Annotated in this window: 104 protein-coding genes, 4 tRNA genes, 2 pseudogenes and 1 riboswitch (2 of these 111 cut by a window edge); of the genes and pseudogenes, 55 read left to right on the top strand and 55 right to left on the bottom strand. The window is 69.5% G+C overall.

The window, feature by feature from the left end:
* The 3 genes from G3I60_RS20240 to bcp form a co-directional block, all read right to left on the bottom strand.
* On the bottom strand, positions 1-316 hold the beginning of the coding sequence (locus G3I60_RS20240; protein ID WP_164295461.1) for an HNH endonuclease signature motif containing protein. It extends 539 nt beyond the left edge of the window; the window shows 316 of its 855 coding nt (coding positions 1-316); it begins with the start codon at positions 314-316; its stop codon lies off the left edge, out of view.
* The gene (locus tag G3I60_RS20235) at positions 313-939 is read right to left on the bottom strand and encodes an HNH endonuclease (protein WP_164295460.1); all 627 of its coding nucleotides are present in this window, start codon (positions 937-939) and stop codon (positions 313-315) included. Before G3I60_RS20235 ends, G3I60_RS20240 begins: the two co-directional genes overlap by 4 nt.
* A 347-nt stretch (positions 940-1,286) precedes the next feature.
* Positions 1,287-1,754, bottom strand: coding sequence for a thioredoxin-dependent thiol peroxidase (bcp, locus tag G3I60_RS20230; RefSeq protein WP_138356613.1), 468 nt, complete (start codon positions 1,752-1,754; stop codon positions 1,287-1,289).
* 131 nt (positions 1,755-1,885) lie between these two features.
* Here bcp and G3I60_RS20225 point away from each other — a divergent pair, with 131 nt between their 5' ends.
* From G3I60_RS20225 to G3I60_RS20215, 3 genes are all read left to right on the top strand, one after another.
* Positions 1,886-2,209: a DUF3618 domain-containing protein gene (locus G3I60_RS20225; protein WP_164607596.1), complete on the top strand. Its 324-nt coding sequence runs from the start codon at positions 1,886-1,888 to the stop codon at positions 2,207-2,209.
* A 49-nt stretch (positions 2,210-2,258) separates the two neighbouring features.
* Entirely contained in the window at positions 2,259-2,561 is a 303-nt protein-coding gene (locus G3I60_RS20220; RefSeq protein WP_138356628.1) for a co-chaperone GroES, read from the top strand.
* Positions 2,558-2,627: riboswitch (guanidine-III (ykkC-III) riboswitch) on the top strand. (Overlaps the previous gene by 4 nt.)
* Before the next feature lie 32 nt (positions 2,628-2,659).
* Positions 2,660-2,980, top strand: a complete 321-nt coding sequence (locus G3I60_RS20215) for a multidrug efflux SMR transporter (RefSeq protein WP_138356615.1) — start codon at positions 2,660-2,662, stop codon at positions 2,978-2,980.
* Positions 2,981-2,993: 13 nt separating this feature from the next.
* On the opposite strand, the gene G3I60_RS20210 is transcribed toward G3I60_RS20215, so the two are convergent.
* Positions 2,994-5,261: a transglycosylase domain-containing protein gene (locus G3I60_RS20210; protein ID WP_164295458.1), complete on the bottom strand. Its 2,268-nt coding sequence runs from the start codon at positions 5,259-5,261 to the stop codon at positions 2,994-2,996.
* Between the two features lie 287 nt (positions 5,262-5,548).
* On the opposite strand from G3I60_RS20210, the gene G3I60_RS20205 reads away from it, so the two are divergent.
* The 3 genes and pseudogenes from G3I60_RS20205 to G3I60_RS20195 all read left to right on the top strand — a co-directional run.
* Positions 5,549-6,349 carry an ABC-2 family transporter protein gene (locus G3I60_RS20205; RefSeq protein ID WP_138356629.1) on the top strand — a complete coding sequence of 267 codons (801 nt, stop codon included), beginning with the start codon at positions 5,549-5,551 and terminating at the stop codon, positions 6,347-6,349.
* A gap of 160 nt (positions 6,350-6,509) precedes the next feature.
* A complete protein-coding gene (locus tag G3I60_RS20200; RefSeq protein ID WP_164295480.1) occupies positions 6,510-7,274 on the top strand; it encodes an ABC transporter permease in 765 nt (254 codons plus the stop codon).
* A 7-nt stretch (positions 7,275-7,281) separates the two neighbouring features.
* Positions 7,282-7,596, top strand: a pseudogene (locus G3I60_RS20195) (ATP-binding cassette domain-containing protein); the annotation flags it as partial.
* 212 nt (positions 7,597-7,808) lie between these two features.
* Here the strand turns inward: G3I60_RS20195 and G3I60_RS20190 are convergent.
* Positions 7,809-8,018 carry a DUF397 domain-containing protein gene (locus tag G3I60_RS20190; protein WP_164607594.1) on the bottom strand — a complete coding sequence of 70 codons (210 nt, stop codon included), beginning with the start codon at positions 8,016-8,018 and terminating at the stop codon, positions 7,809-7,811.
* Positions 8,018-8,902 carry a helix-turn-helix transcriptional regulator gene (locus G3I60_RS20185; protein ID WP_164607593.1) on the bottom strand — a complete coding sequence of 295 codons (885 nt, stop codon included), beginning with the start codon at positions 8,900-8,902 and terminating at the stop codon, positions 8,018-8,020. The genes G3I60_RS20190 and G3I60_RS20185 overlap by 1 nt, the downstream gene beginning before the upstream one ends.
* A gap of 254 nt (positions 8,903-9,156) precedes the next feature.
* Here G3I60_RS20185 and G3I60_RS20180 point away from each other — a divergent pair, with 254 nt between their 5' ends.
* Genes G3I60_RS20180 through G3I60_RS20170 form a run of 3 tightly spaced genes read left to right on the top strand, consistent with a single transcriptional unit; the run spans position 9,157 to position 10,275 of the window.
* Positions 9,157-9,474, top strand: a complete 318-nt coding sequence (locus G3I60_RS20180) for a recombinase family protein (protein ID WP_164607592.1) — start codon at positions 9,157-9,159, stop codon at positions 9,472-9,474.
* Positions 9,468-9,719: a hypothetical protein gene (locus G3I60_RS20175; RefSeq protein ID WP_164607591.1), complete on the top strand. Its 252-nt coding sequence runs from the start codon at positions 9,468-9,470 to the stop codon at positions 9,717-9,719. The genes G3I60_RS20180 and G3I60_RS20175 overlap by 7 nt, the downstream gene beginning before the upstream one ends.
* Before the next feature lie 10 nt (positions 9,720-9,729).
* Positions 9,730-10,275, top strand: a complete 546-nt coding sequence (locus G3I60_RS20170) for an ATP-binding protein (protein ID WP_164607590.1) — start codon at positions 9,730-9,732, stop codon at positions 10,273-10,275.
* A 252-nt stretch (positions 10,276-10,527) separates the two neighbouring features.
* On the opposite strand, the gene G3I60_RS20165 is transcribed toward G3I60_RS20170, so the two are convergent.
* Positions 10,528-11,340 (bottom strand): hypothetical protein, encoded by an 813-nt coding sequence (locus tag G3I60_RS20165; protein ID WP_164607589.1) that lies wholly within the window; start codon positions 11,338-11,340, stop codon positions 10,528-10,530.
* Positions 11,341-11,548: 208 nt separating this feature from the next.
* Between G3I60_RS20165 and G3I60_RS20160 the strand changes: the two genes are divergently transcribed.
* The 4 genes from G3I60_RS20160 to G3I60_RS20145 all read left to right on the top strand — a co-directional run bounded on the left by G3I60_RS20160 (position 11,549) and on the right by G3I60_RS20145 (position 15,877).
* Entirely contained in the window at positions 11,549-11,890 is a 342-nt protein-coding gene (locus tag G3I60_RS20160; RefSeq protein ID WP_164607586.1) for a hypothetical protein, read from the top strand.
* A gap of 238 nt (positions 11,891-12,128) precedes the next feature.
* Positions 12,129-12,335: a hypothetical protein gene (locus G3I60_RS20155; protein ID WP_164607584.1), complete on the top strand. Its 207-nt coding sequence runs from the start codon at positions 12,129-12,131 to the stop codon at positions 12,333-12,335.
* Between the two features lie 401 nt (positions 12,336-12,736).
* A complete protein-coding gene (locus G3I60_RS20150; protein ID WP_164607582.1) occupies positions 12,737-15,028 on the top strand; it encodes a type IV secretory system conjugative DNA transfer family protein in 2,292 nt (763 codons plus the stop codon).
* Positions 15,029-15,199: 171 nt separating this feature from the next.
* Positions 15,200-15,877, top strand: a complete 678-nt coding sequence (locus G3I60_RS20145; RefSeq protein ID WP_164607580.1) for a replication-relaxation family protein — start codon at positions 15,200-15,202, stop codon at positions 15,875-15,877.
* Positions 15,878-15,925: 48 nt separating this feature from the next.
* On the opposite strand, the gene G3I60_RS20140 is transcribed toward G3I60_RS20145, so the two are convergent.
* Positions 15,926-16,186: a hypothetical protein gene (locus G3I60_RS20140; protein WP_164607578.1), complete on the bottom strand. Its 261-nt coding sequence runs from the start codon at positions 16,184-16,186 to the stop codon at positions 15,926-15,928.
* Positions 16,187-16,974: 788 nt separating this feature from the next.
* Between G3I60_RS20140 and G3I60_RS20135 the strand changes: the two genes are divergently transcribed.
* Both G3I60_RS20135 and G3I60_RS20130 read left to right on the top strand, forming a co-directional pair.
* A complete protein-coding gene (locus tag G3I60_RS20135; protein WP_164607576.1) occupies positions 16,975-17,493 on the top strand; it encodes a hypothetical protein in 519 nt (172 codons plus the stop codon).
* Between the two features lie 389 nt (positions 17,494-17,882).
* Positions 17,883-18,836 (top strand): hypothetical protein, encoded by a 954-nt coding sequence (locus G3I60_RS20130; RefSeq protein WP_164607574.1) that lies wholly within the window; start codon positions 17,883-17,885, stop codon positions 18,834-18,836.
* Positions 18,837-19,145: 309 nt separating this feature from the next.
* Here G3I60_RS20130 and G3I60_RS20125 read toward each other — a convergent pair whose 3' ends face one another.
* The 4 genes from G3I60_RS20125 to G3I60_RS20110 form a co-directional block, all read right to left on the bottom strand.
* A complete protein-coding gene (locus G3I60_RS20125; RefSeq protein ID WP_164607573.1) occupies positions 19,146-19,679 on the bottom strand; it encodes a hypothetical protein in 534 nt (177 codons plus the stop codon).
* A 376-nt stretch (positions 19,680-20,055) separates the two neighbouring features.
* Positions 20,056-20,331 carry a hypothetical protein gene (locus G3I60_RS20120; protein WP_164607571.1) on the bottom strand — a complete coding sequence of 92 codons (276 nt, stop codon included), beginning with the start codon at positions 20,329-20,331 and terminating at the stop codon, positions 20,056-20,058.
* Positions 20,328-20,579 carry a hypothetical protein gene (locus G3I60_RS20115; protein WP_164607569.1) on the bottom strand — a complete coding sequence of 84 codons (252 nt, stop codon included), beginning with the start codon at positions 20,577-20,579 and terminating at the stop codon, positions 20,328-20,330. Before G3I60_RS20115 ends, G3I60_RS20120 begins: the two co-directional genes overlap by 4 nt.
* 30 nt (positions 20,580-20,609) lie before the next feature.
* Positions 20,610-20,822, bottom strand: coding sequence for a hypothetical protein (locus G3I60_RS20110; protein ID WP_164607567.1), 213 nt, complete (start codon positions 20,820-20,822; stop codon positions 20,610-20,612).
* A gap of 410 nt (positions 20,823-21,232) precedes the next feature.
* Between G3I60_RS20110 and G3I60_RS20105 the strand changes: the two genes are divergently transcribed.
* From G3I60_RS20105 to G3I60_RS20095, 3 genes are all read left to right on the top strand, one after another.
* Positions 21,233-22,009, top strand: a complete 777-nt coding sequence (locus tag G3I60_RS20105) for a ParA family protein (RefSeq protein WP_164607565.1) — start codon at positions 21,233-21,235, stop codon at positions 22,007-22,009.
* Positions 22,002-22,358, top strand: a complete 357-nt coding sequence (locus G3I60_RS20100; RefSeq protein WP_164607563.1) for a hypothetical protein — start codon at positions 22,002-22,004, stop codon at positions 22,356-22,358. Before G3I60_RS20105 ends, G3I60_RS20100 begins: the two co-directional genes overlap by 8 nt.
* A gap of 329 nt (positions 22,359-22,687) precedes the next feature.
* Positions 22,688-22,990 (top strand): hypothetical protein, encoded by a 303-nt coding sequence (locus tag G3I60_RS20095; protein WP_164607561.1) that lies wholly within the window; start codon positions 22,688-22,690, stop codon positions 22,988-22,990.
* A 908-nt stretch (positions 22,991-23,898) separates the two neighbouring features.
* On the opposite strand, the gene G3I60_RS20090 is transcribed toward G3I60_RS20095, so the two are convergent.
* From G3I60_RS20090 to G3I60_RS20080, 3 genes are all read right to left on the bottom strand, one after another.
* Positions 23,899-24,234 (bottom strand): hypothetical protein, encoded by a 336-nt coding sequence (locus G3I60_RS20090; RefSeq protein ID WP_164607559.1) that lies wholly within the window; start codon positions 24,232-24,234, stop codon positions 23,899-23,901.
* 254 nt (positions 24,235-24,488) lie between these two features.
* Positions 24,489-24,806: a hypothetical protein gene (locus tag G3I60_RS20085; RefSeq protein WP_164607558.1), complete on the bottom strand. Its 318-nt coding sequence runs from the start codon at positions 24,804-24,806 to the stop codon at positions 24,489-24,491.
* A 312-nt stretch (positions 24,807-25,118) separates the two neighbouring features.
* Positions 25,119-26,660, bottom strand: a complete 1,542-nt coding sequence (locus G3I60_RS20080; RefSeq protein ID WP_164607556.1) for a recombinase family protein — start codon at positions 26,658-26,660, stop codon at positions 25,119-25,121.
* Between the two features lie 57 nt (positions 26,661-26,717).
* On the opposite strand from G3I60_RS20080, the pseudogene G3I60_RS20075 reads away from it, so the two are divergent.
* Positions 26,718-27,431: pseudogene (locus G3I60_RS20075) on the top strand (ATP-binding cassette domain-containing protein); the annotation flags it as partial.
* A gap of 6 nt (positions 27,432-27,437) precedes the next feature.
* On the opposite strand, the gene G3I60_RS20070 reads toward G3I60_RS20075, so the two are convergent.
* Positions 27,438-28,580 (bottom strand): aminotransferase class V-fold PLP-dependent enzyme, encoded by a 1,143-nt coding sequence (locus tag G3I60_RS20070; RefSeq protein ID WP_164295456.1) that lies wholly within the window; start codon positions 28,578-28,580, stop codon positions 27,438-27,440.
* Between the two features lie 155 nt (positions 28,581-28,735).
* Here G3I60_RS20070 and G3I60_RS20065 point away from each other — a divergent pair, with 155 nt between their 5' ends.
* The 7 genes from G3I60_RS20065 (at position 28,736) to G3I60_RS20035 (ending at position 34,783) form a co-directional block, all read left to right on the top strand.
* Positions 28,736-30,067, top strand: a complete 1,332-nt coding sequence (locus tag G3I60_RS20065; RefSeq protein WP_343241372.1) for a DUF445 domain-containing protein — start codon at positions 28,736-28,738, stop codon at positions 30,065-30,067.
* A gap of 60 nt (positions 30,068-30,127) precedes the next feature.
* Positions 30,128-30,946, top strand: a complete 819-nt coding sequence (locus G3I60_RS20060; protein ID WP_164295454.1) for a class E sortase — start codon at positions 30,128-30,130, stop codon at positions 30,944-30,946.
* A 20-nt stretch (positions 30,947-30,966) separates the two neighbouring features.
* Positions 30,967-31,173 carry a DUF3311 domain-containing protein gene (locus G3I60_RS20055; protein WP_269287760.1) on the top strand — a complete coding sequence of 69 codons (207 nt, stop codon included), beginning with the start codon at positions 30,967-30,969 and terminating at the stop codon, positions 31,171-31,173.
* Positions 31,170-32,648 carry a sodium:solute symporter family protein gene (locus G3I60_RS20050; RefSeq protein WP_164295453.1) on the top strand — a complete coding sequence of 493 codons (1,479 nt, stop codon included), beginning with the start codon at positions 31,170-31,172 and terminating at the stop codon, positions 32,646-32,648. The genes G3I60_RS20055 and G3I60_RS20050 overlap by 4 nt, the downstream gene beginning before the upstream one ends.
* 48 nt (positions 32,649-32,696) lie before the next feature.
* Positions 32,697-33,005: a DUF6412 domain-containing protein gene (locus tag G3I60_RS20045; protein ID WP_138356622.1), complete on the top strand. Its 309-nt coding sequence runs from the start codon at positions 32,697-32,699 to the stop codon at positions 33,003-33,005.
* A 99-nt stretch (positions 33,006-33,104) separates the two neighbouring features.
* Positions 33,105-33,845: a membrane protein insertase YidC gene (locus G3I60_RS20040; protein ID WP_164295452.1), complete on the top strand. Its 741-nt coding sequence runs from the start codon at positions 33,105-33,107 to the stop codon at positions 33,843-33,845.
* Positions 33,846-33,928: 83 nt separating this feature from the next.
* Entirely contained in the window at positions 33,929-34,783 is an 855-nt protein-coding gene (locus tag G3I60_RS20035) for a fumarylacetoacetate hydrolase family protein (protein ID WP_164295451.1), read from the top strand.
* A gap of 608 nt (positions 34,784-35,391) precedes the next feature.
* Here G3I60_RS20035 and G3I60_RS20030 read toward each other — a convergent pair.
* Positions 35,392-35,862, bottom strand: coding sequence for a heme-degrading domain-containing protein (locus G3I60_RS20030; RefSeq protein ID WP_164295450.1), 471 nt, complete (start codon positions 35,860-35,862; stop codon positions 35,392-35,394).
* Positions 35,859-36,935 (bottom strand): Gfo/Idh/MocA family oxidoreductase, encoded by a 1,077-nt coding sequence (locus tag G3I60_RS20025; protein ID WP_164295449.1) that lies wholly within the window; start codon positions 36,933-36,935, stop codon positions 35,859-35,861. Before G3I60_RS20025 ends, G3I60_RS20030 begins: the two co-directional genes overlap by 4 nt.
* Before the next feature lie 56 nt (positions 36,936-36,991).
* On the opposite strand from G3I60_RS20025, the gene G3I60_RS20020 reads away from it, so the two are divergent.
* The 11 genes from G3I60_RS20020 to G3I60_RS19970 all read left to right on the top strand — a co-directional run bounded on the left by G3I60_RS20020 (position 36,992) and on the right by G3I60_RS19970 (position 47,087).
* The gene (locus tag G3I60_RS20020; RefSeq protein WP_138358347.1) at positions 36,992-38,086 is read left to right on the top strand and encodes an ROK family transcriptional regulator; all 1,095 of its coding nucleotides are present in this window, start codon (positions 36,992-36,994) and stop codon (positions 38,084-38,086) included.
* 40 nt (positions 38,087-38,126) lie between these two features.
* Positions 38,127-38,873 carry a GntR family transcriptional regulator gene (locus tag G3I60_RS20015; RefSeq protein WP_343241370.1) on the top strand — a complete coding sequence of 249 codons (747 nt, stop codon included), beginning with the start codon at positions 38,127-38,129 and terminating at the stop codon, positions 38,871-38,873.
* 138 nt (positions 38,874-39,011) lie between these two features.
* On the top strand, positions 39,012-40,130 hold the full coding sequence (locus G3I60_RS20010; protein ID WP_164295448.1) for a TIGR03364 family FAD-dependent oxidoreductase: 1,119 nt from the start codon (positions 39,012-39,014) through the stop codon (positions 40,128-40,130).
* Between the two features lie 8 nt (positions 40,131-40,138).
* Positions 40,139-40,903, top strand: coding sequence for a phosphonatase-like hydrolase (locus tag G3I60_RS20005; RefSeq protein ID WP_239070015.1), 765 nt, complete (start codon positions 40,139-40,141; stop codon positions 40,901-40,903).
* Complete coding sequence (locus tag G3I60_RS20000; protein ID WP_138358353.1) at positions 40,900-42,048, top strand: ABC transporter ATP-binding protein; 1,149 nt, start codon at positions 40,900-40,902, stop codon at positions 42,046-42,048. Before G3I60_RS20005 ends, G3I60_RS20000 begins: the two co-directional genes overlap by 4 nt.
* Positions 42,045-42,953 carry a 2-aminoethylphosphonate ABC transporter permease subunit gene (locus G3I60_RS19995; RefSeq protein WP_164295447.1) on the top strand — a complete coding sequence of 303 codons (909 nt, stop codon included), beginning with the start codon at positions 42,045-42,047 and terminating at the stop codon, positions 42,951-42,953. Before G3I60_RS20000 ends, G3I60_RS19995 begins: the two co-directional genes overlap by 4 nt.
* Positions 42,940-43,737, top strand: a complete 798-nt coding sequence (locus G3I60_RS19990; protein ID WP_164295446.1) for an ABC transporter permease — start codon at positions 42,940-42,942, stop codon at positions 43,735-43,737. Before G3I60_RS19995 ends, G3I60_RS19990 begins: the two co-directional genes overlap by 14 nt.
* Before the next feature lie 53 nt (positions 43,738-43,790).
* The gene (locus G3I60_RS19985; RefSeq protein WP_138358359.1) at positions 43,791-44,855 is read left to right on the top strand and encodes a 2-aminoethylphosphonate ABC transporter substrate-binding protein; all 1,065 of its coding nucleotides are present in this window, start codon (positions 43,791-43,793) and stop codon (positions 44,853-44,855) included.
* Between the two features lie 89 nt (positions 44,856-44,944).
* A complete protein-coding gene (locus tag G3I60_RS19980; protein ID WP_164295445.1) occupies positions 44,945-45,724 on the top strand; it encodes an HAD-IIA family hydrolase in 780 nt (259 codons plus the stop codon).
* Positions 45,725-45,860: 136 nt separating this feature from the next.
* Positions 45,861-46,430 carry a hypothetical protein gene (locus tag G3I60_RS19975; protein WP_138358363.1) on the top strand — a complete coding sequence of 190 codons (570 nt, stop codon included), beginning with the start codon at positions 45,861-45,863 and terminating at the stop codon, positions 46,428-46,430.
* Positions 46,431-46,436: 6 nt separating this feature from the next.
* Positions 46,437-47,087 carry a class F sortase gene (locus tag G3I60_RS19970; RefSeq protein WP_343241368.1) on the top strand — a complete coding sequence of 217 codons (651 nt, stop codon included), beginning with the start codon at positions 46,437-46,439 and terminating at the stop codon, positions 47,085-47,087.
* A 69-nt stretch (positions 47,088-47,156) separates the two neighbouring features.
* Here the strand turns inward: G3I60_RS19970 and G3I60_RS19965 are convergent, their stop codons facing one another.
* The 5 genes from G3I60_RS19965 to G3I60_RS19945 all read right to left on the bottom strand — a co-directional run bounded on the left by G3I60_RS19965 (position 47,157) and on the right by G3I60_RS19945 (position 50,225).
* Entirely contained in the window at positions 47,157-47,717 is a 561-nt protein-coding gene (locus G3I60_RS19965; RefSeq protein WP_164295444.1) for a hypothetical protein, read from the bottom strand.
* A 211-nt stretch (positions 47,718-47,928) separates the two neighbouring features.
* Complete coding sequence (locus tag G3I60_RS19960) at positions 47,929-49,053, bottom strand: PP2C family protein-serine/threonine phosphatase (RefSeq protein WP_164295443.1); 1,125 nt, start codon at positions 49,051-49,053, stop codon at positions 47,929-47,931.
* A 22-nt stretch (positions 49,054-49,075) separates the two neighbouring features.
* Complete coding sequence (gene mnhG, locus G3I60_RS19955; RefSeq protein ID WP_138358369.1) at positions 49,076-49,441, bottom strand: monovalent cation/H(+) antiporter subunit G; 366 nt, start codon at positions 49,439-49,441, stop codon at positions 49,076-49,078.
* Positions 49,438-49,656: a monovalent cation/H+ antiporter complex subunit F gene (locus G3I60_RS19950; protein WP_138358393.1), complete on the bottom strand. Its 219-nt coding sequence runs from the start codon at positions 49,654-49,656 to the stop codon at positions 49,438-49,440. The genes mnhG and G3I60_RS19950 overlap by 4 nt, the downstream gene beginning before the upstream one ends.
* A 47-nt stretch (positions 49,657-49,703) precedes the next feature.
* Positions 49,704-50,225 (bottom strand): Na+/H+ antiporter subunit E, encoded by a 522-nt coding sequence (locus G3I60_RS19945; RefSeq protein WP_244809190.1) that lies wholly within the window; start codon positions 50,223-50,225, stop codon positions 49,704-49,706.
* Between the two features lie 110 nt (positions 50,226-50,335).
* Between G3I60_RS19945 and G3I60_RS19940 the strand changes: the two genes are divergently transcribed.
* A complete protein-coding gene (locus G3I60_RS19940; protein WP_138358373.1) occupies positions 50,336-51,793 on the top strand; it encodes a penicillin-binding protein 2 in 1,458 nt (485 codons plus the stop codon).
* Between the two features lie 157 nt (positions 51,794-51,950).
* Positions 51,951-53,450, top strand: coding sequence for a M1 family metallopeptidase (locus G3I60_RS19935; RefSeq protein WP_164295442.1), 1,500 nt, complete (start codon positions 51,951-51,953; stop codon positions 53,448-53,450).
* A 20-nt stretch (positions 53,451-53,470) separates the two neighbouring features.
* On the opposite strand, the gene G3I60_RS19930 is transcribed toward G3I60_RS19935, so the two are convergent.
* Genes G3I60_RS19930 through G3I60_RS19920 form a run of 3 tightly spaced genes read right to left on the bottom strand, consistent with a single transcriptional unit; the run spans position 53,471 to position 58,442 of the window.
* A complete protein-coding gene (locus G3I60_RS19930; protein WP_164295441.1) occupies positions 53,471-55,090 on the bottom strand; it encodes a Na+/H+ antiporter subunit D in 1,620 nt (539 codons plus the stop codon).
* A complete protein-coding gene (locus G3I60_RS19925) occupies positions 55,087-55,572 on the bottom strand; it encodes a Na(+)/H(+) antiporter subunit C (RefSeq protein ID WP_138358379.1) in 486 nt (161 codons plus the stop codon). Before G3I60_RS19925 ends, G3I60_RS19930 begins: the two co-directional genes overlap by 4 nt.
* Entirely contained in the window at positions 55,569-58,442 is a 2,874-nt protein-coding gene (locus G3I60_RS19920) for a Na+/H+ antiporter subunit A (protein WP_164295440.1), read from the bottom strand. The genes G3I60_RS19925 and G3I60_RS19920 overlap by 4 nt, the downstream gene beginning before the upstream one ends.
* 114 nt (positions 58,443-58,556) lie before the next feature.
* On the opposite strand from G3I60_RS19920, the gene G3I60_RS19915 reads away from it, so the two are divergent.
* Positions 58,557-59,396, top strand: a complete 840-nt coding sequence (locus tag G3I60_RS19915; RefSeq protein WP_164295439.1) for a metallophosphoesterase — start codon at positions 58,557-58,559, stop codon at positions 59,394-59,396.
* 75 nt (positions 59,397-59,471) lie between these two features.
* Here the strand turns inward: G3I60_RS19915 and G3I60_RS19910 are convergent, their stop codons facing one another.
* Positions 59,472-59,768, bottom strand: a complete 297-nt coding sequence (locus G3I60_RS19910; RefSeq protein WP_164295438.1) for a hypothetical protein — start codon at positions 59,766-59,768, stop codon at positions 59,472-59,474.
* 198 nt (positions 59,769-59,966) lie between these two features.
* Here G3I60_RS19910 and G3I60_RS19905 point away from each other — a divergent pair, with 198 nt between their 5' ends.
* Positions 59,967-60,362, top strand: a complete 396-nt coding sequence (locus G3I60_RS19905) for a nuclear transport factor 2 family protein (protein ID WP_164295437.1) — start codon at positions 59,967-59,969, stop codon at positions 60,360-60,362.
* 97 nt (positions 60,363-60,459) lie between these two features.
* Here G3I60_RS19905 and G3I60_RS19900 read toward each other — a convergent pair.
* Positions 60,460-60,533 (bottom strand) — tRNA-Lys (locus G3I60_RS19900).
* Positions 60,534-60,637: 104 nt separating this feature from the next.
* Positions 60,638-64,387, bottom strand: coding sequence for a S8 family serine peptidase (locus G3I60_RS19895; protein ID WP_203673345.1), 3,750 nt, complete (start codon positions 64,385-64,387; stop codon positions 60,638-60,640).
* A 127-nt stretch (positions 64,388-64,514) separates the two neighbouring features.
* On the opposite strand from G3I60_RS19895, the gene G3I60_RS19890 reads away from it, so the two are divergent.
* Positions 64,515-64,588: transfer RNA gene (locus G3I60_RS19890), tRNA-Lys, on the top strand.
* Between the two features lie 112 nt (positions 64,589-64,700).
* Here G3I60_RS19890 and G3I60_RS19885 read toward each other — a convergent pair.
* Complete coding sequence (locus G3I60_RS19885; RefSeq protein WP_164295435.1) at positions 64,701-65,456, bottom strand: IclR family transcriptional regulator C-terminal domain-containing protein; 756 nt, start codon at positions 65,454-65,456, stop codon at positions 64,701-64,703.
* Positions 65,457-65,790: 334 nt separating this feature from the next.
* On the opposite strand from G3I60_RS19885, the gene G3I60_RS19880 reads away from it, so the two are divergent.
* Positions 65,791-66,897, top strand: coding sequence for an LLM class flavin-dependent oxidoreductase (locus G3I60_RS19880; protein WP_244809189.1), 1,107 nt, complete (start codon positions 65,791-65,793; stop codon positions 66,895-66,897).
* Positions 66,898-67,234: 337 nt separating this feature from the next.
* Positions 67,235-68,965 carry a glycosyl hydrolase family 18 protein gene (locus tag G3I60_RS19875; RefSeq protein WP_343241362.1) on the top strand — a complete coding sequence of 577 codons (1,731 nt, stop codon included), beginning with the start codon at positions 67,235-67,237 and terminating at the stop codon, positions 68,963-68,965.
* A 134-nt stretch (positions 68,966-69,099) separates the two neighbouring features.
* On the opposite strand, the gene G3I60_RS19870 is transcribed toward G3I60_RS19875, so the two are convergent.
* Positions 69,100-70,875 (bottom strand): bifunctional diguanylate cyclase/phosphodiesterase, encoded by a 1,776-nt coding sequence (locus G3I60_RS19870; RefSeq protein ID WP_164295433.1) that lies wholly within the window; start codon positions 70,873-70,875, stop codon positions 69,100-69,102.
* A 331-nt stretch (positions 70,876-71,206) separates the two neighbouring features.
* Between G3I60_RS19870 and G3I60_RS19865 the strand changes: the two genes are divergently transcribed.
* Positions 71,207-72,382 carry a M6 family metalloprotease domain-containing protein gene (locus G3I60_RS19865; protein ID WP_164295477.1) on the top strand — a complete coding sequence of 392 codons (1,176 nt, stop codon included), beginning with the start codon at positions 71,207-71,209 and terminating at the stop codon, positions 72,380-72,382.
* A 4-nt stretch (positions 72,383-72,386) separates the two neighbouring features.
* Entirely contained in the window at positions 72,387-73,640 is a 1,254-nt protein-coding gene (locus G3I60_RS19860; RefSeq protein ID WP_343241361.1) for a M6 family metalloprotease domain-containing protein, read from the top strand.
* 88 nt (positions 73,641-73,728) lie between these two features.
* On the opposite strand, the gene G3I60_RS19855 is transcribed toward G3I60_RS19860, so the two are convergent.
* From G3I60_RS19855 to lysX, 3 genes are all read right to left on the bottom strand, one after another.
* Positions 73,729-74,160, bottom strand: a complete 432-nt coding sequence (locus tag G3I60_RS19855; RefSeq protein ID WP_164295432.1) for an OsmC family peroxiredoxin — start codon at positions 74,158-74,160, stop codon at positions 73,729-73,731.
* 121 nt (positions 74,161-74,281) lie between these two features.
* Positions 74,282-75,157, bottom strand: coding sequence for a polysaccharide deacetylase family protein (locus G3I60_RS19850; RefSeq protein WP_343241959.1), 876 nt, complete (start codon positions 75,155-75,157; stop codon positions 74,282-74,284).
* A gap of 305 nt (positions 75,158-75,462) precedes the next feature.
* On the bottom strand, positions 75,463-78,702 hold the full coding sequence (lysX, locus tag G3I60_RS19845; protein ID WP_164295430.1) for a bifunctional lysylphosphatidylglycerol synthetase/lysine--tRNA ligase LysX: 3,240 nt from the start codon (positions 78,700-78,702) through the stop codon (positions 75,463-75,465).
* Between the two features lie 545 nt (positions 78,703-79,247).
* On the opposite strand from lysX, the gene G3I60_RS19840 reads away from it, so the two are divergent.
* Entirely contained in the window at positions 79,248-80,699 is a 1,452-nt protein-coding gene (locus tag G3I60_RS19840; RefSeq protein ID WP_164295429.1) for an alpha/beta hydrolase, read from the top strand.
* A gap of 45 nt (positions 80,700-80,744) precedes the next feature.
* Here G3I60_RS19840 and G3I60_RS19835 read toward each other — a convergent pair whose 3' ends face one another.
* The 12 genes from G3I60_RS19835 to G3I60_RS19780 form a co-directional block, all read right to left on the bottom strand.
* Entirely contained in the window at positions 80,745-81,407 is a 663-nt protein-coding gene (locus tag G3I60_RS19835) for a hypothetical protein (RefSeq protein ID WP_164295428.1), read from the bottom strand.
* Between the two features lie 259 nt (positions 81,408-81,666).
* Positions 81,667-84,348, bottom strand: coding sequence for a phosphatidylglycerol lysyltransferase domain-containing protein (locus G3I60_RS19830; RefSeq protein WP_164295427.1), 2,682 nt, complete (start codon positions 84,346-84,348; stop codon positions 81,667-81,669).
* A gap of 32 nt (positions 84,349-84,380) precedes the next feature.
* Positions 84,381-86,948 (bottom strand): bifunctional lysylphosphatidylglycerol flippase/synthetase MprF, encoded by a 2,568-nt coding sequence (locus G3I60_RS19825; protein WP_164295426.1) that lies wholly within the window; start codon positions 86,946-86,948, stop codon positions 84,381-84,383.
* A gap of 13 nt (positions 86,949-86,961) precedes the next feature.
* Positions 86,962-88,347, bottom strand: coding sequence for an esterase family protein (locus G3I60_RS19820; protein WP_164295425.1), 1,386 nt, complete (start codon positions 88,345-88,347; stop codon positions 86,962-86,964).
* Between the two features lie 199 nt (positions 88,348-88,546).
* Positions 88,547-89,275: a class F sortase gene (locus G3I60_RS19815; RefSeq protein ID WP_164295424.1), complete on the bottom strand. Its 729-nt coding sequence runs from the start codon at positions 89,273-89,275 to the stop codon at positions 88,547-88,549.
* Between the two features lie 162 nt (positions 89,276-89,437).
* A tRNA-Lys gene (locus tag G3I60_RS19810) sits at positions 89,438-89,511 on the bottom strand.
* Positions 89,512-89,568: 57 nt separating this feature from the next.
* A complete protein-coding gene (locus tag G3I60_RS19805; protein ID WP_138358012.1) occupies positions 89,569-90,186 on the bottom strand; it encodes a bifunctional DNA primase/polymerase in 618 nt (205 codons plus the stop codon).
* A gap of 152 nt (positions 90,187-90,338) precedes the next feature.
* The gene (locus G3I60_RS19800) at positions 90,339-90,701 is read right to left on the bottom strand and encodes a hypothetical protein (RefSeq protein ID WP_138358010.1); all 363 of its coding nucleotides are present in this window, start codon (positions 90,699-90,701) and stop codon (positions 90,339-90,341) included.
* A 133-nt stretch (positions 90,702-90,834) separates the two neighbouring features.
* Positions 90,835-92,217, bottom strand: a complete 1,383-nt coding sequence (locus tag G3I60_RS19795) for an AAA family ATPase (RefSeq protein WP_164295423.1) — start codon at positions 92,215-92,217, stop codon at positions 90,835-90,837.
* Entirely contained in the window at positions 92,214-93,776 is a 1,563-nt protein-coding gene (locus G3I60_RS19790) for a hypothetical protein (protein ID WP_164295422.1), read from the bottom strand. The genes G3I60_RS19795 and G3I60_RS19790 overlap by 4 nt, the downstream gene beginning before the upstream one ends.
* A complete protein-coding gene (locus tag G3I60_RS19785; RefSeq protein ID WP_343241355.1) occupies positions 93,767-94,909 on the bottom strand; it encodes a hypothetical protein in 1,143 nt (380 codons plus the stop codon). Before G3I60_RS19785 ends, G3I60_RS19790 begins: the two co-directional genes overlap by 10 nt.
* A gap of 21 nt (positions 94,910-94,930) precedes the next feature.
* A complete protein-coding gene (locus G3I60_RS19780) occupies positions 94,931-95,938 on the bottom strand; it encodes a phosphatase PAP2 family protein (RefSeq protein WP_164295421.1) in 1,008 nt (335 codons plus the stop codon).
* A gap of 214 nt (positions 95,939-96,152) precedes the next feature.
* Here G3I60_RS19780 and G3I60_RS19775 point away from each other — a divergent pair, with 214 nt between their 5' ends.
* Both G3I60_RS19775 and G3I60_RS19770 read left to right on the top strand, forming a co-directional pair.
* Positions 96,153-96,860 carry a TetR/AcrR family transcriptional regulator gene (locus G3I60_RS19775; protein ID WP_164295420.1) on the top strand — a complete coding sequence of 236 codons (708 nt, stop codon included), beginning with the start codon at positions 96,153-96,155 and terminating at the stop codon, positions 96,858-96,860.
* 38 nt (positions 96,861-96,898) lie between these two features.
* Positions 96,899-97,507 carry a histidine phosphatase family protein gene (locus G3I60_RS19770; RefSeq protein ID WP_164295419.1) on the top strand — a complete coding sequence of 203 codons (609 nt, stop codon included), beginning with the start codon at positions 96,899-96,901 and terminating at the stop codon, positions 97,505-97,507.
* An 80-nt stretch (positions 97,508-97,587) separates the two neighbouring features.
* Here G3I60_RS19770 and G3I60_RS19765 read toward each other — a convergent pair whose 3' ends face one another.
* A complete protein-coding gene (locus G3I60_RS19765; protein ID WP_138357998.1) occupies positions 97,588-98,907 on the bottom strand; it encodes a tetratricopeptide repeat protein in 1,320 nt (439 codons plus the stop codon).
* Positions 98,908-99,159: 252 nt separating this feature from the next.
* On the opposite strand from G3I60_RS19765, the gene G3I60_RS19760 reads away from it, so the two are divergent.
* The gene (locus G3I60_RS19760) at positions 99,160-99,519 is read left to right on the top strand and encodes a hypothetical protein (protein WP_138358028.1); all 360 of its coding nucleotides are present in this window, start codon (positions 99,160-99,162) and stop codon (positions 99,517-99,519) included.
* Between the two features lie 31 nt (positions 99,520-99,550).
* Complete coding sequence (locus G3I60_RS19755; RefSeq protein ID WP_198357335.1) at positions 99,551-100,417, top strand: spermidine synthase; 867 nt, start codon at positions 99,551-99,553, stop codon at positions 100,415-100,417.
* Between the two features lie 23 nt (positions 100,418-100,440).
* Here G3I60_RS19755 and G3I60_RS19750 read toward each other — a convergent pair whose 3' ends face one another.
* Positions 100,441-100,980 carry a hypothetical protein gene (locus G3I60_RS19750; protein ID WP_138357994.1) on the bottom strand — a complete coding sequence of 180 codons (540 nt, stop codon included), beginning with the start codon at positions 100,978-100,980 and terminating at the stop codon, positions 100,441-100,443.
* A 96-nt stretch (positions 100,981-101,076) separates the two neighbouring features.
* On the opposite strand from G3I60_RS19750, the gene G3I60_RS19745 reads away from it, so the two are divergent.
* The 3 genes from G3I60_RS19745 to G3I60_RS19735 all read left to right on the top strand — a co-directional run bounded on the left by G3I60_RS19745 (position 101,077) and on the right by G3I60_RS19735 (position 104,758).
* The gene (locus G3I60_RS19745) at positions 101,077-101,766 is read left to right on the top strand and encodes a response regulator transcription factor (RefSeq protein ID WP_164295417.1); all 690 of its coding nucleotides are present in this window, start codon (positions 101,077-101,079) and stop codon (positions 101,764-101,766) included.
* Positions 101,763-103,157 carry a HAMP domain-containing sensor histidine kinase gene (locus G3I60_RS19740; RefSeq protein ID WP_164295416.1) on the top strand — a complete coding sequence of 465 codons (1,395 nt, stop codon included), beginning with the start codon at positions 101,763-101,765 and terminating at the stop codon, positions 103,155-103,157. The genes G3I60_RS19745 and G3I60_RS19740 overlap by 4 nt, the downstream gene beginning before the upstream one ends.
* A 125-nt stretch (positions 103,158-103,282) precedes the next feature.
* Positions 103,283-104,758 carry a cellulose binding domain-containing protein gene (locus tag G3I60_RS19735; protein ID WP_138357988.1) on the top strand — a complete coding sequence of 492 codons (1,476 nt, stop codon included), beginning with the start codon at positions 103,283-103,285 and terminating at the stop codon, positions 104,756-104,758.
* A 116-nt stretch (positions 104,759-104,874) separates the two neighbouring features.
* Here the strand turns inward: G3I60_RS19735 and G3I60_RS19730 are convergent, their stop codons facing one another.
* The 4 genes from G3I60_RS19730 to G3I60_RS19715 form a co-directional block, all read right to left on the bottom strand.
* A complete protein-coding gene (locus G3I60_RS19730; protein ID WP_164295415.1) occupies positions 104,875-106,344 on the bottom strand; it encodes a GH1 family beta-glucosidase in 1,470 nt (489 codons plus the stop codon).
* A 56-nt stretch (positions 106,345-106,400) separates the two neighbouring features.
* The gene (locus tag G3I60_RS19725) at positions 106,401-107,312 is read right to left on the bottom strand and encodes a carbohydrate ABC transporter permease (RefSeq protein WP_138357984.1); all 912 of its coding nucleotides are present in this window, start codon (positions 107,310-107,312) and stop codon (positions 106,401-106,403) included.
* A gap of 4 nt (positions 107,313-107,316) precedes the next feature.
* Entirely contained in the window at positions 107,317-108,327 is a 1,011-nt protein-coding gene (locus G3I60_RS19720; RefSeq protein ID WP_164607552.1) for a carbohydrate ABC transporter permease, read from the bottom strand.
* Positions 108,328-108,450: 123 nt separating this feature from the next.
* The gene (locus G3I60_RS19715; protein WP_164295413.1) at positions 108,451-109,797 is read right to left on the bottom strand and encodes an ABC transporter substrate-binding protein; all 1,347 of its coding nucleotides are present in this window, start codon (positions 109,795-109,797) and stop codon (positions 108,451-108,453) included.
* Between the two features lie 260 nt (positions 109,798-110,057).
* On the opposite strand from G3I60_RS19715, the gene G3I60_RS19710 reads away from it, so the two are divergent.
* Positions 110,058-111,116: a LacI family DNA-binding transcriptional regulator gene (locus G3I60_RS19710; protein WP_164295412.1), complete on the top strand. Its 1,059-nt coding sequence runs from the start codon at positions 110,058-110,060 to the stop codon at positions 111,114-111,116.
* Between the two features lie 136 nt (positions 111,117-111,252).
* Here the strand turns inward: G3I60_RS19710 and G3I60_RS19705 are convergent.
* The 3 genes from G3I60_RS19705 to G3I60_RS19695 all read right to left on the bottom strand — a co-directional run.
* A tRNA-His gene (locus G3I60_RS19705) sits at positions 111,253-111,325 on the bottom strand.
* Positions 111,326-111,392: 67 nt separating this feature from the next.
* Entirely contained in the window at positions 111,393-111,995 is a 603-nt protein-coding gene (gene orn, locus G3I60_RS19700; RefSeq protein ID WP_138355047.1) for an oligoribonuclease, read from the bottom strand.
* 5 nt (positions 111,996-112,000) lie between these two features.
* Positions 112,001-112,700 carry the 3' portion of a helix-turn-helix domain-containing protein gene (locus G3I60_RS19695; protein ID WP_164295473.1) on the bottom strand. Its footprint extends 581 nt past the window's final position, so only the last 700 of its 1,281 coding nucleotides appear in the window; the start codon falls outside the window, past its right edge; it ends in the stop codon at positions 112,001-112,003.

The raw sequence follows: 112,700 nt of genomic DNA, 5'->3' as shown, positions 1-112,700 counted from the left end.
GCTTCTTTCTGATGTGGCCGTACGGGCTGTCGTCCGGCGGGTAGCCCATGAACTCGAGCATTTCGCGGATGCTGTGGGAGCAGGCAGCTGCCTCCTCGAGCAGAGCCCTCGGGTACGCCCGGCGCTCCCGCTCGGGAAGCGGCTCGTCGACGAAGTGCGACGTGTCGATGCCGTAGTGCCGCAGACGGTCACGCAGGTACCTGTACGGACCGCTTCCCAGCGGCGCGCCCAGCCTGCGCAGAAGGTCCACGAGGCTGGTGGAGATGGTTGCCGTTCGGGCCAGGAGATCGCGGGGGTAGGAGACGGATCCGCTCATGCCGTGGCCCTCCGCTTGCGGCCGCGATAAGTGTCTGTCACGGCATGGCAGTTGGGGCAGAGCAGGCGCAGGTTCTCCCGGCGGTTGTCCCACCAGTTGCCGTTGATGTGGTCGACCTCGAGGCGGAGGGGTCTGGCATTCCATTCCGTGCCGGTGCCGCACATCGCGCATGTCTCCTGCACCCCGCTGCGCAGCAGCTCGCGGCGTAAGCGCTCGCCCGGAATCCTGCCGTCCGCCGGTGTTCCCAGGACGAGACGGTCGCCGGTCGGCCGTTTCGGACGGCTCCTGCCGAGCGCCGAGAAGTGCGACGTGTCGAGGCCCAACGCGGTGATGCGGCGGCCGATGTGGGCCTGGTTGCCGCCGACCGGGTTGATCCCGAGGCGGCGGACGACCTCGGCGACGCTGCGCGAGCAGGCGACGAGTTCGCGCAGGATCGGTTCGGTGTGCCGCACCCGCCCGGTGGCGAAGTGCGAGATGTCGATGCCCGCTTCCGCCATCTTGGCGCGGAGATAGCTTCGGCTACCCGGGGTCGGATCACCTCCGCACCACCGGACGGCCTCGTCGAGGTTCGTCGTTTCGCGGGCGGCTTCGGTGAGGAGTTCGCGGGTGTATCTGATGGACATGGGGATCCCCCTCCGGATCGGGTCGGTGGGAGGGGGATTCCGTGCAGCCGCGACCGGGGAATCCCTCGCTCACCGGTGGTGGCTGCAGAGCCCTGGGTGCGGCCGCGTGTCGCAGCCTCGTACGTATTAACGAGGCATTCGGGTGACGGTCACGCCGGGCGGGTCAGAAGCGGGGGGACGGGGACCGGGCGGCGCAGAGTTCTGCGGCTTCGGCGTCGGTGGGCGGGTCCGCACAGGGGGTCCTCTCGTTCGATGGTTCTCGTCCGAGGGGGTCTTCTGCGCGATGGGTGCGGCAGTAGACCAAAGCCCCGTTCTCCGGGACTTTGGTCACTCCGCCGCTGGTCTGCTCAGACCTTGAGGTCCTTGATGAGCTTGGCGACGTGGCCGGTGGCCTTGACGTTGTAGAAGGCGTGTTCGACCTTGCCGTCGGCGCCGACGATGACGGTGGAGCGGATGACGCCGGTGACGGTCTTGCCGTAGAGCTTCTTCTCGCCGAAGGCGGCGTAGGCCTCGAGGACCTTCTTGTCGGGATCGCCCACCAGGGTGACCTTGAGGTTTTCCTTTTCGCGGAACTTGGCGAGCTTCTCGGGCTTGTCGGGGGAGACGCCGATCACGTCGTAGCCGGCGGCGGCGAGCAGGTCGAGGTTGTCGGTGAAGTCGCAGGCCTGCTTGGTGCAGCCGGGGGTGAGGGCGGCCGGGTAGAAGTACACGATGACTTTGCGGCCCGCGTGGTCGGCGAGGGAGACGGGCTTTCCGTCGGCGTCCGGGAGGGTGAAGGCGGGGGCGGTGTCGCCGGGCTGGAGGCGTTCGGTCATGGGTGGTGGCTCCTTACGCGGTACACGCGGGGTACTCCCGGGTACGCAAACGGGGTGCCGACGGGGCGCGGTCCGCGTCGGGCTGACAGACTGTCCGTCACGGTACCGGTCTAGGCGTTGGAGGCAGTGCGGTGTCGGAAGGCAGGACTCCCGCTCAGATTGAGGCGGAGATCTCCCGTAGGCGGCAGGATCTGGCCGCGACGCTGGACGAGATCGCGGTAAGGGTGCATCCGAGTACGGTCGCGCGGGACATGAAGGCGAAGGCCTTCTCCGCGGTGGACCGCACGGCGGGCCGGGCCTTCGTGGGGGTGAATCGCGTGGTGAGTGACGCGCGCGGGCACTTCGTGTCCGAGGACGGTGTGCTGCGGGTGGACCGGGTGGTGCCGGTGGCGGTGCCGGTGGTGGCGCTGGTCGCCGTGGTGGCCGGGCTCTCGGTCCGCCGGCGTCGCCGGTAACGTCGTCGCCGTGAGTTCCAAGAATGAGCACGACAAGCTGCCCATCCGGATGCTGCATGACCGGGTGCTGGTCAGGGCCGAAGGTTCCGAGGGGGAGCGCCGCTCGGGTGGCGGCATCCTCATCCCCGCCACGGCCGCGGTGGGCCGGCGGCTGGCGTGGGCCGCGGTGGTCGCGGTGGGCCAGAACGTGCGGACCGTGGAGGTCGGGGACCGGGTGCTGTACGACCCGGAGGACCGGGCCGAGGTCGAGGTGCGGGGTGTCGCGTACGTGCTGATGCGCGAGCGGGATCTGCACGCGGTCGCGGCGGAGCGGCTGCAGGGGTCGGAGGACTCCACGGGCCTTTATCTGTAGTTTGCTATGGTCGGAGAGAGCCCGACGAGACGCGCCGTACCGGGACCCATGCAAAGACGACGCACCCCCTGGAAGCAAGTAACCATGGAGGTGCCGTCATGGCATGGGTCCTTTTGTGCGTCGCGGGTCTGGTCGAGGTCGCCTGGTCGATCGGTATGAAGTACACCGAGGGGTTCACCCGGCTGTGGCCGAGTGTGTTCACGGGCGCGGGCATCGTGGTGAGCATGGTGCTGCTGGCGCAGGCGGCGAAGACGCTGCCGATCGGTACGGCGTACGGCGTGTGGGTGGGCATCGGTGCTGCCGGGGCGGCGGTCCTGGGCATGGTGGTGCTGGGTGAGCCGGCGACCGCCGCCCGGATCTTCTTCATCTGTCTGCTGCTGGTGGCTGTCGTGGGCCTGAAGGCCACTTCGGGCCACTGACCCCGGCCTGGGCCTAGCCCCCGTCCGGGCCGCCGCCCCCGCCGTTCCCGCCGCCTCCGCCGACCGCTCCGCCGCTGGGCAGCAGGGTCGGGGGTCCGCTGGTCTCGGGCGGGGTCTCGGTGGGGGTTTCCGTCGGGGTTTCCGACGGCGTCTCGGACGGGGTCTGGGACGGTGTCTGCGACGGGGTCCGGGAGGGCGTCTGCGACGGGGTCTCCGACGGTGTCGCTGACGTGGGCGGTGTGCTGGGGGCCTCGGTCGGGGCGGTGGCGCCGTCCTGCAGTTCGAGGTCGAAGTCGATGTCCTCGGTGCCGCTGAGGGCGGCCTCGGTGTAGGCGGCCCAGACCTCGCCGGGCGCGCCGCCGCCGTTGACGCGGGGTACTCCGAGTGCGCCGTTGAGCGATTCGAGTTTGCCGGTGTCGGAGTTCTGGCCCATCACGGCGACGACGGTGACGAGGTTCGGGGTGTAGCCGGCGAACCAGGCGGCTTTGTCGTCGTCGATGGTGCCGGTCTTGGCGGCGGAGGTCCGGCCGGACTCCTGGGCGACGGAGGCGGTGCCGCCGTCGACGACGCTCTGCAGGATGGAGGTGGTGGTGTCGGCGGCCTCGCGGGAGACGGCCTGCTTGGCGTCGCGCTTGGGGAGACTGAGGTCGCCGCCGTCCTTGGTGATCTTCTCGACGAGGGTGTACGGGATGTACTTGCCGTGGTTGGCGAGGGTCGCGTAGCCCTGGGCCATGGCGAGGGGGCTGGCCTCCATGGTGCCGAGCGCCATCGAGGGAAAGGCGTTGAGCGTTTTGGTGGCCGGCAGGCCCAGCGCGTGCACGGTGTTGACGACGTTGTCGGGACCGACGTCCTGGGCCATCTGCGCGTAGACAGCGTTGACCGAGTTGTCCATGGCCTTGGTGACGGTGATGTCGCCGTAGTCCCGCTGGTCCTCGTTGGGCGGCGCGTAGCCGACGGGGCCGTTGGGGCCGATCACCGGGCGGCGGTTGTCGCCGTCGTAGATGGTGCGCGGGGTGATCGTGCGGCCGTCCTGCGTCTGGGAGTTGTTCTGGACGGCGGAGGCGAAGATGTAGGGCTTGAACGTCGAGCCGACCTGGTAGTCGCTCCGGGTGGCGTTGTTGACGTACTGCTTGGTGTAGTCGATGCCGCCGTACATGGCGACGACCTTGCCGGTGGCGGGGTCGATGGAGGCGCCGCCGGCGCGGACGTAGCTGTCGGCCTTGGTGGTGCCGAGCTTGTCGTAGACCTTCTTCTTGGTGGCGGCGACGAAGGCGTCCTCCTTGTCCTTCTGGATCGTGGTGACGATCCGGTAGCCGCCGGCGCGCAGGGTTTCCGCGTCGATGATGTTGTTGTCGTCGAGGTAGTCGTTGACGGCCTCGATGAGGTAGCCGCGCTGGCCGGTCTTGCTGGCGGCGGGCTTGGGCTTGCCGGGGGTGGGGAACTTGATGACGGCGCGTTCGGCGGCGTTGAGCCAGCCTTCCTTCACCATGCCGTCGAGGACGTAGTTCCACCGGGCCTGGGCCTTGGGGAGGTTCTGCGGGTGGGCGACGACGTCGTACTCGCTGGGCGCGTTGAGGAGGGTGGCGAGGTAGGCGCCTTCGGCGGTGGTGAGTTTGTCGGCGTCCTTGCTGAAGTAGGCCTGGGAGGCGGCCTGGATGCCGTAGGAGTTGCGGCCGAAGTAGCTGGTGTTCAGATACCCCTCAAGGATTTCGTCCTTGGTCTCATTGCGGTCGAGTTTGATCGCGATGAAGAATTCCTTGACCTTGCGAAGTGCGGTCTGCTCCTGGTTGAGGTAATAGTTCTTCACGTACTGCTGGGTGATCGTGGAGCCGGACTGTTTGCCCTTGCCGGTGACGGTGTTCCAGGCGGCGCGGATCATCGCTTTCGGGCTGACGGCGGACTCGTGGTAGAAGCCGCGGTCCTCGGCGGAGAGCGCCGCGTACTGGGCGGTCCTGGCGATCTGGGCGAGGCTGACGCTCTCGCGGTTGATCTCGCCGTCGCGGGCCAGTTCGGTCTTGCCGTCGGCGTAGAAATAGACGTTGCTCTGCGCGGTGGCGGCGGCGTTGGGGTTCGGGATCGGCACCAGGGCGTAGCCGATGAAGAACCCGCCGACGAGGATGAGCAGGACGATGATGACCGTGCTGGTCACCATCCGCCAGGTCGGGATGAGCCGGCCGAGGCCGGTCCGCTTGGGCCGTCCCCTCCGGTTGAGGACCGGCGGTCGGGGCTCCCAGCCTGGCGAAGCGTTACTGCTTTTCTGCTGCTCCGGCTCGTCGCTCATGTCTGTTAGGACTCCTCCGCCGCCGCCGGGGTTGGTCCGCGACGGAACATCTTGGGTCAATCGTTACGTACGCCCCGTTGAACACTGTCGCATCATCCGTGCTTGTGCGATCAACGGCGCGCACCCGTGACAGGGCTGTGACAGGCCGAATGGCTGATCCGGTGCACTCGAAAGGGTGGAAAACCATTGGCAGGTCCTCCCGATGGGCGATTAAGCTCGGCAGCTTTGGCGCGAACGGCGGGTGCGGGACCAGGCCCTGACGGAGGGGACGTGGGGGAGTGGGGGGCATCCGGCTGTACGCGGCGGTCGCGCTGAGCGGATTCCGGCGGTTCGCGACGTACCGGGTGGCGACGGCCGCCGGTGTCTTCACCAACACGGTCTTCGGTTTCATCCTCGCCTACACCTATATCGCGCTGTGGGACGCGCGTCCGGGGCTGGGCGGCTACGACCGGTCGCAGGCGCTGACGTATGTGTGGGTGGGCCAGGCGCTGCTGATGACCACGGCGATGATGGGCGGCGGTTTCCAGGACGAGTTGATCGAGCGGATCCGTACCGGGGACGTGGCGATCGATCTGTACCGGCCCGCCGACCTGCAGGTGTGGTGGCTCGCGACCGACCTGGGCCGGGCGGCCTTCCATCTGCTGGGGCGGGGCGTCGTCCCGATGCTGATCGGCGCGCTCGCCTTCGAGCTGACGCTGCCCGCGAGCGCGCTGACCTGGCTGTTGTTCCTGGTGTCGGTGACGCTGGGGGTCGTCGTCAGTTTCGCGCTGCGCTATCTCGTCGTGCTGAGCGCGTTCTGGCTGCTCGACGGTGCCGGGGTGAGCCAGATCGCCGGGCTGGCCAGCATGTTCTTCTCCGGCGCGCTGCTGCCGCTGACGCTGTTCCCCGGCTGGCTGGGGGAGCTGGCGCGGGCCCTGCCGTGGGCGGCGCTGCAGCAGATCCCCGCCGATGTCTTCCTCGGCCGGCACACCGGCACCGGTCTGCTGCGGGTGTTCGCCTTCCAGGCCGGCTGGGCGCTGGCGCTGCTCGCGGCCGGGCGGGCGCTGCAGTCCGTGGCGACCAGGAAGGTGGTGGTGCAGGGTGGCTGAGGGCGGAGCGGCCGAGCGGGTGGTGGCCGGCGGCGGTGCGGCCGGGCTCGGTGCGGTCGAGGACAGTGGGTTCGGAGCGGCCGGGTTCGAAGCGGTCGACTACAGCGCGCCCGAGCGCCGGGTGGTCGACGGGCTGCGGGCGTACGGGCTGATCGTCGCGATGTGGGTGCGGTCGACGATGGCGTACCGGGCGTCGTTCCTGATGACCGCGTTCGGGAACTTCGCGACCACCGGACTGGACTTCGCCACGATCCTGCTGATGTTCTCGCACGTCACGACGCTGGGCGGGTTCACGCTTCCCGAGGTGGCGTTCCTGTACGGGACGACCAGCACCGCGTTCGGGCTGGCCGATCTGACGATGGGCAGCATGGACCGGCTCGGGCGCCGGGTACGGGACGGCACGCTGGACACACTGCTGCTGCGCCCGGTGCCGGTGCTCGCGCAGGTGGCCGCCGACCGGTTCGCGCTGCGGCGGCTGGGGCGGATCACCCAGGGCTCGCTGGTGCTGGGCTGGTCGCTGAGCCGCCTCGACATCGACTGGACGGTGCTGAAGGTGCTGATGATGCCGATGATGCTGCTCAGCGGAGGCGCGATCTTCGGGGCGGTGTTCGTGGCCGGGGCGGCCTTCCAGTTCTGGGCGGGTGATGCCTCGGAGGTGCAGAACTCCTTCACGTACGGCGGGAACACGCTGCTGCAGTACCCGCCGTCGATCTTCGCCAAGGACCTGGTGCGCGGCGTCACCTTCATCGTGCCGCTGGCCTTCGTCAACTGGCTGCCCGCGCTGCGGATCCTGGGCCGCGACGATCCGCTGGCGCTGCCGGGGTGGCTGGACTTCGCGTCACCGCTGGTGGCGGTGGCGTGCTGCGCGGTGGCGGGGCTGGCGTGGCGGACGGGTCTGCGGTCGTACCGGAGCACGGGAAGCTGAGGGGCGGATGGTGGGGACAGTGGACGGCAACGGCGCGCACATCGAACTCGACGCGGTGGAGAAGGTCTTCGACGTCCGCCGCAAGGCCGGGCGGTGGCGGCGGGAGCGGCATCAAGTGCGGGCGGTCGACGGGATCTCGTTCTCGGTGCCGCGCGGCGAGATGGTCGGGTACATCGGGCCGAACGGGGCCGGGAAGTCCACCACCATCAAGATGCTGACGGGCATCCTGATGCCCAGCGGCGGGCGGGTGCGGGTCGCGGGGATCGACCCGTCGCGGGACCGGACGAGGCTGGCGCGGCGGATCGGTGTGGTCTTCGGGCAGCACTACCACAAACGATGTGCCGGACAAGTCCAGTGTACCGCCCTGCCCGACCCCTGGTCAGTCCCGGTGCGGTGACGAAATCAGCAGGTCAAACGCCCTGTACGGCCCCAGCGAGGGGGCGCGAACAGGGCGTCATCCGTCCCGACATGCCAACTGCCCCCGACCTGTCGCAACGGCCGGAGGTACCTGGTTCGTTGAGGATCTTGCGCAGCCTACGGCCGTTTGAACTCGCCGTCTTCCATGCCACCCTCGAACGCTGCCCACTCGCCAGGAGTGAAGACAAGTGCGGGTCCGTTACCCGCGTCCTTACTGTCGCGCATGGCAACGCGTCCGTCGTCCAAGAACGCCAATTCAACGCACTGCCCATTGTTCGCGGATCGGCTGGACTTGCGCCACACAGCGCCCGTCAGCTCTGAACTCATCACTGCCGTAGCTCCTTTACTGCTTTGTAGATCAGGGTCTGTGTGTCCTTGTCATCCAAGGCAGATGCCCAGATCGCTTGAAACGCCGTGTCATAGCGTTCGATCTCGTTGGGCTTGTCGAGGTAGAGATCTCCGGTGAAGCCGTCTACGTAGACCGTGCGCGGCTCGGTCGGCTGCCCGTTCCCGTTGGTCGGAAAGTCCAGCGTTGTGAACGGCCCAGACATGAGCCCATGGTGCAGACCCGCTCCGTAGTGCACAACGCGAATATTCACGTTCGGCAGCTCGACCAGTTGGAGCAGGCGTTCCAGTTGAGCGGCCATGACTTCACGGCCACCGACAGGCCGACGGAGTACGGCCTCGTTGAGCGCTACCTTCAAGGTAATCGGACTCGTCACCCTGGTCAGTAGCGCTTGACGAGCAATCCGTACGTGAACGCGCCGTTCGATCTCCTCGCTGTCAACGCCGGGGTTGTCCTCCCGGATCAACGTGCGGGCGTAGTCCTCCGTCTGGAAGAGGCCAGGAACCAGCTCGGAGCTGTACTGGCTCAGGTGGGCGGCTGCTTCCTCCAAGCCGATGTACAGGTCGAAGCTCTCCGGGATCACGTCGCCGTAGGCGTGCCACCAACCGCGACCCTTGGTCTCTTTGGCCAAGCCCATCAGTGCTTCGGCCAGGTCAGCGGGTGCGCCGTACACCTTGCACATAGCTTCAACGTCGAGGCTGCGCAGCGAGGTTTGCCCCGTTTCGATGCGCCAGATCTTCGGCTCCGACCACTCCAGCTTGGCAGCGGCGGCCTTGACCGTCAGCCGACATTGGTTGCGCAGCTCACGTAGGTGCCGACCGAGCTGCCTACGCGGCACCGTCGAGCCTGTGATCTCTCCAGTCACGCACGCCCCACCTTCCTTCAGATCGGATGCGCTTCACACCCGATATGTAAGCACCAGACCCCCCGAACCGCAATGTCATATAAACGTTCGAGGATGATGCTTCGTTTCATTCGATATGTAGTCTTGCACAGCGGGTATCACAGTGCTCTACTCGGTAATGTCACGCCGTTTCGTCACCGGGGCGTGGCCCAGCACGTACCGGGGGTGCCGCCATGGGGCCGCCCCCGGTACGGGAAGCGAGGGAGGGAGCGCAGATGAAGCCGCTGATCTATGGCTATATGCGCGTCACCGATGAGATGGACGACTTAGAAGTCCGGTTGCTGGAAACGCAGATGTCCGCCTTCGCCGAACGCGAGGGCTTCTGCTTAACGACGGTCTTCTACGAGTACGACGAGGGTTCGCAAGCTGCCTTCACCGAACTCGTGCACGAGGTACGGCGGGCAGAGGCGCGACACATCGTTGTCCCCTCCTATGAGCAGATGGCCGAGTCTCAGATAGTCCAGGCCCTCATGGTTGAAACCGTTGCACTCCAAGTCGGTGCGGCCGTGCATGAAACGACGGATTCATGCTGAACGACCTCGATCAAGCGATCCTCTTCACCTTCGCCACGCTGGTTCATGAGTCGGAAACCTTCACTACGGCTCTTGTCACCGATGAACTGACGGACAGAGAACAAGAACACCTCGCAAAGCGCCTCGTCGTCTTGGCGGACGCACTTCAAGAGCGCGCCGAGCTGACAAGAAAGCGCCGCAGTGAGGGGAACATCAGTGACATCAACAGTGCTCGCGGCGAATCCGGCAACACCAAAGCAGGGTGAACGGCAGCCGATGAACCAGCGCGCCATACAGCCTTCATCGCTCCAGCTCGCTGCCCTGCCGACTGCGGTGGTCTGCTCGCGTATGTTCATCCGGCACGTCTTGCGGTGCTGGGAGCTGCCCGACCTAGTCGACGCGGCGGAGCTGGTCACCTCGGAGCTGGTGACCAACGCAGTCAAGGCAACCGGTGTCATCAAGCCGAACCCGAGTTGGACTGACTTGGAGAAGGTCCCGCTCATCAACGTTCGGATCACGGCGCACGGTGACGGCGTCTCTATCCAGATCTGGGACGTGTCACTTGAACGGCCGCTTCAACCGGAAGCCGGCACCGATGGCGAGACTGAGGGCGGGCGAGGCTTGTTCATCGTGCGCTGCATCGCCAGGAAGATCGGCCACTTCTACCCGCGCAGCGGCGGCAAGGTGGTGTGGGCCGAGCTGGCCCTTGAAGCACGGGTTCCACCGCTCCCGCGGCGTGCATCGAAGCCGTCGACCATCCAACTGCCGTTGCCCGACCCGGATCTACTCCGCAAGCTGCTGGCTGGGCTGCAAGCGTTGTGAGAGCCCACACAACCTCCAAGCTGCCGCCCGTAGAACACAGGCTCCCCTCCTGTGGGCGGTAAGACACCCCTGACGTGTAGCTGCGTCAGGGGTGTCTTGGGTCAAAAACGAAGAACACCCCGCGACCGTCGCGGGGTGTTCTCTTCCTCCTGGGTGCCGGGTGCTCTTTGAGCGTCCAACGTACTCCTATAGGTCGTTAGTTATCGTTACCGTGCATAACATCTCTCCGTTTATATTTACCTACTTATTTTCTCACGCCTCCCATATCCAGGCAATGCCCGAAATCTCGTCGCGTAGATCGTGGAAATCAAGGAAGTAAAACCCGGCTGCATTAAGCGGGAGTATCTGATTGGCGTCTGGATCGAAATTCATGGCGTTCATGCCAACATCTCTAAACCACCAGATCTTGCGAGGTAGTTTTGAGGGTGTGAACTGGACGCGGAGGCCATGCCAACTCAGCTCTCGCAGGTCGTGATACCAGAGGGTTGGCTCCATTGATTGAGTGCTATTGACTTGCACCTTATAGGAAAAGGCGCGGGAGAAATCTGCGGCGACAACGGACTCGTCGAGGTTGAGAACGAAGGTCAAGACCCCGCGATCTGACTCGTTCTGCCTGATCAGGCTGCACCCCATTCCGGCAGTAGCGGACATGACGCCGTGCCTTCTATCAGTGGGGTAGACATATTCTGCCAGATAGAGAGGCTCGGTGGCCTGTGTTGGGACGACCGTGATAATTGCGGTGAGCTCTTCAATGACACCTCGGCCATCGATCCTGAAGGACTCTTCACGTTTCGTTAGTCGATAGGTTGCACGGATATCTGCCTTCGGGGAGTCGGCGGTGACCACCGGAGGTTGTTCAATAACTTCTCTGCTTCTATTGCGGTGCTGACGACGCCGCAGCTCGCTTTCCGCCTTTATGGACGAATATGCTGCGCGTAGGCGCTGTGAATCAGCGGCGAAGGTCGTTATGTAGTAGTCGACCAGCTCAGATGACGGTGCCGTGTAACCATTCTCGATGTTGGAGATGTGGCCAGGGCTGTAACTGCCGACACTGCGGGTTGTCACTCCGGAACTTTGTCGAGCTGCACGTAGCAGTTTTCCGAGTCGAACGTGAGCCTCACTGAGGGGCTCTCTGCTTTCGCGACTCATAAGGAATCCAGTTCATGTTTGCTTGCCGTTGTTTAGCTTGCTTGCACAAATCTTTGGTCTAGGCAAGCGTACGGCAACCCACAGAAGCTTGTTGTCAGCTCAGAAAAGAGAGGACGAGATATTTATGGCAAGCGACATCGTGCGTCGAGACGGGGACGGTCTGCCGGAGCGGCGGCCGAGGCGTGAAGCGGCGCGGCACAGCCGCCAGGAGCGGGAGCTGGTGCACCGCCACAACCTGGACATCGGTCAGCTCATGGCAACCGGCAAGCACGAAGAGGTCAAGGCGATCCTGCGCAAGCAGTTCACCGAAGACGGCATGCAAGACGTGGTGGACATCGCCAACCTGGCGCGGGACTTGGTAGGTGAAGACCCGTTTCTCGCGGCCCTCATCGTGCCCATTGCTCAGGAGTATGCCCGAACGACGAGCAGGGACATCCGCGACTACGGACGCCGCCGGGGGCTGTAATGCTGCCCGATTGGCTGGCATCCATCGTCGGGACGCTTCTTCTCCCGGCCGTCCTTATCGGCATCGCTGCATTGGTGTGTTGGAGCGACGGGCGGAAACGGTCGAGAGCTGAGGCGGAGGCACGTCGGCCACCGTCACCGGAAGAACAGCGACTCCAAGCACGAGAGCGCAAGCGTGAAGCCGCTCGCCATATGCGGGCGGTCGTCAGATCCGTGAAAGAGAACCGAGGAGACAGAAGATGACCGGCTTCATTGTCTTGGCGGTAGTGACCTTCGGGCTCTACTGCTTCGTCAAGTGGTACAGGAGGTACGTCGTCCCGTACCTGATCCGCACGGCGCGAAAGAAGCGCGACCGTCAGATCGAGACGGCGCTTCGGTACCGGATGTACGACATGCAAGCGGCCCGTCGTATTGGTCGACGCATGTTGGACGACGACGAGTTCTAACCCGCTAATCCTCGCTCCGACCTCCGTCCAGTTGTCCTGATCGACCAGTCGGGGAAGACCGCCACTTCTCTCGTGGCCATCGTCACCCCTTGGTAGATGCGATGACGAGGCGGGGGCCGGAGCGCTTGATCCCTCGGTTCCAACTCCCCGCCGGCCACGAGAGGTGGTCGGCGGGTTCTACCTGGGAGGTTCTGCTGTGGAGAAGGCTCGGAGCTGGCTCGTCACGCTGCTGCTTGGAGCACTGGCCGTCAAGGCGGTGTGGTGGGTGGTTGAACCTTTGATTCCATACCTCATTGGCGGCCTGGCAGTGGTCGTTGCCATGGGATTCATTTATCACCGCATGACGCGGTGGTAAAAACTACACACCTCATGTGCATGTCTATGTGAGAAAATAGATAGGCATGAGTTATTCAGCCTTCGTCACCATCTCTGCTGCCATTGCGCTGCTGTCCAGCGCTATTTTTTTGGGACGGAATACCATGCGAAGCTCCGACGACAGTCGAGTGTCGTACCGACTGACCTTCCCCGCTGAACTGGCTGCCGCTGAGGTAGCCAAGTGGCTGAACGCCGTATCGGGAACGCTTCGGTCGGGGACAGGGCACCTCTTGAACGTCCCGACCATGGTGTTCGAGTCCTGGGCGACAGACCTCGGCATCACGCACCGAATCCGGGTGCCGAAGGCGAGCGCCGCCTACATCGTCCCCCAGCTCCGTTCGCTCGTGCCCGGTATGACGGTGACGCCGGAGGACGATGAACCCGAGCACCAGTGGACGACCGCGGTGGAGCTGGGTCAGACGAACCCAAGCCGAACCCTCAACATCCCTGATGCAGAGGCACTATCGACCAGCGTCCTCGCCAACATGCAGAGCCTCGGGAGAGGCGAAGCGTTGCTCGTTCAGTGGGTAGTGCGACCAGCGGCCAAGGAAGCACTTCCGAAGCAAGGGCACGAGGTCAGCACGAGTCGGTACAGCGTGGTTGGTCAGCTTCTCTCAGGGGGGCGCGGTGCCGACAAGGACGAGATCGCCGACCGTCGTGCCAAGCTGAGTGAACCGAACTTCATTGCCGTACTACGGGTGGCAGCAAAAGCCGCCGATCCTCGCCGCGCGGCCGGCCTGCTAATGAACGTCCGGGACAGCCTCACCAGTGTGCATAGCGTGGACAACCGGTTCAAGAAGCGCCTGGTGACCTCAGCCCGGTTGATGGAGCGCATCAAGCGAGCAAGCGGTTCAGTTCTGTACCCGGCGAAGCTCTCGACCACAGAGCTCGTCTCGCTCATCTCGTGGCCAATTGGGCGTCCTCACATCGCGGGCCTGCCACGAAGTCGGACGCGTCATCTTCCCGCCACAGGAGCGGTTCTGAGCACTGGTCGCGTGATGGCCCGTTCCAACTTCCCTGGTGCCTCTCGGCTGCTGGCGCTTGACGCGATCGAATCAGCGCAACATCTCCAGGTGGTTGGACCGACTGGTTCAGGCAAGACGGCGCTATTGAGCAATTTGATTGTTCAGGACATGGAAGCTGGGCGCGGGGTCATCCTGATCGAGAGCAAAGGCGACCTCTTTCAAGCGGCGCTCGAACGGGTGCCAAAGAAGCGCCTTCACGACGTCGTGCTTTTGGACGTGACTGACACGGATCATCCGGTGGGTTTCAACATCTTGCAGGGCTCGCCTTACGTGGTGGCCGCCGACATCCAACGCCTCTTCGACCACCTGTATCCGCAAGATGCCCGAGGGGTGCGCGTTCGTCAGGGGTTCTACCACCTGATCCTGACGCTTCTTATGAGCGAAGGCGCACGCGGACAGATGACCTTCGCGGACATGGGAGCGCTGAGCGTACCGAGGGCCAATCAACAGCAGTTCTCGGATGACTTGATCCAAGGCGTATCACACATCGAGGAGTTGGCTCACTGGTGGCAGGAAATCACCGCCCTACCCCGTCCGCAGAGAGAGTTGTACTTCAAGCCCCTCTCGGATCGCACCTGGCAGCTCAACAACCGTCGCTCGATCCGAAACATCATTGGGCAAAGTTCCAGCACTATCGACCTGCGGGAGGTGATCCGAGGGAACAAGATCTTGCTCGTCAATCTCGGCCGTGCCACCGAGGGGAAGGAGACGGCGGGGCTGCTGGGCAGTCTGCTGCTTAACTCCATCTGGAGTGCGGTACAGAGCGGCGTGGCGAATCCTGCCCGGCCCACGATGCTCTACCTCGACGAGTTCCAGGACTTCCTGAACCTCCCGATCTCGCCCGCCGACATGTTCGCCCAAGCGCGTTCTCTCGGCCTCGCAATGACGGTGGCGCATCAGTTCCTCGGGCAGCTCACCAAAGAATTGCAGGATGCCACCCAGAACAACGCGCGCTCAACGGTGGTGTTCCAAACCTCGGCCGACGAGGCCAGATCGTTTGCGCGTCAGTTTGGCCGGAGCGTCGCCGAAGACGACTTCACCAACCAAGCGCGCTTCGAGGTGATTATGCGGCTCGCCACGGCAACCGGCGTCAGTGCCCCGATGACAGCCGTCACCTTGCCGCCGCGTGATCCGTCTGGACTAGCAGATCAGGTGCGGGAGCTTTCGCGTAAAGCGTATGGAAGACCCGTTGTCGAGGTGGAAGAAGAAATAACACGGCGGCGCGGGACGCCGCCGCTGGCCCGAGCAGCGGCCAAGAAACGAAAGTTCGGCGGAAAGGCATGGAACGAGTAATGCGAGGCGTTCAAGGCCACACGTCGAAAGCGTGGGCTCGTAGCACAGCCCCAGCGCAACCACCTAGTACAGGGGTAGATCAGCCTCAGTTGTTGCCCTACCCCTGTACTCCCTCCCACCAGGGGAAACGTCCCCCTCTATCACTGCGTGACTGTATAGGAACCTGACCACATGGAACTAACACCCCGAGACATCCAAATCCTGAAACTAGTTGGCACCTTTACCCAGCTCTCTTCATTGCACCTAAGTGAACTCCTCTTTTCCGACCGATCCCATTCCGTCCCGAACACGGTAATGCGCCGCTTGGTGCGACTGGGCTACCTTGCAAGGGTGGGACGTCGAGCTCACGGGGATAAAGGGGGAACGAGTGCCTACGTGTATCAGCTCGGGAGGTATGGACGGGCGTTGCTCGAAGTGGAGAGCCGTCCCTCGGTGGTGGTGAGTGACCACGCCCTCATGATTGCCGACACCTATCTCGAACTACGGCGGGCGGAGAAAGCGGGCGTGCTCGTGGTGAAGCGGTGGGAGGTAGAACTCCCGGTTCCACCGGTGCGGGCGGACTTGTTTACTGTGCTGGACTTCCCCGCGCAGCAACGGACGGCAAGCTACTTCTTAGAGATCGACCTCGGTACTGAACGGCCGGTGCGGATTGTCGAAAAAATTGCCGGATACTGGCGGGCTGCCGAGAGCAGCCAAGAAGAGTATTTCCCGTACGTGGTGTTTGTGGTCAAGCAGGAAGGACGTAAGGCGGAGATGGGGCGCATCATTCGGAAGCTACCAGCGCCACAACAAGAGATGGTGAAGGTGGTTCACATTAGGGAGTTGATTCCGCAGCTACTACAGATTTAATGCAACTCTCAAAGAGGTGGGGTTATTGACAGAATGATCAAGAGATGTTTAATTTAGGATGGCGAATATATACTTCGCCGTCACACCGTTCGCCTGCAACAGGTAGAACCCGCCGCCTACGGCATAAGGCTCCTTGTTGAAGGAGAACGTTGTGAATATTCGCTTTTGGCTGCACATCATGATCGCAATTCTTTGTGTAGTCGCTGCCTGGTTTGGCGGCCGGGCCTTGGCCCACAACTCCACGAACGACGCGGCGATCGCGGGATTGGCGGGCCTAGCGGCCGTGATCACTCTGAACGCCTTGGTCATGACGAAGAAGTAGCAATCGGCCCCCGGACCTCCGGGGGCCTGGTACTATCCCGCCAGTCGAGTTCATGAAGACGTAACTCAGGGAGCGTGCGTGGCCAACGAAAAAATACATATGTGGATCGGGACAGTCGTCGGTATCGCTGGCCTTCTTCTCACCTATTTGGGATTCGCATTTTCCGTATCCTGGTGGCCATTCAATGACGACTCTGATTCCGTGCCGACGTGTAGCCTATCGCCCATAACATCCGCCGAGGATGATTCGAGCCGACTGCGCCCACCAAAGGACCTGACGGTTACCTGGGAACAGTCATCGACGGTTGCTGGTCACGTATCAGCTACTATTCACTGGAAGAACGTAGACCCTCGGACAACCGAGGGTCTTTTGGATATCACCGGTCGCTACGGCACGCGGAGCGCCGAAGACTCTCCGTACTTCCTTGACGGCCGTAAAGTCCCTACTACGGGATTGTGCGGCCACTGGAATCGGAACTACAGCAGCTCCATAGATGGCTCGCGTGGCGTCTTCTTTGATGGACTTTGGGCGGACGAGCCTTACTGCTTCGCCGTGAATTCCTCTGATAGAGATGGGGGCAACGGACTACCCAATCCGTCAGTAAATGCGGGGCCAGTCTGTGAGAAGGCGCCTTGGAATGATGACTGGGGACAGGCCGCTACACCTCAACCAACGTCTTCGTAATGGGGCTCGGGGTAGACCGGGGCAATAACATCTGGGGCCGTCCCTGATAAAATCAGCCCTCGACGCTCACTCACCAACGACAGGTGATCTCATGGGCCAGAAACTCATCCGCTTCTCCGACCTCAGCGGCAAGACCGTGGACGACGACAGCCAGCTCGTCCGCATCGTCGTGCGTGAGCACCCCGACCTCGATGGCGGCCCCGTCGAGCTGGAAGCCCTGGCCGAGGAGTTGACGGGTGTCGAGGAAGTCGCCCTCGACTTGGTGTCGTTCGAGCTGCATCACCCAGGCGAAGATGAGCCCGAGACGTTCGTCATGGAGGTCGCAGCGTTCAACAAGCTGGCCGCGGACACCCCCATGGCGGAGGTTCTGCAGAGTGCCAAGCGCGTTGTAGCTGCCGTCCCCTCACAAGCTCGGCCGGCAGGGAGCGAGAAGGCGCGGATCAACTACGCCAGCCTGGAACATGCGGGCAAGCCCCACAAGGGGCGGACGACGGACGCCGAGAACGGTCGTCCAGGAGCACTTGGACGAGGTGAACCAGCGCCTGGCGGCCGAAGGTCTGCGCACGATCGATCTTGGCAACCCGGATCACGTCACACGGTATGGCCTTGAAGGGCTTGTTCTTGAGGGTGGAGCCGGCGTCGAGTAGGTCGGTCGGATCATTCGCGCGAGGACTCCTCGGTGAGTCGGAGGAGTCCTATTCGCGTTGTCGGAGACCCTCCGAGGAGTCACCATCTACGGCCCTCGTCCGGTTCGTTGGATAGGCATTGAGCAGGAGCGCCCGCAGGCACGCTGAACAGACCCAATCTATGGGTCGTGGCCGGCATGGCCTTGATGGAGACGACCTACGCGACAAGGCGCACGTTCTTCCTGCCGCCTTTAGCCCTGCGTCAGGGGTTAGCCATTGACAAGTTTTATGTTTAATGCATAAATATAATAAGGAATGCATGCCGTTCTCCTGCATTGGGCAGAACCCGCGACCTACGGTTTAGGTGTTTCCAATGAAGGAGACGCGTTATGCGTTCACGTTCCACGGGTTGGTCTCCCTTCGGGATGCTGATAGTCGCGATGATCTTCCTCGTTCTGTGGGCAGCATTGGCGAAGCCGTCGATCGACCCAAGCGTTGTTTTCTTGGTCTTGGCTTTCTGGATACCCCTCGCCGCCTGCGCTATGGCGCTCATGGGGCTTGTGTCAAACAGAGACGAAGACAAGAAGAAGCGGTAGCGCATACCGGGCACCTTTGGTGCCCGGTTCTGCTTTCCCCCTTTTTTGGTCAACGAGTGTGGGATGCTGTTTCGGTGACGTCTACTGCATGGCTCGACATCGGCATAGTGATCTTTGGTCTCGCCGCAGGTGCTTTGATCAACTGGCTCGTGCAACCTGCAAAACTAGGCCAAAAGGCGATCGTCATCTGTATATGCCTGACGGTATCCATTGTTTTGCTCTTTACCGTGATTAAGGACCTTCCTAGCGATGAGCCGCAGATCGACGCTATTAAGTGCGCACGCCTCTTCGACCAAGCACACGATCGGCTAGACAAGCAATCGGAGCTGGCTGCACCGCCCCTTGCGGGGTTTGTCTTCACTCCCAGCCAGGAAGTGCCGGGTCGGATCGACCTGACATTAACCTGGATTAATCCGATTCCCATCCATCAGAGCGCCGTCGCGCTACAAGGAGTGTACGGTCAAGCCGTTCCGAATGACGATTTCATAGACCACAAACAGCCTGCAGCTGCCACAGGTGAGTGCTGGAATTGGTATCACTTCGGGCCACGCGATGATGCACAGCCCAAAACCGTACGGCTTCGAGTTAGTGGACTGTGGCCGGAGCAGCAGTACTGCTTCTACACTGAGTTTCGCACCGACAAGGGATACTCCAAGCCGACTACGATTCGCTGTGTGAGGACAACGTGGAAATCCGAGTGGGGTACACCGGCGCAGGCGCCCACGAAATAGACAACTCGATGCCTCTCCAGGATCTTGCGTTTGAGTACGGCACCACCTACGACGTTAAGGCTGTCGTTTGGGTGGGCGTGTACCAGGGGTGACCGCGGGACGCACTGAACAGATCCGACCTAGAGGCTGCCGCCGGCATCGGCTTGGTGGGGACATTCTAACGACAAGATCCACTCCCTTGGAGTGACAGTCTTCCGTCGAGCGGTCGCCTCACAGGCCCTACAGGTCAAAAATCGGAGTCAGAGACACAAGTGTGTGTCTTTACCGTTTGAGGCCCGCACAGGTGCTCTCGGCGCGTCCTATGGGGTGTCAGATAGCTTGGGTGTCTGGCTTCTTCAACGCGAGGGTGCAGAACAGTCCAAACGGATGCTTCTTGCCTGTCTCGGCAGCGGTGACCGCCATCCGAATAGCTCCCTCATTGTGCCGCCATACAGCCTTGTAAACGGCGTTCACGCTGCTTGCTGGCACTTTGAGGCGCTGACCGATCTCCTTGGCGATACGACGCACCTTGCGGAGCTTGGCGAGGAATTTCAACGAGCGATCCCAGAACGTTGGCTTGCTCTCGTTCCCCGGTACTGGGGTCGTTCTGGTAGCACGTGCGAACCAGTGGCTCGGCTTGTCCTTCCCCTGGGCTACCTCTGCGAGGTCGAGCAAGTCTTGTAGGTGCCCCTTACGGATGAGTGCGTTGAACTTACGACGGTACATCTTGTTGTCAATGAGGTCATCGATTACCTTCGGTGGAACCTGCCCTCCTTCTATAGAAGTAACGGAGGAGCTTTCGCTTGCCTTATTTCTATAGAACTCTCGCCGTGCGGTTAATGTTGATCCGATGCTTTCAGCCATGCTGGTCTCCTGCCCTGATTTTGGACAACACGAAGTTGCCCCATATCTAGGGTTGTTGTGATGTTGATTATGCGGCTCGGCCGAACCATGCAGCGACGTGTCACGTGCGATGAAGCTTGGACAAAGAAAAAGGCACCTCCTTTTGCGGGGGGTGCCTTTTATGCGCCAAATTCTCGTGCTGCTTCCATAATAAACAATGCAGACATAAATTGCAAGACTTATGCGCGCCATTCTTTATGGATACGAGATACCCCCTCAACCGATGGCTAGCGCTAAATTCTTTTGCACGAGAATTTGGCGCTAGCTTGCTCCTAGTATAAGCATTTCCTGTCTGCATTGCAATCATCAAAAAAGCCACCCCTGAGGGTGACTTAGGTTAGGCGAACTTGCGATCTAGTCGCTTCAAGTGTCCCCCGTGGTCTTCCAGGATTGCATCTATCTTCTTAAGATCTGTGCCGATAGCGTTCTGGATCTCGTCGAGTTGTCCGTCGACGTCATTAAAGCGTTCATCCATACGAGTCTCTAGGCGGCTGACATCTTCCTTTGTTGCAAGACCATCTAGGTCTTCCTTTGTTGCAAGACCAGCCGTCCGCTGTGAGACGGTCGCTGTGATGAATTGCTTCATGTCTTCCAGTAATTGTTCGTTTGTCATAATCTTGTTTTCTCCTTAATGACCTGCTCGCTCTCTAAGCGAGATACCTTCTCTTCCAGTTTACATATACGTCGCTCATGGTCTTCCAATGTCGCGGTAATTTGCTTCTTAAGCAAGTTGAATCGAACTCTGATGGCTACACGCTGACGCCTGTCGATAGAATCATCTCCGAGAAGCCGGCTCAAGCGCTGATCCCTCTCCTTAAGAAGCTCGTTGATGTGCGTGAATAGAGTGGACATTTGTTCCATGTTTCTATTATGCGCCGATCTCTCGCAAAATCAAGCTGTACCTCCTTGGCTACGCTGGAAACTCTCTAACGCGAGTTGCATGAGCTGGTAGTCCTTCATGTCTCGGTCGAGAGCTTCGCGCTTGAGCCACTTAATCAAGCTCGCAGGAAGGTGCGTTGTGTACTTGACCACTTGTGGTTTTGTGGGTTCTCCCACTTCCCTACTTGTGGGCAGGTGGCTAAATTCTTGTTGCGTTACGTTCATGGGTTCCTCCTTATCTTACTTTCTGTGTCAGGTGTGATTCCGTTCGTTTTGCGGATCGCTCCTCAATCCTGGTTGCGCGCATCAAGCGCTCTGCGAGGCGTATCCACGTGGCCTCGGTAGTCATGCTGTGCTGTTCAGGGTTGATCCCTAGTCGCTCGGTCACGAAGACTTTGGAGAGCTGCCCTAGGAGGTCGTTGGGGATGGTCATTGGGTTTCTATTCATTTGCATTTCCTCTTACGTTTCTATTCTAACGCATTAGAGCATTGGAATACAAGTGCATCCACGCTCTAACGCATTAGAACGTTAGAATAAGAGAGAACGCGAGTAATAACTAACTCACGTAAGCGTGAGCCATTGCATAAATGAGTGCTTACGTGTTAATTTAAACTCATAGGAGAACAAGTGAATAATGGCAAAGAAAATCGCAATCGCCATCCACAAAGGTGGGGTGGGCAAGACAACTAGCGCGAAGAACATCGCTGCTGCGTTGGCCATCGCGGGGAAGCGGACGTTGCTCATTGACCTCGATGAGCAAGCGAACGCCACTAAGGGTCTTGGGATTGATCCGGCCCTCTTAGAAGCCACGTTGAACGACCTGTTCACCAACCCTGACTTAGAGCCGCTCTCCGCAGTCATCACGACAGCCGTGGAGGGTCTGCACCTGATAGCCGGTCACCCCAATCTCTCGAAGACCGAAACCGGTATGGCGCTTCAACGGGCCGACCCGTCAGCCCCTGATCCGATCGGCGCGCTCAAGGAACTCTTAGAGACGCTGGACGAGCACTATGACTTCATCATCCTCGACACGCCACCGTCGCTTGGATACATGACAATCAACGCGCTCGCTGCGGCTGATGAGTTGGTGATTCCAGCCGCCGCCAGTGCATACAGCCAAGACGGCCTCGCGCGCACCATCGAGGCGTATGAGAGGGCAGTGGGTAATTACAACCCATCGTTGCGACTTCGCGGGATTCTGATTACCCGCGTCAAGCGCACCAACGCATCATCGGCTGTCCTCGACGGCATAAGTGACGCGTACAGCAGCTTGGTGTTGCCTCAGCTCATTGTCGAGTCCACCGCAGTGGATGAAGCGGAACAGCTCAATCAACCGGTAGTTCTCTATGATCCCGAGAGTCCAGCCGCGCAAGGATATAAGAGGGTCGCGGAGATTCTGATCAATGAGTAACAAGTTCAAGCAACAAGCAAGCGAGAAGAAGCCATACGTTCCTCGCGTGGCGATCCCGCAGATTGATCCCGAGGCGACCAAGGCAGTGCCGGCCGAGGCCGTAGAACCTGCGCAACCAGCTGCCCCCGCGGTGCCAGTTGAAGCCGAGGTAAGCGGCCCGGTAATTCGCACCATCGTGGACACGAGCGAGCCACCGTTGAACCGTGGCTTCCACATGTACCCGTCGCGTCACAAGCAAGTGACGCACGACCTCGTGTACATCGAGGAACGTAAACCATGGGAGATTATCGAGGACGCGCTAGAGGAGTACGTCACGAGGCACTATGGCAAGCAGTACAAGCGGAAGTAGATGAGTGCGACTTAAAGCCGTCGGCCGAAGCTGTGGGTCTTACGGTTCTAGCGATCGCCGACGCCACCCATAGAACATTCATGATCAGTCGCGCCGTAACCGTTCTTATGAATCGTTGTTCTTTTTACCTCTAGCCAAGGTGGCAAAGTTATGTCATAACTGGAGACAAGACCGAGGGACTTCCACGGTCAAGCTTGCGAACGCCATCCTTCGTTTCCGGCATATCGGCGCGCAGGCACGATGCCCCCCTAGAATGGGAGCAAGGAATGGGGATATTCCCCACGAAGACGCTCGGTATACGAGTGAAGCAAGGGATTACTGCCGTTCTGTTGACCATCGTGATGATGGCTGGCCTGAACATCGCGACGGCTTCCTCCGCACAGGCGGCGGAAGCGCACTGCGGGTGGCCTCGCTGCACCCTGTACCTCAATAAGGAGGAGACCAGGAAGTATGGATACGACGGCCTCGTCCCCATGAATCTGCCGTCCGGCCCTTGGATGGGGGTTCTCTACGCCAGCAACATGGGGCTCCGGTGGTTCGCCATCCAGTACGCCAATCGTGGCATGTGCGTTCTCTACAACGTGAGTGTCATCCCCTGGGAGAACCAGGGCCTGATGGGCTACCGCTGCTGAGAACTACCTCGGTTCATCGGGTGTGCTGGCGACTAGATCGCCAGCACACCTCAGCAACACTATTTAAGGGGACAGAACTTATGAAACAACAACCCAATACCGAAACAACCATGCGGGAGCGACTGGCCATGCTCGTCGGCTCCATCGCGGCCGTAGGCGGATTCTTCACGGTCACTGTGGTCGGTTCATTGAGCGGATACAGTGACATGCAGGTTTGGCTCATCGGACTCGGTCTAATACTCTTTGGCCTCCTTCTAGCCCGAAGCACGGGTCTAATTGAGTCGATTAAGCAACTTCTGTAGCATGTTGAACAAATATGGACAAAGTGCCGAGAGGGTTGACTCGGTGCTTTTGTGTCGCACAATGCAAATTGTGCGACGTTCCGTCTAACCTAACAGGGGTGACAGCAAGCTAGACCACGACTTACGGCCGCTGTCTAGAGCCGCCGTAGGCTCGACAAGGCGGCTCGTGTCTTGACAGGTCGAGTCCGTCATGATGAAGCTATCGGATTCTGCATAACTAGTTATTACATAAGAACTGGAAACCGCAACCCTATTGCCAGAGGCGCCTAAATCATGTGTAGTAGCTGCGTCAGTGGTTGTGTCTGTTCTATCGACCCAACGATATAAACAGGTCGCCTAAAACTTCGCGGATATTGGCTCCTAACGCTATTCGCACGCCACTCATAGCAAGAAGGCCACCAATTGCTAGGAGAACGATCGCACAGCCAACCCCTATCCAGTCACGGATAGGAAACGCCAGTAATACGGCCAAGATGGCGACAGTGATACCACTGACAATGAGTAGGGTGCTTAGGATAATTCTGCTGATAGTTTTCATAATTTCACGTTGTTCTGCGGTTGCCCGCTGTCTCTGGATGAGACAGCGGGCAACCGTGTTTCAGGGCTTCAGCTCTGCTGGCCGGAGCCACCCCGCTGCTGACCCTTGTAGGTCGTGTTCCGGCGCTGACCTCGGGCCTGGTTGTTGCGCCTGTCGGTCGCCTCGGAGTCGGCGTAGTTACCCTGGGTGTTGGTGCTGTTCTGCGTCGGCTCGTCGTACGCCTGAGCACCGGTGATAGCCATTCCGGCCGCCACCGCTCCACCCTGGACCGCCGACCTGACGCGGTTGCGCCGCTCTTCACGTTCGGCGCGAGCCGCTTCGCGTGCCCGCTTCCGCTCGTCGGCTTCCAGCCGCCTGCGCGCCTTCTCGGCTTCCTTCGCCCAGTTGAAGTTGTTCTTGGCCATTTAGCCATATCCGTTCTACGTGTTGCCACGTGAGCAGATCGGTATTCGCTCCCACGAATAGGTCTCGGGATTTTCCCTGGACTGCGCTCAGTTATGACATCTTTTGAAGACTCTGCATAGGGTAAAAATAACAACACCCCCTGGCAACGGGGGTCATGTCTTGAATGAAAAGTGCCCTTGTCCTAGCTGGTTGCTAGGACAAGGGCGTTACCGCCTCAACCGCCGGGAGCGTTGGCGGGAGGCGGAGTATGGAGTTACCCGTTGCCGATGCGGGTACCAGGCACTCGCCCGCGCGTGCCACGGGCGGCCTTGAGGACCTCGTCCATGTTCGGCGCAAGCTTGTCGAAGTCCGCCCGTTTCATGGCGACGTCCTTCCTGCTGCCGTTCGGCATGGTGACTTCAATGACCACCAGGTCACCGATCTCCTTGAACTGTTCGGCCTCGATGGCCAGTACGTCCAGGGCTTTCGGCTGGTCGATGGAGGGATGTTGACGCACCACCACCGTTGCAAATTCCGCGTCGGTACCTTCCTGACCACTAAGGTCAGATACCTTGCGACTCACGATTGCCATTTCTGCTCCACTGGTTGTCCTTTAGTCGAGTACTCGACAGCCTCCTATTTACGCATGTTATGAGTAGGTTTTCCATGGTGGAATTGGCAACGGCCAAGGTTCTCGGGGTGGATTCGCGGGTCTTGTTGTATAATTGATGCAGAGATAACTGAATGAAAACTATAGATCTAGAACGCACGCCGGCATCACACAAGAAGTCGCCCAACACGGGAATTGCTTCGCGCCTACGTGATGGGGCGGAACAAAAATGGATCGAAGCTCAGTTGAAAAATGCCCCTGAACTTCGATCCACCCAACTCGAACGTATCGCCACTATTCTTGGCGCCACACCACCTGTAGACGCTCGGGGTTAAACCGGTTGCTGGCCTTGGTGGCTGGCATCAAGATGATGGCCTCGAACATCTCCGCAGCGATGGCGCGTTGCTGCTCGACTTCCAGAGTGGGCCATGCTTCCGCCATGTTCGTTGACTTGGGTTTCGCGTTTTTCTTGGCGTAGGCCGCTCGCTCTTTGACGAGCATGGCAATAGCCACTTCCTTCTTTCGTACTTCGGGCCAGATGTGCGGCCCCATGTCGGAGTTCTCTTTGAACTGTGCCAACAAACCCGCTTTTGCAGCGTTGAGGGTGGCGAGTTCTTCGGCCTTGGGCCAGGGCTGGGTTTCAACCTCGATGTGTCGCTCTTTCAGGCACGCAAGGATGAGCTTGGTCACGATCGCATCAATCGCGTTTCCTGACCCGCAGTTTCCGCAACCGCCGTCGTTGTACTTGCACTGGTAGGTGAAACGGTTGTTCGGCTGCGCACCCCCAGTTGGCTTTCCACCACAGTTTGCGCACCGCATGATGCCGGAAAGCATGTACTTCAACTTCCCGATGTCGTGGTGTCCTTCCGGACGATCAGGGCCTGCGAGGAGGGCGACAACTGAATGCCAGGTGTGCTCATCCAAGATGGCGTCGTACTGGCCCTTGACTGGGTTGCCCTTGTCGTCGGTCAAGTAACGCGTGTGGTGCGGCTGATCCATCGGGCCATAGACGCGGTACCCGACTATGCGGGGTGACGTCATCATGAGGACGAACGTCCTACGACTCCATGGGTTGCCCTTGGTGGTGCGCTTCCCAGCCTTGTTCCACTTGCGGATGATGGTGGACGCTTTCACTCCGGCGAGGAGCAGCCGGGCTGCCGCACGGATCTGCCAGGCTTCGCGCGGGACGATGGTGCGCTTGTCTTCCGCCCATCCGAACGCGCGGTTGCCGCCAACTGGGATGCCACGGGTGGCGCGTGACTTATGACTATCCCGCAGACGACGTGATGTGTCGGTGGACGAACTGGCGCGGGCGTTCAAGACGTAACGCGCGGCAGACCGGCCGTTGTCGGTCAGCAGGTCGAGCGAACCACGGATGTCGAGGATCGGACGGTGGTGGTACTGCACCACCTCGATCGCGTCTTCTAGGTGACGGTGGTCTCGGGTGAGACGGTCGATGTCATAGACCACCAGGCCGTCAAGACGCTTGCCGTCTGGGGTGAACCCGTTCTTCAAGTCCTTGAGTGCACCCTCGAAGACGGGCCGAATCACGCGGTACAGGTAGCTGCCGTCAGGCTGCTTGACCCGCTTCTTCTTCCACGCCGAGGTGTGCGGCTCGTCGTAGGTGTAGACGTATTCACCGCTGCGACCGGTGACGTACTGCTGGCAGTGTTCTTCTTGCTCGTCCCGGTTGTTGATATCCCCGCCGCTCATGGCGATGCTGGAGACTTCGTGGTCAGGACGGGTTTCAAAGGAGAGCCGAACCAATCCGGCGAAGTTGAGGCCGGTCAAGTCGCCCCGATGGACGCGCTCAATGATGTTCGGTTGTGATTGCACTGCGTGATCTCCTGTTACTTATTGTAACAATGATCACATCTTTTGCAATACTGCTGTGGGCAGCGCACCACCCTGTGGTGGGACCTGCCGCTGAAGGACTCGTACCAGCTGGTGCGGCGTCTGTACCGGATCGAGGACGGGCGGTACGCGAAGAACCTCGCGCGCTGCGTCGACCTCCTCGACCTCGGCCCGCTGCTGGACGTGCCGGTGCGCCAGCTGTCGCTGGGGCAGCGGATGCGCGGTGACATCGCGGCGGCGCTGCTGCACGATCCGGAGGTGCTGTACCTGGACGAGCCGACCATCGGCCTCGACGTGGTCAGCAAGGCGAAGGTGCGGGAGTTCCTGCGGACGGTCAACGCCGAGCAGGGCACGACCGTGCTGCTGACCACGCACGATCTGACGGACATCGAGCAGCTCTGCGAGCGGGTGATGGTCATCGACCACGGGCGGCTGATGTACGACGGCGGGCTGAGCGGGCTGCACGCGGTGGGGGAGAGCGAGCGCACGCTCGTCGTCGACTTCGAACGGGAGCTGCCGGCGGTGGTGGTGGCGGGCGCGCGCTGTGTGAAGGTCGAGGGGCCGCGCCAGTGGCTGGCGTTCCCCGCGGCGGCCAGCGCGGCTCCGCTGGTCGCCGAGCTGGCGGCGCGTTATCCGCTGGTGGACCTGTCGGTGCGGGAGCCGGCGATCGAGGACGTCATCGCGCGGATGTACTCGTCGTCGCCGGTGCCGGCCCAGACAGCGGTCCCGGCGGCGGGACGTTCGGCGCGGTGAGGACGTTCAGCGCAGTGAGGCGAGGGCCGCGTGCACGCGGTCGACGGCGGCCAGCGGGGTCGAGGCGTGCGCCGACAGGCGCAGGGAGTCCGCGCGGACCGTCGGGGTGACCTCGTACCCGTGCAGCGCCTTGGCGACGAGCCGCGGATCGGTGCCGGGGATGCGGAAGGAGACGATGCCGGCGCGCTGCTCCGGGGCGACGGGGGACAGCACCTCGCCGCCGCAGGCCAGAACGGTGTCGATGAGTTGGGCCACCCGGGTGGTGATGTGCTCCTCGATGGCGGGCACCCCGGACCGTTCGACGAGTTCCAGGGCGGCGGCGAAGGCGGCCGCGGTGACGGGGCTCAGGTTGGTGATGCTCCACCGCTGGGCGCCGGCGGCGGGCGGGTGCTCGCGGTCGTCGAAGAGGCCCGCGTCCTCGACGCCGGTCCAGCCGGTGAGGACGGGCTCCAGCCGCTCCAGCGCCCGGTCGGACAGCGCGGCGAAACCGGTGCCCCAGCCGGCCCGCAGCCACTTCTGGCCGCCGGTGACGAGGATGTCCGCGGCCTGCCAGGGCAGGTCGGCGACGCCGAAGCCCTGGATGGCGTCCACGACGAGCAGCCGGTCGCCGATCACCTCGCGGATCGCGGCCAGGTCGGCGCGGTGGCCGGTGCGGAAGTCCACGGCGCTCAGCGCCACGGCCACCACGTCACCGGCGCCGGGTCCGGTGAGGGCGTCGCGGACGGTGTCGGGGGTGATCAGGCCCCGCTGGTCGGGTTCCAGCAGGCGCGGTACGGCCCTGCCGAGCTCCGCGGCACGCTGCCACGGGTACCGGTTGGAGGGGAATTCCCCGGACGGGACGAGCACGGTGCCGCCGGTGATGCCGAAGGCGGCGTGGAACAGTCCGGTGGACGTGTTCGGCAGCAGCACGATGTGGCCGGGGTCGGTCCCGGCCAGCCGGGCGGCGGCCTCCCGGGCCCGGGGCTCGGCGCGCATCAGGTCGTCCACCGTGCTGTGGGTGGCACGGGCGGAGTCGGCCAGCGCCTGCGCGGTGGCGTCCAGGACGTCGCGGGACGGCGGGCCGTAGCGGGCGAAGTCCAGGTACCCCTCGGGCTCCTCGAAGTGTCCGGCGTAGCCGGGCAGCCCTCCGGTCCTGTCCTGCGCTGTCATGGCGGCTCGCTCCCTCGGTGCGGGGTCCCCGGACGGCGTTCGCGGCCGTCCGCCGTTCCTGGCGTGACTTCCCGGGACGCGGGGAACCTGTTGTTCGTTCCCAGGTTGGCAGTGGCGGTGACAATACGCGGGTGGAGCGGATGGAAGCAGCGGTAGTGAGCGATCCAGGCGGCGGTCCCGACGACGGTCCACGCGGCGGTCCACCGGCCGGTCCGGGTACGGCGCCGAGCGCGGCGGAGGCCGCCGACGCGGGGCGGCGGCGCGGGGTCCGCCGGATGAAGGTGATCGCGACCGGGCTGCTGCTCGCCGCGACGGTCGTCTACGCCCTGGCGAAGTGGGCGGCCTCGGCCGGCGCCGGTCCCTGGGCGGGATACGTCGCGGCCGCCGCGGAGGCGGGCATGGTCGGTGCGATGGCGGACTGGTTCGCCGTCACGGCGCTGTTCCGCCGCCCGCTGGGACTGCCGATCCCGCACACCGCGATCATCCCGACGAAGAAGGACGCCCTCGGCCACAGCCTGGGCGACTTCGTCGGCGAGAACTTCCTGTCGGCCGACGTCGTCAGGACCCGGCTGCGGGCCGTCGGCATCGGCTCACGGCTCGGCACCTGGCTCGCCGACCCCGAGCACGCCGACAAGGTGACGGAGCAAGCCGCGGCGGCGCTGCGCGGGGTGCTGAAGGTGCTGCGGGACTCCGACGTCCAGGCGGTGGTCGGTGAGGCGATCACCCGGCGCGCGGAGGGTCAGGAGGTGGCGCCGGGCGTCGGCAGGATGCTGGAGCGGGTCGTCGCGGACGGTGGCCACCGCCGGGTGGTCGACCTGGTCTGTGTGCGGGCGCACGACTGGCTGGTGGAGCACGGCGACTCGGTGATGGACGCGGTGCAGGGCGGCGCGCCGGGGTGGACGCCCCGGTTCGTGGACCGCAAGGTCGGCGAGCGGGTCTACAAGGAACTGGTGCGCTTCACCGCCGAGATGCGCGACATGCCGGACCACCCGGCGCGCGGCGCGGTGGACCGGTTCCTCGGGGACTTCGCCGTCGAGCTGCAGTCCGACCCGGACACCCGTGAGCGCGTCGAGCGGCTGAAGAAGGACCTGCTGGCGCGCGGCGAGGTGCAGGATCTGATCGAGTCGGCCTGGACCGCGGTCCGCGGCATGGTCGTGGCCGCCGCCGAGGACGAGCGCAGCGAGCTGCGGCTGCGGACCCGCGCGTCGCTGCTGTCGCTGGGCGCCCGGATGGCGACCGACCCCGCCCTGCAGGCGAAGGTGGACGGCTGGCTGGAGGACGCCGCCACGTATGTGGTGACGACCTACCGGGACGAGATCACCTCCCTGATCACCGAGACGGTGGCGGGCTGGGACGCCGACCAGACGTCCCGCAAGATCGAGGCGCATGTGGGGCGTGACCTGCAGTTCATCCGGATCAACGGCACGGTCGTCGGAGCGCTGGCGGGGCTCGCCATCTACTCGGCGTCCCGGCTCTTCGCCGGCTAGGAACGTTCCGCCGGACAGGCCCCTGTCCGGCGGGCCGGGAACGGCCGTATCGTCACCCGTATGACGGTGCGTCAGAAATCCAGGCCGGTCCGGGTCGTCGTCCAGGGCCAGGGGCGGCTGCTGCGGCGCGGCGGCGCGCGGCGCACTCCGCTGGGGCGGACGCTGTGGGGCGCCGCCGAACTCGCCGTGACGTTCGGGGTCGTCGTGCTGCTGCTGGTGGCGCACCAGTTGTGGTGGACGAACCTGCGGGCGCACGAGTCCGCGCGGCGCGAGGTCGCGGCGCTGGAACAGCAGTGGAACGCGGTCCCCGCACCGGCTCCCGCATCCGACCCGGCGCAGGCTCCCGGCGATACGCCGACGATGGATACATCCGATGAAACGGCATCCGCCGGGCCCTCGCAGCGGGAGGTGACGGCACCGGAACGGGACGATCTGGCCTACGCCGTGATCCGCATCCCCGCGATCGGGGTGACCGCCCCGGTCGCCCAGGGCATCAGCAAGTCCGCCATCCTCAACCATGGCTACGTCGGCCACTACCCGCAGACCGCCCAGCCCGGCCAGGCCGGGAACTTCGCCGTCGCCGGGCACCGCAACACCCACGGAGAGCCGTTCCGCTACATCAACCGGCTGCGGGCCGGCGACACGGTCACCGTCGAGACGGCCACCGGCCGCTTCGTCTACGTCGTGGAGAAGACCGTGCCGCAGACGAATCCCTCCGACGGGTCCGTGATCGCCCCGGTGCCGTTCAGCTCCGTGCACCCGGACGCCCGGATGACCGGCGCCGGCGCGTACATCACGCTCACCACCTGCACACCCGAATACACCTCCAAGTACCGGCTGGTGGTGTGGGGGCGGCTGAAGTCGGCGCGGGCGCGCTAGGGTCGGGCCGCGTGTCCAAGGTGCCCAGGGTGTTCCGAGGCCGACGCCATCTGCTGTGGCTGCTCGTGCCGTACGTGCTGTACCTCGGCGCGCTGCCGCTGGTGAATCGGGTGCACCCCGTGGTGTTCGGGATTCCCTTCCTCTTCTTCTGGATGCTGGCCGCCACGCTGGCCACCCCGCTCGCGGTGTGGCTGGCCTACCGCGGCGACCGGCGGAGGCGTACGTGAACGCCGCGGTCGCCACCTCGGTCTTCGGCGCCTTCATGGTGGCGACCGTCGCACTGGGGCTGCTCGCCGTCCGCGGGCGCGGCTCGCAGGGCGGCCTCACCGAGTGGTCGGTGGGCGGCCGCAGCCTCGGCCCGGTCTTCATCTGGGTGCTGATGGCCGGTGAGAGCTACACCAGCTTCAGCTACCTGGGCGCGGCCGGCTGGGGCTACAACTTCGGCGCGCCCGTGCTCTACGTCCTGGCGTACCTGTCGTGCGGCTACGCGGTCGGCTACGTCGTCGGCCCCATGCTGTGGGCCTACGCGCGCCGCCACGACCTGGTCGGCATCACCGACATGATCGCCCACCGCTACGCCAGCCCACGGCTCGGCGCGTTCGTCGCCGTCCTCGCCACCGTCTGCCTGCTGCCGTACATCCAGCTGCAGATCACCGGCATGGGCGTCGTCGTCTCGACGATCTCCTACGGGGCGATCAGCCTCAACTGGGCGTACTTCCTCGGCTTCGCCGTCACCACCGGATTCGTCGTGGTCAGCGGGCTGCGCGGCAGCGCCTGGGTGTCGGTCCTCAAGGACGTCCTGGTCATCGGGACGCTCGGCTTCCTCGCCTGCTACGTCCCCTTCCACTACTTCGGCGGCTACGGCGAGCTGTTCCGGCGGCTGACCGAGGAGAAGGCGCAGTGGCTGACGTTCCCCGGGCACACGTCCGGCGGTCTCGGCGAGAGCTGGTTCATCACCACGAGCCTGCTCAACTCGCTCACCGTGGTGATCTTCCCGACGACGGTCGCCGGCTATCTCAGCGCGCGCGACGCGGACGCGCTGCGCCGCAACGCCATCGCGCTGCCCTTCTACCAGGTGCTCCTCCTCGTCCCGATCCTGCTGGGCATGGCGGCGCTGTTCGTCGTGCCGGGCTTGACCGGCGCCGGCTCCAACCTCGCCCTGTTCCAGCTGATCACCGACTCGCTGCCGGCCTGGGCCGTCGGGATCATCGGAGTGGCCGCGGCCCTGTCGTCCATCGTGCCCATGGCGGTGTTCATGCTCGTCATCGGCACCATGTGGGGCCGCAGCGTGCTCGGCGCGGTCCCGCGGCTGGCCGGCCGGCAGAAGCTGTGGTCGCAGGTGGTCGTGGTGGCCGCCGGCTCGCTCGCGCTGCTGCTGACGTACACCCTCCCCAACACCCTGGTGCGGCTGTCGCTGATCTCCTACGAGGGCATGGCGCAGCTCGTCCCGATGCTGCTGCTCGGCCTGCTGTGGCGCCGGCTGACCCTCGCGGGCGCGCTCAGCGGTCTGCTGGCGGGGGGTGCGGTCGTGTGCTGGCTCGTCTTCACCGACCGCGATCCCCTGTGGGGCGTGAACGCGGGGCTGCTCGCGCTCGCCCTGAACGTGGCCGTCGCCCTCGCCGTGACGTACGCCCTGCCCGCGCCGGCCGACGCACGGCCGGACGACGAGGTCCTCGCGCAGGAGGCACTGCCCGCCGCCTAGGCCGTGGGGCTACCATCGGAATCCGGACCGACTGGAGGAGGCGAGCTCGTGCGACGTGACACCGCCGCGTTCCGCCTCTTCGTGGGCGCGCTCTTCCTCGCCCTGTCCGGGGTGCTGCTGACCCAGACCGGCCTGGTGTCCAGCGCGGCCGCCGCCGCGACCACGGTCGCCGCCGCACTGCTGTGCCGCGCCTTCGTCGTCACCGCCGCCTGGCCCGGGCCCGTGGTGCCCGGCCGGATCCGGACCGCGATCCGGGACCGCGAACGCCGTACCGCCTTCCTCGTACAGCGCGATCCCGATGCCTCGGGCCGACCGCGCCCCCGAGCGCCCGGCCGTCTCGTCCCGACGGCCGCGTAGGCGCTACCGCACCGGTACCCACCGGTTCCCGCTGCGCCCCGCGCGGCTCGTCACGCCGACTTCTTCCGGCCCGACGAGACCCCGTGGAGGGCTCACCCCATGTCCGTATTCGCTCATTTCGTCATGTCCGTCGCCTCGCTGCTCGGCCCGCTCCTGGGCGCTTCGGCGACCGCGGCCGCCATCGTCGCGATCACCGTCGCCGTCCGCCTGGCCCTCCATCCGCTGGCGCGGGCCGCCGCCCGCGGTGAGAAGGCGCGGGCCGCCCTGGCGCCGCGGGTGGCCGAGCTGAACCGCAAGCACAAGAAGAACCCGGAACGGCTCCGGAAGGCACTCGCCGACCTCTACGCGAAGGAAGGCGCCTCGCCGTTCGCCGGCTTCGTCCCGATGCTCGTACAGCTGCCGGTCTTCTTCCTCATGTACCGGGTCTTCTCCTCCTCGGGCGGCGACCTTCTCGACCACACCCTCTTCGGCGCACCCCTCGGCGGCCGGTGGAAGGACGCACTCGCCGACGGCGGGGTGGCGGGGCCGCACGGCGCCGTCTTCCTCGGGCTCTTCGCGGTGATCGCGGCCGTCGCGGGCTGGACGTATCTGCGGGCCCGGAAGGCCGCCGCGACCGCTCCGGCCGCAGCCGTGCCCGCGGCACCCGGTGCCGCTCCCGGCGCCGCCACGATGGCGAAGATCCTTCCGCTGCTCTCCTTCGGCACCCTGCTGACCGCCGCCTACGTCCCGCTGGCGGCCGGGCTGTATCTGGCCACCACCACCGCCTGGAGCGCCGCGGAACGCGCCTGGCTGCAGCGTGCCCCACATGTGGCACTGAATGCCGCGAAGTCCACTTCGTGAAAGGGGGTTGCGTGACGGCCGCGACTACTTGGAGGATCTGCCAAGACATCCGATGACCACCCTCGCCCAACAGGAGTACGTCTGTGAAACTGCTGCGTGTCGGACCCGCCGGAGCGGAAGCTCCGGCCCTGCTGGACGGCGACGGAATCCTGCGCGACCTGTCCGGCGTCGTGCCCGACATCGACGGCGCACTCCTCGCCGACGATGCCGCGCTCGCGCGGATAGCCGCGGCCGCGGCGGACGGATCCCTGCCCCGGCTGGAGGCCGCCCTGCGCGTCGGCCCGCCGCTCGCCCGCATCGGCAAGATCGTCTGCATCGGTCTCAACTACCACGACCACGCGGCGGAGACCGGCGCAGCGATTCCGGCCGAGCCGATCGTCTTCATGAAGGCCCCGGACACGGTCGTCGGTCCCGACGACACCGTCCTGGTGCCGCGCGGCAGCGTGAAGACCGACTGGGAGGTCGAGCTCGCCATCGTCATCGGCCGCGAGCTCCGGTACGCCGCGTCCCACGAGGAAGCGCTGGCCGCGGTGGCCGGCTACGCCCTCTCCCACGACGTCTCGGAGCGCGAGTTCCAGATCGAGCGCGGCGGCCAGTGGGACAAGGGCAAGAACTGCGAGACCTTCAACCCCATCGGCCCCTGGTTCGTCACCGCCGACGAAGTCCCCGACCCCCAGGCCCTGGGCCTGCGCCTCTGGGTCAACGGCGAACCGAAGCAGGCCGGTTCCACCGCGGACCAGATCTTCCCGGTGGCAGAGGTCGTCCGCTACCTGAGCCAGTTCATGGCGCTGTACCCGGGCGACGTGATCAACACGGGGACACCGGCGGGGGTGGCGATGGGCCAGCCTGATCCCAAGCCGTATTTGAGGGCGGGGGATGTGGTGGAACTGGAGATCGACGGCTTGGGCCGCCAACGCCAGGTCCTGGCGGACGCGTAGCCCCTGCCGGGGCGCGGGTGCGGGTACGTCGGCCCCCGCGCCGCCGTTGCGCCTGCGGCGGGCTTTTCCCCACCCACCCGCCCTTGTGCCTTCCGGCACGGGGTGCGGCGGCCCGCGCGGGCCGGTGCCCGCCTGCGGCGGGGGGTGCGGGTACGTCGGCGCCCGCAGCGCCGTTGCGCCTGCGGCGGGCTTTCCCCACCCACCCGCCCTTACCCGTCACGGATGCACGCGTCGGCACCCGCGGACGTGAGGGGGCGGGGCCGGAGGGTCGGGGACGGATGCGCGGCGTCGGCACCGCGGGCGTATGGGGGGACGGGAGACTCATGTGCGTGCGTCGGCACCCGTGGGGGAGGGCGGGGGACGGATGCAGGCGTGTCGGCACCCGCTGCGCCCCCGCGCCGGGCGTTGCCCACGACTCGCGCTTCCGCGGACGGGTGTCCGTGACGTGAGGGGGACGGGGCCGCAGGGGGAGGGGTCCGAAATGCTGCCGTGTATGTGTGAGCCGCTGGGGGCACCCCCGGCCGAAGGTTGGGGGATCGTAAATATACGATTTCGGACCCCTCCCCCCGGAGGGCCCGGCCCCCGACCGACCCACGACGAACCGCCCGCTACCCCCGCACCATGCGCGACAACGCCTCCACCACCAGCGCATGATCCTCCGACTGCGGCAACCCCGACACCGCCGCCGTCCCGACGATCCCCACCCCCGCCACACGCAGCGGCACCGCGCCCCCGTGGGCGGCGTACAGGTCCGGGTCCAGGCGGGAGGATTCCTCGAAGGTGGTGCCCTTGGCGCGGAAGCGGGCGCCGACGAGGTACGACGACGCGCCGTAGCGCTCCGCGACGCGGGACTTACGGGCGAGCCAGGCGTCGTTGTCCGGGGAGGTGCCGTCCAGCGCGTAATGGAAGAGTTGCTGGCTACCGCGACGGATGTCGATCGTCACGGGGGCGTTGCGCTCCCGCGCCAGCTCCACCAGCAGCGACCCCAGCCGCCACGCGTCGTCGTTGCTGAACCCCTGAAGGACGAGGTCGCGTTCCTGCGCTTCGAGTTCAGCGACGAGATCACCGGGAGTGCTCATGAGCGCGCCTCCAGTTCCACCGTGCGGCCCTCGCGGGCGGAGAGCCGGGCCGCCTCCAGGACTTCGAGGGCGGCGGCCGCCTCCAGGGCGGTGACGGGCGGGGCCGAACCGTCGCGGAGGGCCGCGGCGACCGCCGCGTAGTAGGCGGGGTAGTCGCCCGGCAGGGTCGGGACGGGGCGAGCGGAGTCGCCGGCCCCGAGGGTGCCCCAGTCGGACTCCGGCTCGACGCCCCAGTCGCCGTCGGCGGAGCCGGGCCGCAGGCCGTCGCGGAGGGCGGCCTCCTGCGGGTCGAGGCCGTACTTGACGTAGCCGGCGGTGCTGCCGAGTGCCCGGAAGCGGGGGCCGAGCTGGGCGGTGGTGGCGCTGGCCCACAGGTGGGAGCGGACGCCGCTCGCGTGGGTGATCGCGATGAACGTGTCGTCGTCGACCTCGGCGCCGGGGCGGCGGACGTCGGACTCGGCGTAGACGCGGACGGCCGGGCCGAAGAGCGTCAGGGCCTGGTCGACGAGGTGGCTGCCGAGGTCGTAGAGGAGCCCGCCGATCTCGGCGGGGTCGCCCGACTCGCGCCAGCCGCCCTTGGGCTGCGGCCGCCACCGCTCGAAGCGGGACTCGAAGCGCTGCACGGTGCCGAGCTCGCCGCTGTCCACGAGGTGGCGCAGGGTGCGGAAGTCGTTGTCCCAGCGGCGGTTCTGGAAGACGGAGAGCAGCAGGCCGCGGTCCTTGGCGAGGGCGGCCAGCTCGTAGGCCTCGGCGGCGGTGCCGGCGAGCGGCTTGTCGACGACGACGGGCACCCCGGCCTGGAGGGCGGCGGTCGCGAGCGGCACGTGGGTGCGGTTGGGGGAGGCGAGCACCACGAGGTCGACGGGGTCGCCGGTCCACAGTTCGTCGGGGGAGGCGGAGAACCGGACGTCGGGGTGCTCGGCGCGGGCCTGCTCGCGCCGCTCGGGGTTCGAGGTGACGACCGTGTCGAGGACCAGGCCGTCGGTGGCGGCGATGAGCGGGGCGTGGAAGACGGAGCCGGCCAGGCCGTAGCCGACCAGTCCGACGCGGAGGGGGGTGGCGGGACTACTCATGCGCTCCACTTTCGCAACAGTGTTGCCAAAGAGCAAGCACCGGGGACAATGGAGGGGTGAACAGGGGAATCTCAGGGGCGAACCTGCCCGCGCTGCGGCACCACAACGCCGCTCTGGTGCTCGATCTGCTGCGCGCCGCCACCCGGCACGGGACCGGCGGCATCAGCCGGCTGGAGCTCGCCGAGCGCACCGGGCTCACCCCGCAGGCCGTCAGCAAGATCACCGCGCGGCTGCGGGCCGAGGGGCTGGCCGAGGAGTCGGGGCGGCAGGCGTCGACCGGCGGCAAGCCGCGGACCGAGCTGCGGCTGGTGCGCCGGGCGCGGTACGCGGCCGGGGTGCATCTGGACCGTGACGAGCTGACCGTCGTCCTCGCCGACCTGTCGGGCGAGCGGGTGCGGGCCCGCACCTCCCGGCTCGACTTCGGCCGCCCCGCCGGGGAGGTGCTGGAGGCGGTGGCGCGCGAGGTGCGGGCGCTGGACGCCGGCCCCGCCATCCTCGGCGTCGGCGTCGCGGCTCCCGGGCCGCTCGACCACGCCTCGGGCGTCCTGCACCGTGTCACCGGCTTCCCGGACTGGGACGGCTTCCCGCTGCGCGACGCGCTGGAGCGGCGGCTCGGGCTGCGGGTCGTCGTCGACAAGGACACCAACGCGGCGGCGCTCGCGGTCCTCGGCCAGGACGCGGGGGACGGATCGTTCGCGTATCTGCATCTGGGGACCGGGCTGGGCGCCGGGCTGGTGCTGGACGGCGCCGTCTTCCGCGGCGAGCGCACCGGCGCGGGCGAATTCGGGCACCAGGTCGTGCAGTTGGACGGTCCGGTGTGCGGTTGCGGCAACCGCGGCTGCATCGAGGCGATGTGCCTGGCCGCGGTCGACCGCGGTGACTCGGCGGGCGCCGCGTACCTGCTGGGCGTCGGCGCGGCCAACCTCGTCTCGCTGCTGGACATCGACCGGGTGGTGCTCGGCGGGCGCACCGTACTGGCCGACGAGACGCTGTTCCGGCAGGAGGTCGCGGCGGTGCTGACCGAGCGCACGGCCCGGTCCGCGGGGCGCACGGTGCCGGTCTCGGTGGCCCCCGGCGGGACGCGGGTGGTGGCCGACGGCGCGGCGCTGCTCGTGCTGGCCTCGGTGTTCGGCGGCGCCGCACTCGGCTGACGGGCAGGCGGACCGCCGCTGTTCTGCGAGGATCGGTCCCGTGACAGATCCACATGCCCCGATCCGGTCCGGCATTCCCGAGCACGGCCGGGTGCCCAAGTACTACGCCGTGAAGACCCGGCTGGAGGCCGTGCTCGACGAGCTCGGCGAGGGCGGACTGCTGCCGACCGAGCGGGAGTTGGCGGCCACGTTCGAGGTGGCGCGGGAGACCGTGCGGCAGGCGCTGCGCGAGCTGCTGATCCAGGGCCGGGTGCGGCGCAAGGGGCGGGGCACGGTGGTGGCCGGGCCGAAGCTGGAGCAGCCGCTGTCGCTGGCGAGCTACACCGAGGGCGTCCGGCGGCAGGGCCGGGTCCCGAGCCGCCATCTGATCACTCTGGAGCGGCTGGCGGCGGACGCGGTGCTGGCGCGCGAGTTGCAGATCGCGGCCGGTGACGAGGTCTGGCACATGGAGCGGGTGCTGCTCGCCGACGAGGAACGGGTCGGCCTGGAGAGCACCTATCTGTCGGTGGCCCGACTGCCGTACCTGGAACGGGACTTCGCCCCCGACTCGTCCTTCTACGTGTATCTGCGCGACAAGGCCGGACTGGAACTGATGTCGGCCGACGAGCGGATCGAGACGGTGCTCGCGACGCCGCGCGAGGCGCTGCTGATCGGTACGCCGCCCGCGCTGCCGATGCTGCTGCTGCACCGGACGAGCCGGGACGGCGGGGGAGTGCCGGTCGAGCGGGTGCGCTCGCTCTACCGCGGCGACCGGTTCAGTTTCACCACGCAGATGTCCAAGAAGTAGCCGGGCCGACGGGAGGCTGTGCGAAGGATTTCGATCACGAAATGGTAACGGGTCTAGTCCAAGCGTTGCTGGGCTGTTCACCATCGGTTCATGCATGAGATACGTACGCTTCCGAAGGCCCGAGCACCTTTGGGCCCCATGAGAGTCCTGATCGTCGGCGCCGGTGCGCTCGGCACGATGCACGCCTGGCAAGCCGTCCACCGCGGCCATGAGGTCGTCCACCTGGAGCGCGAGCGGGAGGCCCGCGGCGCCTCCGTACGCAACTTCGGCCTGGTGTGGGTCGGTGGCCGGTCGGCCGGCGAGGAGCTGGAGACCGCGCTGCGGGCCCGTGAGCTGTGGGAGGACATCGGTGCCCGGGTGCCGGGCACCGGCTTCCGCGCCAACGGCTCGCTCACCGTGGTCCGCACCGCGCCCGAGAAGGCCGTCGTGGACGAGGTCATCGCTCGCGCCGACGCCGCCGAGCGCGGCTTCAAGTGGCTGGACGCCGCGGCCGCCCGGGACCACAACCCGGCGCTGCGCGGCGACATCACCGGGGCGCTGCTGTGCGAGCGGGACGCCGCCGTCGAGTCCCGGGTCGCGCTGCCCGCGCTGCGCGAGTACCTGGCGGCGACCGGCCGGTACACGTTCCTCCCCGGCCGCGAGGTCCGGGAGGTCGGGCCCGGCACGGTCCGCGACGACCACGGCGAGGTGCACCGGGGCGACAGCGTCGTCCTGGCCACCGGGGCCTGGCTGTCCGGGCTGGTGCGCGAGCTCGCCCCCGAACTGCCGGTCCGCCGGGTGCGGTTGCAGATGGCGCAGACCGATCCGCTCGGCGAGCCGCTGACCACCTCGGTCGCCGACGCCGACAGCTTCCGCTACTACCCGGCCTACGAGGGCGACGCGCTCGACGCGCTGCGCGCCGGACAGCCGCAGCCGCCGGTGGCCGCCGCGCACAAGATGCAGCTGCTGATGGTCCAGCGCCTCGACGGCGGACTGACCATCGGCGACACCCACGAGTACGACGAGACGTTCAACTTCGACGTCGTCGAGGACCCGTACGACCACCTGCTGGAGCGGGCCGGGCAGCTGCTCGGCCGGCCGCTGCCGCGCATCAGGCGCCGCTGGGCCGGGGTGTACGCGCAGTGCGTGGACACCGCACATGTGGTGCACCGGCAGGAAGTACTGGACGGAGTGTGGCTGGTCACCGGGCCCGGCGGGCGCGGCATGACCTGTTCCCCGGCGATCGGTGAGACGACCGCCGACGCGCTGGGCTGGTGAGGGAAACGATGACCGACAGGACGGACACCATGACGGACGGCAGCATCAAACTGGTCGTGCTCGACATGGCCGGGACCACGGTCGCCGACGGCGGCCTCGTGGAACAGGCCTTCTCCCGCGCCGCCGAACGGCTCGGGGTGGAGCCGGGCAGCGACGACCACGCGAAGAAGCTCGACTACGTCCGCGCGACGATGGGCGAGTCGAAGATCACCGTCTTCCGCGCGCTCTTCGGCGACGAGGACATCGCCCAGCGCGGCAACGCGGCGTTCGAGAGCGCCTACGCGGAACTCGTCGACGGCGGCCGCTGCGCGCCGCTGCCCGGCGCCGCCGAGACGATCGGGAAGCTGCGGGACGAGGGCCGCACGGTCGTGCTGACCACCGGCTTCTCGCGCGTCACCCAGGACGCGATCCTGGACGCGCTCGGCTGGCAGGACATCGCCGACCTCACCCTGTGCCCGGCCGACGCCGGGCGCGGGCGCCCGTTCCCCGACCTGGTGCTCGCCGCACTGCTGCGCACCGGGGCGGCCGACGACGTACGGGAGATCGCCGTCGCGGGCGACACCTCGTACGACATGCTCTGCGGCCGCCGCTCCGGCGCCTCGGTGGTCGCCGGCGTGCTGACCGGCGCGCACGACGAGGCCGCGCTGCGCGGCGCCGGGGCGACCCATGTCCTGGCCTCCGTCGCGGAACTCCCGCGGACGATCGCCGGGTTCACCGGGTTCGCCGCGGCCGACGGGTTCGGCGCGGCCGCCGGGGCGGGGCAGCAGCGATGAGTACGGAGCCGGGCGGGCCCGAGGCGGTCCCGACGTCGCGCGCGGTGCGCAGCGGCATTCGTTTCGACCACGTGAGCGTCACGTACGGGGACCTGACGGTGCTCGACGCGCTCGACCTCACCGTCGAGCCGGGCGAGGTCCTCGCCCTCCTCGGCCCGTCCGGCTCCGGCAAGACCACCGCGCTGCGGGCGGTCGCCGGCTTCGTGCGGCCGTCCGGCGGGCGGGTGCTGATCGGCGGGCAGGACGTCACCGATCTGCCGCCGCACCGGCGCGGCATCGGGATGGTCGTCCAGCAGTACGCCCTCTTCCCGCACCTGCGCGTCGACCAGAACGTCGCGTTCGGCCTCAAGGCGCAGCGCACGCCACGCGCCGCGATACCCGGCCGGGTCGCGGAAGCGCTGGAGATGACGGGGATGGCCGGCTACGCCCGGCGCTATCCGCGCGAACTCTCCGGCGGTCAGCAGCAGCGCGTCGCGATCGCCCGCGCGCTGGCCATCCGGCCCGGCGTCCTGCTGCTCGACGAGCCGCTGTCGGCGCTCGACGCGCAGCTGCGCTCGGGCATGCTCGCCGAGCTGGCGCGGCTGCACCGCGAACTGCCCGACGTCTCCATCCTGTACGTCACCCACGACCAGATCGAGGCGCTCACCCTCGCCGACCGGATCGCGGTCATGGACAAGGCGCGGCTGCAGGACTGCGGCACCCCGCAGGACCTCTACCGCCGCCCGCGCACCGAGTTCACCGCCTCCTTCGTCGGCAGCGCGAACCTGCTGCCGGTCCGGGTCGCGGGGGAGGGGGCGCTGCACTTCGGCGACGCGGTGGTGCGCGCCGCCGAGCTCCCGAAGGGCGCGGTCGAGGGTGCCGAGGCCACGATGTGCGTCCGCCCGCACGCCCTGCGGCTGGCCGCCGCGGGCGCGGCCGGCGGCGCGGCCAACTCGCTGCGCGGCACGGTGACGGGCGTGCAGTGGCGCGGTTCGACCCACCGGCTGCTCGTCGACGCCGGCGGCCACGAGATCCGCGCGGACGTCGGCGACCTGCGGCAGCCGCCGGCGGTCGGGGCGACGGTGACGCTCGCCTTCGACCCCGAGGACACGGTGCTCCTGCCGGCCGGCGTCGGCACGGAGCGACCGCTCCTGGAGCGGGTATGAGTACCGGGACCGTGCGGACGCCGGACCTCGCGGCACCCGTGCCCCGTCCGGCACGGGCACCGCGCGCGGTGCCCCGCTGGGTCTGGGCGCTGCCGCCCGTGGCCGGGCTGGCGCTGGCGTTCCTGTACCCGCTCGTGCTGGTCGTCCAGCAGTCGTTCACCCCGGACACCGGCGGGCACGATCTGTCCGCGTACCGCGAGGTGTTCGCCTCGACGGGTTTCCGCGAGGCGCTGTGGACGACGGTCTGGATCGCGGTCGGCTCCACCGTGGGCTGCCTGGTGCTGGGCTTCGCGCTGGCCCTCGTGATCGCCTTCGTACCGTTCCCCGGCGGGAAGGCGCTCAGCCGGTTCATCGACATCTTCCTCGCCTTCCCGTCCTTCCTGATCACGCTCGCGCTGCTCTTCGTCTACGGCACGGTCGGCATGGCGAACGGCCTGTGGACGGATGCGACGGGCGCGGCGGGTGGACCCGTCGACTTCCTGCACACGCCCTGGGGCGTGCTGCTCGCGGAGATCACGTACTTCACACCGTTCGTGATGCGGCCGCTGCTCGCCGCCTTCTCGCAGGTGGACACCGCGCAGATCGAGGTCGCGTCCTCGCTGGGCGCGAAGGCGCCGCGGATCGTCCGGCAGGTGATCCTGCCGGAGGCGCTGCCGTCGCTCGCGGCGGGCGGCAGCCTGGTGCTGGTGATGTGCCTGAACGAGTTCGGCATCGTGCTCTTCACCGGTGCGAAGGACGTCACCACGCTGCCGATGCTCGTCTACAGCAAGGCGATCCTGGAGTCGGACTACACCGGCGCCTGTGTCGTCGCGGTCGTGAACATCGCCCTGTCGGTCGCCCTCTACGGGCTGTACCGCGCCGTCGTCGCCCGAACAGCCGCCGGAGGCCGTCGTGCTGGTGCATAGCCGCAGCGGCCGCTGGGCCGTGTGGACCGTCTTCTTCGTCCTGTTCCTGCCGCTGTTCGCGCTGCCGTTCGCGGTGATCGCGCTGGCGTCCTTCGCTACGCACTGGAGCGGGGCCTTCCCCTCCGGCGCGACCCTCACCCACTACCAGGACATCACCCGCGGCGAGTCGCTGGACGCGCTCACCACCAGCCTGGTCACCGCGCTGGCCGCGAGCGTGCTGGCCCTGGTGGTCGGCGGCTGGGCGGCGCTGGCCGCCGACGCGCTGCGCGGTCGCGGCCGCAGGCTGCTGGACGCGCTGTTCATGCTGCCGGTGGCGGTGCCGTCGGTGGTGGTCGGGCTGTCCCTGCTGGTGGCGTTCTCGAAGCCGCCGCTGCTGCTCAACGGCACCCGCGGCATCGTCGTCCTGGCCCATACGGTGCTGGTCACGGCCTTCGCGTACCAGTCCGTCGCGGCGGCCGTCGCCCGGCTCGACCCGGCCTACGAGCAGAGCGCCGCGAGCCTGGGCGCCCGCCCCGCGTATGTGCTGTGGCGGGTGAAACTGCCGCTGTTGCTGCCGTCCCTGACCGCGGCGGCCGGCCTCTGCTTCGCCCTGTCCATGGGCGAGTTGAGCGCCACGATGATGCTCTACCCACCCGACTGGCTCCCGCTGCCGGTCAAGATCTTCGGTGCCACCGACCGGGGCTCGCTCTTCTCCGGAGCCGCCCTCGCCGTGGTGCTGATGGTGACGACGCTCGTCGTCCTGCTCGGCGTGAGCCGGATCCGCACCAGGGCCGCCTACCGCTGACGTCCCGCACCACCCCCCGCGATTCCGTTACCCAGCAAGGAGATCGATCTGCCATGCCCGCACACAGTCTCAAGCCGCTCGCCGCCGTCGCCGGCGCCCTGGTCCTCGCCGGTTCGCTCACCGCCTGCGGCGGTTCCTCGGCCGCGAGCGACGCCAAGGAGATCACCGTCTACAGCGCCGACGGCCTCAAGGCCGACGACGGCTCCGGCTTCTACGACAAGGTCTTCAAGGACTTCACCGCCAAGACCGGCATCAAGGTGAAGTACGTCGAGGGCGGCTCCGGCGAGATGGTGCAGCGGCTGGCCCGGGAGAAGTCCAACACCCAGGCCGACGTCGTCGTCACCCTGCCGCCGTTCATCCAGCAGGCCGACAGCAAGGGACTGCTGGACACCTACAAGCCGGCCGGCTCCGACCAGGTCGCCGCCGCCGACAAGGACGCCGGCGGCAAGTGGACCTCGGTCGTCAACAACTACTTCTGCTTCATCTACAACACCAAGGAACTGAAGCAGGCCCCCAAGACCTGGGACGACCTGCTCGGCGCCCAGTACAAGGGCAAGCTGCAGTACTCCACGCCGGGCGTCGCCGGCGACGGCACGGCCGTCGTCATCAAGGCGATCCACGACTTCGGCGGCCTGGAGCCGGCGATGGCGTACCTGAAGAAGCTGCAGACCAACAACGTCGGACCGTCGAAGTCGACGGGCGCGCTCGCGCCCAAGGTCGACAAGGGTGAACTGGTCGTCGCCAACGGCGATGTGCAGATGAACTACGCCGACATGAAGTCCATGCCGAACCAGGGCATCTTCTTCCCCGCCGCGAACGCCACCGGCAAGCCCACCAGCTTCGCGCTCCCGTACGCGGCCGGCCTGGTCAAGGACGCCCCGCACACGGAGAACGGCAAGAAGCTGCTGGACTTCCTGCTCACCCCCGAGGTGCAGCAGGAGGTGTCCTCGGTCGGCGGCGGCTTCCCGGCCCGCACCGATGTGACGGCGACGGACGCGAACGCGGCGAAGCTGAAGGCGATCATGTCCGGCGTCGAGATCTTCACGCCCGACTGGGCCACCGTGAACACCGACCTGGCCTCGTACGTCGACGCCTGGAAGAAGGCGACCGGCAGCTGATCAGCGGATGAGACGGCCGGGGCGTACACGGTGCGCCCCGGCTACGCTGGGCAGCGCAGAGCCGCTCACCAGGACAGGAGAACACGCCCGTGTCGACACGCAAGCCGATCGAATCCTGGCTCACCGACATGGACGGGGTGCTGATCCACGAGGGCACGCCGATCCCCGGCGCCGACGCCTTCATCAAGCGGCTGCGGGAGTCCGGCAAGCCGTTCCTGGTGCTGACGAACAACTCCATCTACACCGCCCGTGACCTGCACGCCAGGCTGTCGCGGATGGGTCTCGACGTTCCGGTCGAGAACATCTGGACCTCGGCGCTGGCCACCGCGAAGTTCCTCGACGACCAGCGCCCCGGCGGTACGGCGTACGCGATCGGCGAGGCCGGTCTGACCACCGCGCTGCACGACGTCGGCTACATCCTCACCGACGTCGAGCCCGACTACGTGGTGCTGGGCGAGACCCGCACCTACAGCTTCGAGGCGCTCACCAAGGCGATCCGGCTCATCAACGGCGGTGCGCGCTTCATCTGCACCAACCCGGACGAGACCGGCCCGTCGGCCGAGGGCCCGCTGCCCGCCACCGGCTCGGTGGCCGCGCTGATCACCAAGGCCACCGGCAAGGATCCGTACTTCGTCGGCAAGCCCAACCCGCTGATGATGCGCGCCGGGCTGAACGCGATCGGTGTGCACTCCGAGACCAGCGCGATGATCGGCGACCGGATGGACACCGATGTGCTCGCCGGGCTGGAGTCCGGCATGGAGACCTTCCTGGTGCTGACCGGTCTGACGTCGAAGGCGGACATCGACAAGTACCCGTTCCGGCCGTCGCGGGTCGTGAACTCGATCGCGGACCTCGTCGACGAGGTCTGAGCGCTCGCACTGTGTGTGACCAGAACCCCCTGATGGCGTAACCAAACGCCGTCCGGGGTGCGGCGGAACCCTCCTGGATGGATGTTCGAAGCACCGGGTACCGCTGGCCGTACCCGGCCGAGCGGAGGTTCCCCCGATGCTAGATATCCGACGACCGGCTGCTGCCGGTGCGGCCGTACTGTTCCTGCTCAGTGGTGCTGTCCCGGCATTCGCCGACAACGAGAGTTCGGCGTCGGCCTCGGGGACGGTGACCGTCACCCCCGGCAAGACCTGGGCGGGCGCGGTCATCACACTGCACGTGAAGAGCGCCTGCCGGTCGGCGAAGGCCAAGGCCAGCGCCGAGGTCTTCGTGAGCCCGGTGACGCTGGCACCGCCGGTCGACGGCCAGGACGGACTGGTCAGTGACGCGTCCATCCGGTCCGACGCGGTGGCGGGCACCTACTCCGTCTCCGTCGAGTGCGACGGCAACACCCACGCCGCCCAGGGCACCGTGGTCATCATCAACCAGGTCGCGCCCGTCACCCCCGTGAAGCCCGAACCGCTCTGGCCGACGGCCCCGGTTCCGGCGGGCGGCGGTGGAACCGCGCAACTGGCCGCCGGCCCGGCCGAGGCCGGTCCCGGCACCGACTCGGTGCTGGCGGTCGGCGGCGCGGCGGCGGCATCGCTCGCGGCCGTGGCGGTGTACCGCCGACGCCGCCACGGTTAGGCCGCGGTGCCCGACGAGGAACGCACGTCCGTCAGCGGCCGCACCTGGGCCGCGGTGGCGATGGGGCTGGTGCTCTTCGCCGCCTGGCTGATGGGCCACCCCGGCGACGGGGTGGACCCGGCCGGCCCCGGCGGACAGCCGGCGGCCGGCTCCGCCGACCGGCCGCCGCAGGTCTACGCCCCGCACCTCCCGCTGGCGGACTCCAAACCGGTGCGGGTGGACATCGCGTCGATCGGGCTGCACGCCGGGATCGTCGAACGGGGCCTGCTGAACGGTGCGGTGGACCCGCCGCCGTACAGCACCCCGGACGTCGCCGGCTGGTTCCGCGGCGGTCCGGCGCCGGGCGCGGCGGGCGCGGCGCTGCTCGTCGGCCATGTCGACACCGAGACCAGGCCCGCGGTCTTCTACGGGCTGAGCACGGTGACGCCGGGCGCGGAGGTGGAGATCCAGCGGGCGGACGGCTCCGTCGCGGAGTTCACCGTCGAAGGCGTCGAGGTCGTCGACAAGGACCACTTCTCCGCGGACCGGGTCTACGGGGCGGGCACCCGGCCGGAGCTGCGGCTGATCACCTGCGGCGGCACGTTCGACCAGGAGAAGCGCGCGTACTCGGCGAACGTGGTCGTCTTCGCGGCGCTGACCGGATCACATCAGGACTGACCGCAGCCGCACGTTTTTTGGCGCCCGGCCGGCGACCCGCTCCCCCCGGAGCCGCCGGCCGGGCGCACCTCACCCTCGGGCGCCTGGACTGCGGGAGTGGTCCGGCGCGGCCGGGGGAGGCTGGGGGAGCCCTGGGGCGGAGTCGTCGGCGGCATCGGCCGGGGCGGCGGGAAGCAGGGCACGGAAGCGGATCAGGACCGCTCCGTCGGTGGCGTGGTGCACCTGCACACCGTCGATCCGCGCCCCGTTCTCGGTGGGGTGGGCGAGTTGCTGGCACAGGGCGGTCGCGGCGTACGAATGCGGTGGGTCGGGCGGGACCGTGAGCGGTTTGTCGTAGCCGTAATCGGTCACCGAGACCGTGCACCGCGCCCCGTCCACGCCCAGGGTCACGCGGTACCGGTGCGCGAGCCCGTGGTCGACGACATAACCGCACGCCAAGGTGATCGCGGCGGCCAGTTGCGCGCTGACCTGCCCGTACGGCCCCAGGGTGTCGAGCGCGGCGCACGTCATCCTGGCGGCCAGCTCATCGCTCCCCGGGGTGCGGTGCAGCGAGAACGTCCAGGAGACATCGAGGGTCGATCGCCGCGGGTCGGAGAGGGGGAGTCGCGAGATCGCCGCAAGCTTCGCCATGACGCCGGTCCACGTCCTGCAGAGTTGGAGGCACTTGAGCCCAGCCGGGCTCCGCCTGGAGCGGGGCCGGGGTCCAGGGCCACGTAGTAACCCTAGAACAGGCGAACGCCTTGCCGCTAGGGCCACTTGACGACACGTCATGGAGTGGGTACTCAGTGCGATGTTTCCAGCCACGCGAGGGGGAGGCGCCGGCGGTGTCCCCGGTAGCGCCTCAGAGCGGCTGCGTCGGGGGCCGGGCGGGCGCGAGCAGCAGGAGGACCACGTCGTCGCCGAGGGAGTCGCCCGCGTGCCGCAGCAGGTCGGCGTAGACGCGCTCGACGGCCGCCTCCAGGTTCTGGGCCAGACCCGCCACCAGTGACCCGACCCGTTCGGTGAGGGGGTAGAAGGAGCCGTCCACCGGGCTGCGGGCCTCGATCACCCCGTCCGTGCAGAGCACGAGCACGTCCTCGCCGCCGAGCGGTGCCCGCCAGGGCACGGCCGCCCCCTTGACCAGCCGGCCCAGGCCCAGCGGCACCCAGGGGTCCGGCGGGTTCAGCGTCGTCACCGTTCCGTCCGGGGAGATGCGCAGCGGTGCCACATGGCCGTAGTGCAGGAACTCGACAGAGCCGGGGCCGTCGAACTCGGCGAAGAGGGCGGTGGCGAACTCGCCGGAGACGACATGGCGCTGCACGCTCGCCTCGACGCGCTGCGCGACGCGGGTCAGTCCGCCCTCGTCGTAGGCGGCCTCGCGGAAGGCGCCGAGCACGACCGCCGAGGTCTGGACGGCGTCCAGACCCTTGCCGCGGACGTCGCCGATGAGCGCGCGCACGCCGTGCGGGGTGTCCAGGACGGAGTACAGGTCGCCGCCGATCTGGGCCGCGTCCGCCGCCGAGACGTACCGGACGGCGAGCCGGACGTCACCGACCCGGTCCCCGGGGGGCCGCAGCAGGGCGCGCTGGGCGGCCTCGGCGACCGAGGTGATCGCGGTGAAGGCCCGCTGGCCGGTCTCGCGCCGCCAGGCGATGTAGGCGCTGAACAGGCTGACCACCACATAGGTGGCGAGCTGGCCGGTGAGCAGCACCCAGTCGCGGCCCTGGACGACTCCGTTGTACGGCGCGAGCGCCGTCTGCGCGGCGAGGCCGAGGACGGCGATGAGCAGGGTGCGCCGCCAGGTCGTCGTGATGGAGGCCAGCGCCGGGGCCACCACCATTCCGGGCCCGATGTAGTGGTCCCGGCCGGCCGCCAGGTCCGCCGCCGAGACGACCGCGATGGCCAGCAGGGGCAGCCCCATGCCCTGGCGGGCGAGGACGGCGGATTCCAGGGACCGCAGTGCTCCGACGATCCGAGCATTTGTCACATATCGAACTTACCGGTTGGACTCAGTCGGGGCCGGGTCGGGTCAGATGATCGTCCAGCTCGTCGAGGACCAGCTGATCGCCGCGCACCTGGCCGGTGCGGTACGCGGCCCGCCCCACCATGTGCGCCGCCACCGGGACGGTCATCAGCTGAAACGCCCCGATCAGCACCAGGGTGCCCACGTCCACCCAGGACCGCAGCCGCAGGGCCACCCCCACCAGCACCAGCAGCAGACCCAGGACCTGCGGCTTGGTCGCCGCGTGCATCCGGGTGAGGGTGTCGGGCAGCCGCAGCAGTCCGACCCCGGCCACGAAGCAGAGCGCGGCGCCGAGCAGCAGGAAGACCGCCGCGGTCCAGTCGCACACGGAACCCCAGTCCAGGACGGTCATGACGAGTCCTTGTCCCGGAGAGCGATGAAGCGGGCGATCGCGACCGAGCCGGTGAAGCCGAGGAAGGCCAGCACCAGCAGGACCGGGAGCGCGTACGGGGTGCGGTCGGCCGCCGCCTGCGCGCCGAGGCCGGCGACCACCACGGCCAGCAGCGCGTCCACCGCCACCGCCCGGTCGAGCATCGACGGACCGCGCACCAGCCGGACGAAGACCATCACACCGGCCGCGAGCAGCAGCCCCAGGACGGCAGCGGTGACCCATCTCACGACGTGCCCCCCGCATCGAGCGACGCGATCTCCGCGCGGGTGCCGAAGGCGCGCACCACCAGCGTCTCCAGCCGGCGTACCCCGTCCCTGGCCTCCTCGATGTCCGAGCCCATGACGTGCACGAACAGCGTCGCGGTGGACCGCTGGACCTCCAGCACGGCGCTGCCCGGCACCGCCGAGACGGCGATCGCGGTGGCCGCCAGCATCAGGTCGCCCGAGCAGCGCAGCCGGACCGCCAGCACCGCGCAGGGCAGCGGGGCGGGGGTCAGGGTCTGCCAGGCCGTCCGCAGCCCCGAGACGGTCAGATCGACGAGGAAGAGCGCGGCGAACCGCACTAGGCCGACCGGGTGAATCCGCAGCCCCAGGTTGAGCGGCGGCAGCGGGAAGACCAGGCACAGCACGACCGCCACGACCAGGCCGGTGACGACGTTCGCGGCGGTGAGGCTGCCCCACAGCAGCACCCAGACGACGACGAGCCAGCCGACCAGCGGCCACTCGATCCCTCGCAGGGTGCGCACGGTCGAGATCCTCACAGAGCGGGGCCGTTCCGTGCGGGAGCCGCGACCTGTGAGGAACCTGTGCTCACCCGCCGGAACCAACGAATCCCCCTGGAACGTTCTTGCAAGGGATGAACAAGACCATCAGGCGTGCGTCGGTCTTCAGCCTCCTGCTCGTCCTCGCGGTCATGGTGCGGGTGACGTGGATGCAGGCGGTGGACGGCCGGGCGCTCGCGGACGACAAGCACAACCGGCGGAACATCATCGCGCAGTACGCGAACCCGCTCGGCGACATCGTCGTGGGCGGAAAGCCGGTGACCGGTTCCACCACCACCAGCGGCGGCGACCTGCGCTACAAGCGCACGTACACCGGCGGCGGGCTGTACTCGGCGGTCACCGGCTACAGCTCGCAGGTCTACGGCGCCACCCAGCTCGAAGGCATCTACCGCGGCATCCTGGGCGGCACCGACCCGCGGCTGAAGAGCCTGCCCGACTCGCTCACCGGCAAGGCCACCGAGCCGGGCGATGTGATCACCACCATCGACCCCGCCGTGCAGCAGGCCGCCTTCAAGGGGCTCGGCGACAAGAAGGGCGCGGCCGTCGCCATCGACCCGGCGACCGGCCGGATCCTCGGCATGGTCAGCACCCCCAGCTACGACCCGTCGAAGATCTCGGGCGGTTCGAAGGCCGACGGCGCGGCGTGGAGCGCCCTGCAGGCCGACAAGGACCAGCCCATGCTCAACCGGGCGCTGCGCGCCGCGTACCCGCCGGGGTCGACGTTCAAGCTCGTCGTCGCCGCGGCGGCCCTGGAGAACGGGCTGTACTCGTCGATCGACGAGAAGACCGCCAGCCCGAACCCGTACCCGCTGCCCGGCACCTCACGGGTGCTGGTCAACGAGTCGGCGTCCGCGCCCTGCGAGAACGCGAGCATCAACACCGCGCTCCAGTACAGCTGCAACAACGTCTTCGGCAAGATGGCCGTCGACCTCGGCCAGGACAAGGTGCGCGCCGCCGCCGAGAAGTTCGGCTTCAACACCGACAGCCTCGACATCCCAGTGCGCGCGGCCAAGAGCGTCTACCCGAAGGGCATGGACAAGGCGCAGACCGCCCTGTCCGGCATCGGGCAGTTCGACGACACCGCGACCCCGCTGCAGATGGCGATGGTCGTCGCGGCCCTCGCCAACGGCGGCGAGCTGGCGAGCCCGCACATGGTCTCTCAGGTCACCGACGGCAACGGCACCGTGCTGCAGTCCTACCCGGACGGCGAGAGCACCCGCGCGGTCAGCGCGGACACCGCGGCGAAGCTGCGCAAGGCGATGGTCAACGTCGTCGACAACGGCACCGGCAGCAACGCGAAGATCAGCGGTGTCGAGGTCGGCGGCAAGACCGGCACCGCCCAGCACGGCGAGAACAACAGCGGGACGCCGTACGCCTGGTTCGTCTCCTACGCCGACGACGGCAAGGGCCACCAGGTCGCGGTCGCCGTGGTCGTCGAGCAGTCGGACGCGGCCCGCTCGGAGGTCAGCGGGAACGGGCTGGCGGCGCCGATCGCGCGGGCGATGATGAAGGCGGCATTGAAGACAGGTTGAGCCGGGGTCACGGCGGGCGTGCGCCGCACGGTGTTTTGAGACGTTGTGTTGCGCACGGTGAAGGTCTTGAGACAGCAGTGGGTGAAGGGGTAGCTGGGACACACAGCTGGTTCCTAGGGTCGGGGTGTCCGAACTCACCCCGCGCTGGAGGACCCCTGTGCGTAAGAGAGCGATCGTTTCCGCCGTGAGCGCCGTCGGCCTGTTGCTGGCGATCCCGGCATCCGCCGCCGACGCCGGACCGGGCGCGCCCGGCATCGGCGACGCGTACTACCCGACGTACGGGAACGGGGGTTATGACGTCTCCCACTACGACCTGCGGCTGAAGTACCAGCCCGCCACCGACGAGCTGGAGGGCACCGCCACCCTGCTGGCCACCGCCACCCAGGGACTGACCCGCTTCAACCTCGACTTCGCGCTGGACGTCAGCGAGGTCCGGGTCAACGGCCGGGTCGCGAAGTTCGCCACCAGCGGTGAGCAGGAGCTGGAGATCACCCCGGCCACCCCGCTCGCCAAGGGCCAGCAGGCCACCGTCGTCGTCCGCTACTCCGGCGTCCCGGGCAAGGTGAAGCGCTACGGCTTCACGTCCTGGCAGCGCACCCCCGACGGCGGAGTCGCCGCCAACGAGCCGGAATCCGCCTGGTGGTGGTTCCCCAGCAACGACCACCCGCTGGACAAGGCCACCTACGACGTCTCGGTGCTCGTCCCCGACGGCTCGGCCGCGATCAGCAACGGTGTGCTGGTCTCGCAGAGTTCGAAGCTCGGCTGGACGCGCTACAACTGGCGGCAGAACAAGCCGCAGGCCACGTACCTGGCCACCCTCGCGGTCGGGAAGTTCGACATCACGCGGAACACCACCGCCAACGGCCTGCCCGTCATCAACGCCTACAGCAAGGACCTGGGCGACAACGACGGCGCCGCCCGCGCCAGCATCGAGCGCACCGGCGAGATCATCGACTGGGAGAGCACCTACTTCGGCCCGTACCCGTTCAGCGCCGCCGGCGGCTACGCCCCCAACGTGCCCACCCACTACGCCGTGGAGACACAGGGCCGGGTCTTCTACAGCCCCGCGCAGTTCGCGGGCGGGGCGAACCCCTCGGTCGTCGTCCACGAGCTGGCGCACCAGTGGTGGGGCGACAGCGTCTCGCTCTCCCGCTGGTCCGACATCTGGCTCAACGAGGGCTTCGCCAGCTACGCCCAGTGGCTGTGGTCCGAGCACCAGGGCGAGGGCACCGCGCAGGAACTCGCCGACTGGGTCTACAGCCAGCACCCGGCCGACGACCCGTTCTGGACGGTCAAGCCCGGCGACCCCGGCGCGGCGAACCAGTTCGACGGCGCGGTCTACGACCGGGGCGCCGTCGCCATCCAGGTGCTGCGCAACAAGATCGGCGACAAGGCGTTCTTCGCCCTGCTGAAGGCCTGGCCCGCCCAGCACCAGTACGGCAACGGCTCCATCGCCGAGTTCCAGAAGCTCGCCGAGAAGATCTCCGGGAAGAAGCTCGGCCCGCTCTTCGCGACCTGGCTCTTCACCGCGGCCAAGCCCGCGGCGCCGCCGGCCGCCCCGCAGGCCGGCGCGCTCCGTGCCGCCCCGGCCGCACCGCAGGCGGAGCCGAAGTCCTGGAAGCAGATCGCGGCGACGCACACGGTTCACGACCGCTGACCCGACGGGCGGTCCCTGCGTCAGTGCGCCAGAACCGCCTGGACGTAGGGAGTTCGTGACAGGAGCTCGCCGGCCGCCCGGTCGGCGAGCCCCGTCAGCGGTCCGGCCAGCACGGTGTAGGCCAGCCCGAGGGCGACCAGCGCCATGGTGGCGGCGAGCATCGTGCGGGGGAGCGCGGCGGTGGTGGTGATCGAACGGCCGCTGAGGGACGCCGACTCGGGGCGCCCGGCGGGCATCAGGGTCTCCTCGTCGGAGTCGTCCTGATCGGCGTCGTCGTCCGTCTCCAGCACGGTGCCGTCGGCACACAGATCGGGCGGAGCGGCCCGCCAGAAGGCCAGGTTCCAGACCTTGATCAGCGCGTAGAGCGTCAGCAGGCTGGTCACGACACCACCGCCGACCAGCACGTACGCCCAGGCGCCGCCGTCGGCGACGCCCGCGCGCAGCAGCCCGAGCTTGCCGAGGAACCCCGACAGCGGCGGGATCCCGGCGAGGTTCATCGCGGGCACGAAGAAGACGGCGGCGAGCAGCGGGGAGATCCTGGCGAGCCCGCCGAGCCGCTGCAGGTCGGTGGTGCCGCCCCGGCGTTCCACCAGCCCCGTGACCAGGAAGAGCGTGGTCTGCACGGTGATGTGGTGGGCGACGTAGAAGACCGCGCCCGCGACACCGCCACGGGAGGCCAGCGCGATGCCGAAGACCATGTACCCGATATGGCTGACGAGGGTGAAGGACAGCAGCCGCTTGAGGTCGGTCTGCGCGACCGCGCCCAGGATCCCGACGACCATCGACAGCAGGGCGATCAGCATCAGCGGCTCGGCGAGCCGGGTGCCCGGGAAGAGCAGCGTCTGGGTGCGCAGTATCGAGTACACGCCGACCTTCGTGAGCAGCCCGGCGAAGACGGCGGTGACGGGCGCGGGCGCGGTCGGGTAGGAGTCGGGGAGCCAGGCGGCGAGCGGGAAGACGGCCGCCTTGATGCCGAAGACGGTGAGCAGCGCGAGTTGCAGCACCAGCCGGATCCCGGCGGGCAGATCGGCCAGCCGCACCGAGAGCTCCGCGAGGTTCATGGTGCCGGTGGCCGCGTAGACCATGCCGATCGCCACCAGGAAGAGCACCGAGGACAGCAGCGACACCACGATGTACGTGGCCCCGGCCCGGATCCTGGCCGCCGTGCCGCCGAGCGTCAGCAGCACATAGCTGGCGGTCAGCATGATCTCGAAGCCGACGTAGAGGTTGAACAGGTCGCCGGACAGGAAGGTGTCGGAGACCCCGGCGACGAGGATCAGATACGCGGGGTGGAAGACCGACAGCGGCGTCGCCTCGTCGCGGTCGGCCATGCCCTGGCCGATGGAGTACACCAGCACGCAGAGCGTCACCGCGGACGAGACGACCAGCATCAGCGCCGACAGCCGGTCGGCGACCAGCGCGATGCCGATCGGGACCGGCCAGCCGCCCGCGTGCATCACCTGCGGGCCGTCCCGGTCGGCCGCCACCAGCAGCGTGACGGAGGCGGCCAGCACGACGCTGAGGACGGCCGCGCTGATGAACCGCTGGATCCGGGGGAGCCGCAGTCCGACGGCGAGTTTGAGGCCCGCGGCGAAGAGCGGGAGGACGACGGGCAGCGGCAGCAGTGCGGTCGCGTTCATCGGTCGGCCCCCAGCACGTTGTCCCACAGTTCGTCGTCGAGGTCCTCGGAGTCCTCGGCCCGCGCCTGCCGGGCCCGGTCCGCGCGGATCACCGTCCTCAACTCGGCGCGCGTCCCCTCGTGTTCGGCCCGCAGCGCGACCCGGATGTCCTCGACGTCGTCCTGTACGTCGTCGCTGCCGGTCAACTGCCAGCTGCGGTAGGCCATCGCGAGCAGGAACGCGGTCAGCGCCAGGGTGATCACGATCGCGGTCAGCGCCATCGCCTGCGGGAACGGGTCGGAGACCGCCGCCGGATCGGTGCCGGGGGACAGCAGCGGCGCCTTCCCGGAACGGCCCGAGGTGGCCAGCACCAGCAGGTTCACCCCGTTGCCGAGCAGGACGGCGCCCAGGAGGATGCGGGTCAGCGGGCGGGCGAGCAGCAGCACCGTCCCGCAGGCGAACAGCACCCCGCCGGCGGCGATCAGGGCGACGGTGGCGTTCATGCCTTCCTCCGGGCTTCTTCGCGCTCGATCTGCTGGTCGATCTTCGCGCCGAGGCTCCGCAGCACATCGAGGACGACCCCGAGGACCAGGAGGTACACACCGAAGTCGAACAGCACGGAGCTGGGGACGTGCACCTCGCCGAAGAGCGGCAGCCGGGTGTGGAACACCGCGCTGTCCAGGACGTCCGAGCCGAGCACCAGCCCGCCGAGACCCGTTCCGACGGAGATCATCAGGCCGGTGCCGAGCAGGAACCCGGCGTCCACGGGGGCCGCCTCGGCCAACTCGTAGCGCCCGCCCGCCAGATACCGCACGACGAGCGCCAGCCCCGCGACCAGCCCGGCCGTGAAGCCGCCGCCCGGCAGGTTCTCCGCGCAGAACAGCAGATACAGCGAGAGCACGAGGATGGGGTGGAAGACCAGCCGTGCCACCACCTCGAAGACCACCGAGCGCCGGTCGGGGTCGAGGGTGTCGCCCGCCGCCAGCCAGGTGCGCTCCGGGGCCGCGCGCGGCCCGGCGCGCGCCTCCGACGCCCACACGCCGGCCGTGGTGCCGTCCTCCTGCGCGCGCGGCAGCGCCCCGGCCCGGCGGCGCAGATAGACCAGGCTCGTCACGCCGACGGCCGCGACCGCCAGCACCGCCGACTCGCCCATCGTGTCCCAGGCCCGCAGGTCGACGAGGATCGTCGCGACCACGTTCTTCAGCCCGTCGTGCGCGGTCTCGGCCACCATGGCGGCGCCTGCGGCCGGATGCCGGCGGGCCGCCACCGCCAGATACGTCAGACCCGCCGCCAGCGTCCCCGCGGTGACGCCGAGCGCGGCGTGCAGGGCGCGGCGCCAGGCCGTCGCCGTCGGCGGGAAGCGGTGCGGGAGGCGGCGCAGCACCAGGACGAACACGACGATGCTGGTCGTCTCCACCGTGAACTGCGTCAGCGCGAGGTCCGGCGCCCCCTGCAGCACGAACAGCACGCCGGTGCCGTACCCGGTGGTGCCGGCCAGCACCACCGCCTTCATCCGCTGCCGGGTCGGCAGGCACAGCACGCCCGCCGCCGCCACGGCCGCCGCCACCGCGATCTGCCCCGCGTCGTCCCACAGGTGCGGGGAGCCGCCCCACGCCCACGGCCGGTCGGTGAACAGCGCCGCCGCCTCGGAGCCGGAGAAGACCAGCAGCGCCGTGCCGAGATAGACCGGCAGCGAACCTCGCTGGATGCTGCCGGTCAGCTGCAGCGCGAAGCGCTCGGTCTGCCACAGGATCTGGGCGAACGCCGCCTCGGCGCTCGGCAGCGCCAGCCGCTTGCCCCAGCGGACCAGGTGGTTCCGTACGACGAACAGCGCCGCACCGGCCGCCCACGCGATCTCCGACAGGATGAGCGGGAGGCCGGTGCCGTGCCACAGGGCCAGGTGGTACGCGGTTCCCGGGGACGGGAACGCTGCCGCGTAACGCTCCATCAGCGGCGCGAGCCGGCCCACCGCCGGGCCCAGCACCAGGCCCGCCAGCGCCAGCAGCGCCGTCGGAGCCCACAGGGCCGCCTTCGTCCGCCCGCCGTGCGCGGTCGCCCTCGGCAGGTCGGGCGATGTGGCCGGGCCGAACGCGCCGTACAGGAAGCGCAGGGTGTACGCCGTGGTCAGGGCCGATCCGGCGACGGTGGCGTACAGGGTGAGGCGGTCGGCGGTGCCGCCGGCCCAGAGCGCCGCGAACGAGGCCTCCTTGGCGGCGAAGCCGAGGAACGGCGGCAGGCCCGCCATGGAAGCACCGGCGAGACAGGCGGTGCCGCAGACCACCGGCATCGCGCGCGCCAGACCGGCGAGCCGGCGGATGTCGCGGCTCCCGGTGGCGTGGTCGACGATGCCGACCACGAGGAACAGCGGCGCCTTGAACAGCGCGTGCGTCAGCAGCATGGTGGCGCCGGCGAGCGCGGTGTACCGGGACCCGGCCCCCACCAGCGCGGTGAGGAAGCCGAGTTGGCTCACCGTCCCGTAGGCGAGGATCCGCTTCAGGTCGGTCTCGCGCAGCGCCCGCCACCCGCCGAGCAGCATCGTGGCGGCACCGAGCGTCAGCGTCACACCCCGCCAGGGCGCGACCGCGGCGAAGGCGGGGGAGAATCGGGCGATGAGATAGATGCCGCCCTTCACCATGGCCGCCGCGTGCAGATAGGCGCTGACCGGCGTCGGCGCCGCCATGGCACCGGGCAGCCACAGACTGAACGGCCAGATCGCGGACTTCGACAGCGCCCCCGCGAGCACCAGCACCAGGGCGACCGGCACCGCCGTGCCGCCCGATGGCGGCGGATGCGCGACGAGGACGGAGATCCGGTACGTTCCCGCCGCCTGACCGAGCATCAACAGCCCGACCAGCATGGCCAGGCCGCCGACCGTGGTGACGAGCAGCGCCTGCAGTGCGGAGCGCCGGTTGGCCTTCTTCACCGACAGATGGCCGATGAGCAGGAACGAGAAGACGGTGGTCAGTTCCCAGAAGACGTACAGCAGGATCAGGTCGTCGGCGAGGACGAGCCCGAGCATCGCCCCCGCGAAGGCGGTCAGGGTGCCCGCGAAGTTCGCCAGCCCCGGTTCGTCGTCGCCGAAGTAGCCGGTGCAGTAGACGAGTACGAGCGCGCCGACGCCACCGGCCAGCACGGTCAGCAGCAGCCCGAGGGCGTCGAGCCGCAGCGCGATGCTCAGATCGAGGGCGGGCGCCCACCGCCACTGCTCGGTGCGCACCGCGCCGTCGGCGACGGCGGCCCACTGGGTGAACGCCCACACCGTCGTGGCGGCCGGTGCCAGCGCGAGGACGAGGAAGGCTCGCCGGCCGAGCCACCGCACCAGAGGGGTGGCGCAGGCGGCGAGCACGAAGTGGGCGGCGATCAGGGCGAGCACGCGGCGAACACTTCCGCCGCCCGGGCGGCACGGGGGACCGGCGCGCCCGGCGTACGCCAGGATCACCCATTGGGCGGGGTACCGCCCGTGCCCGGATCCGCCTACCGTCTGCATATGCCGGATGGAAAGCTCTGGGGGATCAGCGACCTGCATGTGGCGTTCGCGGAGAACCGGAAGATCGTCGAGGGCCTGCGCCCCGAGTCGGACACCGACTGGCTGATCGTCGCGGGTGACGTGGGCGAGCTGACGGACGGCATCGAGTGGGCGCTGACCCTGCTCAGCAGCAGATACGCCCGGGTGGTGTGGGCGCCGGGCAACCACGACCTGTGGACCCCGGCCGAGGATCCGGTCCAGTTACGCGGCGAGGCGCGCTACCGCCATCTGGTCGAGATGTGCCGCTCGCTGGGCGTGCTCACCTCGGAGGACCCGTACCCGGTCTGGGAGGGCGCGGGCGGCCCGGCCGTCGTGGCGCCGCTGTTCGTCCTCTACGACTACACGTTCCGCACCGACACCGCCGCGAACAAGGAGGAGTCGCTCGCCCAGGCGTACAAGTCCGGGATCGTGTGCAGCGACGAGTTCCTGCTGCATCCCGATCCGTACCCGAGCCGCGACGCCTGGTGCCGGGCCCGGCTGAAGGAGTCCGAGCGGCGGCTGCGGGACTGCGATCCGGCCCTCCCGCTGGTCCTGGTCAACCACTTCCCGCTGGTCCGCCAGCCCACCCGGATCCTGCACTACCCGGAGTTCGCCCAGTGGTGCGGCACCGAGCGGACGGCCGACTGGCACCGGCGGTTCACGGTGAGCGCGGTGGTCTACGGCCATCTGCACATTCCCCGGACCGCCTGGTACGACGGGGTGCGCTTCGAGGAGGTCTCCGTCGGCTACCCCCGCGAATGGAACCGCCCGGGCCACCCCAGAACCGTCCCCCGCCAGATCCTGCCCGAGCCGGCGCGCTGAGGTCTGCGTTCCGCGGATCCGTGGAACCAGGAAGCCCCCCGCTTCCGCGAGGGGCCTTCGATCCGGATGCCGGGACTACGGGGTCACCAGGTTGAACACCGGGTAGGTCTTCGGCTGCGCGTCCTTGATACCGATCTCGGTCAGGATCGGCACGATGATCTCGCCGAACTTCTGGAACGCCTCCTCGGACTCCCAGACGTCGGCGACGATCCAGCCGTCGGCGGTGGGGGCGGCGGTGTGCGAGACGAGGCCGGGCACCGGCCAGTCCGCGGAGCTCTTGACCGTGTCACGGCCACCGGTCACCTTGACGACGCTCTGCTGGTAGTCGGCCTGGGTCATGCCGGGGAATTCGAAGATCACGAGGATCGCCATGCTGGGCTCCTATGGGGGGAGTTTTGCGAGACCCGACCAGTCGACCACCTCGGCGGTCCACCCGCGCGTCGGCCTGCGCCGTGCGGGTCGGCAGAGCGTGGCGCGCCCCTGCCCACCGGGTGGTCCGGCGGACCGCCCGGTGAGAGGGTGAATACATCAGCCTCTATCCCTGTCTGTCCAGGAAGGTGGCGAAATGCCATGGCTGAACATCCGAACGCCGCGCTGATTCGTAAGGGCTACGAGGCGTTCTCACAGGGCGACATGGACACCCTCGGCGGCATGATGACGGCCGACTGCGCGCACCACGTCCCCGGGAGTCACCCGCTTTCCGGTGACTTCAAGGGCCTGGAGGCGGTGCTCGGCTACTACGGCCAGCTCGCCGCGCAGACGAACGGCACTCTGCGGGTCGAACTGCGGAGCGTCTTCGTCGACGGCCGGGGCCATGTGATGGCGGTGCACCAGGTCAGCGCCGAGCGGGCCGGCAAGAAGATCGACATGGCGGGCGGCATCGTGTTCCGCGTCATCGGCGAGAAGATCACCGACCTCGACGAGTACGTGGAGGACATGGCGGTGGCCGACGACTTCTGGGCCTGATCCTTCCGGGCCCGATCCCGCGCGGCGCCCGTCCCGACCGGCCGGAAACGACCAAGGGCGTTCTTCCCGGAGGAAGAACGCCCTTGGTGTTCTGCTGTGCGCCGTCAGGGACTCGAACCCCGGACCCGCTGATTAAGAGTCAGCTGCTCTAACCAACTGAGCTAACGGCGCCTACGGGTCAATCATACGGGGCCGGAGGGGGTGCTGATGACCATCCTCCCCTCCGGCCCCGCGTCATGATCGGCGTGGGACGACCACGCCGGGCCACACCGGGATCAGCGCAGGCCGAAGGCCCGGATGATCTCCTGGCTGACGGTGCCGCCCTTGCCGTCCTGCGCGGTGGCCTTGAGCGAGACCGAGCCGCCGGGCTTGTTCGGCGTCCTGACGAGCGTGGTCCAGGAACCGTCGCCCGTCCTGATCAGGAGGGTCGGCGCCCAGGTCTTGCCGTCGTCGTAGGAGACCGACAGCGTCGCCCTGGTGGCCTTCGTCACACCGGCCAGCCACTGCTGTGTGGCGGACGACAGACCGATCCGCGTCCACTGCCCGGCCTTGACGTCACCCGCGGTGTCCGTGGCCACGTCGTAGTCGAGCTGCAGCAGCTTGACGTCCTCCTGCCAGGGGCCGTCCTGCGGAATCGCGCCGGAGACGAAGCCCCACTCGGTGTGCGTGCGGATCGAGCTCTTCCACTCCTTCGCGTCCCGCGCGGAGTCCAGCACCAGGCGGTAGGGGAGGGTCTGCGGGGACACGTTCCACAGTCCGCCGGCGCGGCCGGTGCCCTTCGCGATCACGGTGTCGCCCTGGTAGGCGGCGTACGTGGTGGTGTCGTACTCGTCCGACGGCATCGAGCCGGAGTGGCCCGCTCCGGCGTCCGTCCACGGGGTGATGTTGAACTGGATGTCGTTGTAGACGCTGCGGTTCGGGCCCCAGAATGCCTGACCCAGACGCGGCCGCTGGACCCCGCCGAACCACTCGGTGGAATAGTGCCGGCCCGCGGTGAAGTGGTCGTTGCCGCCGCGCATCTCGAACAGCTCGTCCGAGTAGTCCGGCTGGTAGACCGCGTGGTCCTCGTACCAGAAGCCGGCGCCGTGCTGCGGCGAGACGTACTCGGTGCGCACGCCGGGGTAGGACTCCTTCTCGGTGAAGCCGATGCCCGGCCCCCAGGCGGGGATGTCGTAGCGGAAGCCGCCGCCGGCCCGCTGCCGGTCGCCGTCGTACTTGGCGTCGATCCGGGCGAGGTCCCGCTGGGGGTCGGGGGTGTAGGCGAGGGACCGGTCGGGGATCGTGCCGTCCTGCTGCGACAGCAGGTCGTAGAGGTAGCGCGGATCGGTGCGCTGCGTGACGTCGAGGGTGAGTCTGCCGCCCTTGGCGTCGGCGACGAGCCGGGCGCCCGCGTCGCGCATGATCGAGACGACGCTGAGGGGGGTGCTGGTGCCCGCGTCGTCCGCGTAGTAGTCGGAGAGCCGGCCGGTGCCGTCGTTGACGACGATCAGCAGCTTGGCGCCCGCCTTGACGGCGTTCGCGGCGCGGTCGGCGGGGGAGACGTCGTCGCTGCGGGTGACGACGACCGCCTTGCCCTTGGCGTCCAGGCCCAGGTAGTCGGCCGCGGCGCCCTTGCCCGCGGTGACGACGCGCAGCTTGGCCGAGCCGTCGTTGACGGTGGCGCCGGCCTGCGGCAGCAGTTCGAGGTCACGGCCGTGCGCCGAGGCGTCGACCTGCTTCTCGCCGAGCCGCCAGCGGGTCACGAAGGAGAAGCTGCCGTCGGTGACCTTCCGGGTGGGCGCGGCGTAGATGGTGTCGAACGCCGGCGGCACGATGTACGCGTCGCGGATGAGATTGCCGTTGGAGAAGGTGCGGGCGATGTCCAGGTGCAGCTGCCGCTGCTCGGTCTCCTGCGGGACGCGGGCGCTGACCTTGTGCGCCGTGCTCGCGTCGAGCGCCACCGTGGTGTTCTTCGTGAGCACCGTCTCGGGGCTGGTGAGCACCGCCAGGCCACGGGAGTCCGGGGTGTCGCCGGCGACCTCCAGCTCCGCGTACGCCATGTACGTGCCCGGCGGGAGCCGCAGGGTGCGCTCGCCGGCCACGGCGAGCGGCGACGGGTACGGGTTGTCCTTCTCGGCGAGGACGACGGTGCCGGCGGCCGGCTTCCCGTCGCGTCCGGTCAGCTTGATCGTGTAGTCGTAGAGCTCCTGCTCCTTGGTGAGCGCGAAGCCGGTGTGCGCGACGGCCTTGCCGCCGGCCGCGTCGGTCGCGGTGACCTGGCCGGAGAAGGTGGTCGCGGACGGGACGGTCGTGGGGTCGAGGGTGAGGGTGACCGTGGCGGTGCCGCCCGCTGGGACGGCCACCGTCCTCGCGGACAGCGTGTAGGCGCCGGCCGCCTGGGCGGCGGGGTCCAGCGCGAGGTTCAGCGTGACGGCCGCCGCGCCGTTGTTGCGGTAGGTGAGGGTGCGCGTGGTGCTCGTGGCGCCGGCGTGCGGCCACTTGTAGACGGCGGCGTCGACCGAGCCGGTGGCCTGGACCGTGGAGTCGACGGCGGCGAGCACATCGAGCCGTCCGGTGCCCATCTCGTACGGCGTGAAGGCGGTGAGCTGTTTGGACGAGCTCATCAGCGCGTCCTTGAGCTGCTGTCCGCTCCAGTCGGGGTGCCGCTGCTTGAGGATCGCTGCGGCGCCGGCCACGTGCGGCGTGGCCATCGAGGTGCCGGACATGGTCTGGTACATGCCGCTGCCGGAGGCGAGCGCCTGCGAGCGGGCGGCGGTGATGTCGACGCCGGGCGCCGAGATGTCCGGCTTCAGCGCGTACGAGCCGGTCAGCGGCCCCATGCTGGAGAAGTCGGCGCGGCCGTCCTGCTTGTCCACGGCGGCGACGGTCAGCGCCGCGGCCGCCGAGCCGGGCGAGCCGATGGAGCCGGCTTCGTATGCGTTTCCGGCGGCGATGACGAAGAGCGGTCCGCCGTTCGCCGAGAGGTTGTCGACCGCCTGCGACATCGGGTCGGTGCCGTCGTCGGGGAGCGGCGAGCCGAGGCTCATGCTGACCACGTCGGCGCCCTGGGCCCTGGCCCACTCCATGCCGGCGATGATCCAGGAGTCCTCGCCGGAGCCCTCGTTGGAGAGCACCTTGCCGATCAGCAGCTTGGCACCGGGGGCGACGCCCTTGTAGTCGCCGTTGGAGGCGGCTCCGGTGCCCGCGATCGTCGAGGCGACGTGCGTGCCGTGCCCGTTCCGGTCGGTGACCGGCTGGTCGGGGACGAAGCTCTGCTCGGCGGAGACCTGGTCCTTCAGGTCCGGGTGGGTGTCGTCGATCCCGGTGTCCAGGATGGCGACCTTCCGGCCCTTGCCGTCGTAGCCCTGCGCCCAGGCCTGCGGCGCGTTGATCTGCGGTACCGACTCCTTCAGGCTCGCCTCGACCCGGCCGTCCAGCCACAGCTTGTCGATGCCGTTGTCGAGCGAACGGGCCTGCGCCGCGGCGGCCGGTGCGGCCACCACGTCCTGCCAGAAGGCGCGAGTGTCCTTCTTCCGCGCCTTGAGCGCGGCGCCGCCGATGCTCGGCAGCTGCCGGGTGGTGGTGCTGCCCGCGGGGGCGGCGGGCAGCGACCGGGCGGCGCGGGCGGCGGCGGTGTAGGTGGCGATCATCGGGACGCCGCCGGAGCGGGCGTCGTCGTAGCCCATCTTCACCAGCGCGGTGAGGTCGAACAGCCGGCGGTCGAGCTTGCCGGCGGCGAGCAGCGGCAGCGCCTCGTCCGGCAGGACGTAGGTCTCACCGCCCGCCTGCTGGACGTGCACGCCGCCGGGGGCGCCGTGCGGGCGGTCCACGGTGACGGTGTCCTGGTTGCCGGCCCCGTCGGCGAAGTGCACGACGTCCCCGGTGACCAGGGTGATGTCGTACGTGGTGGCCTGCTGCGGTGCCGCGGTGCGCGGGGTGGCGCCGGGGGCGGCGGTCGCGGGGGTCGTGGGGAGGAGGAGTCCGGTACTGAGCGCGAGCGCGGTGGCGCTGGCGCTCAGGGAGGCACGGCGTCTTATCGGCGTCATGCACATGATCTATCGGCCTGGAGCCGCCCCGGGCACCGGCACGGCCTGGCAGGATCCCGCCTGGCGGAGATCCGCCGCCCGTTTTTGAGCACCCCGGAGCATCGGGTACGATCTTCCATGTCAGCACGCGCCGTTAGCTCAGTTGGTTAGAGCAGCTGACTCTTAATCAGCGGGTCCGGGGTTCGAGTCCCTGACGGCGCACCGACGGTCGAAGGCCCCTCGCGGAAGCGGGGGGCCTTCTTCGTGTCCCGGTCTCTGTGTTCTCCGGCCACGTGATGGCCGGTCCTGGCCGGTCCTGGCGGGTCCTGGCGGGTCAGAAGCTGAGCGAGAGCAGCACCGGTGCCGCGCGTTCGTTCAGGGTGTCGACGGCCGGTTTGAGGCGGTGCGCCTGCGAGGTGGGCATCGACAGCGCGAGGCACGCGACCGTCTTCCCGATGGTGACCGGTACCGCGGCGCAGACCGTGCCGACCGCGTATTCCTGCAGGTCGAGCATGGGATGGCTGGCCGGCTGGCTCTCCAGTTCCGACAGCAGGGCCTTCTCGTTGACGACGGTGCGCGAGGTGAGGCGCGCGGTCCGGTGCCGGGACAGGTGTTCGCGGCGGCCGCGGTGGTCGAGCTGCGCGAGCAGGCACTTGCCGACCGCGCTGGCGTGGGCGGAGGAGCGGAAGTCCACCCATTCGTTGACCCGCGGGGTGGTCGGCCCGTCCGCCACGTCGACGACCGTCACCTCGCCGTCGTCGTAACGGCCGAAATAGACGGCGGCGCCGACCTCGTCGCGCAGCTCGTTGAGGACGCTGTTGAGCTTGTCGGCGAGCGCCTGCTCGCGGTCGGCGGCGGCCAGCAGCACGAGGGATTCGCCGGTCACGTATCCGCCGCCGGGCAGGAACGAGAGGTAGCGCTCGCGCTTGAGCATGGCCAGCAGCTGCGAGAGGTAGCCGATGGGCACGCCGATCTCGCGGGCCAGCTGCTCGGCCGTCACGCCGTGCCGGTGGTGGTCGACGGCCTCCAGTACGCGCAGCGCGTACTGGACCGCGTACACCGGCGCGATCTGTCGGTACTCAAGCGCCACGGAATCCCCCTGCAGGTGTGCCGTTCGCGTCCGGTGCGGCGTGCCGTACGTCACGGCTGTAGCTGCTGGTCACGGCCGATGGGCGTACCGATCGGACCCGACAGCCGAGCCGCTCCCCACGATAGCCGTAACGGCCTTGAAGGTAGAGGCCGTTGACCGGCCGATTGGTGGGCTTCGTGCGTATATGCAGGAAAGCGCCGCATCGGCATATGCCATAGGCCTTGTTGACGGTGGAGTGGCGCGAAGATCGGGGCGAAGGTCGGCCGGGAATAACCGGAGTGCGTCTCCGGTTCCAGTTGCCGCAGGCGAATACATGACCGAGGAGGCGCCCCCCGTGGGAGACGAACCGCAGACCACCGATGACATCCGCGGAGCAGCCCGTGGCAGCGCGCCCGTGCCGCTGTCCGTGCTCGACCTGGCGACCGTGGGAAGCGGGCTGACCGCCACCCACGCCCTGCGCGCCAGTGTCGAACTGGCCAAGCTCGCCGAGGCCCGCGGATTCCACCGGATGTGGGTCGCCGAGCACCACTCGATGCCGGGTGTGGCCAGTTCCTCCCCGGCGGTGATCCTCGCCCACCTCGCCGCGTTCACCCGCACGCTGCGGCTCGGTTCCGGCGGAGTGATGCTCCCCAACCACGCCCCGCTGGTGATCGCCGAGCAGTTCGGCACCCTGGAGGCGCTCGCCCCCGGCCGGATCGACCTCGGTCTGGGCCGCGCGCCCGGCACCGACGGCGCCACCGCCGCCGCGCTGCGCCGCACCGACCGCCCGGACGGCGCCGACGACTTCCCGCAGCAGCTCGCCGAGCTGACCCGGTTCCTGGACGACGACTTCCCGGACGGGCATCGCTACGCGCGCATCCACGCGATCCCCGGACCGGTGCAGGGCTCCGTCGCCGGCGGGGTGCAGTCCGCGTCGCGTCCGTCGGTCTGGCTGCTCGGCTCCTCCGGCTTCAGCGCCCGGCTGGCCGGCGCGCTGGGCCTGCCGTTCTCCTTCGCGCACCACTTCTCGGCGGCCAACACCGTGCCCGCGCTGGAGCTCTACCGCGAGTCGTTCCGCCCGTCCGCGGTCCTGGACCGCCCGTACGCCGCGATCGGAGTCTCCGCCCTCGCGGCCGACGACCCCGCCGAGGCGCGCCGCCAGGTGCTCACCGGTGCGCTCGGCATGCTGCGGCTGCGCACCGGTCGGCCGGGGCTCATCCCGTCGCCCGAGGAGGCCGAGGCGTACGAATTCAGCGCCCTGGAGCGGGAGTTCATCGACTCCTGGCTCGTGAACGTGGTGCACGGCGGTGCGGAGGAGGTCCGCGACGGGCTCGACGCCCTGGTGAAGCGGACCGGTGCGGACGAGCTGATCATCACCGCCAACGCCCATACGCCGGCCGCCCGTCTGCGGTCCTACGCGTTGATCGCGGACGCGTACGGGCTGCCCGGCGGCGAGTCGTAGGGCACGCGAAACGAACCCGGCGGGGCGACCCCGAGCCCGCCCTCCTGATCGCTCCAGCGGTTAAAAGCGGGTTTCCCGAAGAGGCGTGGTTCCGCCCCCGGAAGGACATCTTCCGGATCCTTAACTCAGGCTAAAGCCGCTTGTCAGCACCTGCGACAGGCGGCTTTTCGCTGGCCGGAGGGGGTTTCCCACGGGTAGGCGTGGCGTCAATTGGTCTAGTCCTAAGTCTGGTTCAGACCATTGACCGGAGCATCTCAAGGGCGCTATTCATGGCGCAGCCCCCTGCTCCTCCCTCTCCCCCCGGAGGTCTTTCGTGCAGCTCCAGAAAAGATCACTCGTGGCTGCCGCCACCAGTGCGGCCCTCGCTCTCGGCGCGATCACCGCGCTCGTCGGCGGGCTCGCCCCGGCGAGCGCCGCGGGTACCGACGCTCAGCCGGCCGCCGCGGCCGCGAGCAGCGGCGGGGTGAAGATCGCCTACTACGACCAGTGGAGCGTGTACGGCAACGCCTTCTACCCCAAGGACCTCGACACCCGGGGGATCGCGAGCAAGCTCGACGTCATCAACTACTCGTTCGGGAACATCCACCCGACCGACCTCACCTGTTTCGAGGCCAACAAGGCCGCCTCGCAGGACGAGAACAACCCCAGCGCCGGTGACGGCGCGGGCGACTCCTTCGCGGACTACCAGAAGTCCTTCGGCGCGGCCGACAGCGTCGACGGGGTGGCCGACACCTGGAACCAGCCGATCACCGGCGCGTTCAACCAGCTGCGGAAGCTCAAGGCGAAGTACCCGAAGCTGAAGGTGGACATCTCCATCGGCGGCTGGACGTACTCCAAGTACTTCTCGGACGCGGCGAAGACCGACGCGAGCCGCAAGAAGCTCGTGACGTCCTGCATCGACCAGTACATCAAGGGCAACCTGCCCGGCGACGGCGGCTTCGGCGGCCCCGGCTCCGCGGTCGGCGTGTTCGACGGCATCGACCTCGACTGGGAGTACCCGGGCTCGACGGGCGGCCACCTCGGCAACCACGTGGACGCGGCCGACAAGCAGAACTTCACGCTGCTGCTCGCCGAGTTCCGCAAGCAGCTCGACGCGTACGGCGCCGCCAACGGCGGCAAGAAGATGCTGCTGACCGCCGCGCTGCCGGCCGGTCAGGACAAGATCGCGCACATCGAGACCAACAAGGTCGGGCAGTACCTCGACTACGCGAACATCATGACCTACGACATGCACGGTGCCTGGGACACCGACGGACCGGTGTACCACCAGTCGCCGCTCGTCCCGTCGGCCAGTGACCCGACCGACCCGATCGCGCCGGGCACCGAGAAGTACAACGTCACCAACGCGGTGAACGCCTGGCTCGACGGCAACGCCGCGTACGGCATCGCCGGCGGCTTCCCCGCCAACAAGCTGACGCTGGGCTACGAGCTCTACTACCGCGGCTGGACGGGCGTCCCCGCCGGTGCCAACCACGGTCTGGGCCAGCCCGCCACCGGTCCCGCCCCGGCCCGCAGCCTGAGCGCGACGGCCGGTATCGCGTACTACAAGGAACTCGGCGGCATCGTCGACAACCCCGCGACCACCTTCTGGGACGACGCGTCGAAGTCCTCGTACTTCTACAACGGCACGGAATTCTGGACCGGTCTCAACGCCCAGTCGATCCAGGCCCGCGCGGACTACGCGCACTGCCGCGGACTCGGCGGCGCGATGATGTACTCGCTGCTGGACCTCGACACCGGCACCACGCTGCTCAACAAGATCAGCACCGCGGTGGGCGGCTCCGCGAGCGGCTGTGGCACCACCACCACGCCGCCGACGACCCCGCCCACGACTCCTCCGACCACTCCGCCCACGACGCCTCCGACCACGCCTCCCACCACCCCGCCGACGACGCCGCCCACCGGCACCTGCGCCGCGGCCGCCTGGAGCTCCTCCGCCGTCTACACCAGCGCCAGCGGAACGGTCTCCTGGAAGGGCCACAACTGGAAGGCCAAGTGGTGGACGACGGGCGAGGAGCCCGGCACCACCGGCGAATGGGGCGTGTGGCAGGACCTCGGCGCCTGCTGACCTGACCGCCCCATCCGGAGCCCGCGTCCCTTCCCCCCACGGACGCGGGCTCCGGCATGTGCCGGTCCGGGGCCCGCTCCGGCCAGGGAGCAGCGGCCCGGCGTCAGCCTGCGAGCGGTCGGTGTCGCCCGGCGTCAGCCCGCGAGCAGTTCGGAGATCCGCTCGGCGGCGACGGGGCGGGAGTAGTGCCAGCCCTGGCCGGTGTCGCAGCCGATCCGCCGCAGCCGCTCGGCCTGTTCGGCGTTCTCGACGCACTCCGCGGTGACGGTCAGACCCAGCCGGTGGGCGAGCTCCACCAGGGCCTCGACGATGGTCTCGTCGGCGGGGTTGGGGTGTTCGGCCGAGCGGAAGCCCTGGACGAAGGAGCCGTCGAGCTTGAGCGCGGAGACCGGCAGCCGGCTCATGTAGGCGAGGTTGGAGTAGCCGGTGCCGAAGTCGTCGATGGCGATCCGCACACCCATCTCGCTCAGCGCGTGCAGGGCCTGCAGCGGCCGGCCGGCCGAGCCCATCACGGCGGACTCGGTGAGCTCCAGCTGCAGCAGCTCCGGCGGCAGCCCGGTCTCCTCCAGGATGGCGGCGACGTCGGCGACGAGGTCGGAGTCCCAGACCTGGCGGACCGCGACGTTGACGCTGATGAAGATCGGGTCGTCCGGGTGGTCCTTCTGCCAGACCCGCGCCTGACGGCACGATTCGGCAAGCACCCAGCGGCCGAGCTGGACGATGGACCCGTTCTCCTCGGCGAGGCCGATGAAGCGGTCCGGCGCCAGCCGCCCGAAGTGCGGGTGCTGCCAGCGGACCAGGGCCTCGACGCCGCGCAGCACACCGCTGTCGAGCCCGACCAGCGGCTGGTACTCCAGGATGAACTCACCGCGTTCCACGGCCTGTCGCAGCGTGCTGGACAGCGCCTGCCGGGTCATGCGGTGGGCGTTGCGCTCGGGGTCGAAGAGCGTCCAGCGGGCCTTGCCGTCGGCCTTGGCCCAGTAGAGCGTGGTGTCGGCGGCCTGCATCAGACCAGTGGCGGAGCTGCCGGCGACCTCGCGCTCGACCACGCCGATGCTCGCCGACACGGCGAGCCGCTGCCCGTCCACGTCGAACGGCCGCTGCAGTGAGGTGAGTACGGACTCGGCGAGGACGGTGGCCTGTCCCGTGCCGGTGGAGTCCCGGACGAGCAGGGCGAATTCATCGCCGCCGAGCCGGGCGACGAGGTTGCCGCCGGGCTCCGCGCAGGTCAGCAGCCGCTGGGCGACAGCGGCGAGCAGCTGGTCGCCGATCCGGTGCCCGAGGGTGTCGTTGATGGCCTTGAAGCCGTCGAGGTCGAGGTAGCACAGCCCGATCCGGCCGGTCCTGCTGCCGGCGCCGTCGAGGGCGGCGGAGAGCCGCTCGAAGAACAGCGCCCGGTTGGGCAGCCGGGTGACGGAGTCGTGCATCTGCAGATGCCGCAACTGCTCGCGCAGGCTATGACGTTCGCCGATGTCCTCGACGGAGAGCAGCGCGGTGCCGCAGGCGCTTCCGGTGCCGGCGAGCGTCACCTCGGCCCACAGGGAGCCGCCGCCGCGGCGCTTGATGCGGCGGGTGCAGCGCAGTTGGTCGCGGCGGCCGGCGAGCACCTCGCGGTAGGCGATGCGCGCAGGGTCGTCCTCGGCCAGGCCCAGCAGTCCGGTGGCGACGCGGGCGGCGAGCCCGGCGGGGCTGGTGCCGAGGAGCGCGCCGAGCGCCTGGTTGGCCTCCAGCACCCAGCCGTCGCGGTCCACCAGCGCCATGGGCAGCCGGGCCGCGGTGAAGGCGGCTTGGTAGTCGCGCGGTTCACCGGCCGTGGGGCCGGGCGGTCCCGGAGGGGAACCGTTACTCAGCGTGAGGATTACCGGTGTGATGTCGGGTTCGGCACTGGGGCCGCCCGAGGGTCCGCCCATTGCCCGCTCCCCGTGTCGCGCTGGTCTCGGTGGCGATCATAGGCGCTGGCGGAGCGGCGGATCCAGCGCCGTCGTGGTGATTCTTGGCACGCAAGCTGACGGATTGATCGTTTCTGCACGAATGCGACGAGCAACTGACCGATTCGGATAGGCCATTACGCACAGTGATGAAGCTGGAATCACCCCGTGCGGAGCAACCCAACAGGACATAACGCCGCAATTCATAGCAACGTTGTGAAGGTGCCCCGAACGGGCTCACGATTCCTCCCCGGAGGTCCATGTGCGGCGGTCAGGCATCCTCATACGGGCGCGGCGGCGACCCCTGCGCGCGATGGCGGCGGCGGCGAGTGTCTTTGCCGCCGTCGTCGCTTGGACGCTCGTCGCGGGCCCCGCCGCGGCCGCCGCTCCCGGCGGGGACTGCGCCCTGCCGCGCACCACGGCCCACCACTCCGAAGGAGTGGATACGTGGAACGCCTCGTATCCCCGGCCGACCACGGCCCTGGACGCCGTGATGATCTTCCTCTCGTTCCCCGACGCCGTGCCGGCCCTGACCCCCCAAGAGGTCGCCGCCGACCACTTCCCGGAGACCTCGCGCTTCTACGACCGTGCCTCGTACGGGCAGTTCCAGCTGCGGGCCCACCCCCTCGACCACTGGTTCAAGATGCCGCGGAACTCCACCGACTACGGGATCCGGCGCGACTGGGACCCGGACCTGCGCACTGGGTACCTGCGGGACGCGATCGCCGTGGCCGACCCCTCGGTGGACTTCTCCGCGTTCGACTTCGTCTACCTGGTCGCGGACCCGGACGCTCCCGGCGTCGACGCGGACGCCACCAAGGTCGTGAACCTCGCCACCCCGATGCGGGCGGACGGCACCGATCTGCGGCGACTGGTCACGGTGTTCGAGCAGCACCCCCCGGACCACAACGTGCTGGCCCACGAGACCGGCCATGTCTTCGACCTGCCCGACCTGTACTCCCGGCCGGCCATCGGCAGCGACGCCGACTGGGACACCCATGTCGGCGACTGGGACCTCATGGGCAGCCAATTCGGCCTCGCCCCCGAGCCGTTCGCCTGGCACAAGTGGAAGTTCGGCTGGCTGCGGGACAGTCAGGTCCAGTGCGTGTCTCGGCGGGGCACCAGCTGGCACGAACTGACACCGCTGGAGACCGTCGGCGGCACCAAGCTCGTCGTGGTCCGCACCGGGCAGCGCACCGCGCTCGCCATCGAGGTGCGCACCTCGGCCGGCAACGACGTGGGCCTGTGCCGGGAGGGCGTGCTGCTCTACAAGGTGCGCTCCGGCACCGAGTCCGGCGAAGGCCCCGTCGACGTCCTCGACGGCCACCCCGCCACCTCCGCCTGCCACGACGGCTCCGCCTACCCGAAGCTCGCCGACGCGCCGCTCGGCGTGGGCGAGTCCTACTCCTACGACGCGGGCCTGGTCCACGTCACGGTCGCCTCCCGCTCCCTGGACGGATCCTGGGCCGTCAAGGTCAGCGAGGGATAGCGCCGTGGCGACGGACGGGCGAATACCGTGGATACCCGGAGCGGGCCTGAAGGCCGCCGCGATCGGGACGGTCGCGCTGCTCGCGGTGGCCAGCACGGCCGCCACCGGGCCGCAGGCCGCCTACTCCCCGCCGACGGCCTCCAGGCCGTGCGCGCTGCGCGCGACGCCGGGCACCGCGATGTCCGAGGGCTTCCCCGACCGCGCCGCGCGCGGGGTGGGCAGTGAGTTCGCCCCGTCGACCGGCCGGGTCCGGGCCCTGACCCTGTTCATCGACTTCTCCGACGCGCCCGCGCCCTACAGCGCCGCCGAGCGGTACGCGGAGTTCTTCCCCGCCGTCCAGCAGTGGTTCGACCGCGGCTCCTACGGAAAGCTGCACTACGAGTCGACGCCCGTGATGCGCTACATCCGCATGCCACGGCCCTTCTCCGCGTACGGGATCGGCCGCGGCTACGGCTGGGACGCGCACACCGAGATGATGCGCGACCTGCTCTCGGTCGCCGACCGGGACATCGACTTCCGCGGCTACGACCTGGTCAACATCCTCGTCACCCCGAACGCGGGCCCGCCCGCCGACGAGGCCGTCCTGTCGGTCACCTGGACCGGCGCCTCGGCCGCCACCACCGACGACGGCTCCCGGCTCGACCGGGTCTCGCTGATCTACGGCCACGACCAGTCGGGATCCCGTGTCCTCGGCCACGAGAACGGCCACGCGTTCGGCCTGCCCGACCTCTACGCCTCCGACGACTTCCAGCGCACCGACACCCTCGCGGGCCAGTGGGACAGCATGTCCCTGGACTGGGGCCTGGGCGGCGACCTGCTCGCCTGGCACAAGTGGCGGCTCGGCTGGCTGGACGACACCCAGATCGCCTGCGCCTCGGTGCGCGGCGAATGGACGTACGCGCTGCGCGCCGTCTCACTGGCCGGTGGGCGTAAGGCCGTTGTCGTCCCGTACGGGCGGACCCGCGCCTATGTGATCGAGGCCCGGCAGGCGTCGGGCAACGACAGTGAGGCCTGCCGCGAGGGCGTACTCGTCTACCAGGTCCGTACCGACATCGACTCCGGCGCCGGCCCGGTGACCGTACGGGACGCCCATCCCACCACCAGCGCCTGCGACTTCAGCAGCGGATCGTTCAACTCACTCAACGACGCCCCCTTCCGGGTGGGCGAGGTCTTCAACGACCCGGCGGCGGGCCTGACGGTCCGGGTGCTGGGCCGTGACCCCGCCGGTGAATGGGAGGTCCGGGTGACCCGCCGCTGACCCCGGGACCGGCTCCGGCGCGGCGCACCGGCTCTCGGGAGGGGGAGAGCCGGCGCACCGCGCCGGAGCGGTCGGGCGGAGAGCCGTGTCAGGAGAGGAGTTCGGCCTTGAGGGTGATGTTCTTCACCGCGGCGAGGGCCTGGCTGACCGGGCAGTTGGCCTTCGCGTCCTGGGCAAGGGCTTCGAACGCCTCGGCGGTGATGCCGGGGACGGTGCCCTTGACGGACAGGACGATGCCGGTGATGCCCTCGCCCGGCTGGAAGGTGACGTCGGCCTGCGTCTGGAGCAGCTCCGCCGGGGTGCCCGCGCCGGCGAGTGCGTGCGAGAACGCCATCGAGAAGCAGGACGAGTGCGCGGCCGCGATGAGCTCCTCGGGGCTCGTCTTGCCGTTGGCCACCTCGGCGCGCGAGGCCCAGGAGACGTCGTAGGTGCCGACACCGGAGGTGTCGAGGGAGACGGTGCCGGAGCCGTCGAGGAGGGCGCCCTTCCACTGGGTGGTCGCCGTGCGGGTGGTTGCCATGGTCACAAGCCTCCAAGAGAGAGCGGGAAACGCCTCTCGAACGCTACCGCGCCACCGGGTCCCCGGCGGGGAACGTCGGTGGGAACGCAGCGGGAAGGTCAGCGGGAGGGTCAGCGGGAAGTCAGCGGCCCGGGAAGCTGTACGTGTAGTGCTGCGCGTCGAGCTGGTCCAGCAGTTGGGACAGCGCCTGCACCGTCTGGGTGCGGTCGCCGCCGCCGTCGTGCATCAGCACGATCGCGCCGGGCCTGAGGTTGGCGTTGATGTGGTGCATGATCGCGGCCGTGCCGGGGCGCTTCCAGTCGTCGGAGTCGGAGGTCCAGCCCAGCGGGCGCATTCCGTGGCCGGCGGCTATCTCCCGTATCCATGGCTTGAAGTCGCCGCCGGGCGCCCGGTAGTACGGCACTTCGGCGCCGGGTCCTGCCGCGTCGGCGATCTCCTGGCGCGCGTCGAGGATCTCGTGCGTGTTGTAGTCGGCGGACTTGGCGCTCTGGTGCTCGTCGTGGTGCACCGAGTGGTCGCACAGCCGGTGGCCGGCCGCGGTGATCTGCCGGACGACGGCGGGGTGGGCCTGGGCGTTCGGGCCGATCTCGCAGAAGGTGGCCTTCGCGTGGTGCCGGGCGAGCAGCGCCAGTATCTGCGGCGTCCAGCGCGGATCGGGGCCGTCGTCGAAGGTGAGGGCCACGGCCTTGCCGCCGTCCTCCAGTCCGTGCTGTATCTCCCGGCTGACGCGGGTGCCGCCGGGCGCGCCGTCGGACCGGGTGGTCGCCGAGGACGACGCGGGAGGCGAGGCGGGCCGTGAGGGGGGCCGCGAGGACGTGGCGGGTGGCGTGCCCGTCCGGGTCTGATGGGGGATCGTGGCGGAGGGCGGGGCAGGCGACGGGGCGGAGACGGGCGCCGTACGGGCGCCCTGCTGGGCGCCGCAGGCCGCCAGGGCGGCTCCGGCGAGCGTCACCCCCAGAGCGGTGGCGGTCGTCTTCTTCGCGCTGCTCAGCGCCACGGTTGTACCTCCATCGATGCCGGGCCCCCGTACCGCTTTGTCCGAATTGCAGAAAACGGGGGGATTGTTATGATTTTTGAAGAGTGGGGAGAAGTTGGTTCGAGTCCAGCCGGCTCCACGCACGGGGCCGTAGCTCATCGGTAGAGCGACCCACTCGCAGGCCTGAAGGGGCCGGTCCGCACACCGGACCGGCCCTTCGTTCGTCCCGTGCTCCCACCGTAAGGGCAGCCCCCGGCCGGCGCCCTCGTCCGTTCGGCCAATGTCCGGGCGTCCGGTATCCCCCCTAGGGACGGTATATCCGCAGATCAGCGGCGACGGACCAGCGGGAACGGCAGGGTCTCGCGGATCGACCGGCCGGTAAGGAACATCACCAGGCGGTCGACACCGATGCCCAGCCCGCCGGTCGGCGGCATCGCGTACTCCAGGGCCGTCAGGAAGTCCTCGTCGAGCTCCATCGCCTCGGGGTCGCCGCCCGCCGCCAGCAGCGACTGCTCGGTGAGCCGGCGGCGCTGCTCGACCGGGTCGGTGAGTTCCGTGTAGGCGGTGCCCAGTTCGGTGCCGTACGCGACCAGGTCCCAGCGCTCCGCGAGCCGGGGGTCGACGCGGTGCTGCCGGGTGAGCGGGGAGACGTCCAGCGGGAAGTCCTTGTAGAAGGTCGGGACGGTGGTGCGCTCCTCGACCAGCCGCTCGTACATCTCCAGCACGATGTCACCGCGCCCGTCGGCGGGGGTGTGCGGGACGCCCGCGCGGTCGCAGAGCCGCCGCAGCACCTCGGGCGGGGTGTCGGCGGTGACCTCCTCGCCGAGCGCCTGCGAGATCGCGTCGTTGACCGTCCGTACCGGCCACAGCCCGGACAGGTCGACCTCACCGCCGTCCCGGCGGGCGGTCTGCGAGCCGTTGGCGGCGGTCGCCGCCTGCTGGATCAGCTCGCGGGTCAGCTCCAGCATCGAGTCGTAGTCGGCGTAGGCCTGGTACGCCTCCAGCATCGTGAACTCGGGGTTGTGCTTGTACGACACGCCCTCGTTGCGGAAGGTGCGGCCGAGTTCGAAGACCTTCTCGACACCGCCGACGCAGAGCCGTTTGAGATACAGCTCCGGGGCGATGCGCAGATACAGGTCCAGGTCGTAGGCGTTGATGTGGGTGGTGAACGGGCGGGCGTTGGCGCCGCCGTGCACCGGCTGGAGCATCGGCGTCTCGACCTCCAGGAAGCCGCGGGCCACCAATGACTCGCGCACCGAGTGCACGGCGGCGCTGCGCGCCCGCAGCACGTCGCGGGCCTCGGGCCGGACCACCAGGTCGAGGTAACGCTGCCGGACCCGGGCCTCCGGGTCGGTCAGGCCGCGCCGCTTGTCGGGCAGCGGGTGCAGGCACTTGGCGCTCAGCCGCCAGGTGGACGCGTCGGCGGTCACCTCGCCGGCCCGGCTCACCCCCATCACCGCTGCGAAGTCCAGCAGGTCGCCCAGGTCGACGTCGGATGCGAACGCCCGCATCCCCTCGGCGGTGAAGTGGTCGCGGCCCAGCAGGATCTGCAGATCGCCCGACCAGTCCCGCAGTGTCACGAAGACCACGCCGCCGTGGTCGCGCAGCCGCAACACCCGCCCGGCCAGCCGGACATCGGTGCCGGCGGGCGCCGCCGCCGCGGCGGCCAGGGTGTGGGTGGGCACGATGCCGGGCGGGTACGGGTCGGTCTCCGCGTCCCGCAGCCGTTCCAGCTTCCGCATCCTGACGCGTACCTGCTCCGGCCGTCCGGAACCGGCCGTCCGGTCCGGTCCTGCCGCTGCCGCCGACAGGTCGGCGGCAGCGGCCGAGGCCTCCTCCAGCTCGACGAACGCGGGCAGCGCGGCCGGTCCCTGCCCCACGTTCCGGTCCCGCCAGAAGCGCAGCCGCGGCATCTCCACGAAGCCCTCGGCGATACCGGAGGCCAGGCCGATACGGGCCAGGTCCTTCGCCTCGGAGTAGCAGAGGAAGCGCGGATACCACTCCGGCTGGTACTTGACGTTCGACCGGTACAGGGCCTCCAGCTGCCACCACCGGGAGAAGAAGAGCAACAGCCGCCGCCACAGCCGCAGCACCGGGCCGGCGCCGATCCTGGCGCCCTCCTCGAAGACCGAGCGGAAGACCGCGAAGTTCAGCGAGATCTGCCGGATGCCGAGCCGGGGCGACTGCGCCGCCAGCTCCGTCACCATGAACTCCATGATCCCGTTGGGGGCGGTGGGATCGCGCCGCATCACGTCCAGCGAAACCCCGGCCCGGCCCCAGGGCGCGAACGACAGCAGCGCGATGACCTGTCCCGCGTCGTCCAGCGCCTCGACGAGCAGGCAGTCGCCGTCCTCCGGGTCGCCGAGCCGGCCCAGCGCCATCGAGAAGCCGCGCTCGGTATCGGTGCCGCGCCAGGCGTCGGCCCGTGCCACGACCTCGTGCAACTCGTCTGGCGACAGCTCGCGGTGCCGGCGGATCCGGCTCGTCGCACCGGTGCGCCGCACCCGGTTGACGGCCTGCCGGGTGCCGCGCATCTCGCGGCCCCCCAGATCGAAGCCGCCGACCTCGAGGACCGCCTCGTCGCCCAGTTCCAGCGCGCCGAGCCCGGCCCGGGAGTACGCCTTCGCGCCCTCCTCGCCCGCGCCCATCACCGCCGGCACCCAGCCGTACTGCGCCGCGTGCTCCAGCCACGCCTCGATGGCGGGCCCCCACGCCTCGGTGTCACCCAGCGGATCGCCACTGGCCAGACAGACGCCCACCTCGACGCGGAAGGTGACGGCGGCCTTCCCGCTGGGCGAGAAGACCACCGACTTGTCCCGCCGGGTGGCGAAGTAGCCGAGCGAGTCCTGCTCCCCGTACTTCGCCAGCAGGGCGCGGATCCGCGGCTCGTCGTCGCCGTGCAGCGCCGCTTCGACCTTCTGCGAGCGGAACAGCGTCGCGGCGGCGGCGAGCAGCGCGAGCGCGCCGAACAGACCGAGCCAGAAGTTGGTCCAGAAGGGCGGATGACCGATACCGGCCGGCAGGTCGTTGACCCCACCGACCACCCGGTTGACCGCCCACCGCAGCCGGTCCTTCCCGACCAGCGTGCCGGGGAACACCGACAGCAGCGCCCAGCCGGCGAGCACGCCGATCACCAGGCCCACCAGCAGCACCAGCAGCGCCCGCCAGAACGCGCCCTTGCGCACCCGGGCGGAGAACTCGCCGCGCGACACCACCAGGACGGCGAGCGCCGTGCCGGTGATGGCCAGCGCCGGGATGGCGCTCCACTCCGATTCGAAGGCGATCAGCACCACGTTCGCCAGGACCGACAGCCCGAGGAACACCACGACGATCCAGTACGCGACCCGTTTGCGCGCCGCCAGCGCGCCGGCCAGCAGCATCAGGAACGCCGCGTAGGCGAGGTTCGCGGACGCCGGCACCGACAGGATCTCCACCCAGCGGCGCACGGGTTCGAGGAGACGGTGCAGGGGGCCGACTACGGCGAGGACGGCGCAGAAGATGGCGAGTGAGGCGAAGAACTCCCCGAACCACCCCGGTACCGAGCGCTTCCAGCGGGGTTCCTCCATACGACCATGCTGTCCGCCCCCCGACTTTCCGCAACCGGGACGCCCCCGCCGGAGCCCCGCCGGAGCCCGGCCCGGAACGGGCTTCCCCCACCCGCCCGCCCTGTGCCCTCAGACGCCGGGCGGGCTGGTGGGAGGCCTCACGCGCCGGCCGGGCTGGGGGGTGTCCTCAAACGCCGGGCGGGCTGGGGGAGGGGAACGGGCGTCAGGTACTGGGCGGGCTGGGGGTGAGCCTGAAACGGTGGGCGGGCTGGGAGAGCCGGCGCCGCGTGCCGTCCGAACTGTGGGCGGGTCTCAAACGCCGGGGGAGTTGGGGGGAAGCCTCGGACGCTGCTGAGCTGGGGGCGGCCGGAGGGCCCCGAGCGGGCTGGGCGCCGGGCTTTGGTGGTCTGGGACCGGCGTAGCGATTGTGCTGGAGGCCGGGCTCGGAGCCATTCAGCCCGCCCGGCGTTTGAGGGCATCGGTTCGCGTGCGGGCAGGACCTCGGCCAGGTCACGACCGGGATCGCCCGGCGTGCGGGGCTTCGTGGGGGCGTTTAGGTTGGCGGGATGGGGTTCGGGTTGTGGTTGGCGGTGGGGTCCACGACGGCTTTGGTGCTGGTCGGGGGCCCGGCGCAGCCGGATCTGACGCGGTTCTACGCGCAGCGGATCACCTGGGCCGAATGCGCCGCCGACGGCATGCAGTGCGGCAGCATCGTGGTGCCGCTGGACTACGCGACACCCTCCCGCGGCACCGCCGACATCGCGCTGACGCGCTACCCCGCCACCGGTCCCGGCGACCGCATCGGCTCCCTGTCGGTGAACTTCGGCGGCCCCGGGGTCTCCGGGATCGACACGCTCGCCGACCGGGCCGGTACGGACCTGGCGGTCCTCAACACCCGGTACGACCTGATCGGGTTCGATCCGCGCGGGGTGGGCCGCAGTGTGCCGGTGGACTGCGGTGATCCGCCGCCCGCGGAGGGGGAGCTGATCGAGCAGGTGCGGCGGCTCGCCGGACAGTGCGGGCAGCGGTCGGGCAGGATCCTGCCGTGGATCGGGACGACGAACGTGTCGCGCGATCTGGACGTCATGCGGGCGGCGCTGGGTGACGAGAAGCTCGACTACCTGGGCTTCTCGTACGGGACCAAGCTGGGCGCGGTGTACGCGCACCAGTTCCCCGACCGCGCCGGGCGGCTGGTGCTGGACGGGGTGGAGGATCCGGCGTCCGACAGCGAGCGGGTGGCGCTGGGTCAGGCGGCCGCGTTCCAGCGCGCGCTGGAGGCGTTCGTGAAGGACTGCGCGAAGCAGGGGAAGGCGTGCCCGATCGCCGGTGCGGACCAGCGCGCCCGGATGGCCGGACTCGCGGACCTGGGCGACCGGCTCGCGGAGGATCCGGTGCGGACCGCCGTCGGGGACCTCGGCCAGGACGAGTACCTGGAGGCGCTGCAGACGGCCATGTACAGCGCGGACTCCTGGCCCGCGCTGAGCGAGGCGCTGGCCGCGCTGCGGGCCGGCGACGGTGAGCTGATGCTGCTGCTCGCGCAGGACGGGGGTTCGGACGTCCGGCGGCGGACCCGGTCCGACGGGAGCGATCCGGGGCGGACCAACTACGCGGTGGCGAAGCTGGCCGTGGACTGCCGGGACACCTCCGACCGTTACACGGCCGGTCAGGTGGCAGCGGCCGGGGCGGCGTTCGCCGCCGCGTCGCCGGTGTTCGGCCGGTCCATCGTCCATTCGATGCTGGCCTGTGCCGGCTGGCCGTCCGCCGGGGACAACACCTCCCGCAACGTCCGGGCCGTGGATGCCCCCAAGGTGCTGCTGGTGTCCACCAAGGGCGACCCGGCGACGCCGTACGCGAACGCCCGGCGGATGAGCGACGCGCTGGGCAACGGGAGCCCGGTCCTGACGTTCAACGGGCAGGGCCACGGTGCCTACTTCGCGCACAGCACCTGCGTGACGGAAGCCGTCGACGGCTTCCTGCTGGACGGCAGGCTGCCGGCGGCGGGCACCGTCTGCGACTGAGGGGCACCCCTCGAGCAGCCGATGCCACCGCTCAGGCGGCTCCGCTCAGTTGTCGCTGCCGCGGGCCCGTCGGCGGCCCAGGACGATCGTGCCGGTGAGAGCCGCGGCCACCAGCGCCGCGCCCAGCGCGGTCTCGGCCGGGTCCATGCCGATGCCGCCGCCGAGGCCGGTCTGTACCCCGCCCTTGGGCGTGCGGGACGAGACGGTCAGGGTGCCGGTGAACGGGCCCTGCTTGCCGGTGCCGCCGTTCTGGCAGGACACCGAGACCTCGTACTGGCCCGGCTCGGTGCCGGCCGGGACCGTACCGACCCCGCCGAGCTGGTTGCTGAGGGTGGAGAGGTTGACCGAGGGGATGGCCGAGCCGCCCGAGACGGACCTGAACGTGGCGATGCCGCTCGTGCCGGTGCAGTTGCCCCCGTCGAACACGGAGAACTGACCGCCGGGGGCCACCGGGTTCGGCTGGATGATGACGGGATTGGCGGGCCCCACGGGCGTGAGGGGCACAGCGGGCGAGGAGAGCTCGCTGGGCACCTCGGGCGAGGTGAGGTCCGCCGGCACGTCGGGGGAGGAGAGCTCGGCGGGCGCCGAGGGCGCCGCGGACTCGACGGGGGCGATGGGCTCGGTCGAGTCGGCTGACGCGGCTCCCACCGCGCTCAGCGCGATGACCGCGGCAAGGGCGGAGCCGGCGAGTAGGTGCTGTGAGCGCATCGGGTTCTCCCAGGGCGGGGTCACGGACGGTGTTCCGCGGGGCAGACAGGAATCTGCCCACCCTCCGAGGACACCCGGACGGCGCTCCCGGTGCCTGTTGACGATCGGTCAGAACTACTCCGAACGGACCAACGGAGGAACGGGGCCGACGCGGCAGGCGCAGGTCAGGGAGCCGGTCGGGACGCGTCAGGATCGGATGACCGCGCCACGGCCGGTCGGGTGACACGGGTCCGGCCGGTGCCCCCGCGCCCGGCCCGCCTCAGCGCGGGCCGGGAGCCGGATCGTCCGGCGCGGAGTCCGGTGCGGAATCCTCCGGCCCGGAACCGTCCGGTTCCGAAGCCAGTGCCGTCTCGGGCGCCGCCGGGTACGGCGCCCCGCCCAGCCGGGGCAGCCGCGGCGCCGTCAGGAAGCCCTCGGCCATGGCGGTGGCGGCGGCGATACGGGGCAGCTCGGCGGACCGCTCGTACAGCAGGTGGCGCGGGCGCCACTCCGGCAGGTAGGCGGCGTAGGAGCGGTAGCGGGCCTCCAGGTGCCAGCGCCGGGAGAGCAGCCGGAGGACCTTGCGCCACAGCCGCAGCAGCGGGCCCGCACCGGCCTTGCCGTCCTCCTCGAAGACCGAGCGGAAGACCGCGAAGTTGAGGGACACCCGCTCGACGCCGCGCACGGGCTCGGCGTCCGCCCGGGCCAGCAGCAGCAGTTCGGTGATCAGGTAGTCGATCAGCGCGCTGCCGGACTCGCGGTCGCGGCGCATCAGGTCGAGGCAGAGGCCGCGCCGGCCCCACGGCACGAAGCTCAGCAGCGCCGACGTGCGCCCCTGCGGGTCGCGGCACTCCACCATCACGCACTCGCCGTCCGCGGGGTCGCCCAGCCGGCCCAGGGCCACCGAGAAGCCGCGCTCACTGGCGTGCCGTCGCCAGGCGTCGGCGAGATGGGCCAGATCGGCCATCTCGTCGCGGGGGATGTCGCGGTGGCGGCGTACGACGGCGGTGTAGCCGGCGTCGCGGATCAGCCCGTGGGCCTCGCGCAGCGGACGCAGCGCCTCGCCGCCGCCCGAGCCGGTCGGGCCGTTCGAGCCGGTCGCGGACGTGCCCAGGTACGTTCCGGCGAACGCGGCGACGTCGACCACCGCCTCGTCGCCGAAGTCCAGCGACTTGAGTCCGGCCCGTTCGTAGACCGCGGCGGCGCCCCCGCCGGCCCCGGTGACCCCCGGGATCCAGGCGTGCTGACGGGCGTCGGCCAGCCAGCCGTCGATCGCCGCCGGCCACTCCTCGCGGTCGCCGATCGGATCGCCGGAGGCCAGCGCGACCCCGTTCACCACCCGGTACAGCACGGCCGCCTGTCCGCCGGGCGACCAGCTCACCGACTTGTCGCGGCGCAGGGCGAAGTACCCGACCGGATCGTGTTCGCCGTGCGTGGCGAGCAGTTCGCGCAGCCGCTGCTCGTCCGCCGGCTGGAGCCGGGCGCGGCCGCGCGGGGAGCGGAAGAAGGCGAGCAGCACCATCAGCATCAGGGTGACGCTCAGCAGGTTGATGGCGAGGTCGGTCCAGGCGGGCACGGTGATCTCGGGCAGGTCGAACAGGCTGGAGACGGTGAGCACGCGCAGCACGGCGTAGTGCAGGCAGGCGCGCCAGCTCGCGGGCGGCGGGGCGTCGGTGGCGTGCACCAGGACGGTGCCCAGGCCCACCGTGACGACGCTGCCGATCAGCAGCGACACCAGTCCGAGGGCGACGTTGCCGCGTTCGCCCCGCACGTTGAACGCCCGCCGGGACACCGCCAGCGCGAGGGCCAGCAGCACGGTGAGGCCGAGGGAGATCCAGTTGAAGGGGTGTGCGCGGGCCTCCGGCAGCAGATCCAGCGCCAGCAGGCACAGCGCCAGGTATCCCCAGACCAGCGTGACGGCGACGATCCAGGACGCGCGCTTGCGGCGGCGCAGCGTCACGGCGAGCAGGAAGGCCAGGACGGCGCCCGTGAATCCCGGGCTCAGCAGGAAGGCGGTGAAGAACTCCCCGTTGGTGGCCCGGTGCACCCGTTCGCGGAACGGCGCGATCAGCCCGGTCAGCACGTTGACCACGGCGGCGGCCCGCAGGTACCAGACGGCGACCGCCGCGCCCGGCTGCTGCAGCGGCCGCAGCCACACCTCGATCCGGGACGGCGGGATGTCGACGACCGTCGGGCGGGGCACGGGGACGCTCTCGGACTTCGACTTCAGGTGCGGGGCGCCCGCGACGGCGTCCATCATCCTGGTCTTGAACGCCACCAGCCGCCGGTGGACCCGGTCCTCGCGGCGCTCGGAGCGGGCCAGCCGCCGGGGCCGGGAGTGGTAGCGCCAGCGGGACCAGGGGCTGGCCGGGCGGGCCAGCCGCAGCGCCCCGATGATCGCGACCGGCGGCATCATCACGCCGATCAGCCCGGTCCACACCTTGCCCTTGATCAGGCAGATGACCACGAAGCCCAGCAGGACCGCCGCGACACCGATCTGCTCGCCGTTGATCCCGCCGACGAAGCCGCCCAGCGGGGCCTCCCCGATGAGCAGCAGGCCGATCACCGCGACGGCGAGGATCACCGCGTCCACGGACTTGCGGCCCTGCTCGCTCCAGTAGACGTCCTCCAGGTGCAGGACGAGGGCGAACTCGTCGAGCACCAGTCCGCAGCCGATGCCGAACAGCACGGCCAGCAGGTTGTGCGCGAGGACACCGCCGCGTACCGCGAAGGAGCCGATGCCGCCGATGAGCATCATGGCCTGGCCGAAGACGACATGGTGGATGTGCAGTCCGCCCGGGTTGACGTTCCCCGGCCACCAGCTCACGCCGCGCCGGATCATCCGCACGCTGAAGCGGATGAAGAGGAACGAGCCGATCAACCCGACGAGCAGCAGGAACAGCGGTTCGCGACCGTTGTCGACGATCCGCGTCCGGTAGGCGTCGGCCAACCAGTCCCACATGGCGTCACCTCAAACCGGAGTCGGACCCCGGCTCAGGAGCCGGACAGCTGGCGGACCAGCCGTACGCCCTGAGCCGCCGTCATGTGCGGAAGGTACGCCTTGCCGATGGCGCGGGTGATGGTCGGCAGAGCGGCCGGATCGGGGTAGCACATGTACATAGGGTGGTAGTCGGGCTGGAATTTTGCCTTGAACGCGAGCAATGAACGGAAACCGTACACCGGTTCCAGTAGTCGCCCCGACACATCGACCAGCCGCTGGAGCGGCGCCGGGGCCTCGCCGCGGTCCACCCGGGCCATCGGCGCCCCGGACAGGCTGATGAACTCCGCGCCCTCCTCCTTCAGTCCGAGCGCGGCGGAGGCGATCAGGAACTCCATGACGCCGCGGAAGCCGGTGGAGCGGCGCCGCATGAAGTCCAGCGTCCAGCCGATCGGCGCGCCGTCCCGGTAGACCGGCATCCAGCTGGTGATGCCGTGGATGGTCCGGTCGGCGTCCAGCGCGATCAGACAGCGGACCTCGGGGTCGTCGAGTTCGTCGAGGCCGCCGAGGGTGAAGCCCATCTCGGGCAGGCCCTTGTCGGCGACCCACTCCTCGGAGATGGCCCGGATCTGCTCGGTGAGCGCCAGCGGCGCGTCCGGGAAGCGCCACCACTCGGCGGTGATGCCGGCCTTGCCCGCCTTGTTGAGCGCGGTGCGGACGTCCTGCCACTTCTTGCCCTTGAACTCCAGACCGGCCAGCGGTACGACGGTGTCCTCGGCGACCTGCAGGGACTTCCAGCCGAGCGCCTCGGCGGCCTGCCGGGACTCCTCGTTGACGCTGTAGAAGCACGGTGACCAGCCGCGCGTGTCGCAGAACGCGGCGAACTCGCCCACCGCGCGCTGCCGGGCCGACGGCTCCCCGAAGGGATCGCCGGTGGTCAGCGCGATGGTGGAGAGCACCCGGTAGGCCACGCCGGCGTCGCCGCCGGGGGACGTCCAGTAGTGGTTGCCCTCCCAGGTGGACAGGTACGAGAGCGTCGAGCCGCCGTGCTCGGTGAGGATCGAACGGGCCCGCCGGGCCTGCTCGTCGGAGGCCCGCAGCCGGTTGCTGCGGAAGACCACCAGCAGGGAGATGAGCGCGACCAGCCAGGGCACCAGACCGCAGTACTCGTACAGCCAGTGGGCGCCCGAGCCCACCGGGATGGGCCCCTGGTCGGCGAGGTCGCTGTAGATGGGCGGCAGGAAGACGGAGACGAGCCCCTGGCACAGGAAGGAGACGGTGGCGACGGGGTAGAACTGCTCGCGGATCGCGTAGGCGGTGCCCACGTAGACGGCCGCGACGGCCAGCACGCTGCCGCCGACGGCCAGTGCGATCCTGCGGACCGAGGTGCGCGGCAATCGCAGTTGGAAGCGGCTCCTGGTGACGACCAGCAGGACGATCGAGGCGGCGGGCAGCAGGAGCTGCTCGATGCAGGCGCGGATCAGCCAGCTCCGGTCGTCCCGGCCCTCCGGGGTGCTGAGGTCCAGCGAGCCGAGGAAGTCCACCATCTCGTAGAGAACGATCGCCATCAGCGCCAGGTTGACGATGATGGCGAGGATCCAGGCCAGCCGCCGGCCGCGCCGCAGTCCTTCGGCGAGGACGAGCAGCAGCAGTGCGGGCATGACCGTCATCAGGATCGCGGGGGAGTCGTAGAAGTGCTCCTCGGCGTGGATCTGATGGCAGGCCCGCACCGATTCGGCGCAGGCGTCCTGGACGGCCTGGGCGTCGGGGTGCGAGGTGACGAGCAGATCGCGGAAGGTGGCCAGCGGGCCGAGCGCGTCGGGCGAGAGCATCGTCAGCGCCGGGCCGATCGCGGCGGCGGCGACGAACAGCCCGACCAGCACCCGGGTTTCGGAGTGCGACGCACCGGTCGGCCGGTGCGGCAGCCGGTGCCAGAACACCGCTCCGACGGCCAGGCCGATCACCCCGCCGGTGACCTGCAGGACGTCCAGCAGGGTGCCCAGGTACAGCGCGAGGACCAGCACGACCGCGGCCAGCAGCAGGCGCACCCGGCGCCGCCACAGCGCCGTCATCGTCCCGCTCACCGTGAAGGCCACCCCCGCGACGGCGACCGTGGGGCCGACCGCCGCCTGCAGGGAGAGCAGTTCGAGCCAGTCGTCGCCGGCCAGGTCGCCGAGCTTGGCCAGGCCCACCCCGAGCAGGGTGCCGGCCACCTGGGCGGCCACCAGCGCCAGCACGGTGCGCGCGGAGCCCATCCGGCGCTCCGCCAGGGTGCCGAGCACGGCGAGTGCCACGGTGCTGATCAGATACATGTCGAGGCTGGAGCACCACAGGCCGGAGCTGAGCGGGGTCCACCAGTGGCCCTCGGCGAGGGTCTCCCAGCCGACGCCGATGGCGTCGAACAGCTGGTCGTCCGGACCCCTGCGCAGCGATCCGGTGGCCGCGCCGGTGATCCACAGGGCGGCGATCAGGGTCACGGTGACGGGTGCGTGCCGCAGTTGCCCGGCGCCGCGCCGGATGTTGGCCGCCCAGGACCGCCACCGGCCGGGTGGCTTCGGCGTACTGGGCCCGGTCGGCTCCGGGCCGTCGGGGAGTTCCCGCGCCTGCGCCTGCGTTTCGGTCATCGGTGCAGTCCCGTCAGCCGCTGGATGGGGAGGTCAGATGGGTGACGCCGCCGAGCCAGGCCAGCCCCACGCCGAGGGCGGGCCGCCAGACCGCCCAGCTGTGGCCGCCGGGCAGCTCCTTGTAGGTGACGTTCATCCCGGCCTTGCGGGCCGCCGCGTACGCGTCCCGCTGCTGCGGCCGGTAGGTGCCGTCGGAGGAGCCGACGATGAACAGGCCGTTGGTGCCGGGGAAGGACTTCGTCCGCATGATCTTCAGCGGGCTGATGGCGTCGTACGCGGCCGAGCTGCCGCCGAACAGCTCGTCGACGGTGTGCTGGTGGCCGCCCAGGGTCGGTTCGCGCTGCCCCGAGATGTCGACGAACGACCCGAAGAGTTCCGGGGCGGTGACGGCCAGCTGCAGCGAGCAGGTGCCGCCGAGCGAATAGCCGCCCGCCGCCCAGGACCCGGGCGCGGCCGCGACCTGGAGGTTGGCCCTGATCCACGCCGGTACGTCCTGGGTGAGATAGGTGTGCACCTTGCCGCGTTCGGAGTCCACGCAGATGGTGTTGTTCAGCGGCGAGTGCAGGGTGTCGACGGAGACCGCGACCGGCGCCAGCCCGTGGTGCTCGGCGGCGTACGCGTCCATGGTCTCGGCCAGCTGCCCGGAGTCGAGCCAGTCCTGCGGCGATCCGGGCTGACCGGGCATCAGGACGATGACGGGGAGCAGTGCGCGCGGGTTGGTCCGGTAGGCGGGCGGCAGATAGACCCAGGCGTCGCGCGCGTCGAAGCCGGAGACGGTGCCGGGGATCCGCACCTTCGACAGCGATCCCTTGTCGGGCATGTCCGCCGGCGGTTTCCACACCGATTCGAGCGTGCCGCCCTCCGGGGTGCGGACGGTGGTGTTCTCCTTGCCGCCGCCGCTGGCCGTCCTGAGGTCGGTGCTCTCCCGGGTCAGCGCGGTCACCAGGGTACGGAGCCGGGGGTACTGGTCGTAGAACACGTTCACTTGGGAGCACGCGGCGAGCAGGACGAGCAGGCCCGCCAGCAGCGCGGCCGGCCTGACCCGCCAGTGCGGGATGTAGAAACAGCGGGCCACGGCCAGGGCGACGCCGAACACCCCGACCCCGATCCACACCAGGACGCCGATCGGCAGCTCATCGGCGATCAGCCGCCAGGAGTTGTCCTCCACGTACTGCACGACGAACACCGCGACGGCGGTGCCGAGGGCGATCAGCGGGACGGTGAGGGTCCACCAGGAACGCTGGCGGACCACGAGCAGCCAGCCGAGCGACAGCAGGCCGATCACGAGCACGATCCAGGGCACGGCACCGTTGGTCAGCGGCCAGTCCATCGGCCCGCTCATGGCCAGCGGCTGTCGCACAGGGACCTCCCCGGTGACGCGCAGATTCATGAATGACATCAGAAATACCTAAACTAGGACATACTGCATTCACCTGCCAGTGGTGTGCCCCCGGTTCGGCCAACCGGCCGTTCCGGGGGTGGGCGCGCCGGTGGAAGGGGTGGGGGCAACGGGGGTGCCGGTGCGTCAGGCGGGTGCGCCGGGTGGGCCGGTCGGCGGGTCCGTCGGGACTCCGTCGGGACTCTGCCGGGACGGTGCGTCAGGACGGTTCGGTGGAGCCGGTGAGCCGGGCGTAGACCACGACGTTGCCCAGGTATCCCGCCGCCTTGCTGAACACTCCGCCGCAGGTGATCACGCGCAGTTCGGCGTCCGGTGTCGCGCCGTAGACCCGGTCGGTGGGGAAGTCCTGCTTCTCGTAGACCTCGATGCCGTAGACCGTGAACACGGCGGTACGGCGGTCCGCGCGGTCGATCTCGATCCGGTCGCCCTTGTGCAGCCCGCCCAGCTCGTAGAAGACCGCGGGGCCCTCGCGGGTGTCCACATGCCCGGCCAGCACGGCGGCGCCCGCGGCGCCGGGCGCGGCCCCGCCCGCGTACCAGCCGGCCAGCCCGCGCTCGGACTCCGGTGGGGTCTGCAGATGGCCGGTGGTGTCGAGCCCGAGCCGCATGAGGGGCGCGTCGACCCCGATGACCGGGACGCGGATCCGTTCGGGGGCGGCGGCGGTCATCGGGGCCGCGCGCGGCGGCAGTGCGACCTCCGTCTGTCCGCCGGCGGCCGGGTTCCGCCCGGCCGCGGAGACCGCCTCGGCCGGGGTGGGCAGCGGCGGTTCCCGCTCCTGCGTGCCGTCGCGCAGCAGCCAGGCGCCGGTCACCACCGTGACCGCGAGGATGCCCGCCGCCATCCGGCCGACGCGGCGCGGCGGCGGACGCCACGCGTCCTCGCGCGCGCCGTCGGGCGCGTCCGGGGGACGGTAGTGCGGCAGCGGCATGCGGGGCCTCCTGGAGACGGTCTCTCCCTGGCCTTGTTACCGCGCCGGGCCGCTCCCGTACCGCTCTCGCACTGCTCCCGTGCCGGCTCGGTGCTGGCCCCGTACATGACGAAAGGCGCCCCTCCCGAAGGAGGAACGCCCAGGTCAACGGTTTCCCGTAGGTGCGCCGCCAGGGACTCGAACCCCGGACCCGCTGATTAAGAGTCAGCTGCTCTAACCAACTGAGCTAGCGGCGCGTGCTGCGAGACAGACATTAGCATCCGCTTCCGGCGGAGTGAAAATCGATATCCCGTTCAGGCCGGGGAGGCCGAGGGAGCCACTGCGGGAGCGGTCGTACGGGCGGCGGCGCGGGCCGCGCGGATGCAGGCCCACAGCAGCACGTCGGGGCCGGGGAGCCAGGGATGACGGGTGTCGGGGGCCACCACCCAGCGCGACGATCCGCCCTCGGTGTCCAGGCCGGTCTCGTCGCCGTACAGCGGCGGCACGGTCACCGCGTCGCCCAGGCCGTGGCACATCAGCGGCGGCACCGAGCGGCTCCACTCCTCCCAGCCCAGCAGCGACGGCAGCCGCTGGGCGGACCCGGGGGCGACCAGCAGCAGCACCCGGCCGCGGTGCACGGCGACCGGCCCGCTTCCGGGACCGGCGGCCCATAACTGCTCGAGCACCCGGCGGCCGAAGAGCGCGGGGAGGTTCACCACGTCGAAGACGGTGCCGCACGGCAGCACGCTGGGCGCGGTCGGGCGGGCGCTCCACAGCGCCTGGACGCTGCGCGGGAAGGCGCTGGCGGAGGCGAGCCAGGCGGCTCCCGCCGGGGTGACGTACGCGGTGTGCGACTGCCGTTCAGGGTCCGTCGGGTCGCCGGCCACAGTGATGTCCGGGTGCCTCCAGGTCTCCCACTGCCATTCGCTCATACACCTAGAGGTACCGGCCGCTCGCGCTGCGTCGATGTGAATCGGACGAATACGGGACAGGAACACCGGTCGTCCGGTACCTTGCGCATCCTGCATATGCCAATGGGCCGTGGTCGCTTGACACAATCACCCGCGCAAGGCATTCGTTTCGGTCACCGCTCCTGCAGGCGTGTCCCGAACTCGACCATCTTCTTCGCGTAGTCCTCGGTCCAGCCGGACTGCTCCGCGATCGCGGCATACGTCAGCCGGTCGAAGCGCCGGGGATCCGCCAGCTGGGCCGCGGCTATCGCCTGGTACTCCGTCGCCCGGTCGGCGGCCGCGCGGAAGGCCAGCGCCAGCTCCGTGGAGCGCGCCAGCAACTGCCGGGGATCGTCGAGCGACTCCAGGTCGAAGAAGTGCTCCTCGTCGGCGAGGGCCTGGGCGGGCTCGAAGAGGAGCTCCGCCGGGCGCAGGCGCCGTGCGGGAGCCGGCGGGACAGCGTCGCGCCGGTCGTGAGCCGACTGCGGCTCGGACATGTACCTACCTCCAAGGGATTCGCGCGTTCCATTGTCCCGCGCCCGCGCAAGTGGGCCTCCGGGCCGTCCGAAGTGCCGCCTGAAGTGCGGTTCCGTACCCGTCCGCACCCCTGCCGCACCGTTCCGCACCGGGCTATGTCCGGTACGGGACCCGGTGCTCGTCCAGGTGCGCCAGGACGGCGTGGTTGGCCTCCCAGCCGTCCGGGAACTTCACCGTCACGCCCAGCTGCACCGGTTCCGTCGACGGGTGCTCGTCCAGCAGCCGGGCCACGCCCGCCCGGCACACCACGATGCAGGCGTGCCGGTGCCGGGAGGCGAGTACGCAGAGCCGGCCCGTCTCCAGATGGAACGCCGTCGCGTCCGGGCGGCCGGACAGCGGGTGCAGGAAGACCGTCACGTCGAACTCCCGGCCCTGCAGCCGGTTCGCCGTGTCCACGGCGACACCGGTCACGCCCAGCGCGGTGAGCGCCGACCGCACCGCCGCCGCCTGGTCGCGGTGCGCCGTGCCCACGGCGATCCGGTCCGCGGTCAGCGGCGCCGGCTCCTGCGAGCGCTCGCTGAACGTCACCCCGCCCCGGTCCAGCAGCCGCCGCACCACCTGGGCCACCGCGTGCACCGCCTCCGGATCCGTCCGGGGAGTGTGCCGGGCCGGCAGCTCCAGCAGCCCCCAGCCCGACGCGGCCGCCTCGTCCAGCACCTCGTCGGGCCCGGTGCCCTGCGAGGGCACCCCGAACGACAGCCGCCGGACGCCGGGCCCGGTGCCGCTGCGGAACGGCGTGTACGGGTAGAACGCCCGCGACACCAGCGGCGCCGCGGATGCCGGCAGCCGCCACGACACCGGCAGCCGGTGCTGCGGGAGCCCCGGATTGTGCGCCAGCAGCGTCACCACCGCGCTCGCCGACGGGTCGTAGCTCAGCCCCGCCCACTGGTCGGCGCCCACCACGCTGAACGGGTCCAGCTGCCCCGGGTCGCCGACGAACAGCGCCCGCTCGAAGAGCCCGGCGACCTGCAGCAGCGCGTCCGAGCGCATCTGGTACGCCTCGTCGACGATCGCGTGCCGCCAGGGCGATGTCAGATCGGTGGTCTTGACGTACGCCCACTTCGCGGAGGTGGCGATCACCACCTTCTGCTGGGCGAGATCGGCGACCTTCGCGGACTTCACGATCGACGGATGCCGGTCGAGCAGCGGATCGGGCGGTGACTCGCTGCCGTGCAGCCGGCCGATCGCGAGCCCCGGATCGGCGGTCGCGAGCCGGTCCGCGAGATCGTCCACCTGCGCGTTCGTCTGCGCCACCACCATCAACGACTCGCCCGCCGCGGCCAGTTCCCGGGCGGCGCGCACCACGAGCGTCGACTTGCCCGCGCCCGGCGGGGAGTCGACGACGACACCGCGCGACGAGCCGTGCAGCGTGTCGCGCAGGATCGCCTCGGTGACCGCCGCCGCCTCGGCGGCGGGGTCGCGCGGGGCGGGGCGGGCCGTGCCGTGGGGCGGAGAGTCCTCCGTCGTGCGGCTCACAGGAAGTCCTCCACGGTGACGGGATCGGGTGCGGGGGCGGCCGGCGCGGCGGCGGTCTCCGGCGGGCCGCCGTGCGTCCACGGGGTGTCCTCGGGGTCGGGCAACTCCGGTCCGCCGCGCGGCGCGTGCTCGAACAGGGTCCAGCACACGCGGTCGCCGGCCGCGGGCACCGAACCCTCGTCCGGGACCTTGCCCCGGCCCATGCCGTTCAGCAGTCGCACCGTGACCTCACCGGGCGCGGGCCACTCGACGAACCGCGCCTCCTGGGTCTTCCCCCCGGGAAGCGCGCGGTAGAGCTTCGCGTCGGCGTCGAAATGCGGTACGTCGGCGGTCGCGACGGTTACCAGCGGGCGCGGGCGCGGCACCTTCGCCTCGCTGTACGCCATCACCACGTCGGTGACCTCGCCCGCGAACGCCTCGCCGGACAGCCGCCGCCCGGCCATCACCAGCGGATCGTCCAGCGCCTCCTGCGCCTCCAGCCGCACCTGGGCCGTCTCGCGGCCCATCAGCTTCTGCGCGGCCGCGATGGCGTCGTCGCGCTTCGGCTGCGGCGGCTCACCGGCCCGCACCCGGTCCCGGTGACCGGTGTAGGACCAGCGGTCCCGCTTCCAGCGCTCCTCGACATGCCCGCCCTCGGGCAGCGCCCGCAGCAGGTCGAGCCCGCGCCACACATCGTCCCAGGTAGGCCGCAACTGGCTCTCGACGAGCGCCCGCACCTCGGCCTCGGCGACGGACGTCGCGGCGGACCGCTCCTCGCCGGCCGCCCGCGCCGCCGCCCGGGCCACGTCGAAGCGGGACATCGCGGGGGCCAGCACGGTGTTGTCGAAGGCGGGGTCGGTCGCCGGGCCGGCGGGCGGGCTCAGCAGCAGGCCGTCCGGTCCGCGTCCGGTCTCCGCGCGGCGGGCCGCGTCCGCGCCGGTCATGCCCTCGGGAGGGTCGATCCAGCCGAGCAGCGCGCCCAGGTGCTGGTCCTCCAGATTGCTCTGGCCCGTCGCCCAGTGCCGCGACAGCAGCTCCGTCATCGACAGCAGCAGCGAGGCGCCGGGGGTGCGAGCGCGCTCCCCGTAGTGCGTCAGCCAGCGGCCGGACAGCGGCACCCGCGACGGGACGGGATAGAGCTCGTCCGGATTCTCCTCCGCCGTGCGGCGGAACCGGGTGGAGCGGCCGAGCAGCCGGACGTAGTCCGCCGCCGCCGCGTTCGGCACGATGATCTGCGGGGCGTCCGCGCAGACCTCGGACTCCTCGCGGTTCCGCGTCGCCGGTTCGGTCTCCACGTCGTTCGCGTACCGGTCCATGTGCGCGATGACCGTGGTCGCCAGCGCCGCGAGGAAGTCGAACCGCAGGTCCCGGTCACGCGGCTGCGTCACCACCAGCAGGCTCGGTGCCTCCCGGTCGCGGCCCACCAGCGCGCCCAGCGGTGCGCCGACCTCGCCCGCCGTCGTCAGCGGCACGAACACCAGCGGATGCTGCGACAGGTACCGGTGCCGGACCGTCGCCACCGGCTGCGCCCGGCCCGCGACCACGGCCTCGGCCCGCGCCAGGGTCCCGATCAGTGACATGAGGCACCCCCAGCGGTGAGCGCCTCGGCGCGCAGCACCGCGGCGCGGCGCAGCGCGGCGACGGCGGGGTCCGCCGTCTCGGCGCCGGCGGCGTCCGTGCCGAGGGCGGCGGACAGCACGGCCTCGACCGTGGTGAGGGTGCCCAGTTCGCCGCGCAGGCCGCGGCCCAGGGACTCGACGGAGCCGCAGGCACGGGAGCGGTCACGGCAGTGGAAGGACAGCTCGCAGGCGGCCAGGCACTCGGGGGAGTACGCGGCCGGGACCGCCTCGACGGCGGCGGCCAGTTCGGGGGCCGGCCGGGTCGGGGTGCGGCCGTCCTCGGACCAGCGCAGGTCGAACGTGGTGCCGTCCGGCAGTTCGGCGGCGATCTCCTCGATACGGGTCAGCCGGGTCAGCTGCCGCCGGGTCACCGACAGCTGTTTGCGCACATCGACGAACTGGGCCGTCGGCAGGTTCGAGAAGTCCTTGGGGCACACCAGCAGCACATCGTGCGACACCCGCACGGGACCTGCGGTCTCCTCCAGCAGCCCGGCCAGCCGCTCCAGCGCCAGCACGTACACCGCGGCCTGGCGGGCGGCGGCGCCCACCTTCACCGGGTCCGCGCTGCCGTCCAGGATCGGGAAGGACTTGACCTCGACGACCGTCCAGGAGCCGTCCGGCGCGACGACCACCGCGTCCGGCTCCAGGTAGGCGGCGGAGCCCGCGACGTCGAGCGCCAGCAGTGGGTGGTCCAGCAGCGTCCAGCGGCCGGCGGAGGTCGCCTCCGCCAGGGCCAGCCGGGTCCTGGCGGTACGGCCCTCGGGGCCGGCGGCCGACAGGTCCGGCAGCAGCGCGCCGCTGTCCTCTGGGGCGCCCAGCAGCCGCAGCAGCTCGGCGCACTCCTCCGCCTTGACCCGGGCCTCGAAGGCATGGCCGCGGGCGAAGGCGAACTGGGACTGCCCGAACGGGGCGGGCGCGCCCAGCACCTGCGCGACCGCGCCCTTGTCGATCCCGGCGGCGTCGAGCAGGGCCCGGCGGCGGCAGCCGGGGTTCGCGGCCAGGGCCGCGAGGGCCCGCGCGTCGAGCGGACGTGGTGATGTGGCCGGTCCGCGCAACTCGGCCAGCCGCTCCCGCAGATAGTGCGTAGTGCTCACCCGCGGAAGTCTCGCACCCGGCTACGACATTCGGCCCTGACCCACGGAAGACCTGCCCGAGGGATCCGATCTGTGCTCGTCCCGGTGCTCGTCGTGAGATCCCGTCCGCGGGGTCGCGACGCCGCTGGGGACGGGGCCGTGCGGCGCCGTTCTGGGAGCCGCCGAGGCCGGGGCCGTCGTCCCGGAGCCGGCAGCGGACGCGGAGGCCGCCACGACCGGGCTGTGGCCCTCCGCGGAGGTGGTGGCACCGGACCGGACGGCCCACCGGGCGCGCAGCGCGTCGACGGCGAGCAGGACCCGCGGGGCCAGCAGGTAGCCGATGCCCATGACGGCCGCACCGGCGACCGCGTCCAGCAGGTAGTGGTTGGCGGTGCCCATCACCACGAACGTGGTGATCAGCGGGTACAGGATGCCCAGCGCGCGCACCAGTGGGGTCCGCCCGTAGCGCCACAGCATGATCCCGCACCACAGCGACCAGCCGACGTGCAGGCTCGGCATCGCCGCGTACTGGTTGGTCAGCCCGCCGAGGCCGCGCGGGGCGCTGGCGTCCTGGCCCCACCAGCCGTAGGAGCCGTACTGCGCCATGGTGTCGATGAAGCCGTGGCTGGAGTCCAGCAGCCGGGGCGGCGCCGTGGGCATGAGGGTGAAGCCGATCAGCCCGATCAGGGTGGAGAGCATCAGCCATGTGCGGGCCGCGCGGTAGTGGGTGGGCCGCCGCCGCCACAGCCACACCAGGATCACGGGCGTCACGAGATAGTGCAGCGAGGCGTACGCGAAGTCCGCGGGGACGCCGATCGCGGCGTACTTCGTACAGATGCCGTTGAGCCAGCGCTCCGGATCGATCCGCATCAGCTCTTCGAGATGCAGGATGTCGATCCCGCTCTCGACGGCGTTGTCCACGTCGCCGCGGACCAGCAGGCGGCCGCACGAGTAGAGGGCGTACACGACGGCGATGAGCGGCAGCTCGGTCCACCAGCGCAGCCGGCCCCGGTAGGCCGAGGCGCGAGGCGCTGTGGCGGTGATCGTCATGCGGCCGTTCTCCCCGTTCTGCGGATGTGGCTCGTTGCGGACCATGTCGTAGGCTCTACCGTACGTCGTACGCTAGACAGCCCGCACATCGCCCCGGAAATTCCCGGCCACACTGCGTTCGTTCCGTGTTCAACATCTCTTGGTCGGGTATGCGTGCGGGAAGACGCCCGGGGCGCCCTCCCAGGTTGCTCTCCGCGAGAAGTTAGAGAATGGCATGACCGTCACCCAGTCGGCCCGCGCCCCCCGGCGCCGCGCTCCGCGCAACACGCTCAATCCGGACAGAATCCTTGACGCAGCGGTCGTCCTGCTCGACCGTGACGGCGCCGAGGCGTTCACCATGCGCGCCCTCGCCGCGCAGCTCGGCGTCGGCACGATGGCCGTCTACTCGCACTTCCGCAGCAAGGAAGAGATCAGCGACGCCGTCGCCCAGCGGCTGCTCAGCGAGGTCGAGCTGCCCGCCGTGGGCGAGGCCGCAGGCGTCGTGGACGCCCGCGAGCAACTGCGTGAAGTATGCCGCAGTGTCTTCCGGCTCTTCGCGGAGCACCCGTCGGCCCTGCAGCTGCTGACCACCCGGCCCATGCGCGGCGACGAGGCCATCGCCGTCATCGACCGGATGCTGGGCCTGCTGCGCGCCGCCGGCCTCGACCGGGTCGACGCCGCGCGCGCCCACGTCGCCCTCATGCAGTACACGGTCGGCTCCGCGCTGTGGAACGTCCGCCGGGACCGCGCCCTGTGCGAGGACGGTCTGCGCGACCGGGTACGCGCCCGGCTCGCCGACCTCCCCGCCGACCGCTACCCCGCGCTCACCGAGCTCGTCCCCGAGCTCGCCATCGCGCAGGACGCGGGCATGGCCCAGTACGAGCTCGGCCTCGACGGACTGCTGACCGGCCTCATCGGGCCGGGCGCCCGGAGTGCGCGATGATGGAGTGATCTCCATTACGTAGTGAAAGGTCCCTCCGCATGGCTCCGCGCATCCTTCTGGTCCGTCACGGCCAGACGGAGTGGTCCCTCTCCGGCCGCCACACCGGCCGCACCGACATCCCCCTCACCGACGAGGGCCGCCGCACCGCCCGGCTCCTCGCCGAACGGCTGCACGGCGCCCCCTGGGACGGACTCCCCGGCCTCGAGGTCCGCACCAGCCCCCTCGTCCGCGCGAGCGAGACCTGCGAACTCACCGGCTTCGGCGACCGCGCCAAGCCGTGGGACGCCCTCATGGAGTGGGACTACGGCGCCTACGAAGGGCTCGTCCCCGACGAGATCGCCGAGCGCGAGCGCGCGGCGGGCCGGCCCGAGTGGAACATCTGGCGGGACGGGGTGGTGGGCGGCGAGTCCCTCGCGGAGGTCGCGGAGCGGGCGGACGAGGTGGTGGCGTGGGCGCGGTCGGCGGAGCGGGATGTGCTCGTCTTCGCCCACGGGCACTTCTTGCGGACGCTGGGAGCGAGGTGGTTGGGGTTGGACCCGTCGTTCGGGGCTTCCATCCGGCTGGATCCGGCGTCGCTGTCGATTCTGGGGTGGGCGTACGGGGACCCGGCGGTGGAACGCTGGAACGACACGGGGCACCTCGGGTGACGTGGGAACTGCCCCGCCGCAGGCACTGACGTACCCGCACTCCCACCGCAGGTGGGTCCTGGAACCTCCGCCGGAGGCGGTCAGCGCTGGCGGTTCAGGAAGTCGGCTACCGCCGTCGTCCGGTGGTGGGGTCGGAGGCGGGTGGCTGTGGTGTCCAGGAGGGCTCGTACGCGGGAGGACTGGACGCGGCCGAGGAGGTCGAGGACGCGGGAGCCCGCGGCGGCGGCCTCGTCGGGGCGGTCGCCGGCGGCCAGGTTTGCGGACAACTCGGCGCCGTAGAGGGCGATGTTGCGGGTGAAGTGCGGGTCCTGGAGGCTGACCGCGCGGCGGGCGGAGTCCGCGGCGCGGCGGTGGTCGCCGAGCGCGGACCAGGACTGGGCCTCCAGGCCCGCGAGTTCGGCCTCGCCGAAGAACGTCATCCACTGCGGGTCGGCGTCGGACGGGCCGCGCCCGAAGAGTGACTGGGCGCGGGACAGCGCGCGTTCGCATCCGGAGCGGTCGCCGAGTCCAGCGCGGCCGCCCGCTTCGCGCAGCGCGAGCAGGGAGAGCAGCCGCGGTGAGGCGAGGCGCCGGGCGGCGGCCTGGGCGGCCTGCGCGGCCCGGACGGCCTCGTGCGGCCGGCCCGCGTCGCGGGCGAGGAAGGCGGTGTTGCAGAACGCGTGGGCCTCCAGGGCGGCGTCGCCCGACACGCGGGCCGTGGCGAGCGCCTCGGCGTAGTAGGAGCGGGCGTCGGTGAAGCGGCCGGAGTCGTGGGCCAGCCATCCGACGGAGACGGCGAGTTCACCCGCTCCGGCGTACAACCCGTCGGCCACGGACTGGCTGTAGGCGCCCTCGTCGAGCAGTCGGTAGGCGGTGCGCAGGGCCTGGCCCGCCTGTTCGTACAGGCCGTCCGCGCCGTGCCGGTCGTCGTGCAGCCGGATGTGCCGCACGGCTTCCTCGACGGCGTGGACCTCGCCGACGCCGACCCGGCCGGCGGGTGGGTGCACGGCGGAGCCGGACACCAGGGCGGTCGCGATGACGGCGGGGCCGCCGGTCATGAACACGCGACGCAGCACGTCGCTCTCCTCGAACTCGAATTCGTACGTATCCAGCGGTGGCGCGCCGCCGCGTCTGCCCCGTACCGCTTCGCGCGGGGCGAAGCCCAGGTCGCCCAGCGAGCGGCCGGGGAACATATGGCGGAACACCCGCTCGTAGGCGTAGTTGGGGCACCGGATCTCCCCGGCCTCCACCCGCCCGATGTACCGGGCGTCGCAGCTGACCTGCTCGCCGATCTCGCGGGCGGAACGGCGTACCGCCGCAGCGAACTCGTTGGGGGAACGGTCTCCGCGCAACTGCCGGAAGGCCGCGTTGGCCATGGTGGCGGTTCGGGCTGGATCGGGGCTTGAGGACGGTGAAGCCATGGCGGACTCCTGGTGCGGACGGCGCGACGACGGTACCCGCTGTGACGGGGCAGATACCGAGGGTTTGCCTACAAAACGGATATCTCACCCGTGATCCGCCATGAAATGCCACCCCTTGCGGCGTTAGCGGGGCGTAGCTGTTGACAGGGAGGCGCGTTGTACTCCTCGTAAGGGCGGTGCTGCGTCCGCCCGCGAGGAGGGTTCCCCTTGTTGGACACCGATCGGCACGAACCGAGCCCGGAACGGAGCGAGATGCCGCCGGCGACGCCGCCGTGCGATCTCGTCACCGTCCCGACCCAGCAGGGCCTGGAGGCCGTCGACATCCTGCGGCTGCGGACCGGCGTCGGGCCGGTGCTGCACGACGACGCGGGGGACGGCATCGGGTTCCTGGTGCCGCAGGGCACCGCGGACGGCTGGGACCTGCCCGGCAGTTCCTGTACGCGGAGCAACGGCCGCGGCTTCTCGATCGGCGCGGAGCCGTCGGAGGCCGGTTCCGGCTGGCTGGTGCCGCCGGACAGCGGGCCCGGCCGGATCACCGCCACCGACCCGGCCGTCCTGCGGGCGGCGCTCGGTGAGGCGGCCCGCACGATCAGGCTGGCCGGCGGCGTCTGACGCCGGCTGCTCGCTGGCCGATACTGGTCGGGTGGCAGGTAAGAAGCAGGGCGGAAGGGCGCAGGCCCGCGAAGCGGTCGGCGCCGTGGTCGACGGGGGGCAGGCCGAGCTGGTCCCGGACCGGGAGCGGCCGCACGGCTGGACGCTGCTCATCGACGGCGCACCGCAGTCGCACGTCGACCTCGACGACCCGTCGTACCTGGACTTCTCGTACCAGCGCAGGCTCGGCCACATCATCGACCTGGTCGCGCCCCCGGGGCGCCCGCTGCAGGTGCTGCACCTGGGCGGCGGCGCGCTCACCCTGGCCCGGTACACCGCCGCGACCCGGCCGCGCTCCACCCAGCAGGCCGTCGAGATCGACGGTCCGCTCGTCGAGCTGGTCCGCCGTGAACTGCCGTGGGACCGGACCTGGCGGATCAAGGTGCGGGGCGGGGACGCCCGGGCGGGGCTGGGGAAGGTCCCGGACGGCTGGGCCGACCTGGTCATCGCCGATGTCTTCGGCGGCGCCCGCACTCCCGCGCATCTGACCAGCGCCGAATTCCTGCACGAGGTCAGGCGCGCGCTGCGGCCCGGCGGTTTCTACGCGGCCAACCTCGCCGACGGCGGCGCCCTCGGCTTCCTGCGCGCCCAGATCGCCACCGCGCGGTCGGCGTTCGCCGAGGTCTGTGTGTCCGCCGACCCGGCGGTGCTGCGCGGCCGCCGTTTCGGCAACGCCATCCTGCTCGCCGCCGACGTCGAGCTGCCGCTCGCCGAGCTGACCCGGCGGGTCGCCTCCGACCCGCACCCCGGCCGCGTCGAACACGGCCGCCCGCTGGCCGACTTCGCCGGCGGCGCGGCCCCGGTCACCGACGCGACGGCCGCCCCGTCCCCGGCCCCGCCGGAGTCGGTCTTCCGCTGAACCGGAGATCCGGACGACAGGCCCTAATTCTTGTACATCTCCACCACGGGCGGGTGGCCGTTCCAGGTGCAGAAGACCGACGAGGTGGTGGTTCCGCTGGTGAAGTCCACCCGGATCCATTCGTCCAGCTTCCAGACCTTCATCTCCCAGCCCTCGTCGGGGGTGGCCGAGACGAGGGTGGCCGAGGCCGGCCCGAGGTCGAGCACGACGCGGCCGCCGGTGACCTTGTAGGCGTGCACATTGCCGGTGGTGTTGCTGGTGGAGGCGTCGTGCGAGGTGCCCGGGGGCTTCTCCGGCGGCGGGGACGGCGCCTTCGTCGCGGGCTTGGTGGTGGGCGGCACGGTCGGTGCGGGGGACGTCGTGGAAGGCACCGGCTTCGGCCGGTGCGTGGAGGAGGCCACCGGCCGCGCCGAGGAGCCGGCGACGGCATCGGAGACCGGGAGCGCGCGCGGTGGATCGTAGGCGGTACCGGCGAGCACGGAGTGCACTCCGAACCACGACATCGTCACCGCGGCTGTGGTCGCGAGCGTCCAGGCCCCGGCGTGAAGCAATCCTCGTTGCATCGGCACATCCTGCCGTACGCGCGGCAGGTCCGGGCGCGGAGGGCGGTAAACGGACGGAGGGGTACCGGGTCCCCCGGATGGGCTACCGTGCGGGCCATGGCAAGTGTGCTCGTGGTCGAGGACGACCAGTTCGTGCGCTCCGCCCTCATCCGGCACCTCACCGAGGCGGCCCACACCGTACGCAGTGTGGGCACGGCTCTTGAGGCGCTGCGCGAGGTGGCGCAGGTCGGTTTCGATGTCGTGATCCTCGATCTCGGCCTCCCGGATCTGGACGGGTCGGAGGCGCTGAAGATGCTGCGCGGGATCACCGATGTCCCGGTGATCATCGCCACCGCCCGTGACGACGAGGCGGAGGTGGTCAGGCTGCTCAACGCGGGCGCCGACGACTATCTCGTCAAGCCGTTCTCGGTCGAGCATCTGTCCGCCCGGATGGCCGCCGTGCTGCGCCGGGCGCGCGGCCGGGAGGCCGCGCCCGACGAGACCGCGCGGCTCGCGGTCGGCGGGCTGCGGATCGATGTGCGCAGGCGGCAGGCGGAGCTCGACGGGGTGACGCTGGACCTGACCCGCCGCGAGTTCGACCTGCTGGCCTTTCTCGCGTCGCGCCCCGGTGTCGTCGTGGCCCGCAAGGAACTGCTCGCCGAGGTGTGGCAGCAGTCCTACGGCGACGACCAGACCATCGACGTCCATCTGTCCTGGCTCCGTCGCAAACTGGGCGAAACGGCCGCCCGGCCGCGGTATCTGCACACGCTGCGCGGCGTCGGGGTGAAGCTGGAGCCACCGGCATGAGATGGCTGCTCGTCAAGGTGTGCCTGGCGGTGACCGCGATGGTCGTCGTCGCGTTCGCCGTACCGCTGGGCCTGGTGGTCAAGGAACTGGCCCGCGACCGGGCCTTCTCCAACGCCGAACGGCAGGCCGCCGCGATCGGTCCCGCGCTGGCCATCACCACCGACCGCGTCCAGCTGGAACGGGCGCTCGCCTCCACCCAGGCGGGCGCGGACGGCCGGATGGCGCTGCATGTGCCGGCCACCGCCGGCACCGCCCCGGTCGAGATCGGCAGGCACCGCTCCTCCGCCGCCGCGATGGACGCCGCGTCCAGCCGCGGCCGGGCCTCCACCGTCGCGGTCGGCGGCGGGTACGCGCTGCTGCAGCCGAACGCGGTCAGCTCGGGCACGGTCGCGGTCGTCGAGGTCTTCGTCCCGGACAGCGACGTCACCCGGGGTGTCGCCACCGCCTGGATCGTGCTGGCGGCGGTCGGCATCGGCCTGATCGTCGGCTCGGTGGCCATCGCCGACCGGCTCGGCACCCGGATGGTGCGGCCCGCCGGACGGCTGGCGAACGCGGCGAACGCGCTCGGCCGCGGCGACCTCGGCGTACGGGTCTCGGAGGCCGGGCCGTCGGAACTGCGCTCGGTCGCGGTCGCGTTCAACGCCATGGCCGACCAGGTCGTCCAACTGCTCGCCAACGAGCGCGAACTGGCCGCCGACCTCTCGCACCGGCTGCGCACCCCGCTCACCGTGCTCCGGCTCAACGCCGCCTCGCTCGGGAACGGGCCCGTCGCCGAGCAGACCCGCGAGGCCGTCGCGCAGCTGGAGCGCGAGGTCGACACGATCATCCGTACCGCGCGCGAACAGCAGATCACCGCACCGGTCATGGCCGGCTGCGACGCCGCCGAGGTGATCCGTGAACGGATGGCGTTCTGGTCCGCCCTCGCGGAGGACCAGGGGCGTGAGGCGCGCACGGCGGGCGTGGACCGGCCGGTCCGGGTGCCGGTGGCGCGCGGTGAGCTGGCCGCCGCGCTCGACGCGATGCTCGGCAATGTCTTCCGGCACACCCCGGAGGGCACCGCCTTCGCCGTGGACGTGCACAACGGCGAGGACGCCGTGATCGTGCTGGTCTCCGACGCCGGTACCGGCATCCGGGACCCCGCGGCCGCGCTGCGCCGCGGTCAGGGCGACGGTGGGCCGGGCTCGACGGGCCTGGGCCTGGACATCGTGCGGCGGGTCGCCGAGTCCACGGGCGGCGACATCGCCATCGGCCACTCCGTGCTCGGCGGCACCGAGGTCCGGGTCTGGCTGGCGCTGCGCCCCGGCTCCGGCGCATCCGGCCGGGGTCACCGTGTGCCACGCCGCCGTCGCAGACCGGGACAGAAGTCCACCGCCAGTGGTCTGAACCTTTAACCCGCTCCGATGCCGTCCTTAAGGGCGCCATAAGAACCCCAACCCCCGCTGTGGTCAGGGCTTTTGTCCGTTCCGCCCGCGCTAGCGTCGTGCCGCACCCCGCCCCCCACGAAAGGCAGGCCGGTATGGCCAGCACGCATCGCCGTCGACCCGGGTTCACGACCAAAGCGATCGGTGGCCTCGTCGCCGCGGGTGTCGTGGCGGGAGGCGCCTTCGCGCTGGCCGGGTCAGCGAGTGCCGCCCCGGTCGGCGCCGCCTACACCAAGACGAGCGGCTGGACCGGTGGCTACACCGGGCAGTACGAGATCACGAACTCCTCGGACAAGGCGTTGTCCGGCTGGACCCTGTCGTTCGACCTGCCGGCCGGCACCACGCTGAGCTCGCTGTGGAACGGCAGGTTCACCGCGAACGGCCAGCACATCACCGTGAAGCCGGAGGGCTGGAACGCCACCGTGGCGCCCGGCGCGAAGGTCGACGTCGGCTTCGTGGCGGCGTCCGGCGGCACCGCCGCGGACCCGGTCAACTGCCTGATCAACGACGCCAAGTGTTCGGTGGACTCCGGCCCGACCGCCACCCCCAGCGGCCGTCCGACCGTGACCGCGAGCCCGACCGCCTCGCCCACCCCGACGAAGACCGCGTCGCCGACCCCCACGAAGACCAGCACGCCGACCCCCACCCCCACCAAGACCGGCGGCACCACCCCGGTCGCCGGCGCGGGCTTCTCGCCGTACATCGACACCTCGCTGTACCCGGCCTTCGACATGGTCGGCTCCGCGAAGAGCACCGGCGTCAAGCAGTACAACCTCGCCTTCATCACCTCCGGCGGCGGCTGCACCCCCAAGTGGGGCGGTGTGACGGACCTCGGCTCCGACGCGGTGGCCGGCCGGATAGGCGCGCTGCGGGCGGCGGGCGGCGATGTCCGCGTCTCGTTCGGCGGGGCCTCGGGCTCCGAACTGGGCACGGCCTGCACCTCGGTCGGCGATCTGACGGCCGCGTACGGCAAGGCCGTCGACCAGTTCAAGCTGACCAAGGTCGACTTCGACATCGAGGGTGGCGCGCTCCCGGACACCGCGTCCAACAGCCGCCGCGCGCAGGCCATCGCCGCGCTCCAGAAGAGCCACAGCGGACTGGACGTCTCGTACACCCTCCCCGCGATGCCGACCGGTCTGACGCAGGACGGCATCAACCTGCTGGCCGACGCCAAGAAGAACGGCGTGAAGATCTCGGCCGTCAACATCATGGCGATGGACTACGGGCCCGCGTTCAACGGCGACATGGGCCAGTACGCGATCGATGGCGCCACGGCGACGCAGGCTCAGGTGAAGAGCGTGCTCGGCCTGTCGGACGCGGCCGCCTGGAAGGCGGTGGCGGTCACGCCGATGATCGGTGTGAACGACGTCAACACCGAGATCTTCACGGTGGACGACGCAACGCAGCTGGTGGACTTCGCCAAGTCGAAGGGCCTGGGCTGGCTGTCGATGTGGTCCTCGACGCGTGACAAGCAGTGCCCCGGCGGTGCGAAGAACTTCGCCGACGCGAGCTGCAGCTCGATCGTCCAGGGCGATCTGGCCTTCACCAAGGCGTTCGCCTCCTTCGGCTGATCGCACGGCCGACCGCAGGACGCAGCGGCCCACCGGCGGGGTTTCCCGCCGGTGGGCCGCTGCCGCGTGAAGTGGTGTCGACGGCACCCTCGAACCCCCGCACCACCCCGCGTCTCTTACGGAGCGTCAGGCTCCGTGATCTCACCCGTGCGCGCGACCTGGGCGTACCAGTGGGCGCTGGATTTCGGGATGCGGTTTTGGGTGGCGTAGTCGACGTAGACGGCGCCGAATCGTTTGCTGTAGCCGTAGGACCATTCGAAGTTGTCCATGAGTGACCACAGGAAGTAACCGCGGACGTCGGCGCCGTCGGCCATCGCGCGGTGTACGGCTGCGAGGTGTCCGCGCAGGTAGTCGATGCGCCGTGGGTCGTTGACGGTGCCTTCGGGGGAGACGTAGTCGTCGAAGGCGGCGCCGTTCTCGGTGACCATCAGTGGCAGGCCGGGGTTCTCCTGGGCGGTGCGGCGCAGCAGGTCGTACAGTCCGCTGGCGTCGACGGCCCAGCTCATCGCGGTGGTTTCGCCGGGTGGGAGGTGGAAGGCGACCTGTTCGGAGCCGGGCCAGGGGGAGTGCGCGCTGGCGCCGTGGCCGTCGAAGCGGGCGGCCTCGGTCCCGTCGGGGGTGGGCTGCGGGCCCGAAACGACGGTGGGCGTGTAGTAGTTGATGCCCAGCAGGTCGATGGGGCGGGAGATCTCGGCGAGGTCGCCGTCCCGTACCAGGGTCTGCCAGTCGACGAGGTGCGCGGTGTCGTCCAGCAGGTCCTCCGGGTACCCGCCGTGCAGGATCGGGCCGGTGAAGATCCGGTTGCCGACGGCGTCGATCCGGCGTGCCGCGTCCAGTGCCGCCGGCGAGCCGTCGAGCGGGCGCACCTGGTGGAGGTTGAGGGTGATCGAGGTCCGCGCGGTGGCGGGGAGTGTGGAGCGCAGAACCCCGATCGCCCGGCCATGGGCGAGATTGAGATGGTGGGCCGCCTTCAGCGCGGCGTCCGGTTCGGTGCGGCCGGGGGCGTGGACGCCGGATCCGTAGCCGAGGAAGGCGGAGCACCAGGGTTCGTTGAGGGTGGTCCAGTACGGGATGCGGTCGCCGAGTGCGCCGGCCATGATCGCGGCGTAGTCGGCGAAGCGTTCGGCGGTGTCGCGCACCGTCCAGCCGCCGACGTCCTCCAGATCCTGCGGCAGATCCCAGTGGTAGAGGGTCGCGACCGGGGTGATGCCCTTGTCGAGGAGCTCGTCGGCCAGCGCGCGGTAGAAGTCCAGGCCGCGTTGGACGGCGGGGCCGCGGCCGGTGGGCTGGACCCGCGACCAGGAGATGGAGAAGCGGTAGGCGCCCAGGTGGAGGCCGGACATCAGGGCGACATCGTCGCGGAACCGGTGGTAGTGGTCGGCCGCGATGTCGCCGGTGTCGCCGTTGTGGACCCGGCCCGGAGTGTGGCTGAAGGTGTCCCAGATGGAGGGGGTGCGGCCGTCTTCTGCCACGGCGCCCTCGATCTGGTACGCGGCGGTGGCCGCGCCCCAGACGAAGCCGGGCGGGAAACGGAGCAGACCGGCCGGTGCGGCCTCGGTCTCGGTCTCGGATCGGACAGCGGTCATACGGGGGCACTCCCAAAAGGTGAGCGGGACAGGTGGGGGCGTAGGGCTTCGGGAGGTCAGCTCTTGACGGCGCCGGCGGTGATGCCGCCCACGATGTGTTTGCCGAGCAGCGCGAAGACCAGCAGCAGCGGCACGGTCGCGATCAGCGCGCCGGTCAGCACCACCGCGTGGTCGATGGTGTGGTCACCGGAACCGAGCCCGGCCAGCGCCACCTGCACGGTGGGGTTCTGTTGGTTCAGTGCGATGAACGGCCAGAAGAAGTCGTTCCAGGACTGGACGAAGACCAGCATCCCCAGCACCGCCATGGCCGGCCGCGCGATCGGGAAGACCACGTGCCACACGATCCGCAGGCTGTGTGCCCCGTCCACCCGGGCCGCCTCGATCAGCTCGATGGGCAGCGCCTCGGCCAGGAACTGCCGCATGAAGAACACCCCGAACGCCGCCACCAGCGACGGCAGGATCACCGACTGCAGCCGGCCCACCCAGCCCAGATCGGTGATGATCTGGTAGAGCGGGATCACGCTGAGCTGCGGCGGGATCGTCATCGTCGCCACCACCAGGGTCAGCAGGCCGTTGCGGCCCCGGAAGCGCAGCTTCGCGAAGGCGAAGCCGGCCAGGGTGGCGAACAGCACCGTGCTGAGCGAGACGAACCCGGCCACGATGGTGGAGTTGATCAGGGCCTGGCCCATGTGGACCTGGTCCCAGGCGATCTTCAGGTTGTCGATCAGATGGGAGCCGGGCAGCAGCTCGGTCGGCGGCTGCACGATCTGGGTGTCGGTGCTGGAGGCCGCGACCACGGTCCAGTACAGCGGGAAGAGCGAGACCAGCGCCGCGACCACCAGGACCACGTACGTGACGGGCCCGGCGTGGTCCTGCCGTCCGGCGCGGGCCGAGAAGCGCCGCCGTTTGGGCGGGGCGGGAGTGGGCCCTGACCGGTGCGCGGCCCGTTCCGCGACTGCGTGTGCCATGAGGTCAGCCCCCCAGCTTCCTGCGGTTGACCCGCGTGATGATCAGTTGGACGGCGCCCACGAGCAGCAGGATCAGGAGCATCACCCACGCGACGGCCGACGCCTGTCCCAGCGCCCCGTTCTGCCAGCCCTTCTCGTACATGTAGAGGCTGAGCGTCTGGTACTGGTGCGCCGATCCGCCGCTGACGCCCAACCCGCCGCCGAACAGCATCGGTTCGCCGAACAGCTGGGTCGCCCCGATCGTCGAGACGATGATCGTGAACAGGATCGTGGGACGGATCGAGGGGATGGTCACGCTGAGGAACTGCCGCCAGCGCGACGCCCCGTCCAGCGCTGCCGCCTCGTACAGATCACCCGGCACGGCCTGCATCGCGGCCAGGTAGATCAGCGCGTTGTACCCCGTCCACCGCCAGGTCACGATCGTGGAGATGGCGATCTGGGACGGCCACTTGTCGGCCTCCCACTGGATGTGGTGCACCCCGAAGTGGCCGAGCAGCTGGTTGACCATCCCGTAGTCGGGGTTGAAGAGCTGGACGAAGACCAGCGAGGCCGCCGCGATCGACGTCGCGTACGGGGCCAGCACCGCGACCCGGAAGAACCCGCGCGCCCGGAGCTTGTAGTTCAGGAGATGGGCCAGGCCCAGCGCCATCAGCAGCTGCGGGACGGTGGAGATCACCCCCAGCGAGAACGTGTTGCGCAGCGCGTTCCAGAAGAACTCGCTGTCCCACAACCGGGTGTAGTTGTCGAACCCGCGCCACTGCGCGGTACCGCCCAACTCCACCTGATGGAACGAGAGCCAACCCGTGTAGATCAGCGGAAAGAGCCCGAACGCGGCGAAGCAGACGAAGAACGGGGCGATGTACGCGTACGGCGTCGCCTTCAGATCCAGGCGGTACAGCCGCGAGCGCCAGGAGAGGCCGGCGGGCGGGCCGGGGGTGCCCGGTGGTGCGGGGGCCGGGACGGGCCGGGCCGGCGGCGGACTGCCGTCGGCCGACGCCCTGACGGAGGTGGCCACGAGTGGCGTCCTTCCCGGTCGGGTCAGTCGGTCGGTCTCGGTCGGGACGGTCGGTCACGGCCGGATCAGCGTCGTGGGGCGGGCCGCCCGGCAGGAGTGGGCACTGCGGGGCGGCCCCGCCGGCTACTGGTCGATCTTGTCCTTGACCAGCGCCTGCACGGTGGACCACGCCTTGTCCTTGGACGTGCCGTGCTGCTCGATGTCGAGCAGCCCGTTGTCGGTGATGTACGTCTTCACCTGGCCGTCGTAGCGGCCGATCGGCGCCGGGGTGACACCCTTGGCAATGGCCGTGTAGACCTTCCCGATCGGCGCGGTGCCGAAGTACGGGTTCGTCGCGTCCGTCACGGTCGGCGAGTCGAGACCGGCCTTGGTGGACGGGATGTTGCCGTTCTTGGCGAACACCTTCGCCTGCTGCTCGGGCGCGGTCAGCCAGGCGGCCAGCGCGGTCGCCTCAGCGGTGTGCTTGCCCGCCTTGGGCACGGACAGGAACGCACCGCCCCAGTTGCCGGACTCCGGCGCCGCGGCGATGTCCCACTTCGCCGTATTGGCCGGACCCGCCTGCTCCTTGATGATGCCGGTCATCCAGCTGGGGCAGGCGATCGTGGCGAACGTCGAGTTCTTGAACGCCGCGTTCCAGGTGCCCTTGTCGTCGAACTGCCGCAGCTTGGCGCTCAGACCCTGCTGCGCCGACTCCACCGCCAGGTCCCACGCCTTCTTCACACCCGGGCTGGTGTCGTAGATCAGTTTGCCCTGGTCGTCGGAGTACTGCTGCGCCTGACTGGAGACCACCGCGTTGAAGACACCGCTGGCGGAGTCGGTGAAGGACACCCCGGCCGGCGCCTTGGCCTTGAACTGCTGACCAACAGCGATGTACTTGGCCCAGTCGCCCGCCCACAGCGCGGCGACCGCCTCACGGTCGGTCGGCAGACCGGCCTTCTGGAACAGGTCCTTGCGGTAGCAGACCGCCATCGGGCCGACGTCGGTGCCGAGTCCGATCACCTGGCCGCTCTTCGTGGTGGCCTGCTTCTCCTTCCAGTCCAGCCACTTGGTGGTGTCGACCCCGGTGGCCTTGCCCAGGTCGACGAACCGGTCGCCGAGCGTGGCGGTCGCCTCGGCGATGAAGCCGACCTCGATCGCCTGGACGTCGGCCAGGCCGCTGCCCTGCGACAGGTGCAGCTTCAGCGCGTCCCAGTACTTCTGGCCGTCGGCGACGTTGTCCTCGACGATCGTGATGTTCGGGTGCAGCTGGTGGTACTCCGAGAACAGGGCCGCGCCCGTCTTGTCGTCGTAGCCGAACGAGCCGAAGTCGCCGACGTGCAGCGTGATGTTCTCGGTTCCGGTGCTGCCCTTCTTCCCCGAGTCCGAGCTGCTGTCGCTGCTGCAGCCGGTGATCAGGGTCGCGCAGGTCGCGAGCCCCGCGACCGCTATCAGTGCGGTCCGACGGGCGCGAGTGCCGCTGGAAGTGCGCATTCCACTCTCCTTGTCCAGGGTGGGTCTGGCGTTCGTTCTGACGTCCGGGCGTGCGACGAGGTGTGGGAGCGCTCCCACGAAGGCTTGCCGGAACAGTCCTGCCTCGGAGGGGGAAGTGTCAAGGCATGAAGTCGTTTTCGTTGCCGGAACGTGTCCGGACCGGACCTTCGATCACTTCTTGAACGAAACCGGCACCGCACGGCCGCTATCGTGAGAGATCGTGGGAGCGCTCTCACGCACGGTGCGTCCGAGCGCCTAGGATGGCGCGTCAGCCATGTCGGGAGGCGGAAGTGACCGTGAACGGTCGGCACAGCGGACGGCCCACGCTCGAAGAGGTCGCCGCACGCGCCGGGGTGGGCCGCGGCACGGTCTCCCGGGTCATCAACGGCTCCCCCCGGGTGAGCGACCGGGCCAAGGCCGCCGTCGAGGTCGCCGTCGCCGAGCTGGGGTACGTCCCCAACCGCGCCGCCCGCGCCCTCGCGGGCAACCGGACGGACGCCATCGCGCTCGTCATCCCCGAACCCGAGACCCGGCTCTTCGCCGAGCCGTACTTCTCCGACATCATCCGCGGTGTCGGCGCCGAGCTCGCCGACACCGACATGCAGCTGCTGCTGACGCTGATCCGGACCCCCAAGGAACGCTCCCGCTTCGCCCAGTACCTCAGCGCCCACCGGGTCGACGGCGTTCTGCTCGTCTCCGTGCACGAGGACGACCCGCTGCCGGACCTGCTGGAACAGCTGGACATGCCCGCCGTCCTGAACGGCCGGCGCTCCGACCTGGAGTCCGTGTCCTACGTGGACTCCGACAACGTCGGCGGCGCCCGGTCCGCCGTCGGCTATCTGCTCGGCCGCGGCCGCCGTGCCGTCGCCACCATCACCGGCCCCGTCGACATGTACGTCGCCCGCTGCCGTCTCGACGGCTACCGCCAGGCCGTCGGCGCGGCGGGCCTGGGCGACGACGCCTCGCTCGTCGCCCGCGGCGACTTCACCGAGGAGGGCGGCCGGCGCGCGATGCGCGAGCTGCTCGCCCGGCGGCCCGACGTGGACGCCGTCTTCGCGGCCTCCGACGTCATGGCCTCCGGCGCGCTCCAGGTCCTGCGGGAGGCCGGCCGGCGGGTCCCCGACGACGTGGCGCTCATCGGCTTCGACGACTCCGTCATCGCCCGCCATACGGACCCCGCCCTCACGAGCGTCCGGCAGCCCATCGAGGAGATGGGCCGCACCATGGCCCGCGTCCTCCTGGAGGAGATCGCGGAACGCACCTCGGTGCGGCGGCATGTGGTGCTCTCCACGGAGCTGGTACGGCGGGACTCGGCGTAGCGGGGTCCGCGTTCACCGGAAAGTGTGACGTCGGACACAGGGCGAACGGCGCCGCCCCGACCCCCACCGGGCCCCCGGGACCCAGGACATGACGAAGGCCCGGTCTGTTCTCACAGACCGGGCCTTCGTCATTCAGGGTGAGTGACGGGACTTGAACCCGCGGCCACCTGGACCACAACCAGGTGCTCTACCAACTGAGCTACACCCACCATGTCCGGCGCTTCTCGGCGCCGACCTGAAGAAGCATACAGGGTCCGGGAGGGTGCTCGCCTCAGGCTATTCGGCAGCCAGGACGTGCTTGGCCGCGATGGCCCGGGCGGTGTCGGTGTCCGGGCCGGGCTGCGGCACGAAGACGGCCTCGCGGTAGTAGCGCAGCTCCGCGATGGACTCGCGGATGTCGGCCAGGGCGCGGTGGTTGCCGTTCTTCTCCGGGCTGTTGAAGTACGCCCGGGGGTACCACCGGCGGGACAGCTCCTTGATGGAGGAGACGTCCACGATCCGGTAGTGGAGGTGCTGTTCGAGGGCCGGCATGTCCCGGGCGAGGAAGCCGCGGTCAGTGCTGACCGAGTTTCCGCACAGCGGGGCCTTGCGCGGTTCCGACACGTGCTCGCGCACGTAGTCGAGCACCAGCTTCTCGGCCTCCTCGAGCGTCACACCGCCCTCGAGCTCCTCCAGGAGCCCGGAGGCGGTGTGCATCTCGCGTACGACGTCGGGCATGGTCGTCAAGGACTCGGCGGGCGGGCGGATGACGATCTCCACCCCCTCGCCGAGAATGTTCAGCTCGGAGTCGGTGACCAGTGCGGCCACCTCGACGAGCGCGTCGTGGGCCAGGGACAGCCCGGTCATCTCGCAGTCGATCCACACCATGCGGTCGTTCATGGGTCTCACCCTAAGGGGCGATCGCGTGGACCAGGCATAGCCGGGTTGCGGCCGCGTGCGATGCGCTCCGCGCGCAGCCGCCCCCTGATGATGCCGTCGGAGCCGTCCATACGGCTCTGCTCGGGCACCCGAGGGGCGTACACGTCGGAGTCGGGCTTGCCCGGCACCGTCAGGAGCTGTGGCGTGCCCCGGCGGGGCGGCAGGTGCTCGGCCGGCGCGGGTGGCCGCTCCGGGTCGTCCTGCGGGCGCCGGGCCCGGTACGCGGCCCGGTAGGAGGCGGGCGACGACCCGAGCTGGCGGCGGAAGTGCCCGCGCAGCGCGACGGGGGAGCGGAAGCCGCAGCGGCCCGCCACCTCGTCCACCGAGAAGTCGGACGTCTCCAGCAGCCGCTGCGCCTGCAGCACCCGCTGAGTGATCAGCCACTGCAGTGGGGCACTGCCGGTGAGCGACCGGAACCGCCGGTCGAAGGTCCTGCGGCTCATATAGGCGCGAGCCGCGAGGGCCTCCACGTCGAACTGCTCGTGCAGATGCTCCAGCGCCCAGGCGACGACCTCGGCCAGCGGGTCACCGCCGATCTCTTCTGGTAATGACCTGTCGAGGTGGCGCTGGCTGGAGGGCCAGTCACTGCGGCGCGGCGGCACGACGAGCCGCCGGGCGAGCGCGTTCGCCGCCTCGGCGCCGTGGTCGGTGCGCACGACATGCAGG

Origin of the sequence: Streptomyces sp. SID13666, from assembly GCF_010548325.1 — a bacterium.
Lineage (GTDB): Bacteria > Actinomycetota > Actinomycetes > Streptomycetales > Streptomycetaceae > Actinacidiphila > Actinacidiphila fildesensis.
The sequence above is the reverse complement of the archived record's forward strand: the minus strand, read 5'-3'. Positions and strand labels throughout refer to the sequence as shown.

Coding starts and splice junctions, on each gene's coding strand:
- G3I60_RS20145 (WP_164607580.1), top strand. CDS start 15,200: ATGGAACTAACACCCCGAGACATCCAAATCCTGAAACTAGTTGGCACC.
- G3I60_RS19765 (WP_138357998.1), bottom strand. CDS start 98,907: ATGGCTTCACCGTCCTCAAGCCCCGATCCAGCCCGAACCGCCACCATG.
- G3I60_RS20190 (WP_164607594.1), bottom strand. CDS start 8,018: ATGAGTTCAGAGCTGACGGGCGCTGTGTGGCGCAAGTCCAGCCGATCC.
- G3I60_RS20120 (WP_164607571.1), bottom strand. CDS start 20,331: ATGACAAACGAACAATTACTGGAAGACATGAAGCAATTCATCACAGCG.
- G3I60_RS20070 (WP_164295456.1), bottom strand. CDS start 28,580: ATGACAGCGCAGGACAGGACCGGAGGGCTGCCCGGCTACGCCGGACAC.
- G3I60_RS19905 (WP_164295437.1), top strand. CDS start 59,967: ATGGCTGAACATCCGAACGCCGCGCTGATTCGTAAGGGCTACGAGGCG.
- G3I60_RS20175 (WP_164607591.1), top strand. CDS start 9,468: ATGCTGAACGACCTCGATCAAGCGATCCTCTTCACCTTCGCCACGCTG.
- G3I60_RS19805 (WP_138358012.1), bottom strand. CDS start 90,186: ATGAGCGAATGGCAGTGGGAGACCTGGAGGCACCCGGACATCACTGTG.
- G3I60_RS20060 (WP_164295454.1), top strand. CDS start 30,128: ATGACGGTGCGTCAGAAATCCAGGCCGGTCCGGGTCGTCGTCCAGGGC.
- G3I60_RS19975 (WP_138358363.1), top strand. CDS start 45,861: ATGCTAGATATCCGACGACCGGCTGCTGCCGGTGCGGCCGTACTGTTC.
- G3I60_RS19725 (WP_138357984.1), bottom strand. CDS start 107,312: ATGGCACACGCAGTCGCGGAACGGGCCGCGCACCGGTCAGGGCCCACT.
- G3I60_RS20105 (WP_164607565.1), top strand. CDS start 21,233: ATGGCAAAGAAAATCGCAATCGCCATCCACAAAGGTGGGGTGGGCAAG.
- G3I60_RS20110 (WP_164607567.1), bottom strand. CDS start 20,822: ATGAACGTAACGCAACAAGAATTTAGCCACCTGCCCACAAGTAGGGAA.
- G3I60_RS19735 (WP_138357988.1), top strand. CDS start 103,283: ATGGCCAGCACGCATCGCCGTCGACCCGGGTTCACGACCAAAGCGATC.
- G3I60_RS20180 (WP_164607592.1), top strand. CDS start 9,157: ATGAAGCCGCTGATCTATGGCTATATGCGCGTCACCGATGAGATGGAC.
- G3I60_RS19940 (WP_138358373.1), top strand. CDS start 50,336: ATGAACAAGACCATCAGGCGTGCGTCGGTCTTCAGCCTCCTGCTCGTC.
- G3I60_RS19925 (WP_138358379.1), bottom strand. CDS start 55,572: ATGAACGCCACCGTCGCCCTGATCGCCGCCGGCGGGGTGCTGTTCGCC.
- G3I60_RS20135 (WP_164607576.1), top strand. CDS start 16,975: ATGGGCCAGAAACTCATCCGCTTCTCCGACCTCAGCGGCAAGACCGTG.
- G3I60_RS19985 (WP_138358359.1), top strand. CDS start 43,791: ATGCCCGCACACAGTCTCAAGCCGCTCGCCGCCGTCGCCGGCGCCCTG.
- orn (WP_138355047.1), bottom strand. CDS start 111,995: ATGAACGACCGCATGGTGTGGATCGACTGCGAGATGACCGGGCTGTCC.
- G3I60_RS20100 (WP_164607563.1), top strand. CDS start 22,002: ATGAGTAACAAGTTCAAGCAACAAGCAAGCGAGAAGAAGCCATACGTT.
- G3I60_RS20090 (WP_164607559.1), bottom strand. CDS start 24,234: ATGGCCAAGAACAACTTCAACTGGGCGAAGGAAGCCGAGAAGGCGCGC.
- G3I60_RS19910 (WP_164295438.1), bottom strand. CDS start 59,768: ATGGCGATCCTCGTGATCTTCGAATTCCCCGGCATGACCCAGGCCGAC.
- G3I60_RS19830 (WP_164295427.1), bottom strand. CDS start 84,348: ATGTGGGACTGGTTGGCCGACGCCTACCGGACGCGGATCGTCGACAAC.
- G3I60_RS20160 (WP_164607586.1), top strand. CDS start 11,549: ATGGCAAGCGACATCGTGCGTCGAGACGGGGACGGTCTGCCGGAGCGG.
- G3I60_RS20215 (WP_138356615.1), top strand. CDS start 2,660: ATGGCATGGGTCCTTTTGTGCGTCGCGGGTCTGGTCGAGGTCGCCTGG.
- G3I60_RS20220 (WP_138356628.1), top strand. CDS start 2,259: ATGCTGCATGACCGGGTGCTGGTCAGGGCCGAAGGTTCCGAGGGGGAG.
- G3I60_RS19740 (WP_164295416.1), top strand. CDS start 101,763: ATGAGATGGCTGCTCGTCAAGGTGTGCCTGGCGGTGACCGCGATGGTC.
- G3I60_RS20200 (WP_164295480.1), top strand. CDS start 6,510: ATGTGGGTGCGGTCGACGATGGCGTACCGGGCGTCGTTCCTGATGACC.
- G3I60_RS20170 (WP_164607590.1), top strand. CDS start 9,730: ATGAACCAGCGCGCCATACAGCCTTCATCGCTCCAGCTCGCTGCCCTG.
- G3I60_RS19775 (WP_164295420.1), top strand. CDS start 96,153: ATGACCGTCACCCAGTCGGCCCGCGCCCCCCGGCGCCGCGCTCCGCGC.
- G3I60_RS19915 (WP_164295439.1), top strand. CDS start 58,557: ATGCCGGATGGAAAGCTCTGGGGGATCAGCGACCTGCATGTGGCGTTC.
- G3I60_RS20115 (WP_164607569.1), bottom strand. CDS start 20,579: ATGGAACAAATGTCCACTCTATTCACGCACATCAACGAGCTTCTTAAG.
- G3I60_RS19715 (WP_164295413.1), bottom strand. CDS start 109,797: ATGCGCACTTCCAGCGGCACTCGCGCCCGTCGGACCGCACTGATAGCG.
- G3I60_RS19840 (WP_164295429.1), top strand. CDS start 79,248: ATGGGGTTCGGGTTGTGGTTGGCGGTGGGGTCCACGACGGCTTTGGTG.
- G3I60_RS20140 (WP_164607578.1), bottom strand. CDS start 16,186: ATGACCAAGGCGTTCAGAGTGATCACGGCCGCTAGGCCCGCCAATCCC.
- G3I60_RS19995 (WP_164295447.1), top strand. CDS start 42,045: ATGAGTACCGGGACCGTGCGGACGCCGGACCTCGCGGCACCCGTGCCC.
- G3I60_RS20125 (WP_164607573.1), bottom strand. CDS start 19,679: ATGGCTGAAAGCATCGGATCAACATTAACCGCACGGCGAGAGTTCTAT.
- G3I60_RS20000 (WP_138358353.1), top strand. CDS start 40,900: ATGAGTACGGAGCCGGGCGGGCCCGAGGCGGTCCCGACGTCGCGCGCG.
- G3I60_RS19710 (WP_164295412.1), top strand. CDS start 110,058: ATGGCGCGTCAGCCATGTCGGGAGGCGGAAGTGACCGTGAACGGTCGG.
- G3I60_RS19825 (WP_164295426.1), bottom strand. CDS start 86,948: ATGACCGAAACGCAGGCGCAGGCGCGGGAACTCCCCGACGGCCCGGAG.
- bcp (WP_138356613.1), bottom strand. CDS start 1,754: ATGACCGAACGCCTCCAGCCCGGCGACACCGCCCCCGCCTTCACCCTC.
- G3I60_RS20040 (WP_164295452.1), top strand. CDS start 33,105: ATGTCCGTATTCGCTCATTTCGTCATGTCCGTCGCCTCGCTGCTCGGC.
- G3I60_RS19780 (WP_164295421.1), bottom strand. CDS start 95,938: ATGACGATCACCGCCACAGCGCCTCGCGCCTCGGCCTACCGGGGCCGG.
- G3I60_RS20235 (WP_164295460.1), bottom strand. CDS start 939: ATGTCCATCAGATACACCCGCGAACTCCTCACCGAAGCCGCCCGCGAA.
- G3I60_RS19760 (WP_138358028.1), top strand. CDS start 99,160: ATGCCGCCGGCGACGCCGCCGTGCGATCTCGTCACCGTCCCGACCCAG.
- G3I60_RS19815 (WP_164295424.1), bottom strand. CDS start 89,275: ATGCCGCTGCCGCACTACCGTCCCCCGGACGCGCCCGACGGCGCGCGC.
- G3I60_RS19870 (WP_164295433.1), bottom strand. CDS start 70,875: ATGGGCGGACCCTCGGGCGGCCCCAGTGCCGAACCCGACATCACACCG.
- G3I60_RS19750 (WP_138357994.1), bottom strand. CDS start 100,980: ATGCAACGAGGATTGCTTCACGCCGGGGCCTGGACGCTCGCGACCACA.
- G3I60_RS19835 (WP_164295428.1), bottom strand. CDS start 81,407: ATGCGCTCACAGCACCTACTCGCCGGCTCCGCCCTTGCCGCGGTCATC.
- lysX (WP_164295430.1), bottom strand. CDS start 78,702: ATGGAGGAACCCCGCTGGAAGCGCTCGGTACCGGGGTGGTTCGGGGAG.
- G3I60_RS19895 (WP_203673345.1), bottom strand. CDS start 64,387: ATGACGCCGATAAGACGCCGTGCCTCCCTGAGCGCCAGCGCCACCGCG.
- G3I60_RS19965 (WP_164295444.1), bottom strand. CDS start 47,717: ATGGCGAAGCTTGCGGCGATCTCGCGACTCCCCCTCTCCGACCCGCGG.
- G3I60_RS19855 (WP_164295432.1), bottom strand. CDS start 74,160: ATGGCAACCACCCGCACGGCGACCACCCAGTGGAAGGGCGCCCTCCTC.
- G3I60_RS19820 (WP_164295425.1), bottom strand. CDS start 88,347: ATGTCATTCATGAATCTGCGCGTCACCGGGGAGGTCCCTGTGCGACAG.
- G3I60_RS20005 (WP_239070015.1), top strand. CDS start 40,139: ATGACCGACAGGACGGACACCATGACGGACGGCAGCATCAAACTGGTC.
- G3I60_RS19950 (WP_138358393.1), bottom strand. CDS start 49,656: ATGGTCTTCGTCCGGCTGGTGCGCGGTCCGTCGATGCTCGACCGGGCG.
- G3I60_RS19745 (WP_164295417.1), top strand. CDS start 101,077: ATGGCAAGTGTGCTCGTGGTCGAGGACGACCAGTTCGTGCGCTCCGCC.
- G3I60_RS20210 (WP_164295458.1), bottom strand. CDS start 5,261: ATGAGCGACGAGCCGGAGCAGCAGAAAAGCAGTAACGCTTCGCCAGGC.
- G3I60_RS20030 (WP_164295450.1), bottom strand. CDS start 35,862: ATGAGCACTCCCGGTGATCTCGTCGCTGAACTCGAAGCGCAGGAACGC.
- G3I60_RS20085 (WP_164607558.1), bottom strand. CDS start 24,806: ATGGCAATCGTGAGTCGCAAGGTATCTGACCTTAGTGGTCAGGAAGGT.
- G3I60_RS19790 (WP_164295422.1), bottom strand. CDS start 93,776: ATGTCACTGATCGGGACCCTGGCGCGGGCCGAGGCCGTGGTCGCGGGC.
- G3I60_RS20130 (WP_164607574.1), top strand. CDS start 17,883: ATGAAGGAGACGCGTTATGCGTTCACGTTCCACGGGTTGGTCTCCCTT.
- G3I60_RS20010 (WP_164295448.1), top strand. CDS start 39,012: ATGAGAGTCCTGATCGTCGGCGCCGGTGCGCTCGGCACGATGCACGCC.
- G3I60_RS19730 (WP_164295415.1), bottom strand. CDS start 106,344: ATGACCGCTGTCCGATCCGAGACCGAGACCGAGGCCGCACCGGCCGGT.
- G3I60_RS19770 (WP_164295419.1), top strand. CDS start 96,899: ATGGCTCCGCGCATCCTTCTGGTCCGTCACGGCCAGACGGAGTGGTCC.
- G3I60_RS20150 (WP_164607582.1), top strand. CDS start 12,737: ATGAGTTATTCAGCCTTCGTCACCATCTCTGCTGCCATTGCGCTGCTG.
- G3I60_RS20025 (WP_164295449.1), bottom strand. CDS start 36,935: ATGAGTAGTCCCGCCACCCCCCTCCGCGTCGGACTGGTCGGCTACGGC.
- G3I60_RS19865 (WP_164295477.1), top strand. CDS start 71,207: ATGGCGGCGGCGGCGAGTGTCTTTGCCGCCGTCGTCGCTTGGACGCTC.
- G3I60_RS19800 (WP_138358010.1), bottom strand. CDS start 90,701: ATGTCCGAGCCGCAGTCGGCTCACGACCGGCGCGACGCTGTCCCGCCG.
- mnhG (WP_138358369.1), bottom strand. CDS start 49,441: ATGACCGTCCTGGACTGGGGTTCCGTGTGCGACTGGACCGCGGCGGTC.
- G3I60_RS19930 (WP_164295441.1), bottom strand. CDS start 55,090: ATGAACGCGACCGCACTGCTGCCGCTGCCCGTCGTCCTCCCGCTCTTC.
- G3I60_RS20155 (WP_164607584.1), top strand. CDS start 12,129: ATGACCGGCTTCATTGTCTTGGCGGTAGTGACCTTCGGGCTCTACTGC.